At 53.4% G+C, this 115,343-nt stretch carries 104 protein-coding genes and 12 pseudogenes (2 of these 116 only partly in view); 60 read left to right on the top strand and 56 right to left on the bottom strand.

All coding sequences use genetic code 11. The annotated features are described in order from the left end of the window. Together JMJ16_RS52550 and JMJ16_RS52545 are read left to right on the top strand one after the other, a co-directional pair. Positions 1 to 117, top strand: a pseudogene (locus JMJ16_RS52550) (RNA-guided endonuclease InsQ/TnpB family protein) (it extends 1,010 nt beyond the left edge of the window). A gap of 184 nt (positions 118 to 301) precedes the next feature. Further along, positions 302 to 1,279 (top strand): DUF4097 family beta strand repeat-containing protein, encoded by a 978-nt coding sequence (locus tag JMJ16_RS52545; protein WP_201394676.1) that lies wholly within the window; start codon positions 302 to 304, stop codon positions 1,277 to 1,279. Positions 1,280 to 1,578: 299 nt separating this feature from the next. Here JMJ16_RS52545 and JMJ16_RS52540 read toward each other — a convergent pair whose 3' ends face one another. From JMJ16_RS52540 to JMJ16_RS52530, 3 genes and pseudogenes are all read right to left on the bottom strand, one after another. Further along, positions 1,579 to 2,565: an LLM class flavin-dependent oxidoreductase gene (locus JMJ16_RS52540; RefSeq protein WP_201394675.1), complete on the bottom strand. Its 987-nt coding sequence runs from the start codon at positions 2,563 to 2,565 to the stop codon at positions 1,579 to 1,581. Between the two features lie 409 nt (positions 2,566 to 2,974). After that, positions 2,975 to 3,881, bottom strand: a pseudogene (locus JMJ16_RS52535) (transposase); the annotation flags it as partial. A gap of 193 nt (positions 3,882 to 4,074) precedes the next feature. Beyond that, positions 4,075 to 5,034 (bottom strand): zinc-binding dehydrogenase, encoded by a 960-nt coding sequence (locus tag JMJ16_RS52530; protein ID WP_201394674.1) that lies wholly within the window; start codon positions 5,032 to 5,034, stop codon positions 4,075 to 4,077. A 232-nt stretch (positions 5,035 to 5,266) separates the two neighbouring features. On the opposite strand from JMJ16_RS52530, the gene JMJ16_RS52525 reads away from it, so the two are divergent. After that, on the top strand, positions 5,267 to 6,115 hold the full coding sequence (locus tag JMJ16_RS52525; protein ID WP_236602213.1) for a helix-turn-helix transcriptional regulator: 849 nt from the start codon (positions 5,267 to 5,269) through the stop codon (positions 6,113 to 6,115). A gap of 129 nt (positions 6,116 to 6,244) precedes the next feature. Here the strand turns inward: JMJ16_RS52525 and JMJ16_RS52520 are convergent, their stop codons facing one another. The 3 genes from JMJ16_RS52520 to JMJ16_RS52510 form a co-directional block, all read right to left on the bottom strand. After that, on the bottom strand, positions 6,245 to 6,643 hold the full coding sequence (locus JMJ16_RS52520; protein WP_201394672.1) for a nuclear transport factor 2 family protein: 399 nt from the start codon (positions 6,641 to 6,643) through the stop codon (positions 6,245 to 6,247). Positions 6,644 to 7,510: 867 nt separating this feature from the next. Next, positions 7,511 to 7,804, bottom strand: coding sequence for an HIT family protein (locus tag JMJ16_RS52515; RefSeq protein ID WP_201394671.1), 294 nt, complete (start codon positions 7,802 to 7,804; stop codon positions 7,511 to 7,513). A 136-nt stretch (positions 7,805 to 7,940) separates the two neighbouring features. Continuing rightward, positions 7,941 to 8,390, bottom strand: a complete 450-nt coding sequence (locus JMJ16_RS52510; RefSeq protein ID WP_201394670.1) for an HIT family protein — start codon at positions 8,388 to 8,390, stop codon at positions 7,941 to 7,943. A gap of 302 nt (positions 8,391 to 8,692) precedes the next feature. Here JMJ16_RS52510 and JMJ16_RS52505 point away from each other — a divergent pair, with 302 nt between their 5' ends. The 3 genes from JMJ16_RS52505 to JMJ16_RS52495 all read left to right on the top strand — a co-directional run bounded on the left by JMJ16_RS52505 (position 8,693) and on the right by JMJ16_RS52495 (position 10,447). Next, the gene (locus tag JMJ16_RS52505; RefSeq protein WP_201394669.1) at positions 8,693 to 9,637 is read left to right on the top strand and encodes an RNA polymerase sigma factor; all 945 of its coding nucleotides are present in this window, start codon (positions 8,693 to 8,695) and stop codon (positions 9,635 to 9,637) included. Positions 9,638 to 9,902: 265 nt separating this feature from the next. Continuing rightward, positions 9,903 to 10,148, top strand: coding sequence for a hypothetical protein (locus JMJ16_RS52500; RefSeq protein WP_201394668.1), 246 nt, complete (start codon positions 9,903 to 9,905; stop codon positions 10,146 to 10,148). Between the two features lie 50 nt (positions 10,149 to 10,198). Then, complete coding sequence (locus JMJ16_RS52495; RefSeq protein WP_201394667.1) at positions 10,199 to 10,447, top strand: hypothetical protein; 249 nt, start codon at positions 10,199 to 10,201, stop codon at positions 10,445 to 10,447. Positions 10,448 to 10,537: 90 nt separating this feature from the next. On the opposite strand, the gene JMJ16_RS52490 is transcribed toward JMJ16_RS52495, so the two are convergent. Further along, positions 10,538 to 11,119: a TetR/AcrR family transcriptional regulator gene (locus JMJ16_RS52490; RefSeq protein ID WP_201394666.1), complete on the bottom strand. Its 582-nt coding sequence runs from the start codon at positions 11,117 to 11,119 to the stop codon at positions 10,538 to 10,540. 180 nt (positions 11,120 to 11,299) lie between these two features. Here JMJ16_RS52490 and JMJ16_RS52485 point away from each other — a divergent pair, with 180 nt between their 5' ends. Continuing rightward, a complete protein-coding gene (locus JMJ16_RS52485) occupies positions 11,300 to 11,899 on the top strand; it encodes a class I SAM-dependent methyltransferase (protein ID WP_201394665.1) in 600 nt (199 codons plus the stop codon). Between the two features lie 281 nt (positions 11,900 to 12,180). Beyond that, positions 12,181 to 12,861 (top strand): DUF998 domain-containing protein, encoded by a 681-nt coding sequence (locus tag JMJ16_RS52480; RefSeq protein WP_201394664.1) that lies wholly within the window; start codon positions 12,181 to 12,183, stop codon positions 12,859 to 12,861. Positions 12,862 to 14,096: 1,235 nt separating this feature from the next. Here the strand turns inward: JMJ16_RS52480 and JMJ16_RS52475 are convergent. The 5 genes from JMJ16_RS52475 to JMJ16_RS52455 form a co-directional block, all read right to left on the bottom strand. Continuing rightward, positions 14,097 to 15,338 carry an MFS transporter gene (locus JMJ16_RS52475; RefSeq protein ID WP_201394663.1) on the bottom strand — a complete coding sequence of 414 codons (1,242 nt, stop codon included), beginning with the start codon at positions 15,336 to 15,338 and terminating at the stop codon, positions 14,097 to 14,099. A 287-nt stretch (positions 15,339 to 15,625) separates the two neighbouring features. Further along, complete coding sequence (locus tag JMJ16_RS52470) at positions 15,626 to 16,051, bottom strand: hypothetical protein (RefSeq protein WP_201394662.1); 426 nt, start codon at positions 16,049 to 16,051, stop codon at positions 15,626 to 15,628. A gap of 357 nt (positions 16,052 to 16,408) precedes the next feature. Continuing rightward, positions 16,409 to 17,512 carry an RNA-guided endonuclease TnpB family protein gene (locus tag JMJ16_RS52465; protein WP_201394661.1) on the bottom strand — a complete coding sequence of 368 codons (1,104 nt, stop codon included), beginning with the start codon at positions 17,510 to 17,512 and terminating at the stop codon, positions 16,409 to 16,411. A gap of 579 nt (positions 17,513 to 18,091) precedes the next feature. Continuing rightward, a complete protein-coding gene (locus JMJ16_RS55735; protein WP_236602211.1) occupies positions 18,092 to 18,307 on the bottom strand; it encodes a hypothetical protein in 216 nt (71 codons plus the stop codon). Positions 18,308 to 18,479: 172 nt separating this feature from the next. Then, positions 18,480 to 20,786, bottom strand: coding sequence for a LuxR C-terminal-related transcriptional regulator (locus JMJ16_RS52455; RefSeq protein WP_201394660.1), 2,307 nt, complete (start codon positions 20,784 to 20,786; stop codon positions 18,480 to 18,482). A gap of 232 nt (positions 20,787 to 21,018) precedes the next feature. On the opposite strand from JMJ16_RS52455, the gene JMJ16_RS52450 reads away from it, so the two are divergent. Continuing rightward, the gene (locus tag JMJ16_RS52450; protein WP_201394659.1) at positions 21,019 to 21,183 is read left to right on the top strand and encodes a hypothetical protein; all 165 of its coding nucleotides are present in this window, start codon (positions 21,019 to 21,021) and stop codon (positions 21,181 to 21,183) included. Positions 21,184 to 21,216: 33 nt separating this feature from the next. Here JMJ16_RS52450 and JMJ16_RS52445 read toward each other — a convergent pair whose 3' ends face one another. Further along, positions 21,217 to 21,471, bottom strand: a complete 255-nt coding sequence (locus JMJ16_RS52445; RefSeq protein WP_201394658.1) for a hypothetical protein — start codon at positions 21,469 to 21,471, stop codon at positions 21,217 to 21,219. 234 nt (positions 21,472 to 21,705) lie between these two features. Here JMJ16_RS52445 and JMJ16_RS52440 point away from each other — a divergent pair, with 234 nt between their 5' ends. The 4 genes from JMJ16_RS52440 (at position 21,706) to JMJ16_RS55720 (ending at position 24,296) form a co-directional block, all read left to right on the top strand. After that, positions 21,706 to 22,131: a rhodanese-like domain-containing protein gene (locus JMJ16_RS52440; RefSeq protein ID WP_201372906.1), complete on the top strand. Its 426-nt coding sequence runs from the start codon at positions 21,706 to 21,708 to the stop codon at positions 22,129 to 22,131. A gap of 241 nt (positions 22,132 to 22,372) precedes the next feature. Continuing rightward, positions 22,373 to 22,807 carry a hypothetical protein gene (locus JMJ16_RS55730; protein ID WP_236602210.1) on the top strand — a complete coding sequence of 145 codons (435 nt, stop codon included), beginning with the start codon at positions 22,373 to 22,375 and terminating at the stop codon, positions 22,805 to 22,807. 24 nt (positions 22,808 to 22,831) lie between these two features. Then, on the top strand, positions 22,832 to 23,296 hold the full coding sequence (locus JMJ16_RS55725) for a hypothetical protein (RefSeq protein WP_236602208.1): 465 nt from the start codon (positions 22,832 to 22,834) through the stop codon (positions 23,294 to 23,296). Next, positions 23,265 to 24,296 (top strand): transposase, encoded by a 1,032-nt coding sequence (locus JMJ16_RS55720; RefSeq protein WP_236602207.1) that lies wholly within the window; start codon positions 23,265 to 23,267, stop codon positions 24,294 to 24,296. The genes JMJ16_RS55725 and JMJ16_RS55720 overlap by 32 nt, the downstream gene beginning before the upstream one ends. Before the next feature lie 127 nt (positions 24,297 to 24,423). On the opposite strand, the gene JMJ16_RS52425 is transcribed toward JMJ16_RS55720, so the two are convergent. Beyond that, complete coding sequence (locus JMJ16_RS52425; protein ID WP_201394656.1) at positions 24,424 to 25,086, bottom strand: esterase family protein; 663 nt, start codon at positions 25,084 to 25,086, stop codon at positions 24,424 to 24,426. 234 nt (positions 25,087 to 25,320) lie between these two features. Between JMJ16_RS52425 and JMJ16_RS52420 the strand changes: the two genes are divergently transcribed. Then, positions 25,321 to 26,007, top strand: a complete 687-nt coding sequence (locus JMJ16_RS52420; RefSeq protein WP_201394655.1) for a transposase — start codon at positions 25,321 to 25,323, stop codon at positions 26,005 to 26,007. A gap of 479 nt (positions 26,008 to 26,486) precedes the next feature. Here the strand turns inward: JMJ16_RS52420 and JMJ16_RS52415 are convergent, their stop codons facing one another. Beyond that, on the bottom strand, positions 26,487 to 28,091 hold the full coding sequence (locus tag JMJ16_RS52415) for an FAD-dependent oxidoreductase (protein WP_201394654.1): 1,605 nt from the start codon (positions 28,089 to 28,091) through the stop codon (positions 26,487 to 26,489). A gap of 136 nt (positions 28,092 to 28,227) precedes the next feature. Between JMJ16_RS52415 and JMJ16_RS52410 the strand changes: the two genes are divergently transcribed. The 3 genes from JMJ16_RS52410 to JMJ16_RS52400 all read left to right on the top strand — a co-directional run bounded on the left by JMJ16_RS52410 (position 28,228) and on the right by JMJ16_RS52400 (position 32,842). Continuing rightward, entirely contained in the window at positions 28,228 to 28,887 is a 660-nt protein-coding gene (locus JMJ16_RS52410) for a TetR family transcriptional regulator (protein ID WP_201394653.1), read from the top strand. 1,409 nt (positions 28,888 to 30,296) lie between these two features. Next, positions 30,297 to 32,111, top strand: a complete 1,815-nt coding sequence (locus tag JMJ16_RS52405; RefSeq protein ID WP_201382848.1) for a reverse transcriptase/maturase family protein — start codon at positions 30,297 to 30,299, stop codon at positions 32,109 to 32,111. 89 nt (positions 32,112 to 32,200) lie between these two features. Then, positions 32,201 to 32,842 (top strand): hypothetical protein, encoded by a 642-nt coding sequence (locus tag JMJ16_RS52400; protein WP_201394652.1) that lies wholly within the window; start codon positions 32,201 to 32,203, stop codon positions 32,840 to 32,842. 198 nt (positions 32,843 to 33,040) lie between these two features. Here the strand turns inward: JMJ16_RS52400 and JMJ16_RS52395 are convergent, their stop codons facing one another. Next, a complete protein-coding gene (locus JMJ16_RS52395) occupies positions 33,041 to 34,414 on the bottom strand; it encodes a serine hydrolase (protein ID WP_201394651.1) in 1,374 nt (457 codons plus the stop codon). A 505-nt stretch (positions 34,415 to 34,919) separates the two neighbouring features. Between JMJ16_RS52395 and JMJ16_RS55715 the strand changes: the two genes are divergently transcribed. Genes JMJ16_RS55715 through JMJ16_RS57805 form a run of 3 tightly spaced genes read left to right on the top strand, consistent with a single transcriptional unit; the run spans position 34,920 to position 35,839 of the window. Beyond that, complete coding sequence (locus JMJ16_RS55715) at positions 34,920 to 35,249, top strand: hypothetical protein (protein WP_236602204.1); 330 nt, start codon at positions 34,920 to 34,922, stop codon at positions 35,247 to 35,249. After that, positions 35,250 to 35,714, top strand: a complete 465-nt coding sequence (locus JMJ16_RS55710; protein ID WP_236602203.1) for a hypothetical protein — start codon at positions 35,250 to 35,252, stop codon at positions 35,712 to 35,714. It abuts the gene before it with no gap. Then, positions 35,609 to 35,839, top strand: coding sequence for a zinc ribbon domain-containing protein (locus JMJ16_RS57805; RefSeq protein ID WP_201394650.1), 231 nt, complete (start codon positions 35,609 to 35,611; stop codon positions 35,837 to 35,839). Before JMJ16_RS55710 ends, JMJ16_RS57805 begins: the two co-directional genes overlap by 106 nt. Before the next feature lie 122 nt (positions 35,840 to 35,961). Here JMJ16_RS57805 and JMJ16_RS52380 read toward each other — a convergent pair whose 3' ends face one another. Continuing rightward, a complete protein-coding gene (locus tag JMJ16_RS52380) occupies positions 35,962 to 39,453 on the bottom strand; it encodes a DNA-directed RNA polymerase subunit beta (protein ID WP_201394649.1) in 3,492 nt (1,163 codons plus the stop codon). Positions 39,454 to 39,898: 445 nt separating this feature from the next. Here JMJ16_RS52380 and tnpB point away from each other — a divergent pair, with 445 nt between their 5' ends. After that, a complete protein-coding gene (gene tnpB, locus JMJ16_RS52375) occupies positions 39,899 to 41,077 on the top strand; it encodes an IS200/IS605 family element RNA-guided endonuclease TnpB (protein WP_201394648.1) in 1,179 nt (392 codons plus the stop codon). A gap of 530 nt (positions 41,078 to 41,607) precedes the next feature. Here tnpB and JMJ16_RS52370 read toward each other — a convergent pair. From JMJ16_RS52370 to JMJ16_RS52360, 3 genes are all read right to left on the bottom strand, one after another. Beyond that, positions 41,608 to 42,243 (bottom strand): cysteine hydrolase family protein, encoded by a 636-nt coding sequence (locus JMJ16_RS52370; protein ID WP_236602201.1) that lies wholly within the window; start codon positions 42,241 to 42,243, stop codon positions 41,608 to 41,610. Next, on the bottom strand, positions 42,244 to 43,584 hold the full coding sequence (locus tag JMJ16_RS52365; RefSeq protein WP_201394643.1) for an MFS transporter: 1,341 nt from the start codon (positions 43,582 to 43,584) through the stop codon (positions 42,244 to 42,246). It lies immediately after the preceding gene. A gap of 94 nt (positions 43,585 to 43,678) precedes the next feature. Continuing rightward, complete coding sequence (locus JMJ16_RS52360) at positions 43,679 to 44,164, bottom strand: MarR family winged helix-turn-helix transcriptional regulator (RefSeq protein WP_201390548.1); 486 nt, start codon at positions 44,162 to 44,164, stop codon at positions 43,679 to 43,681. Positions 44,165 to 45,147: 983 nt separating this feature from the next. On the opposite strand from JMJ16_RS52360, the gene JMJ16_RS52355 reads away from it, so the two are divergent. Continuing rightward, positions 45,148 to 45,801, top strand: a complete 654-nt coding sequence (locus JMJ16_RS52355; RefSeq protein WP_201394640.1) for a tetratricopeptide repeat protein — start codon at positions 45,148 to 45,150, stop codon at positions 45,799 to 45,801. A 259-nt stretch (positions 45,802 to 46,060) separates the two neighbouring features. On the opposite strand, the gene JMJ16_RS52350 is transcribed toward JMJ16_RS52355, so the two are convergent. From JMJ16_RS52350 to JMJ16_RS52340, 3 genes are all read right to left on the bottom strand, one after another. Beyond that, the gene (locus tag JMJ16_RS52350) at positions 46,061 to 47,416 is read right to left on the bottom strand and encodes a serine hydrolase (protein WP_201394638.1); all 1,356 of its coding nucleotides are present in this window, start codon (positions 47,414 to 47,416) and stop codon (positions 46,061 to 46,063) included. A 192-nt stretch (positions 47,417 to 47,608) separates the two neighbouring features. Beyond that, positions 47,609 to 47,902: an EamA family transporter gene (locus JMJ16_RS52345; RefSeq protein WP_201394636.1), complete on the bottom strand. Its 294-nt coding sequence runs from the start codon at positions 47,900 to 47,902 to the stop codon at positions 47,609 to 47,611. A gap of 30 nt (positions 47,903 to 47,932) precedes the next feature. Continuing rightward, entirely contained in the window at positions 47,933 to 48,511 is a 579-nt protein-coding gene (locus tag JMJ16_RS52340) for a DMT family transporter (RefSeq protein WP_201394634.1), read from the bottom strand. Between JMJ16_RS52340 and JMJ16_RS52335 the strand changes: the two genes are divergently transcribed. Both JMJ16_RS52335 and JMJ16_RS52330 read left to right on the top strand, forming a co-directional pair. Then, positions 48,501 to 49,310 (top strand): cytosine permease, encoded by an 810-nt coding sequence (locus JMJ16_RS52335; protein WP_201394632.1) that lies wholly within the window; start codon positions 48,501 to 48,503, stop codon positions 49,308 to 49,310. The two genes, JMJ16_RS52340 and JMJ16_RS52335, sit on opposite strands and share 11 nt — an antisense overlap. Before the next feature lie 57 nt (positions 49,311 to 49,367). After that, the gene (locus JMJ16_RS52330; protein WP_201394630.1) at positions 49,368 to 49,835 is read left to right on the top strand and encodes a hypothetical protein; all 468 of its coding nucleotides are present in this window, start codon (positions 49,368 to 49,370) and stop codon (positions 49,833 to 49,835) included. A 253-nt stretch (positions 49,836 to 50,088) separates the two neighbouring features. Here JMJ16_RS52330 and JMJ16_RS52325 read toward each other — a convergent pair whose 3' ends face one another. The 3 genes from JMJ16_RS52325 to JMJ16_RS52315 all read right to left on the bottom strand — a co-directional run bounded on the left by JMJ16_RS52325 (position 50,089) and on the right by JMJ16_RS52315 (position 55,269). Beyond that, positions 50,089 to 51,303 carry a cytochrome P450 gene (locus JMJ16_RS52325; protein ID WP_201394628.1) on the bottom strand — a complete coding sequence of 405 codons (1,215 nt, stop codon included), beginning with the start codon at positions 51,301 to 51,303 and terminating at the stop codon, positions 50,089 to 50,091. 126 nt (positions 51,304 to 51,429) lie between these two features. Further along, positions 51,430 to 54,630, bottom strand: coding sequence for a LuxR C-terminal-related transcriptional regulator (locus JMJ16_RS52320; protein WP_201394627.1), 3,201 nt, complete (start codon positions 54,628 to 54,630; stop codon positions 51,430 to 51,432). Positions 54,631 to 54,888: 258 nt separating this feature from the next. Then, positions 54,889 to 55,269, bottom strand: coding sequence for a hypothetical protein (locus JMJ16_RS52315; protein WP_236602199.1), 381 nt, complete (start codon positions 55,267 to 55,269; stop codon positions 54,889 to 54,891). A gap of 618 nt (positions 55,270 to 55,887) precedes the next feature. Here JMJ16_RS52315 and JMJ16_RS52310 point away from each other — a divergent pair. Continuing rightward, positions 55,888 to 57,186: an MFS transporter gene (locus tag JMJ16_RS52310; protein ID WP_201394625.1), complete on the top strand. Its 1,299-nt coding sequence runs from the start codon at positions 55,888 to 55,890 to the stop codon at positions 57,184 to 57,186. 80 nt (positions 57,187 to 57,266) lie between these two features. Here JMJ16_RS52310 and JMJ16_RS52305 read toward each other — a convergent pair whose 3' ends face one another. The 3 genes from JMJ16_RS52305 to JMJ16_RS52295 all read right to left on the bottom strand — a co-directional run bounded on the left by JMJ16_RS52305 (position 57,267) and on the right by JMJ16_RS52295 (position 60,345). Beyond that, positions 57,267 to 58,106: an IS3 family transposase gene (locus tag JMJ16_RS52305; protein ID WP_236602198.1), complete on the bottom strand. Its 840-nt coding sequence runs from the start codon at positions 58,104 to 58,106 to the stop codon at positions 57,267 to 57,269. A gap of 26 nt (positions 58,107 to 58,132) precedes the next feature. Continuing rightward, positions 58,133 to 58,432: a transposase gene (locus JMJ16_RS52300; RefSeq protein WP_201394621.1), complete on the bottom strand. Its 300-nt coding sequence runs from the start codon at positions 58,430 to 58,432 to the stop codon at positions 58,133 to 58,135. A 1,316-nt stretch (positions 58,433 to 59,748) separates the two neighbouring features. Then, entirely contained in the window at positions 59,749 to 60,345 is a 597-nt protein-coding gene (locus JMJ16_RS52295; protein WP_201394619.1) for a TetR/AcrR family transcriptional regulator, read from the bottom strand. Between the two features lie 152 nt (positions 60,346 to 60,497). Here JMJ16_RS52295 and JMJ16_RS52290 point away from each other — a divergent pair, with 152 nt between their 5' ends. The 3 genes from JMJ16_RS52290 (at position 60,498) to JMJ16_RS52280 (ending at position 63,176) form a co-directional block, all read left to right on the top strand. Next, on the top strand, positions 60,498 to 61,430 hold the full coding sequence (locus JMJ16_RS52290) for an alpha/beta hydrolase family protein (protein WP_374229200.1): 933 nt from the start codon (positions 60,498 to 60,500) through the stop codon (positions 61,428 to 61,430). 205 nt (positions 61,431 to 61,635) lie between these two features. After that, positions 61,636 to 62,352, top strand: coding sequence for an SDR family oxidoreductase (locus tag JMJ16_RS52285; RefSeq protein ID WP_201394615.1), 717 nt, complete (start codon positions 61,636 to 61,638; stop codon positions 62,350 to 62,352). Between the two features lie 218 nt (positions 62,353 to 62,570). Then, positions 62,571 to 63,176: a hypothetical protein gene (locus tag JMJ16_RS52280; RefSeq protein ID WP_236602194.1), complete on the top strand. Its 606-nt coding sequence runs from the start codon at positions 62,571 to 62,573 to the stop codon at positions 63,174 to 63,176. On the opposite strand, the gene JMJ16_RS52275 is transcribed toward JMJ16_RS52280, so the two are convergent. The 3 genes and pseudogenes from JMJ16_RS52275 to JMJ16_RS52265 all read right to left on the bottom strand — a co-directional run bounded on the left by JMJ16_RS52275 (position 63,138) and on the right by JMJ16_RS52265 (position 64,745). Continuing rightward, positions 63,138 to 63,902 (bottom strand): class I SAM-dependent methyltransferase, encoded by a 765-nt coding sequence (locus JMJ16_RS52275; RefSeq protein WP_201394611.1) that lies wholly within the window; start codon positions 63,900 to 63,902, stop codon positions 63,138 to 63,140. The genes JMJ16_RS52280 and JMJ16_RS52275 overlap by 39 nt on opposite strands. A gap of 411 nt (positions 63,903 to 64,313) precedes the next feature. Continuing rightward, positions 64,314 to 64,562, bottom strand: a pseudogene (locus tag JMJ16_RS52270) (alcohol dehydrogenase catalytic domain-containing protein); the annotation flags it as partial. A gap of 39 nt (positions 64,563 to 64,601) precedes the next feature. Continuing rightward, positions 64,602 to 64,745 (bottom strand): hypothetical protein, encoded by a 144-nt coding sequence (locus JMJ16_RS52265; protein ID WP_201394609.1) that lies wholly within the window; start codon positions 64,743 to 64,745, stop codon positions 64,602 to 64,604. 127 nt (positions 64,746 to 64,872) lie between these two features. On the opposite strand from JMJ16_RS52265, the gene JMJ16_RS52260 reads away from it, so the two are divergent. From JMJ16_RS52260 to JMJ16_RS57800, 4 genes are all read left to right on the top strand, one after another. Continuing rightward, on the top strand, positions 64,873 to 65,364 hold the full coding sequence (locus JMJ16_RS52260) for an Rrf2 family transcriptional regulator (RefSeq protein WP_201394607.1): 492 nt from the start codon (positions 64,873 to 64,875) through the stop codon (positions 65,362 to 65,364). A 336-nt stretch (positions 65,365 to 65,700) separates the two neighbouring features. Beyond that, positions 65,701 to 67,134, top strand: a complete 1,434-nt coding sequence (locus JMJ16_RS52255) for a sialidase family protein (protein ID WP_201394605.1) — start codon at positions 65,701 to 65,703, stop codon at positions 67,132 to 67,134. A gap of 40 nt (positions 67,135 to 67,174) precedes the next feature. Next, the gene (locus tag JMJ16_RS52250) at positions 67,175 to 67,375 is read left to right on the top strand and encodes a hypothetical protein (protein WP_201394604.1); all 201 of its coding nucleotides are present in this window, start codon (positions 67,175 to 67,177) and stop codon (positions 67,373 to 67,375) included. A 703-nt stretch (positions 67,376 to 68,078) separates the two neighbouring features. Further along, complete coding sequence (locus JMJ16_RS57800) at positions 68,079 to 68,285, top strand: bacterial transcriptional activator domain-containing protein (RefSeq protein ID WP_201394602.1); 207 nt, start codon at positions 68,079 to 68,081, stop codon at positions 68,283 to 68,285. Here the strand turns inward: JMJ16_RS57800 and JMJ16_RS52240 are convergent. Both JMJ16_RS52240 and JMJ16_RS52235 read right to left on the bottom strand, forming a co-directional pair. Further along, on the bottom strand, positions 68,214 to 68,831 hold the full coding sequence (locus JMJ16_RS52240) for an IS630 family transposase (protein ID WP_201394600.1): 618 nt from the start codon (positions 68,829 to 68,831) through the stop codon (positions 68,214 to 68,216). The genes JMJ16_RS57800 and JMJ16_RS52240 overlap by 72 nt on opposite strands. Further along, positions 68,737 to 69,264 carry a winged helix-turn-helix domain-containing protein gene (locus JMJ16_RS52235; protein WP_236602191.1) on the bottom strand — a complete coding sequence of 176 codons (528 nt, stop codon included), beginning with the start codon at positions 69,262 to 69,264 and terminating at the stop codon, positions 68,737 to 68,739. The genes JMJ16_RS52240 and JMJ16_RS52235 overlap by 95 nt, the downstream gene beginning before the upstream one ends. Positions 69,265 to 70,050: 786 nt before the next feature. Here JMJ16_RS52235 and JMJ16_RS52230 point away from each other — a divergent pair. Next, positions 70,051 to 72,276 (top strand): serine/threonine-protein kinase, encoded by a 2,226-nt coding sequence (locus JMJ16_RS52230; protein ID WP_201394596.1) that lies wholly within the window; start codon positions 70,051 to 70,053, stop codon positions 72,274 to 72,276. A 607-nt stretch (positions 72,277 to 72,883) separates the two neighbouring features. On the opposite strand, the gene JMJ16_RS52225 is transcribed toward JMJ16_RS52230, so the two are convergent. The 3 genes from JMJ16_RS52225 to JMJ16_RS52215 are packed head-to-tail and all read right to left on the bottom strand — an operon-like array spanning position 72,884 to position 74,034. Beyond that, positions 72,884 to 73,387, bottom strand: coding sequence for a transposase (locus JMJ16_RS52225; protein ID WP_201394594.1), 504 nt, complete (start codon positions 73,385 to 73,387; stop codon positions 72,884 to 72,886). A gap of 53 nt (positions 73,388 to 73,440) precedes the next feature. Beyond that, positions 73,441 to 73,728, bottom strand: coding sequence for a hypothetical protein (locus tag JMJ16_RS52220; RefSeq protein WP_201394592.1), 288 nt, complete (start codon positions 73,726 to 73,728; stop codon positions 73,441 to 73,443). 21 nt (positions 73,729 to 73,749) lie between these two features. Beyond that, positions 73,750 to 74,034, bottom strand: coding sequence for a transposase (locus tag JMJ16_RS52215; RefSeq protein ID WP_201394590.1), 285 nt, complete (start codon positions 74,032 to 74,034; stop codon positions 73,750 to 73,752). A gap of 454 nt (positions 74,035 to 74,488) precedes the next feature. On the opposite strand from JMJ16_RS52215, the gene JMJ16_RS52210 reads away from it, so the two are divergent. Beyond that, entirely contained in the window at positions 74,489 to 75,001 is a 513-nt protein-coding gene (locus JMJ16_RS52210) for a DinB family protein (RefSeq protein ID WP_201394588.1), read from the top strand. 148 nt (positions 75,002 to 75,149) lie between these two features. On the opposite strand, the gene JMJ16_RS52205 is transcribed toward JMJ16_RS52210, so the two are convergent. Then, a complete protein-coding gene (locus JMJ16_RS52205; protein WP_236602189.1) occupies positions 75,150 to 75,533 on the bottom strand; it encodes a transposase in 384 nt (127 codons plus the stop codon). Between the two features lie 404 nt (positions 75,534 to 75,937). Here JMJ16_RS52205 and JMJ16_RS52200 point away from each other — a divergent pair, with 404 nt between their 5' ends. Further along, on the top strand, positions 75,938 to 76,282 hold the full coding sequence (locus tag JMJ16_RS52200) for a zinc-binding dehydrogenase (protein WP_201394586.1): 345 nt from the start codon (positions 75,938 to 75,940) through the stop codon (positions 76,280 to 76,282). Positions 76,283 to 76,293: 11 nt separating this feature from the next. Here JMJ16_RS52200 and JMJ16_RS52195 read toward each other — a convergent pair whose 3' ends face one another. From JMJ16_RS52195 to JMJ16_RS52180, 4 genes are all read right to left on the bottom strand, one after another. Beyond that, a complete protein-coding gene (locus JMJ16_RS52195) occupies positions 76,294 to 77,118 on the bottom strand; it encodes an IS630 family transposase (protein WP_255553354.1) in 825 nt (274 codons plus the stop codon). A gap of 3 nt (positions 77,119 to 77,121) precedes the next feature. Further along, entirely contained in the window at positions 77,122 to 77,289 is a 168-nt protein-coding gene (locus JMJ16_RS52190) for a helix-turn-helix domain-containing protein (RefSeq protein WP_201394582.1), read from the bottom strand. A 251-nt stretch (positions 77,290 to 77,540) separates the two neighbouring features. Beyond that, on the bottom strand, positions 77,541 to 78,326 hold the full coding sequence (locus JMJ16_RS52185; RefSeq protein ID WP_201394580.1) for a patatin-like phospholipase family protein: 786 nt from the start codon (positions 78,324 to 78,326) through the stop codon (positions 77,541 to 77,543). 193 nt (positions 78,327 to 78,519) lie between these two features. After that, positions 78,520 to 79,452, bottom strand: coding sequence for a YafY family protein (locus JMJ16_RS52180; RefSeq protein WP_201394578.1), 933 nt, complete (start codon positions 79,450 to 79,452; stop codon positions 78,520 to 78,522). A gap of 553 nt (positions 79,453 to 80,005) precedes the next feature. Here JMJ16_RS52180 and JMJ16_RS52175 point away from each other — a divergent pair. Further along, a pseudogene (locus JMJ16_RS52175) lies at positions 80,006 to 80,455 on the top strand (NAD-dependent dehydratase); the annotation flags it as partial. A gap of 203 nt (positions 80,456 to 80,658) precedes the next feature. Here the strand turns inward: JMJ16_RS52175 and JMJ16_RS52170 are convergent. Then, positions 80,659 to 80,850: a hypothetical protein gene (locus JMJ16_RS52170; protein WP_201394574.1), complete on the bottom strand. Its 192-nt coding sequence runs from the start codon at positions 80,848 to 80,850 to the stop codon at positions 80,659 to 80,661. Positions 80,851 to 81,015: 165 nt separating this feature from the next. Between JMJ16_RS52170 and JMJ16_RS52165 the strand changes: the two genes are divergently transcribed. After that, positions 81,016 to 81,417: a response regulator gene (locus JMJ16_RS52165; RefSeq protein WP_201394572.1), complete on the top strand. Its 402-nt coding sequence runs from the start codon at positions 81,016 to 81,018 to the stop codon at positions 81,415 to 81,417. Positions 81,418 to 81,578: 161 nt separating this feature from the next. On the opposite strand, the pseudogene JMJ16_RS52160 reads toward JMJ16_RS52165, so the two are convergent. After that, positions 81,579 to 82,052: pseudogene (locus tag JMJ16_RS52160) on the bottom strand (PAS domain-containing protein); the annotation flags it as partial. A gap of 151 nt (positions 82,053 to 82,203) precedes the next feature. Further along, positions 82,204 to 82,890: an IS6 family transposase gene (locus JMJ16_RS52155; RefSeq protein WP_236602187.1), complete on the bottom strand. Its 687-nt coding sequence runs from the start codon at positions 82,888 to 82,890 to the stop codon at positions 82,204 to 82,206. Between the two features lie 248 nt (positions 82,891 to 83,138). On the opposite strand from JMJ16_RS52155, the gene JMJ16_RS52150 reads away from it, so the two are divergent. Both JMJ16_RS52150 and JMJ16_RS52145 read left to right on the top strand, forming a co-directional pair. Beyond that, positions 83,139 to 83,780 (top strand): TetR/AcrR family transcriptional regulator, encoded by a 642-nt coding sequence (locus tag JMJ16_RS52150; protein WP_201394570.1) that lies wholly within the window; start codon positions 83,139 to 83,141, stop codon positions 83,778 to 83,780. Beyond that, positions 83,777 to 84,946 carry an FAD-dependent monooxygenase gene (locus JMJ16_RS52145; RefSeq protein ID WP_201394568.1) on the top strand — a complete coding sequence of 390 codons (1,170 nt, stop codon included), beginning with the start codon at positions 83,777 to 83,779 and terminating at the stop codon, positions 84,944 to 84,946. Before JMJ16_RS52150 ends, JMJ16_RS52145 begins: the two co-directional genes overlap by 4 nt. Positions 84,947 to 85,527: 581 nt before the next feature. Here the strand turns inward: JMJ16_RS52145 and JMJ16_RS52140 are convergent. The 3 genes and pseudogenes from JMJ16_RS52140 to JMJ16_RS52130 all read right to left on the bottom strand — a co-directional run bounded on the left by JMJ16_RS52140 (position 85,528) and on the right by JMJ16_RS52130 (position 88,931). After that, positions 85,528 to 85,965 carry a hypothetical protein gene (locus tag JMJ16_RS52140; RefSeq protein ID WP_201394566.1) on the bottom strand — a complete coding sequence of 146 codons (438 nt, stop codon included), beginning with the start codon at positions 85,963 to 85,965 and terminating at the stop codon, positions 85,528 to 85,530. 418 nt (positions 85,966 to 86,383) lie between these two features. Further along, positions 86,384 to 87,598: pseudogene (locus JMJ16_RS55700) on the bottom strand (ISAzo13 family transposase). 109 nt (positions 87,599 to 87,707) lie between these two features. Further along, positions 87,708 to 88,931: an MFS transporter gene (locus JMJ16_RS52130; protein WP_201394564.1), complete on the bottom strand. Its 1,224-nt coding sequence runs from the start codon at positions 88,929 to 88,931 to the stop codon at positions 87,708 to 87,710. A gap of 186 nt (positions 88,932 to 89,117) precedes the next feature. Here JMJ16_RS52130 and JMJ16_RS52125 point away from each other — a divergent pair, with 186 nt between their 5' ends. Both JMJ16_RS52125 and JMJ16_RS52120 read left to right on the top strand, forming a co-directional pair. Next, positions 89,118 to 90,110, top strand: a complete 993-nt coding sequence (locus JMJ16_RS52125) for a helix-turn-helix domain-containing protein (RefSeq protein WP_201394562.1) — start codon at positions 89,118 to 89,120, stop codon at positions 90,108 to 90,110. Positions 90,111 to 90,262: 152 nt separating this feature from the next. Continuing rightward, positions 90,263 to 90,680, top strand: a pseudogene (locus tag JMJ16_RS52120) (IS607 family transposase); the annotation flags it as partial. 66 nt (positions 90,681 to 90,746) lie between these two features. Here JMJ16_RS52120 and JMJ16_RS52115 read toward each other — a convergent pair. Both JMJ16_RS52115 and JMJ16_RS52110 read right to left on the bottom strand, forming a co-directional pair. Then, positions 90,747 to 91,328, bottom strand: a pseudogene (locus JMJ16_RS52115) (IS6 family transposase); the annotation flags it as partial. Positions 91,329 to 91,363: 35 nt separating this feature from the next. Next, positions 91,364 to 92,431 (bottom strand): DUF4126 domain-containing protein, encoded by a 1,068-nt coding sequence (locus JMJ16_RS52110; protein ID WP_201394560.1) that lies wholly within the window; start codon positions 92,429 to 92,431, stop codon positions 91,364 to 91,366. Between the two features lie 416 nt (positions 92,432 to 92,847). Here JMJ16_RS52110 and JMJ16_RS52105 point away from each other — a divergent pair. Further along, a pseudogene (locus tag JMJ16_RS52105) lies at positions 92,848 to 93,213 on the top strand (IS6 family transposase); the annotation flags it as partial. A gap of 150 nt (positions 93,214 to 93,363) precedes the next feature. Next, a pseudogene (locus JMJ16_RS52100) lies at positions 93,364 to 93,804 on the top strand (transposase); the annotation flags it as partial. On the opposite strand, the gene JMJ16_RS52095 reads toward JMJ16_RS52100, so the two are convergent. Further along, entirely contained in the window at positions 93,782 to 94,363 is a 582-nt protein-coding gene (locus JMJ16_RS52095; protein WP_201394558.1) for a hypothetical protein, read from the bottom strand. The pseudogene JMJ16_RS52100 and the gene JMJ16_RS52095 overlap by 23 nt on opposite strands. Before the next feature lie 557 nt (positions 94,364 to 94,920). Here JMJ16_RS52095 and JMJ16_RS52090 point away from each other — a divergent pair. The 4 genes from JMJ16_RS52090 to JMJ16_RS52075 all read left to right on the top strand — a co-directional run bounded on the left by JMJ16_RS52090 (position 94,921) and on the right by JMJ16_RS52075 (position 99,737). Next, positions 94,921 to 95,796 carry a 5'-3' exonuclease H3TH domain-containing protein gene (locus tag JMJ16_RS52090; RefSeq protein ID WP_201394556.1) on the top strand — a complete coding sequence of 292 codons (876 nt, stop codon included), beginning with the start codon at positions 94,921 to 94,923 and terminating at the stop codon, positions 95,794 to 95,796. A gap of 427 nt (positions 95,797 to 96,223) precedes the next feature. After that, the gene (locus JMJ16_RS52085; RefSeq protein WP_201394554.1) at positions 96,224 to 97,165 is read left to right on the top strand and encodes a TIGR03621 family F420-dependent LLM class oxidoreductase; all 942 of its coding nucleotides are present in this window, start codon (positions 96,224 to 96,226) and stop codon (positions 97,163 to 97,165) included. A 576-nt stretch (positions 97,166 to 97,741) separates the two neighbouring features. Continuing rightward, on the top strand, positions 97,742 to 98,563 hold the full coding sequence (locus JMJ16_RS52080) for a helix-turn-helix domain-containing protein (protein ID WP_201394552.1): 822 nt from the start codon (positions 97,742 to 97,744) through the stop codon (positions 98,561 to 98,563). A 175-nt stretch (positions 98,564 to 98,738) separates the two neighbouring features. Continuing rightward, positions 98,739 to 99,737: a methyltransferase gene (locus tag JMJ16_RS52075; protein ID WP_201394550.1), complete on the top strand. Its 999-nt coding sequence runs from the start codon at positions 98,739 to 98,741 to the stop codon at positions 99,735 to 99,737. 327 nt (positions 99,738 to 100,064) lie between these two features. Here the strand turns inward: JMJ16_RS52075 and JMJ16_RS52070 are convergent, their stop codons facing one another. Together JMJ16_RS52070 and JMJ16_RS52065 are read right to left on the bottom strand one after the other, a co-directional pair. Further along, positions 100,065 to 100,505 carry an IS3 family transposase gene (locus JMJ16_RS52070; RefSeq protein WP_255553346.1) on the bottom strand — a complete coding sequence of 147 codons (441 nt, stop codon included), beginning with the start codon at positions 100,503 to 100,505 and terminating at the stop codon, positions 100,065 to 100,067. A gap of 76 nt (positions 100,506 to 100,581) precedes the next feature. Further along, positions 100,582 to 100,878: a hypothetical protein gene (locus JMJ16_RS52065; RefSeq protein WP_201394546.1), complete on the bottom strand. Its 297-nt coding sequence runs from the start codon at positions 100,876 to 100,878 to the stop codon at positions 100,582 to 100,584. Between the two features lie 140 nt (positions 100,879 to 101,018). Between JMJ16_RS52065 and JMJ16_RS52060 the strand changes: the two genes are divergently transcribed. Beyond that, positions 101,019 to 101,261 carry a hypothetical protein gene (locus JMJ16_RS52060; RefSeq protein ID WP_201394544.1) on the top strand — a complete coding sequence of 81 codons (243 nt, stop codon included), beginning with the start codon at positions 101,019 to 101,021 and terminating at the stop codon, positions 101,259 to 101,261. Positions 101,262 to 101,282: 21 nt separating this feature from the next. After that, positions 101,283 to 101,957 (top strand): hypothetical protein, encoded by a 675-nt coding sequence (locus JMJ16_RS52055; protein WP_201394542.1) that lies wholly within the window; start codon positions 101,283 to 101,285, stop codon positions 101,955 to 101,957. A gap of 96 nt (positions 101,958 to 102,053) precedes the next feature. Here JMJ16_RS52055 and JMJ16_RS52050 read toward each other — a convergent pair whose 3' ends face one another. Both JMJ16_RS52050 and JMJ16_RS52045 read right to left on the bottom strand, forming a co-directional pair. Beyond that, the gene (locus JMJ16_RS52050) at positions 102,054 to 102,644 is read right to left on the bottom strand and encodes a transposase (RefSeq protein ID WP_201394540.1); all 591 of its coding nucleotides are present in this window, start codon (positions 102,642 to 102,644) and stop codon (positions 102,054 to 102,056) included. 168 nt (positions 102,645 to 102,812) lie between these two features. After that, the gene (locus JMJ16_RS52045) at positions 102,813 to 103,523 is read right to left on the bottom strand and encodes a histidine phosphatase family protein (protein WP_201394538.1); all 711 of its coding nucleotides are present in this window, start codon (positions 103,521 to 103,523) and stop codon (positions 102,813 to 102,815) included. A 491-nt stretch (positions 103,524 to 104,014) separates the two neighbouring features. On the opposite strand from JMJ16_RS52045, the pseudogene JMJ16_RS52040 reads away from it, so the two are divergent. The 10 genes and pseudogenes from JMJ16_RS52040 to JMJ16_RS51995 all read left to right on the top strand — a co-directional run. After that, positions 104,015 to 104,198, top strand: a pseudogene (locus JMJ16_RS52040) (hypothetical protein); the annotation flags it as partial. Positions 104,199 to 104,264: 66 nt separating this feature from the next. Further along, a complete protein-coding gene (locus JMJ16_RS52035) occupies positions 104,265 to 105,131 on the top strand; it encodes a transposase (protein WP_236602182.1) in 867 nt (288 codons plus the stop codon). 715 nt (positions 105,132 to 105,846) lie between these two features. Continuing rightward, complete coding sequence (locus JMJ16_RS52030) at positions 105,847 to 106,371, top strand: reverse transcriptase domain-containing protein (RefSeq protein ID WP_201394536.1); 525 nt, start codon at positions 105,847 to 105,849, stop codon at positions 106,369 to 106,371. A 608-nt stretch (positions 106,372 to 106,979) separates the two neighbouring features. Then, positions 106,980 to 108,656 (top strand): group II intron reverse transcriptase/maturase, encoded by a 1,677-nt coding sequence (gene ltrA, locus JMJ16_RS52025; RefSeq protein ID WP_201394534.1) that lies wholly within the window; start codon positions 106,980 to 106,982, stop codon positions 108,654 to 108,656. A 149-nt stretch (positions 108,657 to 108,805) separates the two neighbouring features. Beyond that, positions 108,806 to 109,963, top strand: coding sequence for a group II intron reverse transcriptase/maturase (locus JMJ16_RS52020; RefSeq protein WP_201394532.1), 1,158 nt, complete (start codon positions 108,806 to 108,808; stop codon positions 109,961 to 109,963). Positions 109,964 to 110,089: 126 nt separating this feature from the next. After that, on the top strand, positions 110,090 to 110,389 hold the full coding sequence (locus JMJ16_RS52015; protein ID WP_236602181.1) for a hypothetical protein: 300 nt from the start codon (positions 110,090 to 110,092) through the stop codon (positions 110,387 to 110,389). Positions 110,390 to 110,842: 453 nt separating this feature from the next. Further along, positions 110,843 to 110,968, top strand: a complete 126-nt coding sequence (locus JMJ16_RS57795) for a transposase (RefSeq protein ID WP_374229197.1) — start codon at positions 110,843 to 110,845, stop codon at positions 110,966 to 110,968. 199 nt (positions 110,969 to 111,167) lie between these two features. After that, positions 111,168 to 112,013, top strand: a pseudogene (locus tag JMJ16_RS52005) (IS3 family transposase); the annotation flags it as partial. 414 nt (positions 112,014 to 112,427) lie between these two features. Then, positions 112,428 to 112,676 carry a hypothetical protein gene (locus tag JMJ16_RS52000; protein ID WP_201394518.1) on the top strand — a complete coding sequence of 83 codons (249 nt, stop codon included), beginning with the start codon at positions 112,428 to 112,430 and terminating at the stop codon, positions 112,674 to 112,676. A 129-nt stretch (positions 112,677 to 112,805) separates the two neighbouring features. Continuing rightward, positions 112,806 to 113,117: a hypothetical protein gene (locus tag JMJ16_RS51995; protein ID WP_201394517.1), complete on the top strand. Its 312-nt coding sequence runs from the start codon at positions 112,806 to 112,808 to the stop codon at positions 113,115 to 113,117. A gap of 20 nt (positions 113,118 to 113,137) precedes the next feature. On the opposite strand, the gene JMJ16_RS51990 is transcribed toward JMJ16_RS51995, so the two are convergent. Further along, a complete protein-coding gene (locus JMJ16_RS51990) occupies positions 113,138 to 114,352 on the bottom strand; it encodes an IS110 family transposase (RefSeq protein ID WP_201394516.1) in 1,215 nt (404 codons plus the stop codon). A gap of 247 nt (positions 114,353 to 114,599) precedes the next feature. Here JMJ16_RS51990 and JMJ16_RS51985 point away from each other — a divergent pair, with 247 nt between their 5' ends. Further along, positions 114,600 to 115,343: the 5' portion of a hypothetical protein gene (locus tag JMJ16_RS51985; RefSeq protein ID WP_236602179.1), read on the top strand. 441 nt of this gene lie beyond the right edge of the window; only the first 744 of its 1,185 coding nucleotides appear in the window; the start codon lies at positions 114,600 to 114,602; its stop codon lies beyond the right edge, outside the window.

Genomic DNA, 115,343 nt, shown 5'->3' with positions numbered 1-115,343 from the left:
GTATGCACTGACTGTGGAGTGGTCTTAGACAGGGATCAGAATGCGGCGTTGAACATTTTGCAAAAAGCGCTCAGTACCATCGGGCAGATGGGAACTGATGCACTTGTGAGTGCATGAAACGCTTCTGGACAGGATGGCCTCTACAACGTCTCAGCAATGGGGCGCTGCAAGCAACCTGGATGAGAGAAGAATCCCCCTGGATGTATCCGGGGGAGTGTCAAGTTGAGATACTATTGATATTGCCACGATAAAGTGAGCTTAAATACCCATTTAGAGCATATATGTTCTGGAAGAAGGAAACATGCAATCTGAACAGCAGTTTGATGAAAGACGGAAGGACAATCGCGATCCGCGCGAGCAGGTGCCCGATGCGTATGGTTATCGTGAATCAAAGGCGGATTATATACAACCTCCACAGCGTCCGCAGAAGCGGGGATCAAGATTCCTGGGTGTCTTGCTCGTCTTGCTCCTCTTGCTGGGTGCAGGTTCGTTGTTTGGAGGACATATGCTATCAAGCAATACCAGCGGCACGCTCCCAGCGCATACGTTCACGCTCACGGGCAAAGATAGCCTGCGTGTCATAAGTACGCATGGCGATGTCCATATCCACCAGGGGAACACGAATACTGTTGTCGTGACGGCCACCAAACACACACCCATTCTAGGCAATCTTGGCGATAATCTGAAGGTAGACTATACTCAGAATGGCAATGCTATCACCGTGCAGGTCGAGGGCAATAGTAGCGGGTTTCTCTTCAATTCCGCCAGCATTGATCTCGATATCACCATTCCAACCACGAGCGATGTCGACATCAATGACGCCTCCGGTGATATTACAGTGTCAGACATCACTGGACAGGTCAAGGCTGAGACGGGTAGTGGTGATATTGAAGTGACAAATGTAGAGGGAACAACGACGCTGAAAACAGGCTCAGGGGATATTCAAGCGAGCGGGATAAGCGGAACGGCGGACATACAATCGGGTTCGGGTGACGTAGACCTGGAGGATGCGCACTTACAAGGGAAGAGTGTTCTGCATACCGGGAGTGGTGATATCCGCTTCGATGGTTCGCTCAACGCGAATGGTGACTATACACTTGAGAGTGGAAGTGGCGACATTGATGTGACTCTACCCGCCGATTCCGCACTCCAGTTTAGCCTGCATTCCGGCCATGCTGATATTAAGAACGACTTCGATACCGAAAGCGTCGGCAACGGCCCACGTGCGCCCGTTTCTATCCGTACCGGTAGTGGCGATATCAACATCCATAAGCGATAACGCATCCGAACCTTTTGGGTTGTAGAGCGGTGAAGGGCAGGGAGCGTGATCCCCTGCTATGGATCGCGCCCTATGCCTTACCATCGAGCAGGGTCAGAGAGAAGAGATGGCTGGTTGATCGGGTGCCCCAATCCTCCAACCAGCCGAAGAGGATCAGTGTTCATTGCGTAGGTGTGGAGATGGATCAGTTCACACATTGGTTGCTCCTTTGAGAGAGGGGTTTTGCCCTCTCTCGCTCCAATAGTCCTCACTGGCTTCAACTGTTGCGAAGCTCTGAGGAATAGCAGAAAGCCTTTTGTTCAGGAGCACTGAATCGCGGGCATGATTTCGCGGGAGAAGATTTCCAGCGTTTCGGTATCCGTGGGAAAAACATACATAATGAAGTATTGCATTCCCATATTCACCAGGATCTGGATCTGCGTCTTTACTTCCTCAATTGTGCCAACGATAGCTCCTTTGACTGCGTCTTCTCGGATGGGGTTGAGACGTTGTTTGGCGACCAGTTCTTCCGGAGTGCGGGCAATCTGGAGGGTTGGAACAAAGTAGCTATGCAATACGCTCTCGGGGGTACGGTTATACTTTTCACAATACGAGTTGAGCACATCATATTTACGCTGGACATCTTCAAGACGGAAGGCGCTTCCAGTCCAGATATGGGGACCGAAGTTACTCATGTCGGCATATTGAGCAACCTGGCGCAGAGTGACACGCTCACCACCGCCACCAATGAGAAGAGGGACATGAGGTTGTTGCACAGGCAACGGATAGCCGTTTGTTTGCTGGAGCTGGAAATGACGACCCTGATAATTGAGAGGTTCCCCTTGCCAGAGACCCTTAATAATCTGAACAGTTTCTTCCAGTCTCTCCTGGCGTTCGCTGACACTCAGCAAAGGTATACCTAACTGCTCAAACTCAATTTTATCATCGCCCATACCCAGTCCAAGAACCAGGCGACCATGGCTGGCACGATCTATATCTGCCGCCATTCGTGCCAGGATTGCCGGGTGCCGATAAGAGGCACTGCTAACGAATGACATAAGACGAATACGTTTGGTCGTAACGGCAAGCATAGACAGGGTTGTCCAACAATCGGGGCTTCCCGTGCTGACTGGATGATCGTAGATGCAGGCCGCATCATAGCCGAGTTCTTCGATGTAAAGAACTTCTTTGAGTAGACTTTCCCAGTCAAGAAAGATGTTTGAGAGGATACCATACCGTATGGTGCGCTCTCCTTCGGCGATCCAGGTGGGAGAGGCCCAGGTCTGTTGTGCTTTTTCTTCAGTCAATAGAATCTCCTTTATGGTCAAGGGAATAACAACATCTGTTGAGAACATGGATGGCTGATCTGGTGAGCTGCTCCTGATCTAACGCAGGTCAGGCACTGGTAGTTTTTCTGTCAGAATCCTCTCTGCAAGGCTTGTTTTTCCGTCAGAAGGATAATTCAGCTTGACCATTTCCAGGATGGGCAGGTATTATAAGAAGTAACGTCCAATAGATAGCCAGCCTGGATGTTCCTAAATGAATAGGAAGAACAAGTTATACTGGAAATTTAGTATCCAGAAGTGAAATATAAGATCTTCCGTATAATTATATACAAAAATATATTTTTTTGCTACTTCACCAAAATCGCCGCAGGATGCTCCTGTCCTTTAGACATGGGGAGGAATGCAGCGTTCCTTTAAGGATGGCTTGGTTGAGGGATACGTGTCCATCGTCGGTTAAAGCGCTTCGGACGGCCAGGCAATACTTCCGAGTAATGGTTGCCTTTTCGTGCTCCTCATGCTCAACTTCTCGTTCAATTGGACGAATACCACGAACCTGCTTTTTCAAATCCTTCTTGGTATGACGATCAGCTTCATAGACTGGCTTTGCTGCTTCCCGCACGTAATGAAAGTGACACAACTGATGAGGAATATCTGGGAGCGCCGTGGCCACCGCATTCCGAATCGACTTTTGACCGTCTGAAATAACTCCCCGAATGGGCACAGAGAATGCCTCTTGGACTTCTTTGAGCAACATTACCAGATCAGTCTCGCGTTCGCTCAATAAAGGCCGAGCTAGCAGGATTTCCTCTGAGACACAATCACGTATCACCCAGAGGACTTCGTGGCCAACATCTGGCTTCAACCCATCCACTGCCAGAACGAGCGATCCCTGCTTCTGCACAAGAGATTGGAGGCGCTGTTGGTCGGTCATGTGAAGGGTCACTAACTCTTCATACCGCGCTAAGAGGTTCAACACGGTTCGTTCACCAATCGGTAATCCACGTTCATGCAAGCTGCGATGGATTTCTGGCAGGCTTTGATGCCGCTGGTATCGTAGGAATCCGACGAGCGCGATCACATCCAGTCCATATTCTCCGTGTGGCAACGCCCATGCGCCTTCAGCCTCCGGTCGATAGGGCTGATGATAGCGTGGACATGCTGGAGAAATACATCGACGCACCGCCATATGAAGACGATGCTTGACCGGCTAGGGTGGTTACCGTGCGTTGCGCGTAATAGGTAATATGAGCGGGTTTACCACATGTAAGACAGCGAGTTGAAAGAGGCTCGAAGGTCTGGATAGAGATAGTGTCTGAAGCGTGGCGGGGTCTGGCCATGCTTCTTCTTCTTTCTTTCGGCATCCAAAATAACGCCACTCAAAAAGAGCCTTCTCTCCACACGACCAGTTTGAGGTGAGAGAAGATGAATAGGATGATGCGATGGGGAGCGTTGGCAAGCAGGTTGAGGCATCAATGAGGTGCTCGCCATGCACCTGAGCCAGGCGCAAAACGACGGACACCTCACGTACTCTTACGAGATGTACAATACTGCCTTCCCTGAAATACGACGGCTCTGGAATTGCTGAACAACCTCGGTGATCTCTGTCCAGGGAGCTTCCACGCCAATCAGCGGATGTAAGCGCTCTTCAGCAACCAGACGTGTGAGGCGTGTGAGCCCTTCCGTTCCAACTCTGCTTTCCAGCTCTACGGGTAAGACCAGCGTGGAGAGATTGATGTTGCCAGCCCGCATGAAAATCTCGCCAAGATTCAGCGTCACCTCAAGATCGTTCATGATTCCCAGGCTAACACAAAGACCACCAGGAACGAGAAGACCACTCAATACCTTTGCTAACGCCTTTCCTCCTAGTACGTCGATAATAAGATCGTAGGGGCCAAATTGTTGTGCTACAGAGAGATCTTCTCCCACCACCACCTGGTGAACTCCTAATGCTTGTATGCTTGCTACATTCACTGCTCGCCGTACTGCTCCAACGACATGTGCTCCTGCCAGTTGGGCTAGTTGACACGCAAAATGGCCCACACCACCAGAAGCTCCAGTGACCAGAATGTTACGACTGAGCAGAGATTTGCCTCTCTCCAGGGCGTACAGGGCGGTCAGTCCTGCGGTTGGGAGAGCCGCAGCCTGAGCAAAGGAGACCTCGTTTGGGATTTCCGCAAGATTTTTTGCTGGAACAGCGACGAGTTGTGCTCCGGCCCCAAAACGAGGCGCAACAAGAAGTCCTGTTACTCTGGTCCCCCTCTTTGGCCCTGATCCATCAGCGGCGGCCTGCTCGACAATGCCCGCCAAATCCCATCCCAGTTGCCCCCCACGTTCCGCTAGCGATATTCTGTAGATGTCGCCCACGTTGAGCGAGATGGCATGCACCCGAACCAGCGCCTCTGATGGGGTGGGAGTTGGACGCTCAACTTCGCGTATCGCCAGGCGCCCGGCGACCTGAGGATCGACGACAATTGCTTGTATTGAACTCATCTGTTTCTCCTGAACACTCTCTGCTGGAGAGGAATCTTTCGTTTGTGGTTGGGTCTCTGCCCTCTTCACCAGGCAGTTCATGTGCCTGGAACATCGAGGGAAAGCTAGACCATGCAGTCTGGCTGGTGCTATTATGGAGCAGTATTCCTGTTGTAAACAGGAGTGTGCTGAACATAGGTGTAGGAGTAACAGTTTCAGATGCTGTGAGAGACAAGGGAGCAAGAAAGAAGAGATGAGAGAAACAGGAACGCGCCACACACACCTTGCCGATTTTTTGAAAACCCGTCGTGCCCGTCTACGTCCAGAGCAATTTGATCTCCCCACCTATCCCAGGCGTCGAAAGCCCGGACTTAGACGAGAAGAACTCGCCGGACTTGTTGGAGTGGGCGTTTCCTGGTACACGTGGCTCGAACAAGGTCGGGATATTCATGTCTCCGATCAGCTCCTTTCCCGCCTTGCAGATATCTTACAATTGAACTCCCAGGAGCGCAGTCATCTGTTTCTCCTGGCTCGAGGCCCGCTCCCCGATGAGCAGGGCAGGGAAATCCTGGAGCCACTCACTGCCTATCAAGCCATTCTCGATGGCTGGGGCATCTACCCAGCACTTCTCGTCGATCAACATTTGGATGTGATCGCGTGGAATGAAAGTGGCAATCGCGTTTTTGGCGATTTCTCCAGTCGCTCTGAGCGAGATCGCAACGCCGTCTGGTCCACCTTTATGGATCCCTCGCAACGAGAACGCCTTGTGCACTGGGAACAAGCGGCACGGCGAAGCATCGCACTCTTGCGCGCAAGGAGTGACCGCTATACCAATGAGACCCGGTTTGGAGAGTTGATTACGGATTTGCACCAGGCGAGTCCCGAATTTCGTGCTTGGTGGCCTGAGCATGACGTTCTCTTCGCGTGTCACGATCAGAACGAAATCAATCATCCGCAGATCGGCTCCCTCGCGTTCCAAGGAACGACCCTCGTTGTGCCGGAACGGCCGGACTTACAGATCATAGTCCATATGCCACTCCCGAAAGCCGACACAGCAACAAAACTCAGAGCATTCATGACCGAAGAGAGGCAATCCATCTAAAACCAAATGAAGCAACTGCATTAGCTCTTCCAGAGAAAAATGCGATTCTAGTTTTTTTGCATATCCCCAAAACAGTGTACTCGTTTCGGAGGGATATGCAAAAAAAACCTACTACAAGCAGCCATCAGATTACGACTTGTCTGGTGCTTGCATATACCATTCAGTGAACGAGCGACACTGCCCCTCATCAGTGAAGTGCAGCACCCACAGATTGTGATACGCCCGCTTGAGCGTTTTCTGAGTCTGATCCGTATAATAGGAGGACAATCCGACAGCAATCGCCATGCGGTCCTTGACCAGCAACGGTCGATACTCACCATGGTACGTCCCAGCTGCATCACGGTTCTCTAGCCAGGCCGCAACGATTTGGGAGCGACCGCGAGCCACATCCTCCCCCTCGTCCCAGGGATGCCAACGATACTCAGCGTCGTCGGTAAACAATGCAGCGATCTCGTCTGGATCATAGGTCGTCCAAGCATGGGTGTATGTGTTGAGCCAGCGCTGCACCATCTCAGCGTTCATCTTCATGGCCCTTTCTCCTTCCTCATAAAAGATCTTTATGGCCTTTTTTTACTCATTTGTTTGTTCAGTTTCTCGTCTATTTTCCTCACGCATCAGTATCATAGCATCTCGTTCCCTTCCCGAAGGATAGCTAGTCCTCGGTGCTTCTCCCCCTCAAATGTACCTGGATTTTTCTAGAGAATCAAGTTTCTTTCAGAAGGTTCTGTCTGAAATATGCTATAAGGGTTCGTGTGAGGTTGTTTTCACTCTATCTGCATTTAAAGTATGTTATTATTTTCCTGTCGCATTATTGTTCCATATCACAGCCTTCTCGCGTTGAGCTGATAATCGCGTGCAAAGGGATCTTTTTTTTGATTGTAGAGGAGACTCTGAAAATATGCCTCTCGCGAAAAACATTACACTGCTTAAATGGTTTAACTTTCTCATCGCCTTTCGACCTTTCTCTGCTCTTGCTCTTATTTACTTCTCCCAGGTTACTCACTCTTACGCGCTTGGCCTGAGCCTGTTCTCGATCACACAGCTAGCCCAGGCTATGTGCGAGATCCCAACTGGTATGTATTCAAATAGAGTAGGAAGAAAATTGTGCCTGATCATTGGGGCACTGGCTAGAGGCTGTTAGTGACTCGATTTCGAAAAATGCTCAAGGTCAAAGAAAAAGAAAAAGCACAGAGTTTGCGGATTCAATAATCACTGGCAGTGTGTCTCGCCTTGTGTAGTTGCGAGGGCCTGCCCGGATTGGAGGCGATGGGGTGTGAAGGCAGGGGGATTGGAGGTACCTGAAGGGGGCGCGAGGTATAGAAAGCGATGAGTTGTGCCGTGCGTTTGCTCAGTGCGTGTCTGACTGGAGGTGGGAGGCATTCTATCTCCAGCCAGTCAGTAAGGGCAGCCAGCCGATGGAGCCGTGGGAGCAGAAGAGGTGGCAGGGTGTGCAGCGGAGCGGGTGGAAGCGGAAAGCTCCAGATAACGTAGCCTGTGCAACACGTAGACTTTTTCCGCACCGGCGCATGCCTTGAGAGCTTTGCTCAGGCGCGTTATCAGTCGACCGATGGCTTGAGACTCGCCTGCGGTCAAGTCCGCGAAATCCGGTGTGTGGCGCTTTGTTTCCACCAGGAGGTGCCCGAGATAGGCTGGCCACTCATCTGTATGGAAATGGTGTGCGTAGACCAACTCGTCTTCGTAAATGGGGCCCTCCTGCGACGGGTATCAGGCCTTTCTGGATGCGGCAAAAAAACATTCTTCCATGATGACTCCTTCAAACATTGATCGACAATATGCGCACTCCACCACGTATCGTGGAAAGTGGTCAGTGGATTGAGATCATGCTGTTCGCCAGAGATGCGCGCAATCTTTCACAAAAGGCGGTGACCTCGTTGGCGCCCCCTTTAGGCGAACCAGGCCATTCATCCACGCGGTTGCGCCAGTATTCTTCGGGCGTGCCGGGATAGCGGGCGAAGATGTGCAGATGCAGATGTGGAACATGATCCCCGTAAAAGAAGACGTAGACATGATCCGCGCTCGCGCATTGAAAGAATGCGCGGCTGAGGCGAGTGGTCAGCAGGCCAACGGCCTGAGCCTCCGCTAGTGTGAGCTCCGCGAAACTGGGGACGTGGCGCTTCGTCTCGGTCCTGACATAGCCAAGAAACGTCTCCCCGCTTTGGTTATAGACGTGATGGGCAGAGACCAGCTCATCTTCGTAGATGAGTCCACCGGGAACCTGACCTTTGTGTTTTGCGCAGATGGGGCATTCTTCCATTTTTTACTCCTTTTGCCTGGATAACGTATTTGTTCTTTTTTCGAGCGCAATGAAGTTGATATTCGACGCACCCTGCTCTCCTATCGTGGAAGTCTGCTCTTTCCTTGTGCTTTTTTCAGAGATGGTTATTGATTCTCAATACTACCGCCTTTTCTCCCTATTAAGTGGGTATAGTGGAAATCAGCTCTCTCTGAGGAAAAGGGGGTGAAAGAGATGGAGGTGTGTATGCGGTATTGTCGAAAAAATGCGCAAGGAACGCGTGCTCTCTGTGATAGGATAGTGAAAGGGAGATGAGGTGCCGCGTGCGCAGTTCTCCAGCGATCGACACCATGTCTCACCCGCGCGCCTCGACGAGATTGAGTCGTGTCTGGTGGCGTGCTCTTGGCTCGCTCTCCAGCAGTGCTCGCGAAATGGTTGAGCTCTGCTACCTGCTGGAGTTGCCGCAGCGCGAGGTTGCTGCCCGACTGGATCTCTCACTGAGCGCACTGGAGGCACGCTTGCACCGAGCACGTCATCAACTGCGCCAGGAGCTGAATGGCCCTCTGCGTACCGATGCCGAAGCACTTGGGCTAGCTCTGGATCAGGAGTATGCGGGAGGGTGGCGCGAAACGCGTCTCTGGTGTACGCTTTGTGGTCGTCATAGGCTCTTCGGAGCCTTTCTCCCACAACCAGACGGTAGCGCTAATCTCCATATGCAGTGCCCTGCATGCGAGCAGCGCTACAGCCTTAGCGACCCAAAGAGCAACAATGTCCATAGCAAGGGGCTGGTTCGGCTGGATGGCTTGCAGTCCTTCCGGCCAGCCTGGAAGCGCACGATGCAGGCGATGAGCCGCTTATTGATGGGAGCGCTTCGCTCAGGCGCGCGTCTGTGCCCCTATTGCGCAACGCCTGCCTCGATCTGCTTGATCGAGAAAACTCAGGTCATGCAGAGCAACAAAGCAATGATTCTGCCATCAGGGCTGGCGTGGCATCCCTCTCAATTCTGGTTGTGGTGGGATTGTCCCCAATGTGGGCATAGCCCGGGTGCAGGTGGCGCGTTCTTTGCAGCCAGCGACCTCGTCTACTGGTCATATGTGTACACCCAGCAGTTTATGCGTGAGCATCGCCGCTGGATCAGCGAGCCGGAACTCCTCGTGGAGTACGCGGGCCAGCCTGCCATCCGTTTCCAGATGGTTGATGTAACCAGCTCTGCACGCCTGACGGTGCTGGCTCATCGTCAGACGCTGCATGCGCTTGCATTTTTCTAACCACTTCTTGGGCTTCTCTTGTTTGAGGCCCTCGGGATGATCGTAGCAACCCTCTGCCTACTTTGCCTCTGGGCAATTGAGCAACAGTATCAAAATAGCGGGTGAGCCAGAAATCTCTGTATACAGGAACAGCACTGTTCCTGGGTGATGGTTTCTGCTTAGCGCAGGTAGGAGGCCAAAACCACGCCTCGACGGTTATGCCCCAGCGCGCGTGACACGGCCAGGACGGCTTCCTCATCAAGAATGCCAAGGGGGAGTCGCCCCTGTGACGGGGGAAGAGGACGGCCAGAAAGGGATTGATAGAGTGCCTGGGCATACTGTCGACGATAGGCGTGGATATCGAGGTGCTTGGGGAGGCGCGGAAAGACCTTCTCCTCGCCCCGCCGCCCCTCTACCAGCTATGCTCACGCGCTATGAGCAGGCGGCAGGAATGGCTCACCTCAAGCACATCGTCGTGGACCGCGAGAGTATGTCGGCAGAGTTTCTGGCAGCGTTGACAGGCGAAGGGTAGTAACGATCCTGCGCACCGATCAATATGCAGGGTTGGAGTCGTTCCGGGAGGTGGGAGAGTTTGCGCCTTTGCAAGTGGATCGACGAGGCAAGATCATCCGGGAGGTAGCGCTAGCGCGCTTCGGTCTGCCATTGCCTGAGCACACTGGACATGAACTGGAGGTGCGAGTGGCGCTGATCCGCGACTTGCGGCGCCTCGTTCCCAAAGATCCGTCCTCCGAGGACGAAAATCGGCCCTTCCGGTGGGACGAGAAACCCGATGGGCAGGGCCTCACGCCATCGCAGTGCTTGCGCATCTAGACCAAGAATTCCTTGAATATCCCTTGCGGATGAGGTTGCTTTCAAGCTCTGCCCAGCAAGAGGAGCTCAGATATGCTTGCCGATGTCTGCTCACGTTTCCTTGAGCATTGACCACACTCCGGGTAGCGCCAGTTGCTGGAAAATGTGCTCCATCTGTTCTGGTGGGTAGGGCATATCAGCAGCGACCCACCATTTGAGCAAGGTGAGCAAGGTACTGGCCAGGTACTCAGAGACCACTGGCAGCGGGATCGGCGGCGAACGTCTTTCTGCACGCAGGGTGGAAAGAGCCGGTTCAATCGCTTGGCAGAGTGCCGTCTGCAAGGCTTCCCACAAGAACTTGCCCGCACGGCTTCGCATCAGCACCCGTAATTGCTGATTCTCAGAGTGGTACGCATGCTCAAACAGTTCCAGACTGGGCAGGACCCGTTGTCTTGCTACTGCATGGGCGATCGGGCGAGTGAGCCGCTCCAGCTCCTGCTCTATGATACTATTGAGGACATCCTCTTTATCGAAATAATGGGCATAGAAGGTAGTACGGCCAATGTTTGCCCGATCCAAAATATCCTGCACCAGAATCTCATCATAGGGTTTTTCTCCCACGAGTTCCGCAAAGGCGGAGTTCACCAGGCGATAGGTACGTTGGGAACGACGATCGGCTTTCTGCTGTTTCACTCCTGTCCCTCCTTCTTTGACGAACAATTAGGGCCAGTTGTTCGGTAGAGAATGGTTTCCCTGCTTTGTGCTTGCCAGGGAGAACACTCCCTTGTATTCTCTCCTCAGAATACCATATTCGGTAGCAAACATGTCATTCTGAAAACTTGAACAGAGAAGGAGAAAGATGGAAAATAGAAAATGAAAAGCAAACACCACACACTTGATGTTGAACTCTTCGAGCGCTGGGGATCGACGTACGAGCGTTCCTGGATGCAGCAACGCCTGTTTGATCCAGTTCACTCCGCAGTATTACATCAAGCCGCCAGCCGCTTCAAACCGGCGAGTGTGCTGGACATCGGCTGTGGGAGCGGGAGACTCTTGCGGAAAGTGCATGACTATTGGCCGGAGGCACACCTTTCTGGGGTCGATCCGGCGCACAAAATGCTGGAAGTCGCACGCCAGCTCACACCAGAGGCTCGCTTCTCCATGGGTTCCGGTGAGGCATTGCCACTGGAGGATGCCTCGGTCGATCTAGCGCTCTCGACCATCTCTTTTCATCACTGGCGGGATCAGGCTGCCGGTGTGCGTGAGGTCGCCCGAGTGTTGCGACCTGGTGGCTTCTTTCTGCTCGCTGATTTCACCTTACCCACCTGGCTTGCATGGCTGCTTCCACGTGTTCACAGTGCAGCGCAGATGCGTGTGCTTTTTGAACAGGCGGGTCTGGATGTACAGGCGCAGCCAGGTCCTGTTGCGCGCTTTGTGCGTATCACCATCGGTACGAAGAGAGCAGATGATTGACGCCGATTTCTTCCATGACTCTTCAGCACTACAAGTGGTTGGTGGAAGAGTGCTGGTCTTTGCTGCTGCCTGGATTTTCGGAAATACTTGACGCATGTTGAGCTTTCTCACACGCAGCGTGGACGCTACTGGAACCATCGTGTGGTTACGTCTTGTGTCCGCTTCTCTCGGAAGTCGTCCCCCTGATCGCGACTTTAACAGGAGGAGCCTGTTCACCAAAGCAATCATGAAAGGAACACACAATTATGACTCCCTCATCTTACGGCAAAGGAGAAAAACACATGGAAACCTCAGCACAAAGCGCTGGAGAGCAGCCGGTGGCGACGAGACTGCTCCTGGCTTGCGGTGTCATTGCTCCGCTGCTCAACAGTGTTGTCATTCTCATCCTTGGGGCCATACGCCCTGGCTACAACGCCTGGATAGTCCCCGATAGCAACCTCGAACTGGGGGAAGGTGGGTGGATACAAAGCACCAACTACATCGTCACCGGAGCGCTCCTGCTCGCTTTTGCCATCGGGATGAGGCTGCTCCTGCGCACCGGACGTGGTTCCACCTGGGGACCCATCCTGCTCGGCATCTATGGCCTCACCTTCATCGTCACCGGGCCTATCCTTCCCGACCCGTCGCTAGGTTACCCACCAGGAGCGTCGAGCACGCTAACCATTCACGGAGCCATTCATATCCTCTTTGGTCAGCTTCAGTTCACTTCGCTGATTGCGGCTTGCTTCGTGCTGGCACGGCGCGATGCGGCGCTCGAAAGGCGCGGCTGGTCCTGGTATTCGGTTGCCACTGGTCTGCTGGTCGCCGCCTCTGATGTCGCCTTCGTCCTCACCGCCAAATTGTTAGATGGGGGACCAACAGGACTCATTGAACGGATTGGCATCATTGGCGGCGGCATTTGGATCGCTCTGCTGGCGATTCGCCTGATGAGCAGATCAGTCCCACGGGTATCTGTCGAATGAATAGGTCTTACACTCGGGCCGAGTAGACGTAATGAAGGGAGGTCCAGAATACGTGAAAAAATCTCTCACTTATGGGTGGTTTTCATGCGTATCCTGGGTCTCCCTCGCTGGGATCGGTCCCCTGCTCCTGACCGTCGGGACAGATGATTCTCTTTATCCAATCCTCTCCTCTTGCGGGAACGAGCACTGGCCGAAGGCGCCGATCTGGAATTCATTGAGAAAGAGGGCCTGGCCCACCTGTTCATGTTTGCGCCAATCCCCGAAGCCAACCCGGATAGTACACCAATGTGTCTATGTGTCAAGACTTCTGGAGGAGGGGAGCCGCAGGCTCATCAAGCATCCTTGCGAGCTTGAGGCTTGGGTGATGCGCTGAAATGCCTGCTCCTGCCAGGAGCGTGGAGTAAGCGATACCGAGAGCATCGACCCTTGACTGGAGTGGGAAGACTCAAAGAGCGAGAGCGAGCGGGAGATAGTGACGCTCCTCAATGCAGGACCCCGCTCGCTCTCGGCACAAAGCGCTCACCCGCTCCAGTCAAGGGCGGTATCGCCCACGCGACTGGCTGGCAGAAACGAAAAGGAGCTTCTGGCCAAGCACGCTTCAGGGCAAAAAACGACGCAAACGGATGAGAGTCAAGGCGGCGCGAATGGTGTGAATGCACGCACACTGCATCACCTTGATGGAAAAACAGCTGCGGGAGACAGGTAGCATCTTGATGACCGCCCCTGCTCATTCCCTCTATTGTGCCGCTCGAAGCAGTTTCTGGCGCAAAGACAGCCGACCAGCACGCTTGCGGCGTAGGCGACCAGTACTTGGCCGGAAAAGATGGCGACGATGATGCCGCACAACACGCTCCCACAAAGAGCAGTAGAGAGCAAAAATGCCTCACGCATCCAGCCACGCTTGAGCACCTGCGCGCCAACCGAACCGGCCAACCATCAAGCCAAGAAAGAATGCCGTCGCGACAGGAGCAGCTTGTGCCAGATGGTAAATGACCTACCATATGAGTCAGTTTTGCCCTCAAACGTGGGAAATTGCCCCCAATGGTGAGCAGACCCCCATTGACTGCCTGAAAACCAGCTTCTGGGGCGGATCGCTTCACCCTGTTTTTGTCAATTTGGGTGGGAACCCGCGAGGGCCATACGTCGCGCGAACCATCATTTGCGAACCGCTGGCTTCTCTCCTGTGAACAAGAGAGAAGCCCTACATCTGAGAATCAGCCGCAGCATGGTGGAATTTACTCTTGTGGGAATGTCGCTTGCCGCATGTGCCGAGAGAGAAACAGAAATCCGGTGATCAGAAGCAGGCCACTCCACACGATGCCCACGGTCGGCAACACGCCCAGATGCTCCAGGCTCAGCCCGAGTGCAAAGGAGCCGAGGGTTTGGACGCTGAACAAGATCAGGCGAGAGACGCCATTGACGCGGCCTTGCAGGGCACCTGGAACGACAGCGAAGCGATAACTGTCCATGAAGATAGCACGGATCGAGTCGGAGAGAGCGATGGCAGCGAAGACGGCTCCCAACAGCAGTGGCGTCGTGATGAAGCCATAGAGAGGGAAGAACACCACGAACACGATCAGGGTACAGCGAAGCGTGAGGCCAAAGCGTATGCGCCGCTGCAACGGCGGGCAGAGCGCCGCGCCAAGCAGGTTCCCGACGCCGCCACATGCTCCGATCAGGCCGTAGAGCACCGACGGGATATGCTGCTGTTGCACAATGTCCAGGACGAGAAGCATACTGGCTGTGATGGTGAGGTTGACATAGCTGGAAATGAGGAAGATCGAGCGTATGACCATATGCTCCCGCAGCCAGGTGAGCCCCTCGCGCACTTCTTGGAGCAGGTGGTGACGCTGCGTCCTCCGTTCATCTTGCATGGGCGAGCGTATGGAGAAGAGTGAGCTGAGCAAGATCAGAGAGGAAAGCGCGTCGGTGACGAACGGGAGCAGCCTGCTGATGCTAAAGAGCCAGCTACCCAGGGCGGGTCCGACAAGCGCGCTGGAGCCAACAATCACCTCGTTCTGTGCGACTGCTGTGGTGAGCTGGCTCTTTGGCACGATCCATGCCAGTGCTGCAAATTGGGCCAGCTCGTAGAAAAGCGAAATGGCTCCCAGGCCAAAGGCAATGGCGTAGAGGAGAAGCAGCCGCAGTGGACCGCTGGAAAGGCCCAGCGCCAGGGGAATGCTCGCCACGCACACCATCAAGCAGAAGGTAGAGAGCAGCATCACGCGTTTGCGCGGCCAGCGATCCACCAGCGACCCGGCGGGGAGGCTCAACAGGACATAGGGAAGCTGTCCCAGGCTATACGCGAGGGAGGCAGCAGCGATCGAACGCGTCAGTCCCACAATGAGCAGTGGAAACGCGAACTGTGTGCATGAAGTGCCGAGCGAGGAGACGGCGTTGCCGAGCCAAAGCAAAAGATAGTCACGATTGCGCCAAAGGGAAACGGGCTGTGGTGGAATGACTTCCGTGTTGGTCATGAAACATCCTTTCGTTCGACTTGTTTCTGCAAGAAGGGAAGCAAAAGGAGCCCGGCAACCGAGGCGCGGTCCAATCAACACGGGGCTGAGATACATCGCAGGATGAAGACAACGCATATCCTCGCACCAACGCGATCAGCGCTGCGCGTGAGGAGGGCGCTATTCACAAACAGCCACGTAAGCCAAAAGTGCCGGGCTTACGCGGTCAAAAGCGGTTTCACACCGCCTGAGGGGAACAGATATCTTTTACTCATTGGTCAGATGATAGCATGGAGACCGCATCGGTGTCAATGAATACTGCTCACCCCACCCATCCGCTCTTCCCATCCATGCGCAAGGGGATGGGAAGACTCGGAGGGCTCGGTGCGCGTGCTGACAACGCCACAGCTCATGGTGGGTATTCTGGCAACGCGGATTGGGGGCAAGCTCAGGATTGTCTGCTTTCTCCTCGTCCACGCCAAGAGCTCTTTTCTCGCCTTTCTGGCGTCTGTCGCTGGCGAAGCAGATCCTGAGGGTTTTCGCGCAACGAGCTTGCGGCGAGTAGCTCGCTCCACAGATGTTGAGAGAGTCAGGGTCGTGGCGAAGGTGCGGTAGCTCTCAATCAGTTCTTCGAGTTCGGCCATATACCGGCTGAGGTTCCTGACATTGCTGCGGGAAGCGCGTCGAAGCTCTCGCCGACCACAGATCAGCAGACAGTTCAGGCGATCTTTCATCAGCCAGGCTCCTTTATGAGAGAAGCGTGCGGCCCGCATACGCAATGTACACGCTGTCCACCGGATACCAGCGTCCACCCCAGCCACGTATCATAGGTCGAGGGATTCCAGATGTTTTAAATTCCATACCCCTTGAGGTAACTCACTGAGCTGATTGTGGTTCTCAGTGTACTTTTGCCAGTCTGCCTGGTTTCGAACATGCTCTGGCATGAAAGAGACCCCTGCGTTTCCTATATGCAACTGCCTCAAATTTGTTAGTCCGCCGATTTCAGGAGGTAGTGATATTAGGCAATTATGGTTCAGTGTTAGGGATGCTAGCTTTGGTGACACTCCACGTCCCGTAAACGGGACGGGCTTCTAAGCCACGTCACCGGTTTGGCCTGTCTCCGAGGAGACCGTCTCCGCGAGACGTGGTTGGGCCGATTCCTTGCTTAGACAACGTTGGGGCGTGTCTGCCCGACTACTCCTTGGCCTGGACAAGCCAGGTGGACGGAGATACGTGAAGGATTGAGGAAACTTCACCTGACAACCAAAGCTGAGTTGATGCATATTGACCGAACCCACCAGATCACGGTGCCCCGTGAACCCACAGGCGCGGCATGCCCACTGTCTTCCCTTGGGCTTGTGTCTATGCCCACATGCAGGACACTGGCTCGAGGTTCCTCGTTCCGAGCCGGTGAAGCTCATGATGTGAGCAGCCTGGCTTTTGTGCGTGAGATAGTCAATGTCCTTGCCATACTCCCACAAGGCCAGACGTTGATTGTGGTGTCTGCCACTCTTCTTGTCACGAACCCCATGAGGATTGCCGATGAAGAGGGTCCCAACCTGCTGCTCAACACAGAAGTCGATGACGTTGCGAGTCGCTTTGTGTCGCAGGTCGCGAATGCGTCGCTCGGCTCGTCGGCATTGTTTGTTCTTGGCGCGTTGCAATTTTTTCCAGCGACGCGAATACTGTTTACAGCGGGATTGCTTCCTGGCAAACTGGCCCAATTGCTTCGTCCGCTGGCGTTTGAGCGAGCGAATACCACGTCCGGTGACGATCATGGCTTTGCCTGTGTTCGTCGTAACGGCTGCCAGGTGGATCTCGCCCAAATCAACGGTGGCCTGGACGGTGCCTGCAGCCTCCTCGGCCTGTGGGACCTGCACACAGACGTGCAGTTCAAACCCAGCGTTCCAGACCAGGGTACACGCCCCGCTGTTTTCTGGAAGCTCGATGGGCAGGACGAGGGATGGGCGCCCTCTGCCCATGGGCAGGACCACCCGCCCATGTTCTTTGCTCACTGCTTGCGCAGGCCACTTGACCGGGTAAAAACGTTTGGTGCGCCAGGGATACTTCATCTTCATCTGGGGATGGGTGTGACGGAGCTGGCGGGTGGTCTGGATGGTGGCGAGGAAGACGGCAACGATCATTTGTACTGATTGGCTCTGCAGGGCAAAACGGCCCTTGGTGGCTTTCTGCAACGCGTCTCGTCCTGGTCAGGGCAGATGGGCGAGACGTGCGGCTTTATGCATTTCCATGCAACAATTCCACGCTTGTGCGGCTTCCACCTGAGCAGCTTTGAGGCGTTGGAAGAGTGTAGGCGACAGATGATTCAGTTGATAGATTTTTACCGTTTGCATGCAGAGCATGATAGCAGAAAAGAGTAGATGGGACAAGTGGGAAAACCGGATATACTCACTCTTGAGTTGCCTCTCAGAACGATCCCGTACTTCAGAGAAGCGTGTCAGGGAAAGCGAGAGCAAGTTGGTTGGAGGCGGCCCCACCCACCCAGCCCGAAAGGAACGGCGCTTTCATCCCGTCCCATGAATGGAGACGGGACTTCCCGCGCCGGGTGTTAAAACGCTTGTGATTCTACCGAAAGAAAAGCGCTTACATCTCTTCTGAGGAGGGTGAATCAGCTGCATGTACGTTGTCAGGAGTCTATTCTGGCTGGTTCGTGTGAGCTGTTCCTGTTATGTGCTGACAATACTGTTCCGCCGTTTGGGCGCCAAAGAACCCTGTGAGGATCGCCTGAGCCTCAAAATGCTGCCCAAAGCATGTCACGCCCCTGGTGCAAACGAGAGCACCGCCAGGGCTAGCGCAACACGATTGAAGAGATCAGCCGTTTCACCTCTTACCTCGCTTCGAAAGAGGAGGCGATCCCCTTTTGATGCGAGGAGTGTTCCTGCCTGACGGGCTGCTTCCAGGTCGCCCTCATCGGGTCCCTGCCTCTCATAGAGCGCCAGCACGCGAAGAGGAATGGCTGCACTGAGCACGATGGCGAGATGGCTTGATGCGACTGAAGGCTGCCCAGTGATGTGGTGAGATGATGCACTCAGGGGAGGGCGTGAGTTTGTTGTCTTCTGGCTTGTTGCCGCTCTGGGGCTTGCGGTGGGCTCAAGCCCAAAATGTCAAAGACCACTACGAATCGCCTGAAATTTGGACGTCTTACTCATCAAGCGCCTGGGCCACAGCTTGTTCTAGTGTCAGCTCGCGTCCCTGGGCCCAGGTAGCCTGGAAGGTCTCCTCATCGAGTTGGGCGCGCACAGCGGCGATTATGCCATCTATCTCCCGTTTGTCATTCGGTTGGTGGAAGGCTCCCAATCTCTCCAGGATTCTTTCTGAAGCGCCGAGCAAACGTGCGGCTTGCTGCGGCTGGCCCAACGTACCAACGGCCCCTGCGAGGAGCGCCAGATCCGTTGCTATTTGGAGCCTATTGTTGATTGCGCGTGCTAACTGTAGCCCCTGGCGTCCCAGGTCTCTGGCGCGCCCAGCCTCACCTTCATGTAGGGCGATGTAGGTGAGGTTATTATACATAAAGACGATCCGGCGTGTTTCTCCCGTTTGCTGGGATACTGCAAGACATTCCTCATAAGCGTGCCTGGCAAGGTCATCATCCCCACTGAAACGCGCTATTTCCCCCATGATGTTTAGCGCCTGCGCCATCCCTGGTTGATGAGAAAGTTCGCGGAACAATGCTAGACTTTCCTCAACGAGAGGCATGGCTGCAGATCGCTCTCGCAACATCGTGTAGCCCAGCAAAGCAAGTGCCCAGGCCATCTGGAGCCGATCCCCTAAATCACGGGAAATCTCAAGCGCTCTCCTAAACAGGGGCTTTGCGGCATCGAGATCGTAGAGAAAGGCTAGATGTCCAGCGCTGAGCAGGAACTTGGGATGATACACCAAAGATACTTCATCAAGCCGCTCTAAGAGTTGTTGGGTCCATCGGCGCCCTTCAACATGATACCCATCACCGTACCAGAACAGGCAGAGAGCACCCGCTAATCGTATGCCCAGCGCCACATCTCCACTGCTCAATGACCAGGAGAGCGCCGCACGGATATTCTCCATGTCCAATTCGAGCCGCCCAGACCAATAATCGTACCCTGCCAGCCGCAACTCTGGCTCGGCACGTTCTGCCAGCTCAACAAAACACTCAGCGTGCCGTCTCCGCGTTGTTTCCTCTTCACCGCTTGTTTTCAGTCGCTCACGTGCGTACTCCTGGATCATTTCCAGCATGACAAAATGTGGTTCACTGCCTGGCATCTCTTTCTGCTGCACGAGATGTTTATCCACCAGGGATGCTAGCCCGTCTAATACATCAATGGATAGACCTTCACCACAAATGCCCTCGATGGCTTCCAGCGAGCAGCCCCCACGAAAAACTGCTAGTCGCGCCAACAGATGTTTCTCATCCTCATCAAGCAGGTTATAGCTCCATTCAATGGAGTCGCGCAGGGTTCGCTGTCGCGGCGGGGCGTCACGTGAACCGCCTGCGAGCAGACGCAAAGGCGAGCTATCCCTCGTTCCTTCCAACCGCTCCAGCAACGCCTGCGGCGTGAACAGTTTACAACGCGCCGCAGCCAGTTCGATAGCGAGCGGTAACCCATCAAGACGGATACAGATTCGCCCAATCGCCGGGGCTGTAACTTCACTCAGCGTAAAGCGGGGCAGTGTCATCTGTGCACGTCTAAGGAAGAGTAGACCTGCTTCGGATTTGATGAGGCTCTCAACGGAAGGTGCCTCAGCGAGAGGCAGTGAGAGCGGCGGGACGAGGTATTCCTGCTCCCCGGCGATGCGCAATGGCTCCCGGCTGGTGACGAGGACTTTCAGGCGTGAAGAAGCTGCCAGTAACTTGGATACCAGTGGAGCTGCCTTGATGACATGCTCAAAGTTGTCAATCAGTAGCAACAGCTCTCGTTGGGCAAGCGCCCGTTTCAGGGTATCTGGTAGGGGTTCCATAGGACGTTCAACTACACCAAGCACGGAGGCGATGGCTTTTGTCACCAGAGTGTAATCTGAGAGGGGAGTAAGGTCGACGAAGCAGACACCATCAGTGTATGCTGAAGCTTCCTCTGTCGCCACCCGCAACGCCAGCTGCGTTTTGCCAGTTCCTCCGGTGCCAGTGAGAGTCAGCAGACGGGATGTGTCCAGCAGTTGCTTTACTTCAGCAATTTCACGGCTGCGCCCGATAAAAAGGAGGGTCTGTGGGGGAAGATTCGACCTGGATACCGGATGCGGCGACGTCGAGACCTTGCTCTCGAGCAAACCGAGGTCTTTCACGCACGCGATAGCTTGAGTACGACTTTTGACCCCCAGTTTGCTGTAAATCTGGCGGTTGTACCACTTAATGGTATTTGGACTCAGAAAGAGCTCGTCGGCAATCTGCTGATCTGATAATCCGGTTGATAGTCGCTTCAAAATCTCTTGTTCGCGTTCGTTCAGGAGATCAGGCGACGTCGCCTTTCCTTTCATAAGCCTGTTCCCAGATGATAAGGAGACTTATACACAATTATCACGTATTATCACGAACACAAGCATTCTACTCTTTCTTGCTGGGCTTGTCTACTGCTTTTTTCCATTCTTTCTAATGGTGACATTTCTCCTCATTTTCCTTATGCTTAGGAAGACGAAAGCAATGCAAAAGCGAGATTAAGGATCCTGCAGAACCAATGAGGAATTGTCCATCCACTAAGGAGCAACATTGGTGCAAGAGATGAGGATGTATCATGGCACAAACCACTGTCCTATCCGAACCGATCAGGATGCCTGTATTGCTGTAGGATGGGCTGGGCATTGCACGCTTACTATTGACCGCGAGACGCAGGCAGGAGGGATGGGATTGGGTTTCAATGGAGGGGAGTTACTCTGAAAAAACATCTCGAGCTTTCTCCTTATTCTTCAGTCACCAGACCCCATGGGTAAACCTAGGGGCTTGCACCTCACCTCCCTCTCCCAGGGGACCAGGGGTGGATGCATTCACCAGCAGGACAAGCCTGAAGGTCGTTGGGACGGGTGACGAGCGGCTCAACCAACCGCCACTCTCCGTAGAGAGTCGCCCCACCAGGAAAGGGTACTCGCAGGTTGAACAAGCGAGTAGGGCTTTGGCCCCATGCCGATCCTGGCATGCTGAACTGGCGCGACTGATGCAGGTAACCATGCATCACAAACAGTTTCTCGTGCTATGCAGAGGAGTGCCTTTGTGCTGACCTGTTCGTAGCGTCTACATTCTTCTTCTCAAACAATGTAGGAAAACCGGAAAGGAGAAGGAACCTCGCCACCCATGCGCCTGAAAAGGACTCGGCATTCCTCCCCCGCATGAATGCGGGGGGAGGAATGCCTCGATTCAATGAACGCTCGCTAATTCTCATACCGAGAAGAAAGGAAAAGAACCATGTCAACACCGAACAGCGAACAGGGGAAGAGTGCAATTCAGATTGTTGCCGAAGCCCGCAAAACCATCCCAGAACTCACCGTCGCACAGGCGAGAGAGAAGTTGGATCAGGGACAAATTGGTCTGCTGCTTGATGTCAGGGAGCCCGTTGAGTGGGAGAAAGGACATATTCCAGGGGCAGTACTAGCCCCACGCGGCATGCTAGAATGGTATGCAGACCCGACAACGCCTTACGCCAAACCAGAACTCACGACGAAGCGGGATGCTCACATCATTGTCGCGTGTGCCTCTGGTGGGCGCTCGATGCTGGCGGCTCAGACACTCCAGTCGATGGGCTACACCAATGTGGTGAGTATGGCAGGCGGCTTCAATGAGTGGAGCAAGCAAGGGTTTCCCACCGAGGAGGGGACGGCAGAGATGAAATGACCGTTTCACCAACATATATGCTGGTGAATATAATGAGAGACGAAGGCAGAAGCCTACCACCTTGGAGCGCTTCTGCCTTATACCTGTTTTCTACTATTCGTGAAGTTTTTCTGCAAAACTATGGGTCAGCCCACGAGATACGCAAAGAGATGCAAGCAAGCTAGCAGCATAAAGGAAAAAGAGGTCTCTACTTGAGAGAGAAGCTGTTGTTTCGTCTCAAGATGGGAGGTCTCTGTGCTCCATGATAACCAACCCGTGTATTGAAATCCAGACCTCTGAAGCCCCTTGGCCAGCAGTACCGCCCTGGTTTGCGGAAGTGACCGTCATTGTGCAGTATCTCACGACGAAAGGATTACTCGATGCCTTTGCCCACAAGGTGTGTCTGATCCGTGGGCGCTTCGGCCGCTATGAACCCATTGATTTTCTCGCTCTCTTGTTGGGCTATGCCATCAGCGGGGAGCGCACCTTAGAAGCGTTTTGTGCGCGAGTTGCTCCCTTTGGGCCAGCGTTCATGGCTTTGTTTGGACGCCGGTGTTGTCCGCATCGGGCCAGCTTGAGCCGCTTTTTAGCGGATGTCGATCGTCCTTGCCTCGAAGCTTTTCGTCCCCTCTTTCAGCAGTACCGTTTCACTGATGGATGGACCGGAGATTCCATCGGGGGCATCTTCGATCGGTAAGGACGTCGCTTCATCGTCTTTGATGTGGATGCCACCCGTCAGACCGCTCGTCAACGAGCTCTCCCAACGGCTCCGGAATTGTCTGCTCCTCGCCGTCGCCTCGATGCGGTCTGTGCTCCGGGCTACATGGGACGCAAGCGCGGTGAAGTAGTGCGCTCACGGACGGCTGCGCTCCAGATGCACACACGGCAATGGATTGGGACGTATTCAGGCAAAGGCAACGGAGACTATCGGGAAGAACTCGCCTGCACCCTCCAAGCAGTGACGACCTATCTGGAACAGTTTTCCCTCCCTCCTGAAACAGCGCTCATCCGCTTAGACGGGCAATATGGCGATGCGGCAGTCATCGCCCAAATCATGCGCACCGGGATGCATCTGGTCACTCGCGGCAAGGGCTATCAACTGCTAGAGCGTCCTTCCATCCAGCAAGCACTCGGCCCACCCACCAACTTCCAGCATGGCCCGGAAAAACACCGGCGAGGTTGTTGAGTTGTTTGAGGGAGGTTGGCTCGCTTTAGGAGAAGAACTGCCCTCCGTCCGGGTGATTGTGACCCGTTCCCTGGCTCCTTCTCCTGATTCCACCGTGAAGGTTGGCAAGCGCGTAGGAGAGTGGATCTATGAACTCTTCATCACGACCCTGGATGCCGAGGGCTTGTTGATTGAAGATGTGGTGAACCTGTATCACGGGCGTGGGGCGTTTGAAACTATCTTCGCCGAGGAGGATCTGGAAGATGATCCCGACCGGTGGTGCTCGTACACAGAATGCGGACAGGAACTCTGGCAAATCGCATGCCAGTGGGTGTGGAATATTCGACTCGCGCTCGGACACGCCATGCAAGGAAAGGAGCGGCGCGAGATGGAGTGGTCTCCTGCAAAAGAACGTCCTCCACGGCTGTGCTCGTCTGATCCGTCAACCGAGACCTACGGTCCCTGGCACTTGGCCAGAGACAGCGGTCGGGGTCAGATCCCGGCCAGCGCGTTTACCCTGCATGACGCGGTCTCGCTTCGCTGCCCGACCGGAGCGACCCTCTGGTTGAGTGAACTCCAGCAAGAGAACGCGTTCAGCCAACGGGCCGTGTTCGTGGTGCAGTTGGATGACTGTCGGCCTTGCCCCTTGCGTGAGCAGTGTCAGGCACGTGGCGCGAAAGGCAACCGAGCACGCCGGGTCAGTGCCGTTCGTCGTCTGCTCCCAGCACCTTCCTCGCTGGAGCCTCAAACAGGCATCCTGGCAGCCACCCGTTGGGTCGATGTTACGGGGCGTGCACTTCGAGGGACCTGGACGGCTCACTGGCGTGGTCAATACATTGAAATCCTTCCACTTGTTGAGACCCCACAGCACATTCCTCTACCACCTCGCCCACCACGTGCGGTCCGTTTGCATGACCGGTGGAGTTGGTCGGATCGGCTTGCGCGCAATGCCTGGTTCGGTCCACCGCACGTGCGCGTCACCGTGGCTGGGGTTCCTGCCCACCTCGCCACACACTCTTGAGGAGGAACGAACTTCAACAGAACAACTGATCACGCTCTCTTTCCCTCCGAATATCTCAGCAGGGCGAAGAAGCTCTGTGCCTTTTTCTTTTCTTCACCACGCGTTCTTTCAATACGTAGAAGGGAATCTATTCGCGTCCAAACGCCCACGCCACCATCAGCGGGAACTCTTTTCGCCAGAACGCGCCGCCGTGCGATCCAACCCGCTCTTTCATGACAACGTCTGCACCTGCATCGCGCAGCGCGGCCGCCCACCTCGTCGCGTTCTCAAGGAAGAACGGCTCTTGCGTGCCGGCAACAAGATACGTGCGCGGAAGCCGACTCGACATCACCTCAGTTGGTTTGTAGCCTCCGCCCGGCGAGGCGCAGAAGATCGCACCGTAGACGTCGGGATGCCGGAGCCCAAGAGCGAGCGCGAGCTCTCCACCCGCCGAGGCACCGAACACCGCGGTGCGTTCAGTGGGCAGCGCTCCTCCAAACCGCGACGCTGTCCATTGGCGGACGTCTTCGACGAAGAACTTCTCATGTGCCGCGAACCGTTCAGCGTCAAAGACCGGTGAGTACTCCTGGAGTCGCAGCTTCTCGTCCGTCAGCCCGTGTCCACCAACGATCATCGTGGGCGGGACGTCCGCTGCCTCGAGGAACCGGCCCCACTGCGAGATCCTCTGACCGTCACCGGCGAAGACGACTGCCTCGGGCGGATCTGGCGGGACGTACACTGTCACCTGCCGCCCACCGTCGTAGTCGAACGTCTCGGTCACAAGCGCTCCCGCGATTGCTCGGTCATGCATTTTCGCACCTCTGCCCCGTAAGCTTTTCTGCGCATCTTGCGCATAGGGAAAGTGGACCTTTCTGTCATTCTTGGATCCAGTATACTTTGTCTCTCTTGTATTGCTGGCTTGCTTGCATCTCGTTGCGTATCTCGTGGGCAGAGCCGGGATAAGGTCATCTGTATGTTAGGGTAACGGTGTGGTGGATGGTTCGTTTTCTTTCTCAAAGACCGAGAGAAGGAGAATCACATCAGGATGGAGGCACCTCTGTTTTTGCTGGTGAACTGGATCGACTTTCTCCAGCAGCTCGAGGAGTGGATCCCCCAAGATGTGGAGCGGGTGTACGCCGTTTTAGATAACCTGAGCATGCACCGTGCGATGGATGTCTTGCTCTTCAATGTGGCGTATCCCCGATGGGAGTTTGTGTTCCAGCCCACCTATGCAGCCTACTTGAACCTGATCGAACCCTGGTGGAAGACGCTCAAATCGCTGGCGCTCAAAGGCAGACGGTTCGAGACCTGTCAAGAAATCGAGGAAGCGGTACAGAAGGCGACGGCGTACTGGAATGCGCGCAAGCATCCCTACGTGTGGGGCCGTCGACGACGCCATCGGCATTGCAGGAAGCCTGGCAGTAGTAATAAAAAGATTGAGAGCCATAGTCGTGTTGCAACGCTCCCTTCTCTAGCAGATGTTTCTCCAAATGAGGAAACAACTGCCTCAAAACAGTTTGCCCTTTCAAAAGGAGCAGATGAAGCTGCCTCCCTTGGGGAACACCAGACCGTGCTTGCGGAGAAGCAGGGAAATGATCCCGTTCCATCACGATCACTTCCTGAAAGTGATCCGCAAGAACGCGGACCGCCAACATACCAGCAAGTCCCCCACCAATCACAAGCGCAGTACCACGAGCATTACTCATATGTTTCCTTTTCATCTGCGAAATGATATATTCCCTTACGAAAGATCAGCAAAGTACTCAAGAAGCAATCGGTGTACAAACATATATCCCCCACCAATTTTACGTAATAAAATATGATGTGTGGTATAGTCCAAGAACTGGACAATAGCGAGAGGTACAACAGTTCACCCGAACAATGACATGCATCGCTCAGTACGTGGGTAAACCCACGGGACGGACTGCCACGCCCTCTATCCCCTGCCCGAAGGATTCAGGGATTGCTTTTCGGACGATGTTGAGACTTCCGTTCACATCTGCATTGATCATAACCTGATCCATGCGCGTGGACCTGTCTGCTGGCCTCATCGGGGCGCTGTGACGCAGGCACAGCGCGGGGAGAAGCTGTGCTCGTTTTTCGTCAGCGACTAGCTACCCCCCCTTGACAATCAAAACACTATCTACGTCCCGTTTACAAGTCCGTTTTGCCCCCTCCACCCATCTTCCCTTGTTGCTCTCCAATCCCTCTTTAAGGGTGCACCCTCGAACACAAATGCAACGCCGAGAGTATCCCCATAAGCTGCCGACCCCTATCCTCATCAGGGGCGCTCACACGAGCCGCCACAAAGCCGTCAGGCCGAACCAGGAGCATGCCATGATCAGGCAGGCCGGTCGCCCGTTGCCAGCTCTCCTTGCTTGCTAAAAGCTCTCCTTCAGAACCAACACTATAGACGGGCAGTTCGATGCCAGAGTGAGCAGCACATTCCCGCGCAGCCTGTTGCCAGCTTCTCCCTTCTGAGCCTGTCAGCAGGACGAAATGACGACTGGTAATATCAAGAGTTGAGATGCATCGGCCCTGATACTCTACCCACAGGTGAGGCACACGTGAGCCGGACTGCCCTTTCAGCTCCGTATAGTCTGGTGTGATTCCTTCTTCATCTGAGAGCACAGCTGACGAGGCGTAGAATCCGAAGCGAGCCTGTAGTTCGTTATCCGTCGTTTTTTCTCGGTCGGTGATCTCTTCCTGCTCGGCAGCAAAGCCAGCCACGTGACGCCTTTCCGTCTCGTAGGTCGAGAGCAAGGTGGAATCAGCGTAACCCTGGAGAACGGCGGCCAGCTTCCAGGCAAGATTCTGTCCATCCTGGATGCCCAGATTCGCACCCACGCCGCCTGTGGGCAGGATGATATGAGCCGCGTCGCCAGCCAGGAAAACTCGCCCAACCTGGTAGCGCTCAGCCAGCCTCTCCTGCGGCTCCCAGGGGAGAACACCCATGATTTCTACCGCGAGGTCAGGTATCCCGATAGCCTTGCGCACCAGCTCCTGGCAGCGTTTGACAGATGGGACCTTCAACTCTCCATTTTCGAGATACCCGGGCATCTGAAAAAGCCAGCGATCACTATTATTGACTGCCATGAGCAGGCCCTGAGCTTCAGGGGTCTCTATCGTACAGAGTATAAACTCGTGGCCTCGTACCAGCTCGCTCAGGTCTGCACGAAAGTCAATCGCGAGTGTATGCATCTTTGACAACGTAAAGCTTTTCGTCGGGATTGCAAGAGTGCGCAGTGCAAGGCTATTAGCCCCATCCGCAGCAACCAGATAGTCAGCACGGATACGCTGCTGCACTCCCGTCTTGCGATCCACAACGAGAGCCGTCACACCCGTCTCATCTTGCTCAAAAGACAGCAATTCAGTCTGAAGGCGCAGATCTCCCCCTCGTTCCCGCGCCGCCTCAAACAACACGGGCTCCAGAGCAGCCTGATTACACAGACAGCCTGTGGCAGGACTGATAGCCTTCTCTGCTTCTTTCATCTGGTCGAACGTCTCAAGATCTTTCCCATCCAGGTTCAGGCGTTTGACTTGTGCCATGTTGGCGGAGGCAAGGGTCTCGACAAAAATTTCACCCCGGCTCCTGCTGAGCGGCTTGGCGGCTTTCCTGACTCTCTCCTCCAGCCCTAGCGCCCGAAATACCTCCATAGTCCGCGCTCCCAGGCCAACCGGTCGGGGATGGATCGCTGTGCCTGGATGTCGTTCAATGAGTATATACGGGATCTGTTGCTGCGCCAGAAAGAGCGCGGTCGAGAGGCCGGTTGGTCCGGCACCAACAATCAAAACTGGAACAGAGACATCTGCCATTATCGTTCTTCCTTTCTGCACCTCATGTATTTTTACATGAACTTAAATTTTTAAGTTACCCTAATTATAGACGCGATGCAGAAAGAAAGTCAACCCCAATCTTGCGGTCCATTGCAAAAAGAGCTACAATGCGTTTATGACACAGATACCAGGACGACGTGAACGAAAAAAGCAGCAGACACGGGAGAAGATCGCAAGAGTGGCTTTAGAGCTCTTTATTGAGCGTGGCTTTGAGCAGGTGACAGTGACCGAAGTGGCTGAAGCGGCTGATGTGTCGGCAAATACCGTCTATAATTATTTTCCAACGAAAGAGGACCTCTTTTTTGGACTCAATCAACCTATGGAGGCTTCCCTGGCCGGAATCGTTCGTCAGCGTGAGAAAGGCGAATCATTGCTCACCTTTCTGCGCCAATTGCTGCTCGGCAGTCTCGAATCTCTGAAAGCGATGCCGTCCCCAGAGCAAGATTCTACGCGGCAGCAGGTCTTCCGGGTGATTCGGGAAAGCCCTACCCTGCAAGCTCGGGGTCGGCAAATGACTGAGTCTGTTGAAGAGGATCTGGCCCATGCCCTTGCCGAAGACATGGGCACAGAATCGGACGATATCGTGCCTCGCCTCGTTGCGCATCTGATCCTGACCCTTTATTCGAGGATCTTTGCGGAATACGCGAGGCGGCGATTAAAAGGCGAATCTTCCGAGGCGATTTATGCTGGTCTCTCCGCTATGGTCACGGCTGGTCTCGATCTGTTAGCACATGGGATCGATGCTTCTGGGGATACCGAGATGGGATTGAATTAGCTTCCTAGCGCCTCCAGCAACATATCGCCCTCTTCCGGGGTGATACAGGACTGGCCTGATGCCCCAAAGGGCAACTGGGATGAAATCGCGGCCCTCAGTGAGCGATTACGTTCCTTTCTTATGAACCATCCCGCATAAATCATAAAGAATCCACAAAGGGCTCAAACGCACTTCCAATAAAAGGGGAAAGTCCATTTTCATCTCCGTTTTGTTCCACCTCAGCAGCAGGGGCAACACGAGCACGGAACACGTGATCGTGCTTCTCAGATGACGCAGAGACATGGTGATCCATCTGGCAAAGAAGAGAGCAGGTGGGGCGTACGGTCGAGCGTCTGGTGGCGATGATGCAGTCCTCTGGGATGCGTGTGACCCCTGCGGTGAGAGCATCGATGTCCGTGATTGTCTGGGAGGAGTTTGCTCGCCCGGCGCAATCGGTCTCATCACAATCGTCTAAGGAAAGAGAATTGGCCTCCTCGTCACCTGGAACACAGATGAACACATTCAATGATGGGATGCTCAATGATCGAATACCGATGATACGCAAAAGTCGATTTTCTCGAAGACAGTCCAGAGGTGTGGAAGAAGATCGTCGACCTCAACCCAAACCATCGACTCCTGTGGAAGAAGGTCGATCTTTGGCGCAAGAAAATGTCGACCTTCGCGACGCACAGACGCAGACTCGTGAGCCCCCTACACATAGACATCACATCATCTAAAGCTGCACGTAGATGGGCTGTGGAATCTCTTTCGCACCTCCTTTACAACCCTCACATCCTACTCGCCGTTACCAGCCGTGGCATCTCATACCTGATCCAGCCGAAAGGAACGAATTGAACCTGGGCAGCCCTGGCAGAATTACGTGCGCCGCGTCGGTGGCTATTGGAATTCCTGCGCAATGCAGGAGAGGTCGAGAGCGAAATGACCTCTAGGATAATGACTTACTTGGAAGGGAAACCTGAAGAGGAAAACAGCATGTCATTAAAGTGGAGAAAGGTTGAAGGTATGTAAATCTTGGCTCTGCAAATCCTGTGTGTATGGTGAGTGAATAACGAACCTAAGTTCTTGGTGGTGATATGCCACACCCGTCATAGCATACCTGAAATGACGACACTGGAATACGCATGTGATGTAATTAGTGCGAAACCGCTCTCTCCAGTGAACCGCAAGCAATGAGCTTGGTGTGAATAACACAGAACATGGCACCTAACCACACTCAACGTTCCATAGACGCAAACGTGGGACGGCCTACAGGCGGCGACGCCCAGGGCTGCGGACCCCCCATAGTAGTCAGAGACGGTAACGCCGTTCACAAGGCGAAGGGGCAACCTACGAAAGTAGGCCAGAGCGCTCCCTTGATAAAAGAGCGCAGGGGAGGTATCGTGCAGTTTCACCAAACAGAGGTATGCGTAATGCAGGACGCCAACGTTTACCTGGAACTGGTTCGTGAGCGAGGCAAAAAGGGGTTGCCTCTTGAGCGGGTCTACAGACAACTCTTCAACAGAAATCTTTATCTCAAAGCCTATGGCAAAATCTATCGCAATGCGGGCGTTCTCACCAAAGGCGTCAATGAGGACACCATTGATGGAATGTCGCTGGAGAAAATTGATGCGATCATTGAAGCGCTGCGACATGAACGCTACCGATGGAAACCAGCGCGCCGAACCTACATCCCCAAAAAGGATGGAAAACAACGCCCACTGGGTTTGCCGGTGTGGTCGGATAAACTGCTTGGAGAAGTGGTCAGAATGATCCTCTCCGCTTACTTCGAGCCGACATTTAGCGACCACTCACACGGTTTCCGAGAAGAACGTGGATGCCATACAGCACTGAGAGAGATTTACTACGGATGGAGTGGAACCACCTGGTTCATAGAGGGCGACATTTCAGGTTGCTTTAATAACCTCGACCATGAATTGCTCATCTCAGCGCTGAGTGAACATATCCATGATGGACGGTTCATCAACCTCATCCGACAACTGCTCAAAGCTGGCTACCTGGAGGAGTGGAAATTTCACCGGACACTCAGTGGTGTTCCGCAGGGTTCCGTTGTCAGCCCGGTGCTTTCCAATATCCTACTGGACAAGCTGGACAAGTTTGTAGAAACAGTCCTCATCCCAGAATATACCAGAGGAGAGAAAAGAAAACGGAACAAGACGTACCAACACCTGATGGGACAAACTGAGAAGCATTACCGGAAAGGAGAAAAAGGTCAAGCCGCCATGTACCGCAAACAGGCGCAAAAGCTCCCATCAGTGGATACGCACGATCCCGATTTTCGCCGCCTGAGATACTGTCGCTACGCCGACGATTGGCTCATCGGCTTTATCGGTCCCAAATCAAAAGCGGAAGAAATCAAGCATCAACTCGAAATCTTCCTGCGCGACGAGCTCCACTTGGAACTCTCCAAAGCAAAGACGCTCATCACGCACGCAAGAAGCCAAGCAGCACGCTTCCTGGGGTACGATATTACCACCATCCAGAAAAATGCCAAGCGCATAAAGAACGTCGCACGTGGAACCAAAGGCAGAAGTGTCAATGGACGGATTGGATTACGCGTACCGCCAGAGGTGCTCAAGGAGAAATGTGACCGATACAAAAAGAACCAAAAGGTCATGCATCGACCTGAATTGGAAAACGATAGCGACTTTACGATCATGGGCCTCTATCAACTAGAGTACCGAGGAATTGTCGAATATTACCGCCTGGCCTACAATCTGCACACCCTCGACCTGTTGAGATGGGTCATGGAAGTGTCGCTCACAAAGACGTTAGCACACAAACACAAAACATCAGTGCAGAAAATGTGCGATAAGTACAAGGCCGAATGGGAAGAAAACGGCACGACCCATCGAGGACTTCGCGTGGTCATTCCACGTGAAGGAAAGAAACCCCTGATAGCGACCTGGGGCGGCATCTCACTGCAATGGGATGTCAAAGCAATCCTAAATGATCAACCGCCACACCAAACGATGGGGCGCTCTGAATTGGAGAAGAGGCTTCTGGCCCAGGTATGCGAACAATGCGGCGCAACGAGCCAGACCATCCCCATCGAAGTACACCACATTCGGGCACTCAAGGACCTGGAGAAATATCCAGGCCGTGAGAAACCCAGATGGGTGCAAATCATGGCGGCCAGACGCCGCAAGACGTTGATCCTATGCCGAACGTGTCACCAGGACGTCCAATATGGACGCCCAATGAGACGACAGCAACCAAGCTCATGAAGGGAATACACCAACGATACTGGAAAGCCGGATGCTAGGAAACCAGCACGTCCGGTTTGGGGGAGGGGAGTCGAAAAAGTACCACAGTAATGAGGCAACTCGTCGGCTTCCTATCCTACGCAGAGGCAAATTTTGGTATCCAAAAACGTATGAGTGATTTCGCCTTCGCAAAATCCCGTACCTGGCCCGAAGTTCAGCAGGTCCATCAAACATGGTGGAAGCACTACAATCAGGAGGACCATTTTGCTCACCACAAGCGCCAGGATGGGCGACATTCTCCTCATGCCGTCTTGCGTGGAGTGTTGGGCCGTACCTACCCCGATTCGGTCCTCCAAAACGTTCTGTACGCCACACAGTTCACCCGGTATTTGGACCAGCGGGGATTCGCTCGGTTTAAGAAATGGCATTTCTTTGGGGAGGATGGACTGGCAGGCGAGCAGGTTTCGATCTGGATGTATGATGGGATGTTGAAAGTTGAACATCGTGCAACCACTTTGGCAGAGTATGCCATTCGTACCACGCCTGATCACAAGCAGATTGAAGAGGTCAGACGATCACGGCGCATTGAAACGCATTTTCGTAGTTCCCAACTTCGCCTGTGGCAGACCGACGAACATGACTGGATATTAGCACTACGGCAGCCAGAACGCCAAAAACACCCGAAGCGGTATGGACCCGCTGATATTGTACAGCTTCACTTTCCAGAGATGGAGGAGATAGCTGCGATCTAGCACTTTCATGAGTATATCGATGGGAAATTCGCATGAAAAATCTAAATGAAAGGAGGAAAAGCAAAAATGCAACGATGGAAATATGCTGCTGTTCTCCGCAATAACACCGGAGGATGGATCTTGACCATAGTGACCCTTTCTTGAATCAAGAATATCTCTTCTTGTGAGACTCTACTTATTCGAGTCAAGGTTAACCAATCAGAGGAGAGCAAGCAATTCTGCGCCAAGTTCTCCAAACTTCTCTGGCGGAGATTTGCTCGCGAGGAAAACGACGGCAGTTGAGCGACCAATAACCGCATGCAATTCTGCGGTGAAGCCTTCGACCGCCCCTGTTCGCCATGCGACCATTCCTTGCGGCCGATCCACGAGAGCAAAACCAGGCGCAAAACGGATTTTTGGGCCTGCTGACACGGTTCGCATTAGTGCCGCTTGCACCAAAGGGTCAGTTCCCTCTGAGAAGGTAAGAGCAAGTGTGACGAGATCGGCAAGGGTACTGGTCATGCCACCAGATGCGGGGTAGGCCGAGGTATGCGAGGTGCTTGGAGCGAGACGGCCCTCTCCTACTCGATACCCAACCACACTGGTTGGAAGAGAGGTACCTATGTCCTGAAGTCTGGATGCGGCCAGGTGGTAGCGGTCGAGAATTTCTCGTGAGAGGAACGCACTATAAGGTTCCTCGGCAATGTCTTCAATGAGTGTCCCAAGGATCTCATAGCCTAAATTGGAATACTCTGGTCGGCCTCCTGGTGGTCCCGTCAGGACGATCTGTGGGGAAATGTGACTCAAGCGTGTGCCCTGGACGAGAGTTGCATGACGGACGTTGATATGGTCTCTGGGCACCCCTCCGCAATGGAGCAACAATTTGGCCACACTGGGAGGAACGTCACCAGGAGAAGCTGGGAGCAGTTCGAGCGTTCGTAAATATTTTTGGGCCGGGGCGTCGAGGTCCAGTTTCCCCATTTGGGCAAGACGCAGCACACCAAGTGCCGTGACCATCTTGGTCACTGAGCCGACTCGAAACACGGTGTCCGCATCAATGGGATGCAAAAAGTCCAGATCAGTCACCCCCAGATGTTCCTGGTGAATTATTGCTCCTTTTGTTGCAATGGCAACAGCCAACGCAACCAGGTGGCTTGTATTGGCAACATCGATGAGCCGCTGGTGAATACGAACGGCAACCTCTTTGGGCAGAGAAGACTCAAAGTGATCACGTGAACGCACCTGAGATGCAATGGCATTCCACTGGTATCCATCTGATGGAATGAGGCGAGGAGCGAAGCGACGAATCAAATAGGGAGGGACGGTTTCCAAGGCGACGTCGAATTCCCACTGCTGTGAACCTGCTCGCAGCAGGACAAGGGCCTCGAATGATCCGCGCCGCTCAAACGCTTCGATGACGGGCGTCGTTGAGCGGAAAGCGGCAAAGCGATGGCTTTTGTTAAAATAGGCTGCAACATTCCCCTGTGAGGTGAGCCGTGGAGCCAGATGAGCTCTAATCTCCTGGGAAGTCGTGCCATATGAGAGGCTGGCGATCAGCCATTCAACAGCAGCATGCAAAGGATCAGTGATCATGCATCTATTGTAATCTCAATGGGCCGTGGCGTCAACGTCGAGGGCACCTGAGATGTTATATGAATATTATAAGCAATGGGATGACTCTCTGCATTTTACGCCCGGACAAAGGAGTCTCGTGCTGTCTTTTTTAGCACCTTTGCAGACCGACTCAGGGGTACATTGACACATATCTGTAGCTTTCGTTGCAACAAAAATGCGATTTTTGAACTACCTATCTGCATCTGGAGCCATTTGAGCGGCGTACTCTGAGCCTTTTTGTTGCAATAAAAGCGATCAATATAGGTAAAGCATCCCTTGAGTGTCTGTACCTTGCCCAGTGGCCACCGACCTAGCTTCTCATTCATGCAATTCTCCATCTGCTGCGTGCTCTCGTGGAGAAACGGTTGAAGATCCTTCCCAGACACTCCCCTCTCCGGAGCAAGAGGAGGGTTCTCTTGTTGCTATACCTGATGAAGATGAGGCTGATAGTCCTTTGCTCTCTCTTCGGGATCAGGTGACCGCGATGAGGGTAGTCTATGAGACGGCGACACATAAGATGCTTGAGGCGCTGGCGCAAGACTACTCGCAGCGGTTTAGTCAGACGAGTGAGAATGTTGGCGTCTATCTCAAACGCATGCATGAACACCCGCAGTGGCTGCATGTGGCGGCGGTGGATGCCCTGGTGCGGACCTGGTTCCCTGATCCCGGACGTCGTGCGGCCAGACTCGGGGGAGGATGGGTGATCAAGAAATACCGCGCGTATGTCGAGGGGCAGGAAGAGCCTCCTGCCGAAATGGTGGCCTGGGCAGAGTGGATTCTCAATGGTGGGTTGTCCTATAACCATCTGGAGTGAGTGCTTGAAGTTGCAGCGCGCAGTGGGAGCATCACGTCAAGCGAGGGGAAACACCCACTTCCTCACGAGGTGATGATCGAAGCGGGACGGTTGCAGAAATTCTGGGTCGAAGGCGGCGCGCAAGGTCTGGAGCGCTCCGGCTACCTTTTTGTGGATCGTGATGGAGACTTCTTTATCCCTGAGGACTACGAGAGGTACTGCCAGGAAGCGGTCAATGAAGCCCTTGCTACCCTCTATGATCCCAGTGATGCCCAGGTGATGTATGAGATCCAGACCTATCTGGCCTGGACTGAGTCTCAGCGGCTTCCTGCAGAAGAAGAGCAGGCTCTGTTGAACAATTTACCACGTCCTCTGGTGCAATGGGTACGAGCACTGGGCAAGAGTGTAGTACGTGTGGGCATCAAGCGCGTAACAACCGTCGTTCTCAAAGCCTGTTCCTCTGTCGTGCGTGTGGGTTCAGCTTGAACGCTGACCTTAACGCCTCTCGCAACATTGGCAACAAGTACGTTGCGTCTCTTGCCAGCCTCGGGACCCCTTTGGCTGGTGGGTCGTCGTCAAGCGGCCTCTCGTCTCAACCCCTCGCGGGTTAGGGACAAGCCCCCGTGCTTTAGCCGGGGGTACTTGACTGAGCGTTTTTCCCTCTGCTCGGTGGCATTCCAAAAGTGATGGGATCAAACAAGGAGCTACAACCCACCGATACGCTGTAGTGACATTACTGGTCTCCTTCGAAACCGGACAAGTTGATACCAAGCTCTGGCATCACATCGTTCGAGGTGTCCTCAACAAACTGAATCTTCTGCTCGTCCTCGTTGAGCACCTCAACGTTGATACCGAGACTCTGCAATTCTTTGACCAACACCTTAAAGGACTCCGGTACTCCTGGCTCCATAATGTTTTCGCCCTTGACGATGGCCTCATACGTTTTCACGCGGCCTACCACGTCGTCCGACTTCACTGTCAAAATTTCTTGCAGGATATTTGCTGCACCATAGGCTTCCAGCGCCCACACTTCCATTTCGCCGAAGCGCTGTCCACCGAATTGTGCCTTCCCACCCAACGGCTGTTGGGTGATCAAGCTGTATGGTCCAGTCGAGCGAGCATGAACTTTATCTTCAACCAGGTGGTGCAGTTTCAACATATAGGTATAGCCGACGGTCACTGGATGATCGAATGGCTCACCAGTACGTCCATCATAGAGTTGTACCTTACCGCTCTCAGGCAAGCCCGCACGCCGTAACATCTCTTCAATGTCTTCCTCGGTCGCGCCATCAAAGACCGGAGTAGCGATCTTGAAGCCAAGCACGCTGGCAGCCCAGCCCAGGTGCGTCTCCATGATCTGACCGATGTTCATACGGTGCGGCACGCCCAGGGGGTTCAGAATGATATCCACCGGCGTTCCATCGGGCAGGAAGGGCATATCCTCAATCGGCAAGACACGCGAGATGACGCCTTTATTTCCGTGGCGTCCCGCCATCTTGTCGCCCGCGCCAATCTTACGCTTCTGCGCGATGCTAACGCGAACAAGCTGGTTGACGCCTGGCGAGAGCTCGTCACCCGCCTCACGCGAGAAGACTTTGACTTCGATGACTTTCCCGCGCTCGCCGTGCGGCATGCGCAGCGATGTGTCTTTGACTTCACGGGCCTTTTCACCGAAGATAGCACGCAGCAGCTTCTCTTCTGCCGTCAACTCAGTCTCACCTTTAGGGGTGATTTTGCCCACCAGGATATCCTGCGCGCCAACTTCAGCACCAACATAGATGATGCCGCGCTCGTCCAGATTGCGCAGGCCTTCTTCACCGACGTTGGGAATGTCGCGGGTGATCTCCTCAGGCCCCAGCTTGGTGTCGCGGGCATCTACCTCGTATTTCTCGATATGGATAGACGTAAAGAGATCTTCACGTACGATACGCTCACTGATCAGGATAGCGTCCTCAAAGTTGCCGCCCTCCCAGCTCATAAAGGCGACCAGAACGTTCTGGCCAAGTGCCAACTCGCCAAGTTCGGTCGAGGAGCCATCGGCGATCACCTGACCCGCGCCCACATAGTCGCCCTTCTTGACGATAGGACGCTGGTTGATGCAGGTACCATTATTCGAACGTACAAACTTGCGCAGCGTATGCGTATACAGTTCGCCACTCTGATCCATGATTTCGATCTTGCGTGCGGTCGAGGAGACGACCTCACCGCTAGCCTGAGCCACGATCACCTGGCCGGAGTCAACGGCTACCTGACGCTCGATACCTGTACCACAGATCGGCGACTGAGTCCGCAGCAGAGGTACCGCCTGGCGTTGCATGTTCGCGCCCATCAGTGCGCGGTTCACGTCGTCATGCTCCAGGAAGGGGATCAGCGCGGTCGCGACGCTCACGGTCTGGCGCGGCGAAACATCCATGTAGTCAATAGTATCCGAGGGGACCTCGGTAAACTCACCCTGATAGCGAGCCAACACCCGGTTATCAGCGAATTCGCTGATAGCTGTCAAAGTAGCGTTCGCCTGGGCGATGTAATAGTTCTCTTCGTTGTCAGCGGTATGATAATCGACATCATCGGTCACATACGGCTTGACACTCAAGGGTGTATCACCTAAGAATGACAGCTTCTTGAACAACTCCTCATCAACACGCACGGGATTGTTGCACTTGAGCAGCACCTCGCCATCCTCGGCGACGATATCCTCGCGCCTCCCATAATAGCCACGCAGTTCGCGACCAAGCAGGCGCATATCGGTAGCGGGAAGATGCTTAACGACGCGCCGATAGGGCGTCTCGATGAAACCATAGGGGTTGATCTGACCATAGGTAGCCAGGTTCCCAATCAGACCAATGTTTGGACCTTCAGGGGTCTCAATCGGGCAGATGCGGCCATAGTGCGACTCGTGTACGTCACGTACATCAAAACCGGCGCGGTCGCGTGAGAGACCACCGGGCCCCAGGGCCGAGAGACGACGCTTGACACCGATCTCGGCTAGGGCATTGGTTTGTTCCATGAACTGCGAGAGCTGGCTACCGCCGAAGAACTCCTTTATCGCTGCAACCACCGGGCGAATATTGATCAACGCGTTTGGCGTGGCCTGCCCAGGCTCCTGGATGCTCATGCGCTCTTTCACCACGCGCTCCATACGCAGCAGACCAACGCGGAACTGGCTCTGAATCAGCTCACCCACGCAACGCACGCGGCGGTTGCCCAGGTGGTCGATGTCATCTTTGCGTCCACGCCCATTGTTGAGCGAGACCAGGCGCCGGATAATTGCCACCAGGTCGTCCTGCGTCAGGATGCGCTGGCTCTGCGGAATCGAAAGGTCCAGCTTGCGGTTCAACTTATAGCGACCAACGTTGCCCAGATCGTAGCGGCGTGGATTGAAGAAGATGTTCTTCACCAGGGAGCGCGCGTTGTCCAGAGTGGCGGGATCGCCAGGGCGCAGCTTCTTGTACAGCTCCAGGAGGGCTTCCTCCTCCTTCTTCACAGGATCGCGGTCCAGGGTCGCCTGAATATAGCGGATGGTCTCATTGTTATCTACCCCGGTAAAGGCATCCAGAATACCCTGGTCGGTCGAGAGGTCCAGGTCCTCCACATGCCAGTGCTCTTTGGCCAGGCGCGAGATGGCGCGTAACAGGGTTGTTACAGGCAGCTTGCGCTTGCGGTCAATCTTGACTGTGAGCAGGTTTTTATTGCTGGTCTCAAACTCCAGCCAGGCACCGCGCCCGGGAATCAACTTCGCGGCAAAAAGCTTTTTACCAGTCGTCGCATCCTCGTCCACCGTGAAGTAGACGCCGGGGGAACGCACCAGCTGACTCACCACAACGCGCTCGGCACCATTGATAATGAAGGTACCAGCCTTTGTCATCAACGGGAAGTCACCCATAAAGATGTCTTTCTCGATGATTTCACCTGTCTCTTTATTCATCAGGCGAGCCTTCACATTGAGGGGAGCGGCATAGGTCGCGTCACGGTCGCGACACTCATCCTCGTCATATTTTGGCTTGCCAAAGGGTTCAGGAGGGACAATAAATTCCAGGCTGAGATTTTTGCCGGTAAAGTCTTCAATAGGAGAAATTTCTGCGAAAAGTTCGCGGAGACCTTCCTTCTTGAACCATTCAAAGGAGTCGAGCTGAATCTGAATTAGGCCAGGCATTGGCCGTATATCCGGAATACGCGCAAAGGAGACGCGTTCCGGTAATAGAACAGGTTGCTTGCTTGCCTCCATAACACCTCTTTTCCTTTCACCTCTCGGTGACTCCTTTCACACACGACGAAGATCTGGCACATGCCTGATGCAGCATGCACTTTATGAGCACAAACACAAGAGGTATCTTTGCTCAAAGGAGGGCTTTCACCGCAGGTGTGCCAGGGTTGTGTCGCTTCCACCTGAGTATAGGGGAAAGAACGCCAAAAAAAATCGTCCAAAAAGGCAGTGCGCGAGTAGACAGGAGGTGATACAATAAAAATGGGAAAGAAGGGTCTAGGCTCGTTTTCGAGCTTCGGAAACCACACCGTTCCTTGCTCTGCTCTTCTTCGTTGATCCACTTATCAAACCGCGCCAGAAGACCCCTGTTTTGAAACATGGGGATGAATGGCGCGTTCCTTTTGTGGGGGAGAGAGGATGGAAAGAGGTATTGCATTTTTACACCGTAACTGCTACAATGTAACGTATGGAACAGAAACGCGCTTTCAAGTATCGGGTGTATCCCACACCAGAACAGAGGCAGATGCTTGCTCAGACCTTTGGGTGTTGTCGTTTCGTCTATAATTGGGCATTGCGCAAGAAAACCGATGCCTATTACAAGGACCACCAGCGACTCTACTACAAAGATTTGAGTATCCTGTTGACTGACTTGAAAAAGCAAGAAGAGACGCCCTGGTTGAACGAGGTTTCCAGTGTGCCCTTGCAGCAAGCTCTTCGCCACCTGGACAAAGCGTTTCTCAACTTCTTTGAAGGACGTGCCAAGTACCCCACCTTCCACAAAAAGCGAAACGCGCAATCTGCTACCTATACAGCCAATGCCTTCACCTGGCGCAATGGCTCTCTGACACTTGCCAAGATGAGCGAGCCTCTCCAGATCGTGTGGTCGCGTCCTTTGCCAAACGATGCCATTCCTTCGAGCGTCACTATCACGAAAGATTGCGCTGATCGCTACTTCATCAGCCTCCTGGTAGAAGAGGACATTGTGCATCTGCCTTGCAATGAGAAGGCGATAGGTGCTGATCTTGGGCTGAAATCCTTTGTGGCCTTGTCCTCTGGGGAAATTGTTGGCAACCCCAGATTCTTCGCCAAAGATGAGAAGCATCTGGCACGTGCTCAGAGACGACATGCCAAGAAGAAAAAAGGCAGCAAGAACCGAGACAAGGCACGCAAGAAGGTTGCGCGTCTTCATGCCCATATCGCTGATCGACGCCGTGATTTCCTGCACAAGCTCTCGACACGACTGATCCGTGAAAATCAAACGATCTGTGTTGAGTCGCTGGCAGTCAAAAACATGGTCAAGAACGAGAAGCTCGCCAAAGCGATAAGCGATGTCGGATGGTCTGAGTTTGTGTCCCAATTGGAATACAAAGCCGACTGGTATGGTCGAACCCTGGTCAAGATTGATCGGTGGTACCCTTCCAGTAAGCGCTGCTTCGAGTGCGGTCATCTTCTCGACGCTCTCACGCTTGATGTCCGTGAATGGACCTGCCCTGAATGTGGTGTCCATCATGACCGTGACATCAATGCAGCAAACAATATCCTTGCCGTGGGACTCACGGTTCATGCCTGTGGAGAGAGCATAAGACCTGGAGCGGTGAAAACCAAACCAGGCAGTTCTCGACGAAGCAGGAAAGCCTCGAAGTGATTCGAGGAATCCCCCGGCTTTAGCCGTGGGGAGGATGTCAAGGGCTCATGGGTTGATAAGACTATGCGTTCCATCCAGGTACTCCTCGATGGAATACGGCAACGAGAAGCGTCTGCTCCAGAAACCTGAGCATGGCCTGCTGTTTTGTACATTCTCGCCAGGATCTTGTCCTCCCTCAACTAAATTTTCCTGGAGTTTTACGACAATAGGGTTCTGTCAGAACTCAGAATATGATGTGATGTGGAAGCGACTCATGGCGTGTACTTTTGAGAAACAAACACCTGATGAGGAGCGCCCCATGAATTGTCCCCATTGTACATCTTCCTCCGCAAAAGAACAGCGCAAGAAAACCATCCTCGGGGACAAGACATTTCGCTGCACAGTCTGCAAACACCTTTTTCATGAACGCACTGGCACTCCTTTCAACGTTCTCGAATATCCTAAGTGGCAACGCCGGGAAAGATTCGGGGAGCTTTGTGCCTGGGGAAGCCTTATCAGGAACAAATGGGAGCGCCCCGAATTAGGCCAACTTACTTTTGAAGCTCTCCCGATAGAAGCTTCATTTTCCAAGTTTCAACCTGAAGCACTTCCGCTTGCCGCGGAAAGATTTTCGTTAACAGGACGCGCTGGACTTCTGCATCGTTGTCGAAACAGCAATCGGCTAAGACGGTTAACTGATAATCCTTGTCAGCCGCTTCCCGCAAGGTTGATAAGACCACTCCACTGGTTGCTATACCACAGAGCACCAGATGCGAAATGCTCTGTGCTCTCAGCACCACTGCTAGATCACTGCCACTAAACGCACTCACGCGACGTTTCGTGGCCACAATGTCCGTTGGTTGTGGAGCAAGAGCAGAAGCGATCTCCATTGCTTTCCCTGTCAATAAGGAAGATGGTTGTTCTTTCAGTGTGGAGAAGGATTTATTGCTTGGACTAATTTCGGGATACCCTGGACGAAAGGTCACAGCGACATAAATGATGGGAATTGACGCGCCACGAGCAGCGTCAATAGCTGTGCGTACAGGGGTGAGAACGTCACGCTGCTGTGCGAGCCTGGCGACAATTCCTTCCTGCATATCCATCACTAAAAGAGCGGTATGTGCATGTGTATCAGGCATCATTTTTCCTTTCTCTTGCAAAACGATACGTGTTTGTTCTTCTGTCAACTACTCACTCCTCGTCGCTGTCGTTGACTCTTCGAGGCTTTTCTCTGCTGGTTGACGCAGAAGCCAGGCAGTAATTGCGACAATGATGCAGAGAGCTCCTCCAAGCAAGAATGTCGTTGAGACGCCAATGCGTGTCGTTAAGGCACCTGCTAAGAAGTTCCCTAAGGGCAAGGCACCTGCATAGACCAGGAGATACACGCCTATGATCCTGCCACGGAGATGATTGGGAGCGATTGTTTGAACTGCGGTGCTTGCTGTGGCTGTCACAACAACCTGTGCAAACCCTATACTGATGAGCAAAGGGAACGCGAGGATGTACACGGGAGAAAGTGCAAACGCAATCTCAAGTATGCCGAACGCGAACGCTGCGATCAGCAGAAAGCGAATACTCGGTTGACGATTTCCCCAGGCAACCCACAGTGCTGAGAACAGAGCCCCAAGCCCATAAGCTGCTGCAATGAAGCCATACCCCGTCGCCCCAGCATGGAAGACCTCGGTGGCAAACAGCGGCAGCATCACATTGAATGTGATACCGAACAACCCGATTCCACCAATGAGTCCTATAATGAGAAGAACGGCTGGCATGTGCCAGGAATAGGAGAGACCCTCACGCAAGCTCTGGAGCGTGCTGCGTTTCTTACCGTCCGTCCTTTTGCCGGGCAAGGTGTATAACATTCGTGTGTCGATCATGAATAGGCAGATAATCACAGCGATAAAACTCAGCGTGTTAAGGAGAAAAAGTGGTGCAACACCGAGCCATGCAATCAGCGCACCACCAAGCCCTGGTCCCAGCACACGAGCCATATTGGCGAGCGAAGAATTCAGGGCGATGGCGTTTGGGAGATCTTCGCGGCCCACCATTTCATTAATAAACGCGTTTCGGGTAGGACTATCAAGTGCATTGGTGATGCCTAGCAGTGCAACCAGAAGCAGAACATGCCAGACTTGGACCACTCCCGTTATCACCAAAAGCCACATGATGGCTGACTGAACAAGTGAAATAGATTGTGTCACGAGCAGCAGCCTGCGTTTGGGGACGCGATCAGCGAGTACCCCACCGTAGAGTGAGAAAATCATCACTGGCAAGTACTGGAGCAAGCTCACTACTCCAAGCAGCAACGCGCTATGTGTCAGTTGCAAGACCAACCATGCCTGCACTGTTGTTTGCATCCAGGTCCCGATCTGCGAAATCATTTGACCAAAAAAGAACAGCCGATAGTTACGATGGCACAGGGCAATAAACGTTCGCCTGAAGCCCCTGGTATGTGTCCTGACTGGCGCACTCCGCTGTTCCTCTTCGAGAAGAGTATGTTCCTGAGTGCTGGAATGAATGGGTCGCATAGGTGTTTTCTCCAAGGAATACCAAGGTGAGCAGAGAGAGACGCACGTGAAGGGGGCTCTCCCAGGAGGGATGCGCTTCTTGCGACAAAGCCGATCAGAGCTCTTCCTCACTCAGATGGCGTAGGGCAGGCAGTGCTCCTTGTAAATGAGTCAGTTCTTCTTGACTGAGATGGCTGAGAAGACGGTGTAAGTGCGTGCGCCAGAACTCCTCATAGAGTGATACCACACGCTGACCGCGTTCAGTCAGTGATACCTGCACCACCCTCCAGTCCTGTTCATCGCGAATACGTGTGACGAATCCCTGGGCCAGTAGGCGTTTCACCATGGCAGTGATGGCTGGCGGTGCAACATCTAGTTGCTCAGCTAATTCTTGCATGGTGCACTGTTGGCGCGTCATCAGCACACGCAGAAAATTGAATTGTCCTTTGGTGGCCCGGAGTTCTAAAATGTCGCGCCATTCCGGGGCGATATCATCTGAGTTGTGGGGAAGTTCCGCACGAACACGCTCCAACAAGCGGGGAATAATATCAAACAGCGCATTGGCAATGTCCAAGGTCCTCTCAGAAGAAGGCTCACTCATACCGATCCTTTCTTTGTTTTATTCATGCATTTAATACTTCATACAATTATTATTTAAACACGTTAACAATATAATACAGAGCCCCGTTCCTCTTGTCAAGATCGCACGCTGGTGAATGGGCGACAACTGGAGCCATCTTTTTAACGCTATCAATGGCCCTGACATTTTGTGTCAGGAAGATGGTGGCAAAAGCTGGATAGGCATTTGTGGATCACCTTGAGCTAGCTTTTGCTGCATAGGTACGATTTTCACACGTACTGATGAAGTACCCTCGTCAAGGGGTTGTGTTGCAAGAAAATTGCGAAAGGAATCGCGAGCGGAACCGTTCCCATCCTCTTGCGCTTTTGTATCATAAAATTTGCCCAGGATTGGCTTGAGAAACGCGCTCCAGACGATTTTCGAAAACAGGTTCTCTCTCATAATCTGGCGTGGCATTGTAGCTCATCTATTTGACGCTGTCCAGAAGTGATGCGCATGACCTCATTTCTCACCATAAAATGGCGCATCTCTCAGAAGCCCCTTATGGAGCGACATGATTTTATGCAAGTATAAAATGGCGTAAAGCTAAAAAGGGATGAGTGGAAAGGCAAAACATGTCTTCAAAACGGTTGCTCTTCTCGCCTCTTTATCCCACTTCATCAGCAAAAGAACCCGCTCTACAAGCTGCACGGCTTTTTAGTACCTGCATTTTTCAGCCCCCAAAGAGCCGAAGACTGGTGCTCCTGATCGTCCTTCCCCCCCACAGTCTCCAGCGCGCCCTGATTGATCAACCCAACCTCACGAATTATAATGGCTTCATAGAGATTCGGCCCACTTTTTGGTGGATGTAGCAAGCATGAGACGTGCCGCCAACCTAGCGAAAACACCCTGTTTGAAACGGTTTTTTGCTAGGGGAGAGCGTCTCCTTGCAGGAACCCACCTTGCTCTAGCGAGCGAGCGCTCTTGAGATCATTGGGTGGTTCTCCCTGGAAAGGAATAGACACATGGAATCTCCACAGCCGCAGACCAAAGAACAATGGGTGCAGGAAGGCAATGTTCACGCCGCCTTCCACGAGTACCAGCAGGCAATAGCCGCCTATGAGCAGGCCCTTCGTCTCGATCCCAGCTATGCCCGGGCCTACCACAACCGCGGGGCCGCCTATGCTGATCTCAAAGACTACCAGCAGGCGATCGCCGACTTTGACCAGGCCCTTCGCCTCGCTCCCGACTCCACCGCCACCTACTACAACCGAGGCACTGCGTATGTCGACCTCAACGAGTATCAGCAGGCGATCGCCGATTTTGACCAAACCCTCCGCTTCGATCCCAGCAATGCCCACGCCTACTACAACCGAGGCAACGCGCACGCTGCCCTCCATGAGTGCCAGCAGGCGATCGCCGACTTTGACCAGGCCCTTCGTCTTGATCCCAACAATGCCCACATCTACCACAACCGAGGCGCGGTGTACGCGACGCTCCAGGACTACCAGCAGGCCTTGGCCGACTTTGACCAGGCCCTGGCCCTTGATCCGACCCATGCGCGCGCCCACTATCACCGAGGGCGTGCGCTTCAACACCTCGGCAGACAGGCTGAGGCACACCACGCTTTTCAACAAGCCGAATCCCTTGGGTATGAAGAAGCAAGAGATGTCCTGTAGTCAGCCGTGCAGGAGGAAGGCCAAGAGCCTGGAATGCCAGTGATCTCCAGCACGCCCACTCGGTCGGCGTACCAGAGGCGAAGAGCGAACGGAGGCAATAAGCGCTTCGGTTTTAGCGCTCAACTGAAGGCGTTGGTAAATTGAGTTGTGTTGCAAGAAAGTAACTGATCTGTTAAAGTCGGGAGAAAAGTGGAACAAGTTGCCGAAGACGGTGGTCGGTGTGGAGATTGGCTTGCTGGCCGAGTTGCTGGCGTAGGGTTTACCTGATCCTTTCCACCGTATTTCCGCAGGCGATGAGGGTTTGAGCGTTGCCTGCTTCATCGAAGGTGAAGTGGATCTTTTCGCCGTAGGCACCGCCGGCATTGCCGCTAATAACGGTAAAGCTGCCATCTGCATTGAGACACAGCCGTTCCACGAATTCCAGGGGAATGTCGGCGGCGGGATCGTAGCGCAGGAGGCTCTGGCCGATGTGGGCAATCTGATTGTCTCCCCAGATGTTGCGATAGGTGCCGACGAAGCGCTCGGGATGCTCGACGGAAAGCTCGACTTTGGCGAGTTCGTCGTAGTCTACGATAAATTTGTTGATGACCGACAGGGCACCGTTGACCAGGGTTAGCGCGGGGCCGTCGATGGCGTTGGTCAGCACGGCAATGCCGATCTGACGGTTAGGATCAAAGGCAAAGTGGGTGATGAAGCCCTGGAAGCCACCTCCGTGACCATAGACCCGCCAGTCTTTGACTTTCCAGGTGGCAAAGCCAAGACACTGGTCGGCTTCTAAGCCTTCGCACAGCCATTGAATCCGCCGCATCTCGCGCTTGCTCTCTTCGCTGAGCAAGGTAGTGTCGCCGGGGAACTGGGCCTGCATATAGCGCAGAAGATCGGGCACGTTGGAGAGAAAGCCGGTCGCCGAGGCCATGACGCCGGTGCTGATCTGAGGAAAGCGTTCACGAGGCTGGCCGGGAATATCGCGACTGTAACCCACGGCCAGCTCTTGCTCGGCTTTGGCGTTGAGGTCGGGGGCGGTATGGCGCAGGCCCAGCGGTTCGATAATGTGTTTGGTCACATACTCGTTGTACGCCTCGCCGCTCACCGCTTCGATAACTTGTCCGACGATGGTATAGCCAAAGTTGGAATATTTCCACTGAGTAGCAGGATCAAAGACCGTAGCCCCGTCAGAGATATGTTGCTGGATGACAGACAGTTCGGGGAATTCCAGCGTGACCCACTGGCCAGCCGCACCGTCGCGGTCCAGGCCGGAGGTATGCGAAAGCAACTGGCGCAGGGTGATAGAGGTCACGCGGGGGTCGTTAGGGTTGGTGAACCAGGGTAAATAGGTGCTGACCGGCACATCCAGGTTCAGCTTGCCCTGCTCAGCCAACTGCATAGCGGCGATGGCACTAAACGTCTTAGAAAACGAAGCAATCCGGTAACCTGTTTCTTTGCGGGTAGGAATACGCTCTTCAAGATTAGCATATCCATACGTCTGGTGCAAAATAATCTGGTTTTTATAGATAATTCCTACGGATAAGCCAGGAATGCGGCCCATTTCTGTTTTGTAGGCTAACCAGCGGTCAATTAAGCTGGCCGCATCGGTAATGGCTTTATGGATGCTCATGCAGAATTTTCCTTTGAAGCTAAAAATTGATGTGCTTCTATTCTACAATGAGCGCGAGTCCAGCGTCAAACCGGACGTGTAGATCCCAGCATCTTATGAGAGAAAAATGAGCAGAATTATCTGAGATAATAGCTTTCATATCATCTCAGATAATTATGTCGATAGAAAGCACTCCATGATACCCTATCCCGATTAGAGGATTTTTTCTTCCACGGCATTACCAGCAGTATGCCTACTCGTTCGCTGCGAAAGCAGAAGCTGCGCTCCTAGCAGCAGCATCCCTCCTATGAGACCCGCAGCCCCCATCTCATTCCCAAATATGATCAATGAGAGGATTATTGATACCAGCGGTTCAAGCAAGACGACGACACTAGCGACGGTGGCCTCTACCAAGCGCAAGCCAGCATAAAAAAGCCCGTACGCCACTGCCGTTGGCACGAGCCCTAAGTAGACGAGCAGTAACCAGCCCATGGGGCTGTAGTGCATAACGAGCCCCGCTGGAATTGCAAGTCTTAGTCACAGCAGCGCTCCGACACTAAAACCGATCGTTGTAACCTGAAGTGGGTGATAGCGACTAGCAAAAAAACGCCCAGATATGATGATGCCTGCATATCCAATGGCAGACAAGAGCGCGAATCCTATTCCCAGGAACGCGTTGTTGGTCCCCCGTTGGCTTACCGGAAAGCCTATCAGCAGCGCCGTGCCCGACAATGCACCAACCAGGGCGAGCATAACGATACCCGTCAGACGCTCTCGTAGAAACACCACAGCGATGAGTGTGACAAACACTGGCGCAGCACAAATGGCGATGAGCGTGGCAGCGGTAGATCCAATGAAGGCGATAGCAGCCAGGTAGGTCAGCTGGTTGAGCGCTATGAAAAATCCGATGACGATCATCAGCCGAGCATCCCGAGGCACCATCAATCCGATACAATAACCTGACTGCTTCCAGCAGAAGTATGCCAGAACGGGCACGGCGATGGCGAGTCGAATGAAGGTAATCGATAGTACCGTCGTTTGACCCAATTCGTAGAGTAACTGCGTTGCGGGGCCAATCGACCCCCACAAGAGAGCAGCAATGGTGATGAATAACAAACCTATGGCTGTTGCAGGGTTACCTCTATTCGCGAGCGTGCTGACCTTCGGTGGGACTGTCTTCGGTTACGCCGTGGGCTGGGCATCCTATGCCGCTGACTATACGCGCCACCAGCCGGCAAATACATCAAGTAAGAAGGTTTTCTCCTATTCCTTCATTGGCATTCTTGGTGCCAATATTGTCCTTGAAATCCTGGGAACCTTGCTGGTTACGTCGCTAGCCCCCGCAGCGGCTCTTCCCGATACTGGCAAACTGATTGTCGATGTTCTCGGTAATGGCCCTATCGCAAGCATTGTGATCTTATTGCTGGCAATCAGCATCATTTCCAATAATGTACCAACTGACTATAGTTTTGCCCTCTCCGTGCAAGCAGTTGGTGTCAGGGTAAAGCGTTGGGTGCTGACGGTTGTGGGTGCATTATGCTACCTGGCTGTGGCCCTGTTAATCCAGTCGAATCTTAACCTTAATTTGCAGGGTTTCTTGCTATTGATGGCCTACTGGCTGGGCACCTGGAGCGCTATTGTGCTGATTGAACATCTGTTGCGCAAAGGGCAATATCCCCTGGATGATTACGCGAATGCGAAGAAGTTGCCTCTGGATATTGCGGCCATTGCAGCCTTGATACTGGGCCTGGCTATCGCGGCTTTGGGAATCAATCAGGCATCAGTTATCGGTTATGAAGGGCCCCTGTCGCATTTGCTCGCGGATGCAGATATTGGCTTCCCCCTGGCAATCATTACGGCATCGATAGTCTATTATCCGTTGCGTCGCTGGGAAATGCGCAGCAAAGGACCTTAGACGTAACACCTACTTAGTGAGCATGGGCTGACTGAATCCGCTCTGGCTGCCTCTGGCGTGGCATGGACAGCGCTACGCAATAACTTGTACACCGAAGCCCTGCCATATATCATCAATATCTTGCGCATCGGTGATCAATTGCTCATTCCCGAGGGTCAGGGCAAACCTGCCTGGATCACACGAGAGGACTGCGCTCGCACGGCAGCTTTCGTACTGGCTGGCAAGAGCCATTTTTCTGGACCAGTCGATGTGACCGGCCAGGAGAGACTTGGCCTGACTGATATAGCCCAACGATATTCCAGTATCAGTGGGCATCCATTGACTATTCGTGTCTTGCCTGATGATGAAATCATCGCCCAGATCATGGTGAAAGGTGTGCCAGCCCAGGTGGCAGCAGGTGTAGTCGGCATCGCGAGCGGGGTAGCTCATGATACAACCTCACTCGTCTCAAACATCGTCGAACAGGCAACTGGTACCCAAGCCTCGCCGGTCGATGTGGTGCTGCGTTTACTGGCCGCTTCTTAAAATAGTCACACGGATAAACATAGAGGCAGGCAAGCGGAAGGAAACCCCTCTCGCCTGCCTCTCTGCATGATCGTATCCGGATGCTTTTAACTTGCCTGCTAGAGGATCTGAGCTACATCGGTTTTGACGAGATTCGACGGGATCGCGAAACCAACGCCATTCACATGGCATGGCTTGCGGCGGGCTCAAGCCTATCGTGTTGCACTGTCTTTTGCCAGGAGGGAAACGATGAAGGCATGCATACGCACAAGATTTACGCGGGTGCGTCCTGCGTGCCGTAGACCTGGGCGCTTGTCTGGAATACCACTGGCAGGCTTGTAAGACCGTGCAGCATGGGATTAATGTTCCAGGTGAGTTGGTTCGGTTGAATCGCCAGACGCAGGTCGGGCAGGCGTCGGAGCAGCGTACCGAAGGCTATCTGTCCTTCCAGACGTGCCAGCGGCGCACCTAAGCAATAATGGATGCCTTTGCCAAAGGCCAGATGTTGGTTCTCCTGGCGGGTGATGTCCAGTTTGGTGGGATCTGAGAACTGTTGCGTATCGGCATTCGCGGAAATCAAAGCAGCCGTCACCTGCTCTCCTTTGCGGATCACCTTGCCATGCAATGGGATATCTTCGCTTGCCCAGCGCTCATCAGAGAGACTTACCGGGGCTGTGTAGCGCAACAGTTCCTCAACGGCCATCGGAAGCAAGGAAGGGTCGGCCCGAAGCAGGTTCATCTGATCGGGATGTTGTAAGAGGGCAAGCGTGCCATTGCCAAGCAGATTGACCGTCGTCTCGTGTCCAGCGACAATGAGCAAGAAGACCATCGACACCAGTTCGGTCTCGCTCAACTGGTCCTCGTTCTCCCTTACCTGCACCAGGCGACTCACAAGGTCATTGCCTGGATGAGCGCACTTTGCCGCCAGAAGAGACTGGATATAGTGTAGAAAGGCCTCTAGCGCAGTTCGGGTGTCTTCTCGCTGATTGACGATGGCCTGGGTCCAGGTGCGAAAAGAAGCCCGGTCTGAGACGGGAATACCCAGCATTTCGGAGATGACCGTGATGGGCAATGGATAGGCAAATTCGGTAATAACATCCATACTTCCCCGTTCCTGTACTGCGTCCAACAACTCATCGGTAATCTGCTGGATGCACTGGCGCAATTGCTCAATCATGCGAGGGGTGAAAGCCTTTGACACTAGGCGGCGCAGACGTGAATGGTCGGGCTGATCAACCGTGAGCATATTCTGGAAGATGCTGGCGATTAGAGGGTCCTGCTCATGCTGCTGCGTTGAGATCTTGCGCCTGTCCTTGGTAAAGCGAGGATCCTTCAGAACAAACAGCGCATCCTCATAGGTAGTCGTCAACCAAAAATTCAAATCCTCCACATAGTGAAGCGGTTCCATAGAGCGTAGTTGTGCATAGAAGACATGGAGGTCTCGCTTTGTTTCCTGTGACTGGAACTCTTGCAAGCTAATTCGAGACATCGGGTAACTCCTTCCGATACATTGCGTTGTCAATCAATCGTTTGATCGTTGTCGCTACATAGCATAGCGCAGTTGGAAGAAACAGCCATGCCCCTTTGTGAGCATTACCAGGGAGTATTCTGGGCTTCATTCAAGCAGGTGGAGTGCGTGGGCGCGCGCAACTGCCTGCGTCCGGTTCGTTACAGAGAGCTTTGCCAGGATGTGTTTGACGTGGCGCTTGGCTGTATTGAGGCTGATTACCAGGTGGTCTGCGATCTGCTGATTGGACGCGCCATTGGCCAGAAGCGAGAGCACTTCCACTTCACGAGCACTCAAAGGCTCTATGAGCGATTGCGATGCTTCTGGCTGTGTTGAACCGAGAGCCATCTGGTGTGTGAAAGGGATGGTGGCCTGAAGTTGCTGGACATAACCGGGCGAGGCCGTGGTATATGCGGAGACCTGCGCGAGCAAACGCGCCATTGGCTGGCCTTCATCAGCGAAAAGCCGTATATACCCCTCCCGCTCTGCCTGGGCCAGAACGGGACCGAGCGTGACAAGCGCCTGCCTTGTTTTGCCCTGTGCTTGCAGGGCGAGCGCCGTGAGCACCTGAACCTCAATCAACCAGCCATGAAAGCCCAGGCGCGACGCACAGTCGCGCCAGTTTTCGAGCAAGACCAGGGCCTGTGAGAGCGGTGTTCCCGTTCTTTGGGCACGTCCACGCACGATCAAGATACGCGCAAGTGTCAGATACGCCAACATCTGTCGGCTTTCCAAAAGCGTAACGGGGGCGTCATCATAGCGTATCCCGCAGGTGCCTATCCAATACTCGGCCTCTTCCACCTGATCGCAGGCGAGGGCAAGACGCGCGGCGAGCGTGGGCACATCTACCGGTGACCGTTCCTTGCCTTGAGGTAACTCACCGCCTATTTCTGGCTGCTTGCGTACCAGTTCCAGAAAATGCTTGGCGGCCTCTGGTTGTCCCTGCGCCAGTTCAATGCGCGCCTGTACCCAGAGACCGAATGCGTACAGAGGACTCTGGGCCGGAGGCGGTATGATCTCCAGTATCACGCGTGGAATGACCTCTACGACCTGTTGTATCGCGCTCGCGGCTTCTGGCAAACGGTTCCACTCGTACAGCAAGCAGGCTCTACGCATCAGAGTGAAACTCACCAGGAGCAGAGGCGTAGACGGAAGATCCTGCCGTGCTCCGAATGTCCAAAAGATACCATCATACAGTGTTCCTGCTTTGCGTAACTGGCTCTGGGCTTTGCGTAATTCGCCCAGCAGGAACGTTGCCGCCATGTGTATGAGTGAGAGCGATTCCGCTGATTGTGAGACACTGAGGTTGAGCAGTATGTGCTCAGCTGCCACCAGATCGCCACGCACGCCATAAGTAAGACTGAGAATGATCTGGAGAAAGCGTCTGAGCAGCAAGCTCAAGTCAGTTTCATGTGACGTCAGGGTACGCAGTGCCTCGCGTACAAGGTTGAATGCTTGTAATGGATTACTTTGCGATAACGCAGTAAGCGCGCGGAAGAGGGTTAGGACGCTCTGCGGCTCGGCCCAGGAGGCAGCCTCGCTCTGCTGCTGCCCTTGCACATACTGTTCCATGCTTTGGAGCGCCCGTTCAGCGTGTTCGGGCGTGCGTTTACTCAGCGCATGGAGCCAGGGCAGAGTGATATAGAGTTGAGGCGACGTGGCAATCAGGTCTGGTGGAAGCTGGCTTAACCAGTACTTGAGCCGCTCGAATCGTCCCTGCTCCACCATATGAGGCAAAATCCGCGCGACCAGGCGCGCAGCGCGCGGTAGATCGCCGGCCAGAAAAGCGTAATCGCACGCCTCTTCTCTGCGCTCTTGCTGCTCGTACCAGTCGCTTGCGCGTTGATAGAGTCGCGGGATCAGCTCTGGTTCGAGCTTTTGAAGCTGGGCGCGTAGGGCATTGGCGAAGAGTGGATGGTAACGATACCAGGTTTGCGTGTCATCCAGCGCGCTTATAAAGAGATTGGCCCGCAGTAGCGCCTCAAGTCGGGTTTGCCCGCAGGGGCCGGGTAGTTCCGTGACCGCGTCACAGAGCGGCCCCATCATTCGATCCAGAATGGAGGTCAATAGCAGAAAGCGTTGCGTTTCGGGTGTCTGCTGCGTCAGCACCTCTTCACTCACATAGTCGAGGAAAAATCGATGCGTGCCGCGAAATGTCTGTAGAAAGGCCGTCGCATCGGGTTGTGCACGGAGAGCGAGCGATAACAATTGCACGCCAGCAATCCAGCCTTCTGTGCGTTGTTCCAATAAGCTCGTTGCCTCACTAGAGAGCGCAAGTCCCATGGTACGTACGAGAGCTTCGACCTCACCTGAGACAAAGCGCAACGCTTCAGTGCGTACTTCGCTTAACTGGCCCCGCGCCCGTAGGCGCGCCAGGTGCAAAGGAGGATCAACACGTGTTCCGATGATCAGATGGAAGTGAGGGGAGAGATGATCAAGCAGAAAATGCAGCAGGGAATGAATGGTGTTCGCGGTCAAAACATGATAGTCGTCTAGAATCACAACTGCATCTTGCTTCAGCAGGTATGTGAGATCGTTGAGAATACCGGTGAGCACTCTCTTGATGTCCTGCACGTCGTTGCATTGATACGCCCGCATGGCGCAGTCAATAGATGTATCCAGACTTGCCAGGGCGGCCTTAAGGTAGGAAAGGAAAACCAACGGGTCGTTATCTGTTGGCTCGAGCGAGATCCAAGCCACCGGGAGATTTGTGGTAGAGGCCCATTCCGCCAGCAGCGTTGTCTTGCCGGAGCCTGCGGGGGCCGAGACTAACGTCAGTGGCTTCTGGATGCCCTGTTGTAAGAGTGTGAGCAGGCGAGGGCGCGAGACATACTGCACTGGCAGGCGAGGAATGAGTAGCTTGGTTGTAAGGAGCATTTGAAAAGGGGGAGAAGATTCAGGCGAGAGCGTGGCGCGTGTTTCCTCTGCGCTCTCCTGGGGGTACTCCTCCACATCGGCGAAACGATAGGACCCGGAGAGCACTTCGGCATCATTGAGGGCAGCGGTAATCATCTCTAAACGCGCAAGCGTCAGGTCAGTGCTACGAGCAAGGTAGCGTTTCACCATGCGCCGTTCCTTGCGCCGATAGGCATACCAGTAGGTTCCTCCTCGCTGCACCGTCTCTTTCCGAACTGTACAACTTCCTCCATAGCGACTCTGAAAGGAGAAAGAGGAGATGGTCTCAAGCCAGTCAAACCAGTGCGAACCAACTGGCTTGACGTGGGGAATGAGCAGCCTCCCATCGTGAAAGACGGTGTATTCCTGGTTCGGCGCGAACCATTGTAACCGGTAAGATATACGTCTCGGCATCTTCTCCTCGCCAAGGAAAGCGTGCGCTTATGCTACCTAACATTACAACATCTGTTGAGTACTACGTTTCCTTTGGAGCCAGGTTGTATTCAGGGAGAAGGGCGTTATGTAGCAATTGACACTTCCCCGGCGGTGTGTTACTTACATTTTGGGCGACTCGTGGTTTCTTTCTTGTTCAGATTTCCACATTGCTCTCTTTCGATGTGGGAAACATGTGGATAACCAGGACAATAGAGACGAACGAACGCGTTTTGCCGATCATCCATCTGCTACTGGCGAGGGCCTGGGATAGCTGGTAGACTCTGAGATATGGCGTACAGACACTTTTTCTCCTGAGGGCATCAAAGAGGTAAGCAGCCAGGTAAGTGGACTAGCCAGAGGCACACAACAACAGGTCAGCAGGACATTGAATCCAAGATGCGCCATGCCAACTTGCATAGTAGGGTTCGGCCAGCACACTGCGAGCAAGGCGGCAAACATGACGAGACTAATGGGATAGGCTATGGCGGGGAAACGCGCCACGTGCAAGAAACATTGGCGCGCATAGTGATTGCCCGCTTGTCCAATAACCTCTGTCATCGATCGGGCGCCATAGAGTAAGAGCGCCATGCCTGCCAGGACAGAGAAGAATATCTTCACATCCTCTCAGCTACCGTCTCCGAACAGGCAGGCCGGTGGTTCGTGAGTATTCAGGTGGAAGAAGTGCAGGAGCAGTCAGCCTCCACAGCGACCTCTGCTGTCGGAGTAGACCTTCGCAGCACGGCTCGCTCAACAAACGGGGCATTACTATAATCCTGAAACTGAGGTCGTGATTACATGTGGGAGAACCGAGGGACTCTTCGATGCTCTGCTGGCGACAACCGATCCCGGCGATACGCTTGACAGACAGAAACGCCCTGTGATAAAGATGAGCACATCTTTTCAAAAAGCAAACAGCAAATATACCACAGCAAATATATCGATGAAGCAAGGGTGAAGCGTTGACAACTCCTCCAACGAATATTCATTGTTAGCGTTCTTGCTCATCGTACAGATGTGTTCGCGCCGCATGCGACGCACGGCGAGGAGAGAGCAGAAATATAAGCTCTACCATTCTTTTTGAGCACAAACCATTTCTTCTCCGTGAATACAGTTCGTAAACAGGTGTGCAGCGTATCTACCGCGCGAGAAAGCTCGAACTTGTTTGAAAAGATTCATGCTACTCCTCCACCTGTGAAGGAATAGGATAGAATTTTTTTGAAAAGGTAGAACACCTCCATGAACAAGTCAGCTGGTCCTACGAACTCGAACACATCTGGAGGACGCACGTCTCTCGTGCTTCTTCTCGTTATCGCCCTTTTGAATACGATGGGTATCACGATCATTGTCCCTCTTGTTCCGTTTCTCACGGTCCAGTACCTGGCTCATCCGAATACTCTCGCCGTCATCGTGGGATGGCTGACCGCTGCCTATGGGATCTGCCAGTTGATCGCCGCGCCAGGTTTAGGCGTGCTTTCCGACCGTTTTGGGCGACGCCCCATTCTCTTCATCTGTCTCCTTGGTTCCGTGTTTGGCTATCTCATCCTGGGCCTTGGCGGTGCGCTCTGGTTGCTCTTCCTCGGACGCATCATCGATGGCTTGACAGGCGGCAACATCAGTGTCTTGTTTGGCTATGTCGCTGATATCACGGAACCAAAGGACCGTGGCAAGTACTTTGGTCTGCTGGGCAGTGCGGCAGGTGTCGGTACTCTCATTGGCCCTGCGCTTGGTGGACTGCTGGCCACGATCAACGATCGCGCCCCCTTTCTTGCCGCGGCTGGCCTTCTCCTGCTTACTCTTGTCTGGGGGTACTTCTTGTTACCAGAGAGTTTGAACAAAGAGCACCGCATCACCTCCGTTTCGGTACATGAACTGAACCCCTTGAAACAACTGGCGTCCGCGTTTCGTTGGGCAAACTTGCGCTGGTTACTGCTGGCCTGGTTCTTGTACGCTTTCCCAGTGGGCATGTTGCAGACGACGATCACCGTCTTGATGAAAGATAGCCTTGGCTTCAATGTCACGCAGGCCAGTCTCGTGGTCACCGTGCTCGGCGCGGTAGACATTCTCGTCCAGGGTGTGTTGGTAGGCAGGTTCCTCGCAATGCTGGGAAACATAAAGCTCGGTCTCATAGCCTTCGTGCTGGTCGGCATCAGCTACCTCGTGCTTGGTTCTATCACGTTTCTCGCCACACCGATTCTCTTGCTTGTCGGTATTGTACTCTTCGCAGGTTCAGGTAGCCTTGTTGAAAACGCTCTGCGAGGTCTCATCTCTGAAATGGTTGGACGACACGAACAAGGTCGTGTGAGTGGAGCGACACAATCGTTGCAATCGCTTGGATGGGTTGTCGGACCACTTATTGGCGGTTTCATCTACACAGCGTGGGGGCATTTTCAAGTCTATGCCTCAGCTTCGCTCATTACTCTCCTCGCCATGGTTTGTGTATGGATCGCTCTTCCGCTTCTTCAGAGGCACCAGGCGAAAAAGCAAACGCTTGGTGGTGAACAAGAGGCCGCATTGCTCTCGAATGAAGAGAACTAAAAAAGGTTTTCCTTGTCGCTTGCTTTTGAGGGAGAGGAGAAACACTGGAGTGAACGCTTCAAGCCAGACCAGAGATGAAGTCAAGACAACATCTGCTGGTAATAGGCGGCCTCAAATTCAGCAGGAGGCACATACCCCAGGCTCGAATGCAAACGCTTGGTGTTGTAGACATCGTCAAGAAAGTGTCCAATATTGTTGCGTGCCTCTTCAAAGGTCTGATAGGCTTTGAGATACACCTCCTCTTGTTTTAAGGTCTTGAAGAAACTCTCCGCCTTGGCATTGTCGTAGACATTGCCCTTGGCCGACATACTGATCTGGATACCCATGCTCTCAAGCCGTTCGACGTACGCTATACAGGCATACTGGACCCCGCGATCGGAATGATGAATGAGCCCTGGCTTCACGTCTCGTATGGCAAGCGCAACCTCCAGGGCGCCAAGGACAAGTCCGGCATCCATTCGGCGTGAGAGGTTCCATCCCACACATCGTCGGGAGGACGCATCCAGAATGCACGCCAGGTACACAAACTCGTTCCTGAGCCGAATGTAGGTTAAGTCGGCCACCCAGATGACATCCGGAGCATCTGGCGTGCGGCCATTGACCAGGTTGGGATAGACCGTGTAGGGATGGTGAGCATCCGTCGTGCGCACAAAATGGCGTTTCAGGTGACACAACAAGGACTCTTCCCGCATGATACGTAACACTCGCTTGTGATTGACGCACCAGCCGGCTCGCTTCAAGGCGGCCGTCACCCGCCGATAGCCGTAGCCTGGAAATTGTAGCACGATCTGCTCGATCTCATCGCGCAAGGCCACCTGTTCCTCTTGGGCATGGCTGGTGGTGCCTTTGTGCTGTTTGGCGTAATACCATGCCCGATTGATCTGCAAGAGCTGGCAGAGCTGGCGAGTGGAGAGGGGCATGTGCTCCTGTTGGCTGGCGTGCTCAACTACTGCATGCCGTTGCTCAATGGGAGCATGCCCAACGCTTTTTTTAACAACGCATTCTCCATTGCCAACTGTCCACAAAAACGCTCCAATTCGGCAATTTTCGCTTCAGCAGATGGCTCTGCTTCTCTTTTGCTGGCAAAGGCTGCATCCCCATGCATCTGGTAGTCTTTTTGCCAGCGTGAGACCACACTGGGTGCCAGGTTATGCTCTCGGCAGACTTGGGCAGGACGCCGTTCGCCTGTTGCTAACTGGTGTACAATCATCAGTTTCAATGCTTGTGAGTGAACCCTTCCGCTCATCTGTTGGCTCCTTTTCATTGTTTCTCTTTTCACTGTACCACGCTCTTCCTCAGCCCTTGGTCTGGTCATTTGGGTTCACTCCAGTGTTTCCTGCTCCCATCTATCAAAGCTATGGCAAGATGATTGCTGAGAACGCTGTGCCTTTCAGCCAGAGTGGTGAAGGATGTTGGCCTCTTCAAAGCGACCGCTCGACGGGTGGAGTCACCCACGCCCATTGCCAGTCTTTTGCACGACCTCTTGAAAAGCGGTCAAGCACGAACGTAGAGTTCCATCTGCGAAATGCCCTGGGAAACCTCGATCGGTTTTGCCCTAAAATATCCATCCCTGGATGCTGCAGGAGCAATCTATACAGGTATCTGGGTGAGCAAGGGTCTAACGTCTGAGTTGTCGGCCCAGGAACGACCCGTAGAATTCTACGACGTTCTCCCCTGGCGTCCTGGGGTGGACAGGAAACGAAGGCATGATGCGCTCGCAATTGCCCGCTTGAATTTCCAGAAATAGCGCACAATCATTGACTTCCAGAGCGATTTCTCTGACCATCAATGGTTGTGCTGCTCACTCTTCGCGCCAAAATCCCACCTTTCGTGCTGAAAAGTGCCCACTCTTCGCGCAAATTACCACTTGCTACTGAGATAGTGCTGGTAAATTGGGCGAAGCTTCGGACAAATTAGGGTCAATAGTCGGAAACTAGGCCGAATCTTCGGACAGACAAGCAACTATCCCCTCCACAAGCGGACTGAGCTTAACAGTAGATGGAAAATTGTATTGCATCTTTATCTTGAAAAATGGTCTATACTCCTGCAAAACGTTAGGCGATAGAAATTTGTCCGAACCTTCATGCACGAAAAATTTGGGTAAAAGCTCGGACATGGAGGCCATCCAAGCTCATTTTTGCCCGAACATTGAGCCAATTTACCAGCTTTTGCCCAAGAGAGCAAACTTTTGCCCCGAAGAGTGAGCACAGATCCTTCACTATCTGGAGAAACCGCTTCACACCTGGATTCTTCCATCGCCATTCTGTGAATTGTGGCCACACCCTGATAAAAAAGCACGGAAGTTTGAAGCATATTTGGGATGTAGACAAGTTCCAGTTGTCAATCCCAACATTCTTCTGATGAACATACGGCAAGTATCCTGGTGATCAAGCGTACCGGAAGGAGCTTGATCACCAGGATACTTGCCGTAAAAGAACCCATTTCATGCTGGGATTGACACGTTGCACATCCCGTGAGATGAGCTACGAAATTTCCACATGGACACGAAGTTGACCAACCTTCTCGAGGTACTGCCGGCGCCCCTTCTCTGGATCAGCAGCATCAGGCCGAGCGTACTTGGAGGAGTCCCGCTATGAGTAGCTTAACCATGCGGCGGGCATCGTAGCGCGGGTCGAGGTCTCCGCCAACGCAGAGGTTGCCGATGCCACGCATCAGTTCGTAGGCATCAATATCGGCGCTGATCTCGCCGGCTTGTGCGGCGGCGGCGAGCAACTGAGCGCACACGGGCACGAGGCGGTCAAGGAAGTAGGCATGCAGCGCGTCGAAGCCGACGCTGCCGGGTTGCAGGACTGCGGCAAGCCCATGCTTCGTGACCAAGAAATCAACGAAGAGATTGACCCACTGACCGAGGGCCGCGTGCGGCGAACCACTCTTCGCCAGCAGGACCGGACCAGCCTCGGCGCAGGCCTCGACCTGATGGCGGTACACGGCCACCACGAGATCCGCTCGCGTCGGGAAGTGGCGGTAAATCGTCCCCATCCCGACGCCAGCCGCAGCCGCGATGTCACGCACCGGCGCCTCGACACCGGACGTGACGAACACGGCGGCGGCGGCAGCGAGCAACGCCTGCTCGTTGCGCTGCGCGTCGGCCCGAATCTTTCGGGCTGGTTGTCCCGCTCCCTCGTCGTTGGTTGTCATCGCTTTATTCTCTCCCTCAAACAATCACTTGACAAAACGGAACTATATTCCGTATAATATTAGCGGAGCAGTGTTCCGTTAATATTATACCATACTCGAAAGAGCTGGAAGGAAGATCTTCTATGAACGAATTAGACATGGCGAGAATGTCCATGGCCATGAGTGCGCCTACTCCTATCGTTTCTGTCAGTCCGGTGGTGCTGTCAGCTCCGGGGCGCGCTGTGGATTTGCAGATGCGAGTTTCCGCGCCTGTGACTGGGCGCGATCTCCCCATCATCCTCTTCTCGCACGGCCACGGAAACTCGTGGTATCTTTCCTCGTTGAACGGCTACGGCCCGCTTGCCAATTTCTGGGCTGCTCACGGCTTCGTCGTGATCCAGCCTACCCATCTGGACTCAAGGGTGCTCGGCCTCAGAGATGCTCCCGGAGGCCCCTTGTTCTGGCGGTCCCGTGTAGAGGACATGAAGCGCATCCTCGACCAGCTTGATCTTATCGAGACTTCCGTGCCGGAGCTCAGCGGGCGCCTGGACCGAAGCCAGATTGCCGCAGCCGGGCATTCATTGGGCGGGTATACGACAAGTATGCTGTTGGGCGCGCGGCTTACCGATCCCAATGACGGAACGGAAGTGGATATGGCCGATTCCCGGATCAAAGCGGGCGTGCTGCTTGCCGCGCCTGGCAGGGGCGGTGCTGATCTCAGCGCATTTGCGGCAGAGCATTATTCATTCTTCCTGGACACCAGCTTTGCTGAGATGACGACGCCAGCCCTCGTGGTCGCAGGCGATAAAGACGTCTCGCCCCATCTGACGGTCCGGGGTGCGGACTGGCATGCTGATCCGTACTTTCTGAGTCCCGGCCCCAAGTGCTTGCTTACGTTGTTTGGGGCAGAACACGGGCTTGGCGGGGTTGCTGGGTACGACGCGGCTGAGACGACCGACGAGAACCCCGAGCGACTGGCTGCGGTCCAGCGGCTCACCTGGGCCTACCTGCGCACCGCGCTCTACCCCGAAGACCCCGCCTGGCCCACAGCGCGCATGGCTTTGATGGAGAGTCTCAATCCACTGGGTCGAATTGAATCCAGGTGAAGCTCTCAGAAGCGCAGTCGCGATTTCTGACCGAATCGGTCGCGGACAACCTCCGAGGCTATCGGAGCCCTTGGCGAGGCGTTAGACGTCCCGCGATGGTGTCTTGGATATGGGGGAGGCTTAGCGGCTTCGCCCTACAAGGCTAATAGCTTAGCGAACTCCTATCGGACAAACTTTTTATTCAAGAGAAAGGGGATTTCTTCTTATGGATATTCAGGATAAAGTCGTTATCATTACAGGTGCATCCGGAGGCATTGGTCTGGCTACCACACGTCTCTTTGCGGAGGCCGGAGCAAAGGTCGCACTTGCGGCACGTTCTGCCGATACCCTTACTACCATTGTCAATGAGCTTCATGAGCAACATCGTGAGGCTATCGCGGTTCCCACTGATATGCGCAACAAGGATGCGATTGAGGCTCTGGTGGATAGCGTTTTCCAGCAGTATGGACGAATTGATATTCTCATCAATAATGCAGGACAAACCGTGCTTGGCAACGTGGCTGATGTAGATATTGATCAGTTTCGCCAGATTTTTGAGCTCAATGTGCTTGGCCCTGTAGAGGCGATGCAGGCTATAATCCCAAAGATGCGTCAAAATGGCGGAGGTCTGATCATCAACGTCAGTTCGATTGTTACAAAAATGCACCTGCCCGCCATTAGTGCATACGCCGCGACAAAGGCTGCCCTTAATATGATCTCTGATACTGCACGAGAGGAGTTAGCTTCAGAGAATATTCGCATAACAACGATGTTGCCTCGTGCAACGGCAACGAATTTCGGCAAAAATAGCTTAGCAACTCCAAAGACAAATCAGCTGCGCCCACCACAAGGCGGACCAGAACCCGATAGTGCTGAAGCTGTGGCCCAGAAGATTCTCGAGGCAGCACACAATGAGCCGCACAAGCAATATATGGATCGTTAAGTGTAAATAATTTTGCTTCGTGGGCCAAAATTGGACAATTCGATGGGTGGGTGCCCAGGCGGCTGAAACGGCCAGTAGAGCGGGATGCTTTCTTTTTTTAGTGCTGAACATACCTCTTTTACCTGTCTTACCAACCATTTAATTATCCAATTTTGACCCACAAAGCGGCTCTGGAACACGTTTTACAGGACCCGCACATCTGCTGGCAGAAGCTGACGGTGGACTGGTACGGCGAGGGAAAGCGCGTGCTGGAGATCTGCACGGGCACGGCACTGTGGTATCGCTCTGGCTTTGCCCCCTTGCCGATCCGTTGGATCCTCACACTCGATCCAGAGGGCAAACGTCCCCCAAAAGCCATCTTTTCTACGGACCCGGCTCAGCCCGCAGAAGAGATCATCAAGGACTTTATGAAGCGCTGGAGCCTGGAAGTGACTTTTGTGGAGAGCCGGGCTCACCTGGGCATCGAGTCGCTGCGCCAGTGGCAGGGCAGCACCACTGTGAAGCCGCGCCAGGTGAGCCCGGCTCTCCTCAAAGTTGGGGCGGCGCCCCTGCTCTGGCGCGACTGGGGCCGCAGGCAGCATCGGCGGGCATGTATGCTGCTTTTGCACGGTCAACGGGTTAATGTGTATCTGGAACAGCCCCTCCAGGTTCAACCAGAAACGCCCGTGCCCCTCGTCTCCCGTGCACAGCGGGCCCACGCTCGACTCTCGTGGGCTGAGCGGCTGGCCCGCAATACTCGAGGATGCTCTGCTGCTACTGTGGCTATCACCCTGTTTGGAGTACCCTTAGCCACAGCTCGCGTTCTCGGCCTGAAGACTGTCTGAGAGATGAGCACGGATCAGCAGAAGCGTGGGGACTTCGCGGTTGCCCGGCACTCGCTCAGCTTGTTTGGCAGATGGGCCTGGTTCGAGGACGCGCTCAAGTACAAAACCTGCGATGGCGAGATGGTTGAGATACGTACTGAGCAGACGGTGATAATCTCCAACCCGGCTACGGACTCCTTCAGGGTTCGATGAGAACCATTGGCGTTCGTCAAAATAGCCGGTGACGATCCTGCCCAACGGATGCTCAGGATCGGACAACGATGTCCACTGAGCGTGTGGGGTCTCAAAGCAGGGGTGAGGAATGGCAAAGACCAACCAGCCTCCTGGTTTGAGAATCCGTCGAATGCTCTGAAAGGTGGCTTGAAGATCTGCAATATTGATCAGCGCCATCACACAGATGCAGCCGGTAAACTGACAGTCGCTCAGCCCCTCAGCCAGCTCCGCGTTCCCTTGAACATACACAATTCCTCGTGGCTCCTGCTCTTCATAGCGTTGGGCCAGTGCGAGCAGGTTGGGTGCCAGGTCGAGACCGGTGACCTGCGCTCCGCGTCGGGCCAATTCGCGCGCGATCCAGCCCTGCCCGCAAGCCAGATCACAAATGACTTCCCCTTCGACCTCTCCGACCAGCGTGAGCAGGTTCGGTAGGATCACTTCCGTGTAGATCGGTCTCTCACGCAGAAACTGATCATACCACTGGGCGATATCATTGTAAGAAGCGTGTGTCATAGCTCTCTCCTTGCTCGATGGCATTCTCTCTCCTTCTTACTCAGGAGTATACCACCCCGGCGTCTTTGAGGAAGGAGCTGAAGCGCCTCGTTGCGCAACTCGTGGGCCCTGCATCCTGATGGGCAGATCCCTGTCGCTCAAGCCGCCTGGTATCACAAACAGACTGCCACCTTCCGGGATGTGCTTGCTGCCGTCAGGCGGCATCTGTGACATCAGGAGACTTTTTGCACATCCCCGACTGATCAGAGTGTGGTTTTAGTCCCTCGCGCTACGCTGGAGCGCTGGTCTTGGGCTGTCTGCTATTGAGTTGGAAATATACAAAGTCAAGCTGAGGTTGGGAACACCTACCTCCATCAAGATGACTTTAACCTACATGCATAGACTTGGAGGGAGTATAGTAGTCCTTTCCTTCTATTCTGAGAGTGCCTGCCAGGCGGTGAGCGCCGAGAGGTCGAGAGCTGCACTCTCGTCATGACTGACTGATCGGGGGCGTCGGGCAATCCGATCGGGAGTGACAATGGCATATTCAGCCCAGACACCATCGCGATCAAAGCGAGGAAGCCCATAGACTTCATCGCCTCCTTGAAACGCTGTCACTCCCTCACCAACTGCTTCAACAAGCCCCGAAACCTCGTGGCCTGGGATAATAGGGCGTGATCGTGGCTGGGCGCTCTCCCCATGGTTGTACCATGTTTCCGGCTATGTGAGTTCATCCGGTGTTAAAGCCGCAGCTTTCACTCTCAAGAGCACTTCCCCGGCAGCGGGTACCGGTTTCACAATCTCTACCACTTCCAAAAGCTCGGGACCACCAATCTTTTCAGACAGAATGCCAATAGCTTTCATTCCTCTCTCCTTTTCTATCCAGGATATTTTTTACCCTGGATTTACTAACGAGAATAGCGTATGATCCAGGATAAAGTTTGTCAAGAATATGGGATATAATGAAGACAAAGGAAAGGAGGTCCTCTTCATGAAGTTAAGTGAAGGGGTTGAGTGGGGGATCCATTGCGCTTCGATGCTGGCGGACCTGCCTGAAGGGGCGGTGCTTCCTACAAAGGTGCTGGCGGAATACCATGGGGTCTCGGAAACCTATCTCGCCAAGCATTTACAAGCATTAAAGAATGCGGGGATTATTGGCTCGGTGCCAGGTCCGAAGGGCGGTGTCTATCTGTTGAAAAAGCCGGAGGAGTTGACCCTGTTGGATATTGTTGACGCTATTGAAGGGAAAGAGCCCATTTTCCGCTGTACAGAGATCCGCCAGCGCAGTCCCATCCCCTGTTCCCAGGGCGAGTTTGATATCCCCTGCGATATTCATATGGCTATGCTGAAAGCGAATAAAGCCTGGCGTGATGCGCTGCAGGCGCAAACCCTTGCCAGTGTTATCCGACCGTATAAAGCAACGTTACAACCTGAGAAAAAAGCTTTGATCAATGCCTATATGGAGAAAGTGATCCGAAAATAGAAGGCAACGCGTCTTTTGCATCAAAACTAGAGAAAACAAGATTGGACAATTGATCATCGCTTCACATGACGAACAGCTTTTGAGTTGAGAATAAATACAGGTAGATTTCCTTTCAATATGCCAATAAATCGTCACTCAAGGTCCGCGATACTGAATATACCATCAGTTCTTCCGTGCATTTTCACGGCTTACATTGACTTTCTTCTCTTCTTATGTTACCTTTTTTCTTAGGGGATGTGCTAGATCTCTATCAATGATTTTTGTACATTGTTTTCCATGTATCTTCATACGCGGCTCCTCTTCTAATGTTATGTTGTATTTTCAGGAGGACTTTGCATGGATGCGTTTCGTCGTGGGCATGGACGCTCACTCGTTCCCTTCTCGCTTCTACTTGTCTGTTTGCTCGCGCTCGCCTTTCCACAGCATGCCAGCGCAGCCACCACCCTCGTTCAACTCAGTTCCGATCCCTACACCAATTCCAGTAGCCAGCACCAGACACAGGTTGAACCAGATAGCTTTTCCTTTGGTTCAACGATTGTCTCGGCCTTCCAGGTTGGACGTATTTATGGAGGTGGAAGCTCCAATATAGGCTGGGCTACCTCCAATGATGACGGAACCACCTGGACACACGGCTTCCTGCCGGGAACGACCACCTTTGCTTCTCCCGCCGGGTCCTTTACCGCCATCAGTGACGCCAGCGTCGCCTATGATACTGCTCACACGGCCTGGCTGATTTCGAGCCTGGGCATTACCAGTTCCAATACTGAAGTAGTGGTCACGAGCCGTTCAACCGATGGAGGTCATACCTGGTCCAATCCCATCACTGTTGCGAGCGGTTCGCTTGATAAGAACTGGATCGTGTGCGATAACACCAGTAGCAGCCCCTACTATGGACACTGCTATACCGAGTGGGATAGAACCAGTTCCAGCAATTTGCTTCAGATGAGCACCTCGACCAATGGTGGTCTCACCTGGGGAACGGCCAAGGCCACTGCCGGAAGCAACCATGGGTTAGGAGGTCAACCCCTGGTGCAGCCCAGTGGAACCGTGATTGTCCCCTACCTGAGCTCGTCAAATAACATTGCGGCATTCACTTCCACCAATGGTGGGACGAGTTGGACCAGCGCGGTCATCGTTTCTTCGGTGAGTGATCACGGTGTCTCTGGTCTGCGCACCGAGGCTCTCCCCACCGCTGAGATTGATGGCTCAGGAAAGGTCTATGTGGTCTGGCAAGATTGCCGCTTTGAGTCAGGATGCAGTGCCAACGACCTGGTGCTGAGCACCTCGACCAATGGCACCAGCTGGTCTGCGGTGACCCGTATCCCTATTGATGCCGTTGGTAGCGGTCTTGACCACATCATTCCAGGCCTGGCCGTAGACAAAACGACCTCTGGCAGTTCTGCACATCTTGGGCTTGCCTTCTACTACTGTGCGAGCACCTGCCAGCTTCAGGTAGGCTTTGTCTCCTCAACTAATGGTGGGAGCACCTGGTCCGCAAAGACGACCCTGACAACTACCCCGATCAGCCTTTCCTGGATCGCCAATACGAGCCAGGGGCGCATGGTGGGTGACTACATCTCCACCTCGTTTGCCAACGGGAAAGCCTTCCCCATCTTTGCTGTCGCGACGGCTCCCTCTGGCAGTACTTTCAACGAGGCGATGTATACCATCGGCAGTGGGTTGACGCTCGCGAACAGCACACATGCTGCCAGCAGTGATCATACCAGTAGCACGGCCCATCCGGCATCAGTTCCAGCCACGCTTCGCTAGAAGCAAAAAGACACTCTTTCGCTACAGAGGAGGGATGAGCTTGACACTACTCATCTCTCCTCTGTTTTTTCTCCTCAACGGTACTCACCATCAGGACATTTCTGAGAGCTCCCCAGCTAAAGCGCAGCGGCTTTCTGGCTCGTTTACGGTAAAGAGACTTCCTTCCCACTTCATCAGTTTTTTTGTCTTTTCTCATCTTTCGCTCACCCTCCCCTCCGTTCATCCGCGCGGCAAAAAATAGCACCAAACACATATATGTTTTCAAGGCTCAAAATATACTTATTGCTTTGACACAAGAAGCAGCAGGCGGTATTCATGCGTCTAGAATGCTTTGCGCGTGGAACAGTGAGGGAGGTGCAATATGATCATCATACAGAAGAACTACAGAAGATTGACGGCTCCTCCTACGACACATGGAGTTATTTTTTCCCTCTGCAACGATCTCTCAAGAGACTCATCGGGGTCTTGCTTCCACCTTGGAGCTCTTGCTAAAAGGTGTTGCTTCGTCAATACTGTGATATTGAAACAATTGTTGCAATACTCTGAGAAACAACTGCTTTCTTCTCGACCAGTCTCTGTCCCGTTCGTGTTCCTTGTAGGCTAGTGGGATACCCTCCCACGCAGAGCAACCGTGAACTCACGTTGCATCGGCAGTCCGGCGTTTCTCACGGGAGAACACGCGGCTGCACCAAGCCCAATCGACCTTTCTCGCTCTGGCAGGCGGGGAGCCGTCTGTAGGAGGCGGTCACTCTCTGCGAGAGACTGTCGAGGCCGCATGTTGTAACGATGGCTCTCCCACTGGTGTTTCCAGTCTCGCAGATTCCCTGGCTGTCAACAAGTCCTCTGCTCGACACCAATTAGTATATGAGTTGTAGTTCCACAAGCATCGTCTACTCTGCTCTCTCCCTCCTGGGAGAATTCTGTAGGGGACCTATCGTCAAAGCATGCGCTTACACGCCTTGCGCGGAGACCGGGCGGCGCTACGCACCTATCATGCCTGCGCCAAAATTCTCGATCGTGAGTTAGGCACCGAGCCAGGTGAGGCAACACGAACCCTTTACGAGTCATATCAAATCCGTTTAAGTAGTATCCAAAGAAGGCCACCAATGGAAGGAGGTTCGCCCCCGTCTCGCTTCAGGATGAGCTTGTAACCAGCGACAGCGCTCGACCTGCAACTGCTCCAGCTCGTCAAGCGACGCCAAGACCCGGTTGGCGAGCGGTTTGTTTGAGAGGGGCCACAAGCGTTCTGCCGGTTGCAGTTCTGGTGAATGAGATGGCAAGAACAGCAGGTGCAGCCCTTCAGGAAGCACGAGATCGGCACTCTTGTGCCAGCCAGCTTGATCTAGGAGCAGGAGTAGGTGTTTGTTGGGGCCCACCCCTTGTTCTTGGGCGGAAGCGGAGAGAGCGAGGGGAAAAGCCGCTGTATTGACCATAGGCATAAGCAACCAACTGGTCTTTCCACTCTGCGGCTCCACAAACCCATAGAGATACAACCATTGATAGCGAGGTCGAACCACAGCCCCCACTCTGGCCCCCTTGCGAACCCAGACGCGGCGCAGGATCGGTTTGAGACCGAGGCGGTGTTCATCCTGGCTCCACAGCTCAATTTTCGCCTCTGGATACGCCTGATGCAGCTTCTCGACCTCTTCTGGAAGTTTTTTTAAAAGCTTGCTGCGCGGCTTGGTCGCTCCGCTCATGCTGCGGACGTGGCACACGCGTACTTCTGCCCAGCCGCTGCAAGTAATCCCAGCCCCGCCGAGGGTCCACAGGTCGTCCGAGGCGCTCAGCCATCCAGACCGCCACTTTCGGCCCGCTCCACAGGCCACCATCAGCAGGTGGCTGATCTAAAACTTGATCCAGTTCCTTCTGTTGCTCAGCGCTGAGCAGACAAGGGGCTCCTGGTAGTGTGAGCCTCTGGTCCCGAATTCCTTGCTCACCGGCCTTCTTCCAGCACCGGACAATAGTACGAACCCACCTGGCTGTATAGCCAAGCATGGATGCAATTTCATCTGGCGCGTGGCCCTCCTTCATCAGCCACAGGATATGCCAGTGCGTTCGCTCGACGGGATTGGTTGCGCTTCGGTAGCGATCATGAAGCTCTTCGGTTGTCAGATCCGTCTGAACTGTCACTCTTTTTGTCATACTTTTATTATGCACTACCTAAACGGATTTGATATCACTCATGCATGCAGAATCGCTTTCACAGACGAGCACGAGCGTTCCTTCGGCAGGCAGGGCGACGACGGCGCGGCTCATTGGTCGACAAGCAGAGTGGAAGGCCTTTCAGGCCGCCTGGCGTACTGCGGAGACTCATACGCAGGTTCGATGAGAGTGGAGACAATCTCTTCAGTTGAGAAGGCGCTGATCGACTCCAGAAGCAAAGGCACGTTTTTCATACCAACTCAGGATGAGCGAGCATCATCGAACCTGCGTATGAGCCAAGAATTCGGGCAAATGACACGAATTTTGAGTGTGCAGGCACGAAAGTATGTAAACCACCCGGTCCGTCACACTCTCATGTGCGAAGGGGCATCTTCTTCGTTGTACAACACGGTTTCGATGATGGTTGAGAGCGGCAAGTGAGGATTGAAACGATGATGGATAGCCAAAAGTACCTCTCCTTCAAACCATGAACAACTTCTAACGACATCTAAAGAAGCGTTCTGTTTTTCGTGTAAAGCACGAAATATGCCATTTTATAAAGCGGAGTGATGCAAAAGCCGGGCCGAAATGGCAATGGTTTGAGAATTGTACCTATTTATCCCTTTTCGGGCCGGATCAAGCTTGGTATACTAAGGTTTATATGTCTCAAGCAAGGGGTAGTGGAAGTGGGGATAGAGGGACAGAGAGTATTTCCTCGGACTCTTTTTAATTAGCTGATGATGGAATATCAGAATAGTTCTATGGGTAAGGCTTATGATTGGTAAATCGACGCAGGACTTAGTCAATCAACCAATTATTGACCGTTATCGCTTGCTGCACTTCATCAACCGTGGAGAGACGAAATCGGTCTACCAGGCTGTTGATGTCCGCACGGCACGGCCTGTCGCGTTCAAGCTTATGCGTCTGGACCAGGGGCCAACGGATAGGCAACAACGCATCCAACAGTTCGGAAAGATTATGGAGAGGATTGTCACACTGGATTACCCCCATATTCTTCCGGTTCTTGATTTCGGGGTCACGGCAGGCGAGCAGATTGATCGTGAGCACGATTATGTCTATGTCGTCATGCCACTGATAGCGGAGCGCTCGCTTGATGGATGGCTTCATGACTACTGGCAGAGAAGGAATAGCCCCCCGGCGCAGTTAGAGTTGCAGGATGTACAACAACTCATACACCAGGCCGCGCAGAGCTTGCAATACGCGCACGAACGCAATGTGCTCCACCTTGGTATCAAGCAGACAAACTTCCTGGTACGACGTAAAAGCGATAATGAGCGTTTGCCGTACCTGGAGCTAGCGGATTTTAGTGTAGCTCGTTTGGCCACTCCTTCTCGTGACCAAACGGCGATGGCACCAGAACAGTTAGCGGGACGACCAGTAGCGGCTAGCGATCAATATGCGCTCGCAGCCATGGCCTACGAACTCCTCACAGGACATCCTTCTACATTTATGAGGCCGAATGGGCAGAGCTACACCGCGTTGTTTGCCGCTGACGTGCAGGCCTCCAGGCTTTCAGCCGGGGCCAGTGAAGTACTGCAACGGGCACTCGCGCCTGACCCCCAGGCGCGATACACGTCAATTATTGAGTTCGCCGAAGAGTTCGCTCACGTGGCGGAGCGGGGAAAGCGCGGGGAGAACCTCTACATCTTGCTTGGCATCAGCCGAGCAGAGGCACAATCCGGCACGAGCTTACCAGTGACGCTGGCTGGTAAGCGCCAGGTAATGGTCAACGTGCCGCCAAATTCGCATGCGGGACAGATCTTGCAAATCGAGGATGCCGGAAAGCCATCGCAGTCGAGCGGCCCACGCGGGGCGCTGGTGGTGACGCTGGCGCTTCGTCCTGATCCCCCTGGCATCCAGCCGGGCAATAATCAGCCTGTGCTGGAAGAATTACAGCGCCTCTCTCATGATATTAAAGCTCTACAGGCGCGATCCACCAATTCCAGCACGACTCCTGCCAATGCCAGCGCAGACATGGCTGGGTTGTCGGAGCAGGTGACTAGGATTGAGCACATGATACGCATCCTCAGGACATTCGAGGATTATGTAGAGGTGGAAGGGCCGCAGGACATCCCACGCTATCTCGCCAAACAATTTCGGCCAGGGTTGGTCGTTGTTGGTATCGTGCTGGCGCTCATTATCATCTTGAGCAACTGTGTGCTTTCGGGTCAGCTCAAGGAGGCCATTTATTTAAATGGCACCAGCAATATCGATGCGATAATGGAAACCAACAAGGGCATGACAGCCACTGCTCAGGCAAATGTTAATGGCACCGCAACCACGAGCAAGAACGCCCAGGCTACGGCGACCGCTACATACTTACAGTCGGTACAGGCGGCGGCGGACTCGCAGACTATCCCTGCTCTCTACCATACGAACGCAGCTCCTGAAAACGTGAGCCTTGTCTTTAACGACCTGTTAAATAAGTCCAATTCGGGACAATGGGAGAACTCCGCGACCGACGATGGCTCCGATTCTCCATCTCAGCAGAATCTTCCCTGCTTCTTTGGTAAGAGTGATAACTTCTATCACGCCAAAGCGAGCAAGAGTGGCACGGTACAGTTATGCCATTCATCAGGACCGGTGGGAACGCTCGAACGTGGAACTCACTTATTACTACAGGTGCAGGCATTTATCCTGATAGGTGATAGTAGTGGGATGCAATTCGGAACGAAAGATTCGTACTGCTACTTCTATATCACTCAAACCGGAGAGTACGAGATTGGTATGAACGGGAAGCCATTCACGAATGGCAAGGGGAAAGATAGCGCGATCAATACCGGAACTGGAACGAAGGTCTCCAACTTAATCGCGATCAATATTAGCGATACTACTGTCACATTCTATGTGAACTTGCAGCCTGTACTGACCGTCAACGAGGTTACGCTACCCGATAATGGCACTGTAGCCCTGGCCGCGCGTGGCATTGGAGATCCAACGGATGCTGCTTACCAGAAGATAAAGGCATGGCAGTACTAATCGCTTGCCAGAGGATTCTGCGCAAGCAGTTGAGCGACACAGGCAGGGTAGTGGGAGCGCCTCTTCCCACTACCCTGCCTGTGTCATAGTTGTGCATCAAACAGGCCGATGAGGTGCTCGCTGATCCGTTGAAGTTGGCGACGCGCGGCTAGGTCATATGCCTGGGGATGCGCGTGCGCTTGCTTTAGTTGAAGGTTTGCCTTGTCAGATAATTTGGCGCGATAACGAGAAACGTAAAGGCGCAAACTGATGTGATGCTTGATTTTATTCTCCAGCGATGTTTCGCCAAGTTATGCGGCACGGCCTGTCTGCTTGCAGCCGCTAAAACCATCGGCATTTTATCTGGCAACGCTGCCAAGAATTCAGGCAAATGACCGCTGTCTTCATCTCAATACATTTGCTTTCTCCCACATCAACCAAGATGTTCTTGCGTCACCGCTGTCTGCCTGACTGTTTACGATAATATGCAAACTACCTATTTGTTAGGCTTGACCCTACCCAGGAACACAAAAAAACCTCCAAGTGTTACTCTCCCAACCTACCCACTGTTAATCACTCTCCCCACTCTTCTGAAAAAGTCCTCCGGCCCACTGCCTGTGAGCGGAAATCAACTGGCCTGAGCCATGGGTTGCAGTTCGACCTGATACCCCATGCGTTCAAGTCGCTTGACTAGGCGTTCCTGAACAGCTTGTCGGCCTCGCTCATCGAAATAATTGCCGCCTAAATCCTGATAGCTGCTCTGATCGCGCAGGATATGGTAGATGATCACGAGAATACTATGGGCGACGGCCAAAGCAGCTTTCTTTGCCCCACGTCGGCTCGCGATGCGATGATATTGAGCAGCCAGATAGGTATTCTTGCTACGGCCAGCAGCACGGGCAGCCTGGACGAGAAGCCGACGTAACCAGGGATTGCCTTTGCGAGTTTTGCCACTCAAGCGTTTGCCTGCACTTTCGTGATTCCCCGGACAAACGCCCGCCCAAGATGCTAGGTGTTGGGCGGAGGGAAATTGGCCCATCTCGATCCCAATTTCGGCCAGGATGCCTTGCGCTGCCTCTTCGCTGATCCCGATAATCTCATCAATGAGTTGAGCAGCTTTCTGCCAACTCATCTCCTTCGAGGAGGGTAATCGACTCGCTTCTTCCTGTGCAGATCCCTGTGGCTTCACCGATGCTGGTTGATCAGTTGCTCCTTCTTCTGCAGGATCATCAGGGGAGTAAAACGACGAGCAATTTCCTGGCTCACCCGCCCAATAGCGGCGTTGAGCGTCTCAATCTGCTTCAGATGCTCACCGAGCATGAAACGATGATGGGTCGTTATCTTCCCAGTCAAGGCGCTTTCCAACTCCTGCTGGCTGGCGCGAACCCGTCCCACTGCAAATGACGCCAGCCGCTGTGGATCAGTCTCCCCCTCTACGATTGCCTGGAGGATGAATTGCGATGCTTTCCCCATGACATCGGAGACGACATCTCCTCATTTCAGGTTCGTATCCTCCAGCGTTTTCTGAAGACGGTTCACCTCTCGTGCTCGCTCTTCCATCAAACGCGTGCGGTAACGTGTCAGCTCCCGCAACTCCCACTGTGGAACGGAAGGAATAAAGCTGGCTTTGAGCAATCCATGCTGCAAGAGATCGGCGATCCACTCGGAGTCCTTCACATCCGTTTTGCGCCCTGGGACGGTTTTGAGATGGTGCGCATTGACCACCAGGATCTCAAAATCCCCTTCTAGCAAGTTATAGATGAACCTTCCAGACTTCACTGGTGAAGCCGCCAGAGAGACGTTGCACCACAAGCACTTCTGGCAAATGCCAGCCCTGAAGCGCGCTCAGAAGTTTCTCATTGCTTAACATTTTGGGTGCCATGCCGATTGTTGTGTAAAGATCAGTGGGGAACAAGCGAGGAAAGATGTGCGGGAGGTATTTGCTGGTTAGATGTCCTCTTAACTGGCATCGATTTTGAAGATAGTCAAAAAGATTGGACAGCACTGAAGCTTTGACAATCGCCTCTTGTCAAGCTATAATAAGTGCCGATGACATCATCGCAAAGGGGGATTGTCCGACCATGACGCCAGTGGTGTACTAACTTCATCCTACTCATGCTGGAAATACAGATGTAAAATCGCGCAGATCGCCATCACTCACATGCTACTGATGCGCGATTATGTCGTTGTGAGATGAAAGTAGTAATTCAACACTGAAAGGTAAAGTATACTCATGGCAACCGGACTTTCTGACTTCTTCAAATACAACCTCTGGGCCAACCTGCGTCTGCTCGACACCTGCGAACAGCTTACTGATGCCCAGCTCGATGCCGTTTTCCCTGGCACCTATGGCAGCATCCGCGTCACCCTCAAGCATATGCTGGGCGCTGAGGAAGGCTATGCGGCCAGATCGGTGGGTGGCTTCCCAACCACGCCGACTCTGCGCGAGGATGAGGAAGCCCCGCGCTCCTTCGCCGAACTGCGCGAGCGCGCCCGTCGCTCCAGCGAGGCCATGATCGCCTTCACCGAGCAGGTCACGCCGGAACAACTCCAGGTAATCCAGCTCCTGGACGAAGGCACCTACAGGGCGCCGCTCCTGGTCACGGTCATCCAGTTCGTTGATCACGGCATCGACCACCGCACCCAGATCTGCACAGCCCTCACCCAGCTCGGCATTCAGTCGCCGGAGCTGGATGTCTGGGCATATAATGAGGCAGCGTTGGGATACGGGGAAATCAAGCAATAAGGTCTATTCGTACTCAAGGGCCAGAGATGAGCAGAAAAATCTCTTGAACGTGTGCTCGTGTTACACAGGATCATGCGTCCAAACAAGCTCTCCCTGGCCCAGCAATGGAGGCTGGTTGTTTGGCACGGACCTCGATCCAAAGCCTCGCTTACGAGACAGGTATCCTGGGCAAGTGTATATCCTGCATGACCGCCCAGACGATGGTCAGACAACTGGTTTCTGTGCTGAAGGCATCAATTTGATCGGTTCGCTGGCGAACATTGCTAAAGAAGCTTTCAATGGCGTTGGTACTCCGAATATAGCGGTGCATCACTGGTGGAAACGTATAAAACGTCAGGAGATGTTCTTCATCCTCGTAGAGGCTGCGGATGGCTTCGGGATAGCGCTTCTGATATTTGCTTTTGAAGGCGGCCAAATTGAGCAGCGCATCCTCTTTCTTCTCCTGTTTGAAGATCCCCGCGAGTTCTGTACTGACCGGAGCCATTGCGATAGCCACGACGCTCTGGAGTAACTTCTCCCCACGAGGCTCCAATACACTGCTCTAACTCTTCACGCATTACCTGTTCAATCAACACTTGGACCGCGCTTACGGCCAAGTGGCGCAGATGCTGACGAAACTCGTCCTGCTCTGGCAGCGTCGGTGATGAGGATTGCCGAGTTGAACCTTCCGACGTCGATGTGGTAGGCTTTTTCTTGGATACAGGCATAGTCTTCTCCTTTTCTGGAAATGAGTTCTGTGTCTTCAAAGGACACCCTATGCCTGTAGTATCATCTCAAATGCCCATCTTTGAACAGGTTGGGCTTTACACAACAATCGGTATGGCGTCTGGGTGTTACGCGTAATGCTCGCAACGCAGGATTGGTGCGCGAGGCGGGTGCAGATGAAGTGGCTGTGGGGACGATCTCTCGGCAGCGAGCGCCTATGGTCCTTACCATTTGATTGTAGAACTGGTCGGTGGGAAAACGTTTACCAGCGTGCTCCCTCTCCTGGCACCAGGGGCAACCTGTGTTGTAGTGGGCGCAGCGGCATCTCCAGAGATGATCACTAATCTTATGCATTTAATCGGCACCGGAGGATCTACCATTCGCGGGCTGAATATGTACGCGGAGTTCGCCCGTGGCGCTATCCCCGAAGAGCTGGCCTGGTTTGCGCAAATGGTGGCCGATCGGCAATTGCAGACGGGAATTGAGATAGAGGCCTCCTGGACTGAAGTGAATGAGCTTGCGCAACACTTGATGGAACGGCAATTTACGGGTAAAGCTGTCTTGCATGTAGATTAAAACGAGAATCATCAATCATGCAGCCGATCGGCGATGGCAAACCTGGTCGGCATCACCGATCGGCTGCATCGAGTGTTATGAGTGACCTTGCGGCGCAAATGCTTCCAGAACCGCTCAACCGGGTTGAGTTGAGGCGAATATGTTGGAAGCGTCACCAGTTCAATCTGCTCAGAATGAGCGGCCAGAAGAGCAAGAACGGGTTTGGCAAAATGAATGCGATAATTATCAACGATCACATACTTCTTGCGCACCATCTCTGTCTCGGCTGGCTCAAGGATCTGGGTGAGCACCGAGCGGAACAACGCATTGTCTTTATGATCGCTGGTTGCCCAATACAACTTGCCACTGACCCAATGGATCAGCCCAGCCCCATAGCGCTTCTGGTTCTGGCGAGGAGTCTGAATTTTACGCTGCTGTCCACGCTTGCACCAACAGCGCGTGATGGTCGGCAAGAGAGCCAGATCGATCTCATCCTCATAGTACAGATCGATCTCTCCGGCCTGCGCCTGCCATTGCAACTCTTCGATCCGCAGGCGTTTGCTTTTGTATTCTGGATCGGGACTGGAAACCGTCAAGACCCGTCGGCTCAGCCCATAGCCATGCGCATGCAGATAGTGACGAATGCGGCTTTCATCCACCTCAATCCCCGTTTGCTCTGCCAAGTACTCTGCCAATAGTGGAGCTGTCCAATTCGAGAAAGGGCAGTCCAGTGTTCTGGGATCTTGCTCGATGAGCGAGAGCAGCCGCTTGAGATACGTTGCTGTGACTTTTGGGAGCCTGCCCCCCGTCGGCTTAGGCAGCAAGGCATCGAGCCCACGCTGGTTAAATTCATGGATGCATCAAGCCACTGTGTCTTCGCTATAGAAAGTCACCTGTGCAATCTGCGGCACACTCATGGGCCTGGCCGACAGCAGCAGGATCTGGCACCGCGTTTTGGCCGTGGCATCTAGAGTGCAATGATAGAGTTCCTGCAAGGCCTGCTGTTCTTCTGGTTTCAAGTCTCGCACGTAGACTTCACTTGGTCGGGCTATGGCACACCTCTTTGCTTGTTCTTTTTGAGGTTTCATTTTACAATGTTTCCCGCAAGGGTTTCACCGGTTTATTTAGTTCATCTGGTAATAGGGAAGGGCCTGCTCGCAGGTTTGATAAAAAGAAAAAGCCCCAAACAAATTCTGTTCGAGGCTTTTTCTTTTTGGTTCGTTAATCAGCGATTGCCTGATAGGTTAGCATCCCGATGCGACTTTCACTTGATTGCAATTTATTGCCACAGAGCAGCCACGCGAGCCGCCTCGTGCCTGCCCTGCTCTCGTCCCAAATCGGCGGCGATTCCTCGCAGGGAGGGATCGAGCGCGTTGCCTCCAACGGAGGCCAGGGCAGCCTTCATTGCCTCATCGGGCGTGATCACCTCTATCTGCACTCCCTCACGCTGCAAACGCTCTATTTGCTCATCCAGGCTTTCCAGGTAAGGAAATGGAGGTAGGTCGGGCTGGAGTACCAGGACCTTGTCGAAACCAACTGCCAGGTCCAGATTTGCTATCGAGTAGCACCCGCCATCGATATAGCGACGCTGATAGATTGTAGCAGGAGGGCATGCATAGGGTAACGCGGAGCTAGCCATTACCGCGTCAACCAGCTCAACCCCAGAATCCCTTTTGAAAATGGTTCGTTCGCCGCTGAACGCATCAACAGCCACGATCTCTAACCGGCTTTTGGGCCAGCTATGCACCGGCAACCGTGAGACAATTACCTCCCGGCGTTGGGCCTCTAGCGCTGTAGGAACTGCTAATGCCAGAGCGCCGATGCGTTGCAGAATCTCTGAACCGGTTCCTCCTTCTTTGAAAGCGCGTGTAAATTCAGCGAGCATCTTCTCAAAGTCTGGCTGCGATGCCAGTTCGTGAGCCTGTAACGCTGGATCAACCTGCCGCTGGAAGAGTTCATCCAGTGCAAGGCCACTGGTAATCTGTGCTGACACGTTGGCACCTGCCGAAGTTCCCACAAACAAGTCGGCATTGCGAATATCTATCCCGGCTTCTGCCAGTCCCACTAGCAGCCCGGTCTCCCAGGCAATTCCTACTACTCCCCTCCGCCGAGCACTAACGCGTGTGTTGTCTTCGTTGTATTTCCTATGAATTGCTCAAAATCGCGCTGATCGTTGTGCATTCTCTTCCTCCTCAGTAATGTTTTCATCACTTATCATCTATTGGAGAGTATAGTAAGAGAATGGCGACAACCTTATGTCATAATTCCGCGTGGCGACGAGCAATTTTTTGAGCCTCGAGCTTCACACGAGTGCGCAACTCTTCTGGAGCAAGTATTTCGGCGTCGGTGCCCAGGCTCAATAAGACTCGCATAAGCCAATCGTACTCCTCTGGTTGCCAGTGCAAACTAAGCAATCCTTCGCCATTGTCCTGACGTTTTAAGCGGGGACCCAGATAAGCATTGTGTTCCAAGCGAAGAACGCCACGGGCTGTCAGGTGGACACGTACCTCAGGAAATGAAGGATGTTCACGGGTGGGGATTGGGATAGGGTGTTCCAATGGTGGTGGAGGCGATGGGGCGGTTTTCACGTCTAGAAAACGGTCAACGCGGTAGATGCGCCATGCCTGGCGCTCATGGGAGTAGGCATCGCAGTACCAGAGACCTTCGTGGGTACGCAGGTAGGTCGGCAGGATCGTTTGTTGCGAGACACCTTTTTCGGAGCGATAGGTTACGCAGACCCACTGTTGCTCGCGTGCACTTTCCAGAAGCTGATCGAGAAACGGAGTCGGATAGGGCAGAGAGGGGACGTTGAGAGAAAGTGTGTTGGTGAGCTCTTCAAGATGCTCGCTCTCGCGTTGGGGCAGCAAGATCTGGATTTTGGCGAGCAGCGATTCGCGCTCCTGTTTGAAGGGAGTCGCGCTGAGTTGAGAGAGACTGCTCAGTGCCAGGCGCAACAAGAGAGCTTCATGCAAGGTCAAAGCGAGTGGGGGCAGGGTATAATCCGGTGGTAAGCTATAGCCGCCAGTGACACCCAGGTCGGCGGCGATGGGAATGCCCATTTCGCAGAGAGCGTCGATATCTCGCTGAATGGTGCGCCGGGACACCTCAAAATGCTGGGCAATCTCTGCGGCGCTGCGTTTGCCTGTTTGTAAGAGCAAAAGGATAGCAGTCAGGCGGTCAATACGATTCATCTATAAACTCTCGTTGTGGGCCTTTCTTCGATCTGTTCAGCAAAATCGATGCGTTCACCATCTTACTTGATCGTTGGGGAGAAAGCAAGGCGTATTTTTATGGCAGTGGTTGCTTTTCATCAGATGAGAGGCTGACTGTTGATTGTCGAACAACTTGGCTCATGTCCAATTTGGATCTGGATGAGCTTATCAAGGGCGAAACCTTTTTCTCAATCGGCTTGGAGAGGCATGGCGGTTTTTGCCCCTTTTACTATTTATGAGCTTACCCCCAAGTGTGGACATGAGCCGTTTTATTTGTCAATCAACAATAAGGAAGTGTCTATGCGCTATCAAGCTCCTTCACGGCTGATACTCATTCAATGTATTACAACGGAATGGACCAAACGCACTCGCGAAGCTGTAAGTGCTGGCACGCGCAACCGTTTGCCAGAAATGCTTCCTTTCCAGCTTGGGAGGTCCTCGCCATCTCGCGGCGGACACCTGATTACCCCACACAGGCACGCTTCCTCTCGCTCGACTCTGTTGCGATCTACATGTCCCACTCCGCTTCCCCGGAACTAACGCGGGCTATACCCATCTCCAGGAATTGACCGATGCCGGACTCCTGGCACGGGCAATCGCCTGGGCGCTGACAGAGGAATGCTGCGCGGGCGAGGCCTTCAACATCACCAATGGTGACCTCATTCGCTGGCAGAACCTGTGGCCCGTCCTCGCCACCTTCTTTGGCACCCCACTTGAGGCCCCGCTCCCTCTGCCGCTTGCGACCTTCATGGCCGATAAAGATGAGACGTGGAGCACAATGGTGGCAAAATACAAGTTACACCCTTACCACCTGTCAGAGATGGCTGGTTTCGCGTTTACCGACTTTCTCTTCCGCCTGAACTACGACGTGATCTCAGACACAGGCAAAACCCGGCGCTTTGGCTTTCAAGAATGCCTCGACAGCCAAAATGCGCTCCTTGAGCTACTCCAATGCCTGCGTGCTAAGCATATCATTCCTTGATTTTCTAACCCTTGGCGCGGACACCCATGCAGATAACAATCAAGGTTTTGGCGCTGTTCGTGATTTGTCTGCTAAAGATGAATACACTTTATTCTTCTCTTCACTTCAGGTACTCTTCTAAAGCGGGTCAACGTCAATCCACAGGGAGCTGCTGCAAAAACGTTCCTTCGCCGTGTTTTCTAAGTTTAGCCATGTGCTATCTCCTATCTCGTATTTTCATACACTGCAAGCCATCGCTTGAGAGAGCCAGGATCAATCCGTACGATCGTAGGCAGTCCTTCATAATCGATAAACTTATAGACCATGCGTCGACTAACGCCGAGTGTTTGAGCGACACCAGGAATTGTCAGCAAAGGCTGTAATTCACCTGGAGCCGTGGTTACTCGTTTCTGCATACTGGCACCCTCCATAAAAAACCTCGTGTGCCAGCTGACACACGAGGTTGCTATGATTGGAAATCAACCTGCATCTGATACCAATGCTCACTCGTATACTTGAGTATAAAGTTTGTCCGGGCAATTCTGATGCCATTCTAGAACGCGGAAGGGAGCTTTTACGTCATGTCTGCCCATCTTTTGATTATTGATGACGACCCGTCAATTCTCGAAATGATGCGCCTTGTCTTGGAAGAGGAAGGCGAATATCAAGTAACGATTGCAGAGATGATCTTTGCGGATGTTATAGAAGTTGAGCGCCTTCAACCTGATCTCATTCTTCTTGATTTCAAATTTGATGCTCACCAAGATGGTTGGAACTTTTTGCAGAAACTCAAATTACATCGCCCAACTATGCATATCCCTATTATCCTTTGCACGGCAGGCCTTGCTGATGTTTCGCAACAAGAGGAAATCTTTGAACAAAAAGGCATTCCTATTCTGTACAAGCCCTTTCATCTCGATGAATTGCTTGATCTGGTTGAAAAATGCCTTGCACATGCGCGCAACCACTCTTCTGTGCAGTAGGCCCACAGGTGCTTGATGTTGCGTAGCATGTCATACACATCATCCAGGCCCGTCTCCCTACTGCTCTATTCCTCATTGGTGCTACGCTAAAAAGAGAGAAAGCAAGCCACCAAGAGAGGAGCAGAGCGATGCCAAAACACCTGCAAGCCCGAGCAGCACAGGACCTCCAGGACGATCCCCTCAGGGGTCAGAACGCCGATCCTGCTTAACAAGCCATCCAAGTCCTCGATGCAGGGACGCTCGCCCTGGGGAACCGACGCATCTCGTCGAGCTGCGGCTCTGCCCTGGTGGATCTGCACCATCAGCCCCCCAACCGTGGGAGAGAGCTGCACGTGCAGCCAGGTCCGGGTCACAGGGGACACATACTCCACTTCGGCGGGTTTTCGGGTTTGTCTGGTCTGCTGGACGGTCTGGTAGAGCGCGGTGCTTACCAACTGGGGAGCGCCGTGCCACAAGGGCTTGCCCAAGATGTCCTCTCGTGCGGTGCCGAGCAGGGCCTGCGCGCTCGCATTGGCATAGACAATCGTCGTGGCGTCGTCGAGGACAAACAAGGCACCAGGAAGCGTCTCAAGCGCGTGGAGAAGCGTCTCACTCGATGCAGGAGTGACACGCTCTGTTCGCTTTGTAGTAGACATATAATAGTAGATATCCCTTTCACATCCCCCCATCCCTGAGAACGAAGACGCATTCCTGCTCGAACCGAAAGCTAGTCTAGTAAAATGATGTGATATCAGTGAGAAACAAGCAAGCTGTACAATGAGATAGTGGTGAAATCGTTCGTCCTCTTCATAGGACTATCGGCTTATGCACGTCAATAGGATGCCGAGACCTTAGAGGGACTGTTAAAGCGGATACCAGACAGTGCTCCAACCGATTGTTGAGATATTTACTCGTTCGATGGGTGACATTGCTGCCCATTGCCTCGCGAATGGCTCGCGGATAGGAACTGTGCCCATCGGTTGTCACCTGATCGGGAACATGGCCAACGGTTGCAACTGCCTGCTTGAAAAAGCGCTGAACTGCCTCCATATTCCGCTTCTCGCTCAACATGGAATCAACCAGATTGCCATCGTGATCGATCGCTCGATAGAGGTAGCACCATTTTCCCTGGACTCTTAGGTAGGTTTCATCAACATACCAGGATCGTCCTGCTTGTCCGCACCGTTTGGTTCGCAGTTGATCTGCAAGCAACGGAGCAAACCGCGCTTCCCAGTCTCGGATCGCCTCATGTGTGAACTGAAAGCCTCGCGCTAAAAACATCTCAGCCACATCACGCAGGCTCAATTTGTAGCGCAGTCGCCATAAGACTGCGAGCAAGACAACATCTGTCGGAAACTCAAGGTGGTTAAAAGAGGTGCCAGTTCGTTCATTGAAAATATGTTTGCTCTTGGGGCAGAAAAAGGTCAGGTAGCCGAGTTTGGTTTTCTTTGCACGCTTCTTGGCCGTCGTGGCAGTGCAATGGGGACACTTCATTGACCAATGCGCCTCATTCCATGCGGTGAATGGGATCAGTATATCAGAAGTATGACCTCTTAGCCAAGTTGGGATTTGAGTTCTGACAGAACCGCTCGTTTGCTCTTGGGATCTCTGCTGGCTTTTACATAGCCCTGCTAATTTTCTTTCTGTCATTGACATCCGCCCTCCCTCTTGGTAAAATGACCAGGGTCATTTATGATTACAATCATAAATGACCCTGGTCATTTTACCAAGAGGGAGGGCGGATGTCACAAGAAAAGCCAGGTTTGCGGGAGCGCAACAAGCAAGAGAAACGTCAGCGTATCCAGCGCGCCGCGTGGCAATTGTTTACCCAGAAAGGCTTTGCTGCAACCACCATGCGGGAAGTGGCAGAACTGGCGCAGGTGGGCAGTGGAACGCTTTTTCTGTATGCCAAAGATAAGCTGGATCTGTTGCAACTGGTCTATTACGAGGTTCTCGCCGAAACAATTGAGCAAGCATTTCGCAACCTGCCAGCCGAAGGAGAACTGCTTGAGACCCTGGTCCATCTCTTCCAGCAATTCTTTCAGTTCTACCAGCAGCATCCTGAGAATGCTCGCGCTTATATTAAGGCTGTCTTCATGCCGGCGCAGGGGCAGATGTATGGTCCTCAAACGCTCCAGCAAGTCAGAGATTTCCAGTTGCGTCTGGCTGATTTATTAGCGCAGTTCCAGCAAAAAGGTGCAATTGCTCCCAACGTCCCTTTAGACCAGGCGAGCAGCAATTTTTTCGCCCTCTACGTATCCACTCTCGGCCTGTGGTTGAGCGGTTTTCTCTCGTTTGAAGAGGCTCAAGGGCAGGCACTCTATCGGGCATTTACCTTGCAAATCCAGGGCATGCAATCTAGAGAACCAGGAGTAGAACTATGACAACCCAGAAGCAAGATTTCCCTATCCTGATTATCGGAGCAGGCATTGGAGGACTGGCCACGGCTCTGGCCCTCCAGCAAGCTGGCTTCGCGGTACAAATCTTTGAACAGGCAAAGGAGATCCGCGAGTTCGGGTCCGGGTTGACCCTCTGGGCGAACGCGGTCCGGGTGCTACAAGAACTCGGTCTGGACGACCTGGTGCAACAACTGGCCCGGCAGCCTGCACCCACGCGGGCTGGCTTCTACACCATGCGAGGAAAACAACTGGTCCAGCTCCCACCACAAACAGTTGAGGAACAGTGTGGGGGACCAACCATCGCGATCCACCGCGCGGAATTCCAGGCAGCGCTACTGGAGCGGCTCGCGCCGGGCACACTTGTCCTGAACAGGAAGCTTATCGATTTTGAGCAAGACGCTGCGGGCGTGACAGCTTGTTTCGTGCAGGGCGAGCGAGTACGCGGCAGTCTGCTGATCGGAGCCGATGGCATCCATTCGCAGGTCCGTCAACTGCTCTTTCCCCAGAGTCAGCTGCGCTACGCCGGGTACACTGCCTGGCGAGGTATCGCCACGGATGTAACGCCACAGCTGATGGGCGAATTGTGGGGGCGTGGCAAGCGCTTCGGCATTGTTCCCCTGTCGGAGGAGCGCATCTACTGGTTCGCGACCTGCAATACCCCGGAAAATGCGGCAGAGAGGCCGGAGGGACGCCAAAAAGAATTGCTGGATCTGTTCAAGGGCTGGCATCCAGCTGCCAGCACGCTCATCAATGCGACAGAAAACTCGGCGATTCTGCGCAACGATATCTTTGATCTCCAGCCGCTGGCCCGCTGGAGTAAGGGGCGCGTAACCCTGTTGGGGGACGCTGCGCACGCGATGACGCCGAATATGGGTCAGGGAGCCTGCCAGGCGCTCGAAGATGCTCTGATCCTGGCCCGAACCCTGCGCCATGCGCATTCTCTTGAGAATGCCTTAGATGTGTATCAACAGAAGCGCCTGGCGCGCGCCAACATGGTCATCGTGAACTCGCATCGGATGGGTTTGGTCGCGCAATGGGAGCATCCCCTGGCCTGCTGGCTACGTGATTCTCTTCTGGCGCTCACTCCACCACAAATGCTGCTGAAGCAATTCAAACGTGTGGCAAGCTATACCTGGGAGAGCAGCTGTTAGCCTGCAAGAGCCGCGAGCATGCTGGAAAAGTTAGCCTTTAGCCAAGCGCCGGATCATTAAGCGAGTCATCGCTAGGTAGATCATGGCCTCACTACTCTCAGGAAGCGTTTCATATCACAGTTAGATACAGGATCGCGTTCAGAACCGCTGCACCGCTTGTCTCAGAGCAGATCAATACACTACTTGATGTCGACTGTGGGATGGGGCGATGGATCTACGAAATGGCCCTGCAATTCCCTCACAGCCGTCTCGTTGGCGTAGACCATGTCCTTCCCGATGCCACACTTCACTTTCCGCCAACCTGCCCCACGGAATGCGCAAAGAGATGTAACTTCGGCTAAGGTGGCTCTGCCGGCCTATTCAATGTTCTCACTTCTTTCTAGCAAAGGCTCAAAAGTACCTCTGCCTTATAGAAGCAGCTAAGCAGTGATTGACGCTTTCAAGCCAGCTTACTGCCGGGATAAAATTCGTTGCGCATCCCATGGGAATTTGACCACTTCCCACTACCGCATCATTTGCAACGTTCGCGATAGTACCAAGGAGCAGCAGGACGAAGGCAGTTGCCTCCTTTCTGCTTTGGTTTACACGGCAATCCCAAGCAGTTCGGCGAGTTCTGCCGTCGCTCGCATGAGGTATTGAGTAACTTCGGGCTGCATCAGACGATTCCGTTCTACGCAACACTCTCCCCATTCTGCTCCGAGAAACTGGGTGAGTTCTTCACGCATGATTTCTTCCATGATCATCTGTGTTGTACTCCATATCTGTTCACGTAAACGCTGATAAAAGGTTTGCTGCGCCAGTTGTTGGGAGGAAGATGACTCTTCTGCTATTGAGTTCGGCTTTGGTGTGGTATGTTGCTTCTTGGGTAAGAGGAACATTATGTGATGAAAGCGTTCTTGTTTGAGCTCATTTTCGATAACTTCTTTAAACTCTTCACCGGATAGTGTGGCGCTACCATGATGGGTCTTGTGTCCCCATTTGCTTATCTGAGTCATTTCTAAAATGTGGAGTTGCCCCAATTCAGTAGAAGCCAGGAACAGAAGGAACGTTTCCTTCGCCTAGAAATTGAAGCGTTCATCATGAGAGAACGCAAAAGAGGCTGAAGTGAAACCGCATCGCTTCAGCCTCTTCCTCCTTATGCTCCAGAATCTGGTTAGATGGCGACAGCTGTTCCCTTTCCCTCCAACAACTCATGGATGTCGCTCAGTACGTTTTCTCATTCGTGAGGTTCTACAAGCTCAACTTCATCAAGACTACCTTTCTCTAGTTATTGTGCCGTTTTGACCACTTCCCACTACCACATCATTTGCAACATTCACGATAGTATCAAGGAGACTGAGAAACAGTTTTGGCGTAAACACTGAAATGTGTTAAAATGTGCTTATGCAGAACCATATGATATTCAAGTGTTTGGCAAACTTAGGGACTCAAGAAATATTAACTATCCCGGATGGCTGGTGCGAGATACTCGATGTCCACAAACCATTTTTCCAAAGAAGGTAATCGCTGAAGTTGAGTTTCCACTGCTTTCATTGCCTCCTTGGTCAGTTTGACGCCGATCTGATAGACGCTCGTCACCAATTCGACCACCGAATGTTTCTTTTTCCAGGTCATGGTTCTGGCATACTGGATCACGGCGTCTACCGAGTCGAGCAAGGAACCATTCCAGTGCTGTTCGAGAATGCCCCAACAACGTTCAACCGGGTTATATTTGCTGTGGTAGGGTGGATAATACGCGAGGCGTACAGTGATATGATAAGAGTGAACAAATTCCAGCAGACGCTGCATACACTGGGTGCGCCGACTGTGGTTCTCCGGTCCATTATCCAAATTGATGAGGAGTGTCTTGATGTGAGGAAAGCGCTCACGAACACTCTCCCACCAATCGATGAGACGATCCACCAAACAATCACTGGTCACTTTGGAGGTCACAGCATACAGAAACCATTCATCGGAGGCTGGCAAAAAAATCCCCACTGGCGTGACCATCGCCTCTGGTTGAAAATCGTGATCGGCAGCGTTGGTTCGGACGCGACTCTTGCCTCCCCGTGCAAAAGGACCAACCTTGACCGCAGCTTTCGCATCCATCGAGATCCGTAAGGTTTGCGTGTCGGCATCTGCTTCCTCATTCATCTGTTTTACCTGGGCGAAGATGGCATCGGTTTCGGGCAGTTTTTTTGGGGTTGGCTCTTGGCCACCTTTTTCGGGTAATACCCCAGCTCGTTGAGTTTGGTGGAGATCGTCTCCGCTGTGGGTCATTCATCTTCACGATAGCCTTTTTGCGCAATCAACTGGCGGCGCACTTCCGTGGCCGTCAGGCGTGTGTACAAACGGTTGGTACGCGCACTGCGGGCCTGCTTGACTCTGCCCATCTACAATAGCGGTGATATCGGTGAGCAAGTTGGGCAGATGCTCTTCACTCCGCTTGCGTCCTCGCAAGGTGTAAGCATCAAGACAGATAATCCCCTGCTCCAGTTCATGTTGACCGAGGCTGATCGTCCCACGATTCCAGCCTAACTCCCGTTCTGCTAGATATTGTCCTCCCTCTCCTCATGCTCGTACGGTCCGTGCCATAAACAAGCGGCGGGCACTGCCTTTGAACGCTTTTTCCGTCTCTCTCAACAACTCTTTCACTTCCTCGGCTAATTCCATCTGACTGCCTCCTCAAGCTTTGTACATTCTAGTCCATCATCTGTTCTTCTGCTCCATTTGATGGAGCTCACATCTCTTCTTTTCCTCTCAGTGTTTTTGCGACGCAGCCTCACTTGATGTGTTGGGGCTGGCGCAGCTTGTTCAGGATCAGATAGCCGCAAGCGATGAGTGCGCTGACCACAAAACAACTGCTCCACAAAGCGGTTGGGCCTAACTGTTCAAGGATCAGGCCGCCCAGCGCGGGAGCGAGAAGCGAAGACAGCGCGCGAATGCTGCTGTAGATTCCCTGATACGAGCCGCGCAGGAGGGGCGGAGAGAGTTCCGCGATCAGCGCCAGTGCAATCGGGTAGGAGAGAATTTCTCCAACGGTCCAGAACAGCACTCCCAGGATATAGCCAGCATACGTATGTAACCAGATATAGAGGCCCATACCCGTGCCCAACATCAGCACGGCTATGGCCAGCGAAAGGTGCCGATTGACGCGCCGAAAAAGTGTAGTCAGCGGCAGGCTAACGAAAACGATCTGAACCGCGTTTACCGCCATTACCGTACCGAAAGCCAGCGTACTCATTCCATGTGCGTACATGTCAAGCGGCAGCGTAGTCGTCGATTGTACATAGACACAGTCGAACAGGAGCGCCAGCAACGCGTAGGACCAAAGCCAGGGATCGGTAAAAGCCTGACGCAGAGGGAGTTTTGTGGGCGCTTTCCTCTCCAGCTGTTTTTTGACATGCGAACGGTTACTCTGACCCGTTTCAGGTACCCCGAACCAGATCAGCAGGCTAAAGCTGCAGGTTGTGAGCGCGTCTCCCAGAAAGAGGAGAAGATAGGAGATGGGGGCAATCAGCCCGGCGATGAGCGGTCCAATCGCGTTGCCAATGTTGTTCGCCCAATAGCGCAGGGCATAAGCTCGTGTATGCTCTTCTGGTGGTACCAGGTCCGCTATGGCCGCCGAGGTCACAGGGCGAAAGAGCTCATTGAAGAACTGGTAGAGGATGGCGAGCAGAATAATCAGGGGCAGCGTCTGGGCGAAGCCGAGGGCCAGCATCAGGGTAGCTGTCGCGACCAGACTGAAGAGCAGCGTTACGCGTCGTCCAATTCTATCAGCCAGTATACCCCCACAGACCCCTGCACCCAGCGAGCCAAGGCCCATCAGTGAGATGATGAGCGTCGCTGCACTGGTAGACAGATGGTGAAAAGAGACCAGATACAACGTAAAGAAAGGCATGATAAAATTGCCAGCTTTGTTGATGAAGGAGCCAGTGACCAGGAACCAGAAAGGGCGCGAGAAGCGCTGGTTCTGCAAAAAAGTGGCAAGCCGCTTTGTGGACATGTCCAAAATGGAATCCTTTCAGAGATGTGCAGCGCAGCAATCGCACTGGAGGCGAGCCCCGTTGTGATCCCACGTCTGCTCAAGTTGCTCATTGTTTGGCAAAAAACAATCGATGTGTTAAGATTTTGCCAGCAACAGAGCAGACCTACCAGCAGCAGAAGAGACAGAAAGCATGCAGAAATTGCCATGTATACAATTGCGATCATTGCGTACGATGCGGTGAATCTTTTTCAATTGGGAGTAGCTACGGAAATTTTTGGGGTTGAACGCGCTGAATTGAAGGTACCCTGGTATCGGCTGCTCATTTGTGCCACAGAACCAGGGCCAGTTCGGACTTCTACCGGCCTTCTCCTGAACGCTCCCTACCATCTAGAGCACCTTGCGGAGGCAGACACGATCATTGTGCCCAGTTCTCCTCGTTTTCGTACCACGGTCGCGCCAGACGATTTGCTGGAGGCTTTGCGCACGGCTTATCAGCGTGGCACACGTGTGATCTCATTTTGCACAGGAGCCTTCCTCCTGGCTGCCGCAGGGTTGCTGGATGGGCGCCGGGCCACGACCCACTGGGCCTGGGCTGCGGAACTGGCTGCGCGCTATCCGAAAGTCCTGGTCAATCCCCGCGTGCTCTATGTCGATGATAGCCAGGTGTTGACGGCTGCAGGAACGGCAGCGGCTATCGACCTGTCTCTCTATATTGTGCGCCAGGATTACGGAGCTGAAATTGCCGCGGCTGTCGCACGGCGGATGGTTGTTCCTCTCCATCGCGAGGGTGGACAGGCACAATATATCGAGACGCCCTTTCCCGACCTGGATGAGAACGACCCCTTTGGCGCGACCCTGGCGTGGATCGCGGCCCACCTCGACAGAGAGTTTACCATCGAGCAACTGGCAGCCCAGGCCGCAATGAGCCAGCGAACCTTCGCGCGCCGTTTCAGCGCGACCCTGGGGATGACTCCCTATCAATGGATACTTCAGCAGCGCATCGTGCTGGCTCAGCGTCTTCTGGAAACGACTAACGAGCCCGTTGAGCAGATTGCTACGTGCTGTGGTTTTCATTCAGCGGCGACGTTGCGCTTGCACTTCCAGCGTTTTCTGCGTATTTCACCACAGGCATATCGTCATACTTTTCAGCAAAAACAAGGGGAGAGGCGCATAGAGTGCGACCCTGGTGATAAATGACATGAAAAGCGGATCTGACACACTCATAAGGTGTATGGGAGGTGAGGCGCAAATACCTGAAATCGCTTGCATGCACAATTCGCGCCGCAATCAACCACAATTTTCAGCACCATGCTTCCATAAGAAACTCAAAATAGGTTCAGGTAGAGTTAATGAAACCTGTCAGCTATCTGGGATCATTAATTATTCTTGAGTCCCTTATTGGCAAGTCCACCAAGACACTGCAAAAATGGGACCGTGAAGGGAAGTGAGTTGCCCATCGTTCCCCACAATCAAACAGGCGCTATTACACGCACGATCAGTACCTTGAGTATCGCGGGTTGAAAGCGCCAGAGCAGGGACTTCCCATTGCTTACTCGCGTCTCTGGGATTGCCCAAAAACCTGATCTGGTCAATCAAACCAAAGCGTTAGAAGCCTATTGCCACCAGCATTCGCTCGAGGTCGATGAATGGATGTCGGATATTGGCAGTGGGCTCAACTACAAACGCAAACAGTTTCATCGTCTCATGGAGATGGTGGAGCTTGGTCAAGTGCGGCGTATTATTCTTGCCCATCGGGATCGGTTGGTTCTGTCAGAACTGAGCGCACAGAAACGCATCAGATTCAATGAAGACATTGATACTATTCGCTACCTGCTAGGAAGCTGCCTGTATCAATGCCTTCAAGGAGGTAAGTCGCTGGAGGAAAGCTCGTCGCTGTTTGGGGAGGGAAATCGGTTCTCCCATGGTACGACGCGGACGGAGATAATTTCGTAGTTCATCAAAGGCGCAACAAAAACGTGCTGTAGCTTCAAACGTTTTAAAGCCACGCATGGGATAGTATCGCTGCTTAATGCCACGGTGGTCTTGCTCCAGACGATTGTTGAGGTATGTATTCGTCCGATGTACCACCTCACTTCCCATGATTTCGCGTATCGCACGGGGATAGGAACGATGTCCGTCTGTTGTAACAGACTCTGGCGCATAACCAACGACAGCCATGGCTTGCTTGAAGAACTGTTGTGCAGCATCCATATCTCGTTTTTCACTCAGTCGAGAATCGACGAGATTGCCATCTTGATCAATGGCTCGATAGAGATAGCACCATTTTCCCTGAACCTTGATATATGTCTCGTCAACATGCCAGGACGTTCCTGCTTGCCCGTGCCGCCGGGTTCGCAACTGATCAGCCATCAGAGGAGCAAATCGTGTTTCCCAGTCTCGAACTGCTTCCTGAGAGGTGGAGGGATACTCCCTGCAAGAAAGCCCTCTCTCTAGTTTAATGAGCGTATGAGCCATGAGGCTTGAGTCCTGCCCGGGGCCTTTTGAGCTACAGTAGATGGGAAGTGATAACGGCTAGAGACCATCGCTACTAGCTGTTCGGCTGTACGCTGTTGTGTACGCAACACTGTAAACTCATGCTTCTGACCGCTGTGTTCCTGAATTTGTAATGAGCCTTTCATGATAGCTTGTTTGAAATCAAGCGAACGAACAGAGGCGAAAGGTACAACTAGCATCAGGCGGGATTGGGAGGGAGGGAATAAGAGGAATCCTTTATCGGTTGCCACAAACCATGTTGGAAGCGCTACACGCCGCTTTCCCCATAGACCTCTTCCGGTCAGGCGCCGATGCCAGAGCAGCTCTACACCAGCTAGAGGCCGCGCCTGGAGCAACGTCTGAGCAAATAGCGCTCGCTCTGTGGGATTAATGCATCCGAGAAAATCCAGTGGTCCGGTAGGTTGTTGTGGTCGAGTGGCAAGAAATGCAGCCATGACACGCCACTGATAACGAATGGCACCGATAAACGACGGAGCGAAAATGAGGAAGATGACTAAAAAAATAAGCATTAGGTAGAATACCACGAGCGGAGCAACAAACACAAAAATGAGACCAATACCCACCCCTACATCCTCTGCCAAACCTAGTATTGGCGTGGCACCACCTCCCGTCACGGCAGAAGCAGAGGTACGTATCCCCATTTTTGTTGTGTGGCTAAGCGTTGCCATAACTGCACCCAGCATCACCAGTGGCAAGGCGCGATGATCCATCCCTACTGCGCCCGCTACCAGCGCTCCCGCAATGGGACGCAGGAAGGTGTGCACGGCATTCCAGATAGCGCTTGCACCAGGGATCTTGTCCACAACAAAATTGAAGATTGTTAGCACGGCCAGTAGAACAAGCGTAATTGGGTTTGCAAGGAAAGCATATTCAGGATTAAGCCGGAAGCCGGGGACAAGATGAAATTGCGCGAGTATGCCAACTATGAGAAGAGGAAGATACGCATTGATACCGGATAAAAAAGCTAGTCCCGCAGCGATACTAGAAGTGGTAAGGACATCCATGCACTACTCCTAATCACAGTAATAGTGTTTTGCATGATCTTGGATATATAAGACATTCGATCTGGCAAATTACGAAAGAAACTCATATTTGTTGATGAGTAGTATACGCAGAATGGGAGGCATCTTACCAGGACAATCACCGGACACTTTCCGGTCACTATGCATCTTTTGTATGCTAAATATAGCAGAGATTTACTGAATAACGTGAGTCTGAATAAGAAGGCCTCATGGTAAATTGACTGAAGAGTAAACAGATTTTGCGGGTCTTGGTCACTTTCAGTGGAAAAACACAGCAAGCGTGAAAGTCTGCTTGAACCAGGGCATCGAGGTTCTGTCAGAATTCGGAGGAAGCCTTGTCATGGAGGTTGTTTGCAATGTATGCTGAGAACAACGACTCATCTGCGAAGGAGTGCTTTATGACCTGCTCACATTGCGCCTCAGCTCCCACGAAAGAGCAAGCCCAGAAAACTGCGCTCGGCTATCGTCTATTCCGTTGCTCAACTTGCAAACGCCTCTTCAATGAGCGAACAGGAACGCCGTTCAACTTCCTGGCATATCCTACTGATATCGTCCTTCTGGTCGTTCTGTGGCGGCTCCGATACAAATTGAGCTTGCGAGATCTGGCTGTAATGTTTTTGGAACGCGGCTGGAAGTTCACTCACGAGGCAGTTCGGGAGTGGGAAACACGATTTGCTCCACTCATTGCAGTACGGTTGCGAACAAAACGACGCGAGCAGGCAGGACGGTCCTGGTATGTGGATGAGACCTACGTCAAAGTCAAAGGGAAATGGTGCAGGGCAATCGCATCTAATTTTGGGAACTGGCTCTACAAGCTGTCTCATAATAAATCAATTTTTCAATCTCTGCTGTATAGATGCGCTCTACAAGCCGCTTGAAAATTTAGATGCGATTGCCCTGGGAAATGGTGCTATCTCTCTCGGGCCATTGATGCGGATGGGAATCTGGTTGACTCGCAACTCAGTGAGAAGCGGGATATGGAGGCAGCCCAGCGATTTTTCAGGCAGGCGCTCGCTGTTGTCGGACACGCTCCCGAACGGGTAACAACCGACGGGCATACCTCCTCTCCACGAGCAGTACGTGAGATACTCGGTAGCAGTGTGCAGCATCGGACCAGCAAGTATCTCAATAATTGCATAGAGCAAGACCATCGGGGAATCAAGCAACGGTATTACCCCATGCATGGCTTCGGAAGTTTCGACTCAGCCGCTTGTTTCTGCTGTGCCTTTGACGAATTACGCAACTATTTTCGTACGCGCGCTCCTGCGGGAGAACCGGTGTCCCTTTCAGACCAACGACAGTTATTCTGTGAACGACTTACTGCCCTGCAACTCATGATGCGGATGGCTTCATAGCCCAATGGATTACGGGATCGAGGATCGGCTCTGCTTTTGTGTTCTCAGTTCTGACAGAACCTGCAAAGGCTTCGGGGATGGCGAACAGCTTGAACGTGAGCTGACCAGTCTGAGTCTTGCGAGCATTGCGAGCTAACCGCTCATCCCATGACAAGCAGTAATGCGCACGCTTTGCCTGAGAAATCGTCGGAGGGGAGACGGTTGGAGTGGGAGGACAATCTGGCCCCATCTGGATGTCCAGATGTTGACGGTGGAGACGCAAACAGGCCCGTCGCTGGTGCCGTCTGCTCCAGTCTCGCCAGAGCAGCGGAGCCGATCCCACCGGCAGGGGATGAAGCAGGAGGCTCACCTGACGCGGTTTGGTCATGGTGCTGCCGTTCCATTGGCACTGTTCGCGCAAGGAACACGGACGGCAATCGTGAATGCAGGCCCCATAGACCACGCGCAGGGTGCCATCGGCTTCGCGGCGGTGTTCGTGCGGGAGGAGTGTGCTGCAGCCAGGGAGGGAGAAGATCGGTGTACTGGTCCTCGTGTTCAGGAACAGCGCGAAGAGCCACATGGTCGACGCTTCGCGCGTTTTCTTGTGTTCGCTTGTGTTCGCGACTGGAAGCCATCTTTAGTGGCTTTGTCCATGAACGGTGGAGGGTTGGCCGGCGGCATAGGAGCTGCTCACGGCTGTATTAGGCATGCTGGTTGAGTTGCAGGGGCATGGATGAAAGAGCCTCCATACAAGCGTAATTGGCCGGAAATATGCTACACGCAAGCAGAACAGGCTGCCGCACTTTGTCAGTTATGTGACAAATGGAAACGCTCATGCCTGCCGTGATAGCATTTGGCGGATATGCTCCTTCTGAGCCACGTGTTGCTGTTGAAAAGCTTCTCGCACTGTTTGAAGATCAGTATGTAAATCCCAACATTGAGCGGCGCAGCTCGTCCAGATGAGAACAACGGATGTGTCTTTCGTGATAAGATAAACGACGAAGACAGCAATGTATGCGCCGATTATCCAGATCGTTAAAAGTATACAGATGACATCATTTATCTTGCCCTATAGTGATGTCTATTTTAGCAGAGGCTGGACAATTCTGAAATTATGGGAGGAGCACCAGATATTCTATGAAGATCTACCTAGTGGATGGTACCTATGAGCTGTTTCGCAGCCACTTTGGCGCGCCGTCGCGCAAGGCACCAGATGGGCGCGAGGTCGGCGCTACGCTGGGCCTTTTACGCAGCCTGCTGATGCTCTTGACGACGCCTGGCGTCACCCACGTGGCCTGCGCGTTCGATCACGTGATCGAGTCCTTCCGTAACGACCAGTACTCCAGCTACAAGACCGGCGCGGGCGTTGACTCCAACCTGATAGCCCAGTTCCCGCTGGCCGAAGAGGCTGTTTCCGCGCTTGGGCTGGTGGTCTGGTCGATGGTGGAGTTCGAGGCCGACGATGCCCTGTCCAGCGCGACCGCCCGTTTCAAGAACGAAGCTGGGGTCGAACAGATCGTGATCTGCTCGCCGGATAAGGATCTGGCCCAGCTGGTCTCTGGAAGCCGCATCGTTGGCTGGGACCGCCGCCGCGATATGCTCATCAATAAGGCGGGCGTGGTGGAGAAATTTGGCGTGCACCCGCAGTCGATCCCCGACTGGCTGGGGCTGGTGGGCGATGCGGCCGACGGCTTTCCCGGCATCCCGGGCTGGGGTGAAAAATCCGCGGCGGCCGTGCTTGCAAAATACGAGCACCTCGAGGCGATCCCTGCAGATCCGCAAACCTGGGGGTTGAGCGCCAGCCGCGCGGCGCGCCTGGCTGAGAGCCTGGCACAGCACTGGGCCGAGGCGCTGCTTTTCCGCAAACTGGCTACGCTGCGCGAGGATGTGCCATTGAAGGAAACGCTCGCCGATCTGGAATGGCAGGGCGCCTACGAACGGCTGAAAGATGTCTGCCACGGGCTGGGCGATGAAAAGTTCCCTGGGCGTGTTCCGAGGTGGCGCGAGAGATGAATTTGGCACCTTCAAGCAGGGGTAGCGCTACGCTGGCTTTTTAACCATTTGCGTGGGAAACGCGCCCACATTCGGCCGCGAGCGCTCGTATCTACAAACTACCAGTGCATAGCTGGTAGTTTGTAGACCACTGAGCTTCCTGCCGTTGCCTCTTCTTTTTAACATTCCCTGATTAGAGCATGGCTGCTCAAGCCTGACAAATTGACACCGTTCCGACAGATTCTTTACCACAAAGCGTCGAAGAGAAAGCCGTACTGGAAATGATCGAGGCTGAACCCAACCCATTTAACGAGACGAAAAACGGGACACAAGCTGAACCTGAGATAGAGACTGTTCTGGCAAGCAGCCATGATTTATGACAAAATTTTAACAGGTCGACAAAATTGTCGGTGAACATAGCCGTATCAAAGGAATCAGGAGAAGATATATGCCACACGTACGACCGTTTCGCTTTGGCATCATTACAGATGGCGCCCCTACCCGCGAAGAATGGATCACACGGGCACGAGAGGCCGAAGATCTGGGCTACTCTATCCTCTTGCAGCCAGATCACTTTACCAACGAGTTTTTCCCTCTGGCCTCCCTCATGGCAGCCGCGGACGCGACGAAAACCTTGAGAATTGGCACACTGGTCTATAACAACGATCTTCGTCACCCGGTCCTTCTCGCGAAAGAGGTGGCGGCGCTGGATATGCTCTCGGGTGGACGTTTTGAACTGGGCATTGGAGCGGGCTGGAATCGACCGGAATACGACCAGGTTGGTATGCCCTTTGAACGTGCCGGGCTACGCATTGAACGCCTGGAAGAAGCCTTAAAGATTATTAAACAAAGCTTCAGTGATGAAACCGTCAATTTCACCGGCAAACACTATACCGTGACCGATCTCAACGTTACGCCAAAACCCATTCAGCGTCCTCACCCGCCGATCGTCATGGGTGGTGGTGGCAAAAAACTCCTGAGCCTGGCCGCGCGCGAAGCCAATGTTATTGGTCTGCACATCAAGGTGAATGATAATGGCACAGTCGATGCCACAGAAAATATTGAGGATACCCTGACCGAAAAAGTCAGGTGGATTCGCGAGGCCGCGGGCGAGCGTTTTTCGTCCATCGAGTTGAATATTCTTATCTCCGGCTTCGCCCTGGCACAAAATCAGCAGGAGGCCGCGAAACAATATATCCGCGAAAGAGAACTGACAGACGCCACGGTTGAGCAGGTGCTTGACAATCCTTACGTCATGCTGGGAACCACCGAACAAATGGTCGAGCGTATCCAGCTCTGGCGCGAGCGCCTGGGCGTCTCATATCTTGTTATCCGCGCCGAGTATATGCGCGCCTTCGCGCCGGTTGTGGCCCAACTGGCAGGGAAGTAAACGGGCGGAAAGAGTGAAATTGGGCGCCCACCTTGCCCAATACGTGGGAGAAAGGGCTAAAGAGATTGCCCGCGTACACAACATCGCTGTTGTTACGCGCGGCTTCTCTTACCCGGCAAAGGGCTTAACGTCCACTGGAGACCTGTAAAAGCTCTTCTGAGATATCCTGCCAGACAAGCTGATTGGCCTGCTGGATTGTGAGAACATTTTTTGACTGCACGCTCAGCATATCTAGGGGATATATGGTAGTGTCGAGCGTTACTTGGCGCATGGGGAGGGAGAGGGAGAGCGTGGGGAGCGGATTGACAGGCAGGCTGCTCGTTCGCCGTAAGAAGCTGCGTACAAAAATTAGCGAAAATCGGGCCAGAATCTTTGTTGAACACCTCTTTTTGGGCGGATAATTGAGTCAAAATGGCAATCAAATGCGCCAACACCTTGTTTTTGATCAGAGAATGAGGTATACACTGGAACAATATCCATTTCCGATCGCATATCGTCGGGTGGTGAGTGCCTCTCATTGCGCTTGCCATAGCCGCGAGAATGGCGAGAGTAGTTTCCATCGATTGGAGGTAACTCGTGGCTGTCTCGTCCCGTTTTCTCCCCTCACCTCTGCTTGCGGCGTACGTTGAGGCTTTCAGCATTTCGGAAGGGGAGGCAGAGCTTCCCACCAGGGAACGCTGTCTTCCCAATGGCCGGATGGCGATGGTGATCAATCTGGGCCATGACACGCTTGCCGTCTCCACTCCACGACATGGCGACCAGTTTGAGAGCTTTCATGGCGGCGTACTCCACGGTGCCTTTTCGCAGGTGGCTGTCATTGATACGGCCACCTTGGTTACCACCATCAGCGTCTGCTTCAAGCCAGGTGGTGCGCGTCCGTTTCTGCCGATGCCTGCCACCGAGTTGACCAACCAGGCGGTGGACCTTTCTCACGTCTTCGGACCTGCCGCCCTTGAGTTGCGCGAGTGCCTACTAAGAGCCCATACGAACGCTGATAGGGTGCAGATCCTCGAACGCTTTCTCCTGGGGAGGATAGCCTGGGAACAGACACGACCTTCTGCCGTCACGTTCGCGCTGGCTTCGTTCCAGGCCGAACTAAAGGGACGCCCCATCTCGGAGGTGACCGCACACCTTGGCGTGAGTCCCAAGCGCTTCATCTCCCTGTTCGAGGAAGCGGTCGGACTCACGCCGAAAGTGTTCTATCGCCTGCAGCGCTTTCAGGAGGCGCTACGACGGACCCCAAAAAGGCCACCCGTCCAATGGACAGACCTGGCACTCTCCTGCGGGTATTTCGACCAGGCACATTTCATCCACGACTTTCAGGCGTTTGCTGGGATGAGTCCGAGCGTCTACCTGGCGCAGCGAAGTGAACATCACAACCATGTTCCTCTTCCCTGACCCGGGACAAATTTTTACAAGACAGGTCACGTTTCCTGCGATAGCATAGGTGCCATGCCACTGGCTCAATGCTTCTCGCGCTTCGCGATGGTGATCAAGACGATCTCCCAACAGAGATCCAGATCAGGTCGCGATGTATGGGAGAAGGCAAGAAACCGAGAAGGAGGAACAAGAGATGACAGAGACAGATGACCAGACACCAGCGGAAAGCGCCAATCTGAGCGCGCTGAGCGATCTGTGCACACCCTGGTGTATCCATGTGGTGGCAACCTTGCGGATCGCCGACCATATCGCCGCTGGCATCACCGCTATCAAGACCCTTGCCGATAAGGCAGAGTGCAATGCCGACTTCCTGCAGAGGGTGCTCAGGCACCTGGTGTGCAAGGGCGTCTTTGTCGAGCCAACACCCGGTCAGTTCGCGTTGAATGAAGCAGCCCAGGGATTGCTCGATCCCGTCTTCCTTGATCTGGGCGGGATTGGCGGTCGCATAGCCTATGCCTGGGGCAGCCTTCTCAGCGCAGTTCGGACAGGCGCTCCCGCCTACCATGAGATTTTCGGCCTGCCTTTCTGGGAGGACCTGCAAGCGCATCCGGACGTCGCGGCGAGCTTTGACGCGCTGATGGGGTCGGCAGGTCACGGCACGCCCAACCCGGAGGTGCTCCTCACGGGAGACTGGAAGGAGGTCAAGACGGTGGTGGATGTCGGCGGTGGAACGGGAGCCTTGCTTGCGGAGATCTTACGTGCCCACCCTCAGATCCAGGGCACCCTGGTCGATTTCCCTGGGACGGTGGCCCGCGCAGGCTCGGTCTTGCAGGAGGCTGGCGTGAGTGAACGTGTCCGAACGGTTGGGCAAAGCTTCTTCGACCCGCTGCCGGCCGGGGCGGATCTCTATCTCCTGAAGTCTATTCTCAACGATTGGCCCGACCGAGAAGCACAGCTCATCTTGAGCCGTTGTGCCGAGGCAGCACGCCCGAGCGGCCGCCTGATGATCCTGGGCGGGGTGTTGCCAGATGGCAGTGTGAATTCTCTTCTCACACCGGAGATAGTCTTACTTGGAGGCAAGGACCGCACGCTCAACGAGTTTCGAGAGCTCGCCCACCAGGCTGGGCTCAAGGTTCAGGCTGTTGGGCAGCTCCCATCTGGTCGCTTTGCTGTCGAGTGCCATCCAATGTGATGCCATTGCCATCCCACTGGATAATCGCTTGAGAAGCAAGAATGAAAACGGAGCGCCATCGCCGAAAGTGATGGCGTTCTTCTCTGAAAATATGATCAAAATTTGACACATTATCTTGGAACTCCGTCATTTTTCTCTTCTGACCCATATCTCCCCGTTTCGGCGAGGTGAGCTTGACCCGTTTTAGAAGAGTCGAGAAAGGTGGAGAACGCCTGAGCGTTTGAAGGGTGAGTGGGTCCCTTCCAACTGAAGAAAACGTTAAGAACATTAAGTTAAATATTTGAAAGGATTTTTAGCATATCAGAAAAAGGACGTTACGTCAACGTTTTAAACGTTTGTTTCCTGCTCCTTTCTCCTCTGCTGTTCATAAGCCAGCGGACTGAGATAGCCCAACGCCGAATGGCGACGTTTACGGCTATAGAAGATTTCGATAGAGTCGAAAATAGCTTGCCGGGCTTGAGCAACGGTCTGATAGCTCTGACGATGAGTGCATTCGCGTTTGAGAGTCCCAAAGAAACTCTCGGTTGGTGCGTTATCCCAGCAATTGCCTTTTCGGCTCATACTACAGACGATGCCGGACCGCGTTAAAAGTGCCTGATAGGCTTGACTGGTGTATTGGCTACCACGATCCGTGTGATGCACCAATCCCGGCTTTGGACGACGTTGCGAGAGCGCCATCTGCAATGCCTGATAGCATTGTCTACATTTTCGAGCAGCCAAATGGACAGGGACAATGGTTCTGGCGTGGATACGTGTTCGGGAATACAACAGATTGTGCTGGACAAAATTAGCGTTGAAGAGAGGCGAGGATTGCCCCTACTGCTCTTTTCTCGTTTTGGGATTGCTAGAAGGAATGGGTAAAAATATAATTGCGCGTCGTGGAGGGACGGGTTGGACCCACCACTTCGACCTCTTCATGCACTACCACGCTTTCCAGCTCGTCATCGAGTTGCTCGGTTTCGCGGAACTCACCCCGGAGCATACTGAGGGCGATTCCAAGCCACTCGCGAAGAAAATCAAAATGGCGTTGACAAATTCTGCCCACAGTGCCAGAGGCGCGACCCTGCCGAGAGGATGACGCAGGAGGGAGTCGTTCCCATGGGACTCGTAACCTTTCTGTAACGAATGAGAGACGCTTCACCGCTATACTTCCTCCTGACAAGGAAATGAAACCAGCCGTTGAGGAAGAGGAGATCTGCATTCTCCCTCTGAAAGAGGAAACTCTTGAGCAAGAACATCTCTCTGTCCCAGATCAATGGTTCCAAGAGAGGAAGGATACCGATGAATCGTTCCCTGTTTTACGTGCGCATCCCTTTTCTGCGGATGGCTCTTCTGGTCATGCTGTTGCTTGGCATGCTTGTGGTTACCGTGAGTCAGAAGACACAGACGGCTCATGCCAGTGGCGGCAACCCTCCCGGTTACGTCTGGTCGATCAATTGCAATGGCTACCAAGGCGTGCTCGCGTTTGAAACGATCTCGTACCTATGGAATGATTATGAGAATGTGTTCGATGCCCCTTACTGAGGCCACGTCTTTAATGATCGCATGATGGGGTGGTGGACCAGATCGGTCCAGCTCAATAGATCGCTCACCGTCAGCTTTGTACGCTTGGAGGATCAATCTTCAGGTTACCCTACCTCCTTTCAGGTCTATAATGGCACGTTCTCAAGCGACGGGCTACACATGTTGGGAACCTTTCGGGAATTTACCGGGGGCAGTTTCCCTGATCCTATCAGTGGGAAGACGCGCTATGCGTACACTGGTTCTTCCCAACTCTATCCCTGGACGGCCACCTTTAGCAGTACGGACGCCCTGGATGAGGCCACGCCTCTTCCCACGGGCTACGGGCGCTGGCAGCTTTTGGCCAACGGCTTTCCTGGAGAACTTCAGACCCGAAACGCGACCCAAATGTACGTCTATGGGAATGGAGCGATCGGCAATGTTGCATCTCCCCCGATAACTTATCCCTGGGGTGAGTACCCGATGTACTTTATCCGCGCCCTTTCCGTCGATTTGAGCTACTTCCAGGTCTACCAGGGTACCTACAAGACCAGGGCGGTTGGCATTAAACCAGGAGGAGGGAGCATTTACCAGACAACGGCAAGTGGATCGTTTACGGAAGTAATAGGTGGCGCATCAGGCACCAACTATGATTGGAATGCCACCTATCTCGGGATAGGGCAGGGCTCTCAGGCATCCAGATCATCACAACGGTGGTGACAGGCGTGCTCCCTCTGCTGAAAGAGCAAGAGGGAGCACGCCTGTTGTGCTTTGCCAGGAAGGATCGGTCTCTCGGATTACTTAGGAGCCTGTTTCCTACGACGTGAACCTGAAGGTGAGCAAGCGAGGAACCATCCGATCGTTGCCAGGAAGCAACGCCCTTATGCCTTGGGAGCACGGTCCCATTGAGCATCGGTGAAGATGACTCCTGGGTGCGTGGTGAGGTCCAGAATGAGCAGCCTGCTGCGGCTGCTGCGGCTGATGTGGGGAGAAGTGTGTTGCTCGCTGGAAGCTGACCGCCTTGCGCTTGGAGGCATCGGCATGTACCTTGGTCCCATCCAGACTGATCATCCCCAGTTTCAGCACACCCGCCTCCTGAGCGAGCAAGAGGATCTGGACGAAGAGGTCTTTCAGCTCGGGCAGGAAGGTGCGCCGAAACGTGACCAGCGTATCGTGGTCGGGATGCAGGTTGCCCGCGATGAAGCGGAACGGCACCGCCTCATACGTGGCGCGTTCAATTTTGCGCGAACTGAACACCCTGGTGGCATAGCCATAGAGCAGCACACCCAACAAGACTTCAGGGGCATATGGTTCCCCGCCGCGCGGCCCATACTGGGCATACAGAGCCGAGAGGTCGAGCTGAGCCACGCTGTCTACCACGAAGCGCGCCAGATGCTCAGGCGGCAAACAATCCCCAGGCGCACCGTCAGATCGAGTGTCTGCTTGTAGTCCACTTTTTTGAATCTTCTCTTCATGCTCGCAAGTATACCACCACAAGCGACGGTAAGATGGCACAAAAAAGAACTCGCTCCAGCGAGTTCTTTTTTGTGCCTATGGGCAGATCGTTTGCTGTTGTTACTGCCCTTCCATCACTGAGGAGACCACCTCACTGACGTCCGTCAGCACAGATGCCTCATCAGGTTTCTCAGCAAACACCGATAGGTCGACTCTATCCAAGTGATGCCTATCATTGTAGCGTTCGAGCAGCCAGTGGGGCGGCCAACCTTCACGCGTAAGCAACTGCCAGTGAGTGATGGCGGTAAAGTCGGTATCGACGCCAGCGCAGTGAAGATTGTGGATATTCATGCCAAAGAAGTAGGTGAAGCTGGCCTCGACAATCCCGCCATGGCAGACCAGCACAATCGTCTTCCCCGCGTACTCTTGCTCCAGGCGATTGAGTGCTGACATGGCACGCAGATTGAATTCCACCCAGTTCTCGCCATCGGGTATCCAACGAAAATACGGACGCTGATCGCGCGGCACGTCTTTCCACATGCTGAGAAACTGCTCCCCACTCAAACTGCCATCTTCGTTGCGCCACTCTTCAAAATCAGGATCTTGCACTACAGGCAGCTTGAGCGCGGGCGCGATCACGTGGGCAGTGTGCCGTGCACGCTGCATGGTGCTGGTTATCAACACATCCGCTTTGATCTCGTCGGTCGCAATCAACCGATCGCGCAATAGCTCGGCTTGCTTCACACCGAGCGGCGAGAGGCCGTGGTCAACCAGTTTACCATCGATTTCACTGATATAATCGCCGTGGCGAATGATATAGAGAGAGGTCATGAGGTTTTTCTCCTGGCAATATATGTCCATCCAAGATATATCCGCTATGGATATAGTAAATGAATGGTGGAGATTTGTCAATGGAGCTCTCCCCCATCATCACAAGTCAGAGGCACTAGCTTCTCTCCGACGAGCTGCTAGTGCTCTGTTCCTCATTGGGGCTATGCTAAAAGAGGAGAAAGCAAGTCACCAAGAGAGGAGCAGAGTACTAAGGTGTTTAAGCGAGAGTAGGCCGCATTGTGGCTCCTCTTTTCGGGGGAGTCTTCGCGACTGCGGCGCTCAAGGGTAAGGGGTATGGGCCAGAAGGGCACCTACTCCAACAAATTCCGAAAGAAAGGGTGTGATAAACGTTTCCACGGAATCATGCCAGATATTGACAATTGGAGACATCTCTGGTAGAGTTTCGTTAGAAAGAATGTTCTTATGTGAAACGCCAAGAGAGAGATTCACTGACACGAAGGATGTGTTGTTGGAAAGGAAGAAGGCGCAAGGTGCAGTTAGTCGAACGACATCTCATTCGTCATCAGGATGCACGCTTTGCGGTCATTGATCGAGCAGCTTTTGCCTCCAAAAACCTCTATAATCAGGCCAATTACCACGTTCGGCAAGCCTTCATTCACCCACGGAATGCGCAACGAGATGTTCTCTCTCGCGAACTGGCTCTGACCCTGCTTTGAGCCATTGGCCACTTTCTATCTTGGAACCACGTCCAAGAAGTTGGAAGCCTGGCTGGGGATAGCGGTGAAGCGACCTGCAGAGCTATTTCATCTGAACTGTGCATCTCGTTGCGCATCCCGTGGGATTCACGAGGGAACCTATCTGCCCTACGCCGCCATCTTTCATCGCTTGAAACAGCATGAGGCCTATTGTGCCCTGCCTCGCAAAGTCAGTAATGCCATCCTGATCCAACTCCACCACAACTGGGTCAGCTTTTTTGAAGGCATGGAGGCCTATCGCGAAGACCCCTCTCCCTTTACAGGACGCCCCAAGATCCCTGGCTATCAAGACAAGACCAAGGGCCGCTTCCTGCTCATCTACGAGAAAAAAGCCCTGGGCAAGAGGGCATTCAAGCGTACAGGCAAGCTGGTCCCATCAGGATTGCCCATCGAGATCGCGACCCAGATCACCTGGGAAGCCATCAGGCAGGTACGCATCGTTCCACGCGCCGATGGCTACATGCTGGAGGTCGTCTATGAGCAGGAGATCCAACCGGCTGCGGTCAACCCGCAGCTTCGAGCAGCCGTGGATGTGGGTGTCAATGTGCTCGCAGCCATCACCAGCGATAAGCCCGGCTTTGTGCCTCGCCTGGTGAGTGGCAAACCCCTCAAAAGCCTCAATCAGTACTACAACAAAGAGCGCGCCAAGCAGCAGCAACGCCTCGCCCATGAGAACCGATATACCTCACGTCATCTCGATCGTGTAACGACGAAGCGCAATCGCCGTGTGGATGCCTATGTGCACACGGCTAGCCGTCGGATCATTGATCTGTTGGTGAGCGAAGGTATCGGAACGCTGGTGATTGGCAAGAATCCCTTGTGGAAACAAGAGGTGAGCATGGGGTGCAGGAATAACCAGCAATTTGGTGCGCCGCATCAACGGCGAAAATGAGTACAGCATATGCTGTGTAGGTTGTTGGAAAACCTACTACACACCCAACTTATCCCTGTCATATGACTTGAATCCCGAAAGGGAGGGGGGAGTGTAGCATGTTGGGAGCAAGGCAGCGTAAGGAAAGGCCACACTTTCTTGATCTGTCAGTGCAAGGACGTGTATGGTTAAGCCTAAACTGGTTAAATCCTAGTTCATGCGGTTTTTCTGGTGATGCCAGCGAACGTGGCTGAAACGCTGGTTCAGGAAGTAATGGTGTATCACGAATTTACAACATTATCCAACCTTCCTGACGCACCCTTGTACGAGGGAATATGAACGAACAGGAGACCTGGAGCACGTCGCATCTCATGCCGCTGGAAATGCGGGATCACCTAAACAGGGGAGACCCTGCATGGTGACAGAACTCTCGCAATACCCAAGGTGGGCCTGTAATGGGTTCCGCAGCCCGTGTAAACGGGATCGGCAGGCGGATAAGTGGCTAGTGATAGCCACGAAACCATACCTGTCTGAGGGGAAGGAGAGCAGTCTACTCAGCTTATCAATTAACGAAAGCGAGGGTGTGCTGATGCTACCCGCTCAAGTGATTAGAAGATTGGAAGCACTCGGAGAAATCTCCAAACAGGGAAAACGGTTAAATGGTCTCTTCCGTCTCATGGAGAGTCCTCTCTTGTGGTATGAAGCTTACGCCAATATCTACTCGAATGAGGGGGCAATGACTAAAGGAGTGGATAACACCACTCTTGATGGTTTTTCCAATGAACGAGTCGAATCGATTGTACAACGGCTCCGAGAAGGAAGATACTGCTTCAAACCAACCCGTCGTGTCTATGTCCCGAAGAAGAACGGCAAGAAACGCCCTCTAGGCATTTCTTCAGGAGACGACAAATTAGTACAAGAAGTGGTTAGAAGGATACTGGAACAGATTTATGAGCCGATCTTTGTTGATCGATCACATGGATTCCGACCAGGGCGTTCTCCCCACACGGCGCTCCACCAAATCGAACAGGAGTGGACAGCTTCCAAATGGATGATTGATATGGACATCCGAGACTACTTCACTACGATCAATCACGATCTATTGATGAGTTTTCTCACTAAGAAAATTGAGGACAAACGCTTTCTTCGCCTCATTCGAGCCATGCTAGACGCTGGTTATCTAGAGGAATGGACGTACCACACGACCTACAGCGGCGTCCCTCAAGGATCAATCGGTGCGCTACGAAGTACACAGCAGTAATCTTCATGAAAGGAGAATTCCAATTGACGAAGTAGCATCTCCCCCAAGATGCTAAGGCTAATCTGGCAGGCAGAGGACAAAGAGCATCAACCTGTCTGAAGCCCAGAAAACACGGGACGAAATGCTGGCACTCCGTTACAGTATGAGGTCTCTAGCCTGAGTCACGCTATGGCTACGCGAGGAACTCTTGTTTGAAGCGTCCTCACCTTGAGCACACTGTAAACGACGGAGATGGTGTGAGACAGCAGGTAATCGAGGTATGAATTGGCCTGGATGAAACGGTCTATCGATCGGGACCAAACCGCTCTAGCTACAGGGGTTTAAGCTATCGGCTGTTGTCGCGGGTACTGGGTGTGTACCTGACGGGCGTAAAGAGAGAGCCTACAGCGAGACGCAACACGTACTGCTCTGTGAACGTAGGAAACGCGATGATCGATCTGAGACAACGAAAGGTCGGACGTTGACCCAGACTGGATTAGCTGCGATTGAAGTGATCATCGCGTGGCGGAGTGGCCGTAGTAGTTGGAGCCGGAAAACAGTCCGGCACAGGGCGAAGGGCCACAGTCATTGTACAAGGAAACGACCTGGGTACGAGAGGACTAAAATGTATGTCCGATATCATCAAAACCCAACGCAGCCTTGCCCTAAAAGCGATGCACAATCCAACACACAAATTTGATCATCTTTACCGACTCATTTGCCAGGAAGAGTGGATACATCGCGCCTTGGCTCTGGTTCTCTCGAACAAAGGAGCCAGAACATCGGGAATTGATGGAGCGACAAGAGAAACGTATGATCCACCAGAGGCATACATCGCTCTCATACGGGAAATTCAGCAAGAGCTTCGAGAGAAGCGCTTCCGTCCAGATCCCGTTCGTCGTGTCCACGTTCCGAAAGCCAATGGGAAAATGCGTCCACTTGGCATCGCCACTATCAAAGATCGAGTGGTGCAAATGCTGATTAAGATGGTCTTAGAACCTATCTGGGAAAGCGACTTCCTCAATTGCTCCAATGGCTTCCGGCCAGGGCGCAAAACGATGGACTGTATTGCTGCACTTGATAGCTACATCAACAATCAGAGCAAACACTTCTGGGTCATTGAAGGGGATATTAAAGGTGCCTTTGACAATGTTCAGCATGACATATTGTTGAAGAGCTTGGCAGAACGAATTGCCGATCAACGCCTTCTCAAACTCATCAAATGCTTCCTCAAAGCAGGATTGATGGAGCATGGCCTCTTTCAACGGACGGAGCTTGGCGTCCCACAAGGCGCAATCTGTGCGCCTTTGCTGGCGAACGTGTACTTGCATCAACTGGATCGCTACTGGTGGAACAAGTACGGTAGCCTACGTCCAAAACAGAAAGAGTATCGCCGGAAGAAACACCTGGGGAACTGTGCCCTCATCCGATATGCTGATGATTGGCTGCTTCTTACCAATGGTAGCAAATCAGAAGCCTATCGCCTCCGAGACGAATTTCAGGCCTTCCTAAGGGAAGAACTGAAGCTAGAGCTTTCGGTAGAAAAGACACATATTACCCATGTGAACAACGGTTTTGATTTTCTGGGATATCGCGTTCGGCGCTATGTGAGTGGACATGATCGACCGAAGATGCTCGTCACGCCTACCCGCAAAGCACAGGAACGCTTGAAAGCCAAAGTGAAGGAGATGACGGCCAGGAAACGGTACAAAGATCAACCGCTCCTCAAATTTAGCGCCCTCAACGCGGTACTACGTGGATGGATCATCTACTATCGCCATTGCAATGCCAAACAAACGGCGAAAGCACTGGACTTCTGGGTGCCAAAGCGGCTCTTCATCTGGTTGAAGAACCGCCATCGACTCCCAACGAGAAAGATTCTCTCCATGTACAAGCTGCGCCAGGAAGGAAAACGCGACAACTTTGGCATTCGGAAGGGAGAAACGATGCTTTATCTCTACCGAATGAGCGATCTGCCGATTACGAAATATCGGTCACGAACGCACCCACACCCGTACCTGACAGGGAAATGGGAAACCACGATTGAGGAAGCGGAAACTCCATTACCGAATTACATCTGGCTCGGCAATGCGGAAAACAATGAGCAATGGAGAGTGATCAAAGAAGAAGTGATGGCAGAGCGTGGAGCGAAGTGTGAGCGGTGTAGCAGTACCGTGAACCTCGATCTGCATCACATCAAAGCCCGCCGTTATGATGGGAAAGATGTGAAAGCCAATGCACAACTGCTCTGCGAAACCTGTCATGTGCAAATCACGCCATACGGGGATCACAAACGATTGCAATGAGGGAAAGCCGGATGATGCGAAAGTATCCAGTCCGGTTTGGCGAGAGGAGTAGAGAAACACGCCCATTGAGAGATGAGAAGGTGCGCTCCGCTCCTACTCGACTCTCACCCGTTTTGGCGAACGTATATCTCCACGAATTAGATCTCTTCATGAAAACCATGAAAGAACAGTTCGATAAAGGAGTACAACGCAAGAGCAATCGAGCGTACAAACGCCACTCAGACAAAATCCATCGTCTCAGGAAGAAAGGGGATAGGCTGAAGGGAAAGGAGAACAGTAAAGAAACACTTCAAGCTATCCAAAGGGAAATCAAAGAGACCCAACGCCAGAGAAGACGCCTGCCAAGTAGCGATCCATTCGACGAGGGATACAAGAGACTCTCCTATTACCGCTACGCCGACGACTTTGTAGCGAGCATCATTGGCTCAAAAGCAGATGCCGAACGCATCCAGCAAGAAATCAAGAGATTCATTCAGGAGACACTCAAGCTGGAAATAGCCGAAGAAAAGTCTCACATCCGGCACAGTAAACAAGGCGTAATCTTTGTCGGTTACTGGATTAAGACGTATTCGGGCGCACGTGTGGTCAAGGCTATCATCCATAAGGGAAGACACACCACACAAAAATCTATGTCCGAACGCATTCAAGTCCAGATCCCACCAGGAAACCTTCAAAAGTTCTGTGCAGAAAAGCGCTATGGAATCTATGAAAACGGAGATGGTCGCCACAAGGCAGAACTCTCGATACTCAGCGACGCAGAAATCATTCTTGCCTACAACGGGGAACTTCGGGGCTTGGCAAACTACTACGCTCTGGCGCACAGTGTCAAGGGAGAGATGAACAAACTGGCCCATATCTGGCAAACAAGTCTGTTCAAAACTCTTGCTCACAAGCACAAAACCCATGTGACCACTATCGCCAAGCGCCTCAAGACGGATAATGGCTATGTTCATACCGTTCAAGAGAAAGAGAAGACACGAATAATCAGACTTTTCCGACTAAAAGACCTGAAAACGTCACCTCTTACCTATCAGAGTATCGATATTCCTCCCAATACGTTTGCGCTAACGCTCAGTCGTTCAGAACCGATCCGAAGGATCAATGCGGAGCAATGCGAATACTGTGAGACAAAAGAAGGGCCGTTCCAAGTTCATCACATTCGGAAGATGAAGGATGTGGCAGACGGGAAAGAACTCTGGCAACGCATCATGGCTGCGAGACGAAGAAAGACACTCGTTCTTTGCGTTAGATGCCATCAACGCCTACATACTGGAACCCTCCCTGGAAGGAGCCATTTCAAGAGATGAGTAGAGGGCGAGCCGTGTACGGTTAACGCTGTACGCACGGTTCTGAGAGAGGGTGACGAGTGACCTTGCAAAAGGCACTCGCTCCCTACTCTATTGCAGCTTCCCCATGCCCGTTTCATTGAGCAGTTGACCTACAAAGCGCACCTGGTGGGGATCAGAGTCATCCTTCAGGAAGAAAGTTATACCAGCAAGGCCAGTTTTCTAGACAACGATCTCATTCCAACCTATGAGGCCAATGCTGCGGAGAAGCCGGTGTTTTCAGGCAAGCGTGTTGCTCGCAGTTGGTATCGTGCCAGGGATGGACGCCTCATTCATGCCGATATCAACGGATCGTACAACATCTTACGCAAAAGTAGCTCCGACCCTTTGCAAGTGGGGCGAGGAGTAGTGGGAGTGGCAGTTCTCCCGAGACGGCTGGCCGTCTAAACGGATGACTTATAGGCATATGTGTCATCATTTTAAGATACTGTAACTAATAGCATTTAATGGCCACAGCGACCATTAAATGCTATTTGGGAAAATTCTCCGATGGTTTTAGAGACATGTTTCAGTGTACATGAATGGTATGGCCAGCATCTGTCAAGGCTGAGAGCGCTTGTGGCAAACTCTCCTTTTTGACAAGGACATAGTCCGTATCGTATTTTTGATCGCGGCTATCTCAGCTTTGCTTTCTTTGATCAGCTTTCCAGCCGAGGGATCTGGTGGATTAGTCGGTACGCCCACCAGGCGAGCTATCACGTGTCGCACATCTGTTATCAAGCTGATGGGGTTCTCGATGCGATCGTGTACCTGGGAGCCTCTCAGGACAATCAGGCCCGTTATCCCGTGCGCTTGATCCAATTCTAGCTTCATGGGCGTCACTATCGCTACCTGACCAATGTGCTTGTTACACATGTGTTGAAGCTTTCGGATGTGGTGAGCTTATATGCGCGCAGATGGGATATCGAACTGGCCTTCCGGGCGATTAAAGATCATCTCAATCTGCATCACCCTGTGGAGCGCTAAGTGGGCGGTGGTGCAGGTGCAACTGTGGTGTTGCCTCATTCTGGCACAGGTTTATCATGCCTTACAGGTGGAGATTGCCGGGCAAGTAGGCGTGGAGGTCTTTGAGGTTTCCCTCGATCTGTCTGGAAGAAGAGAATCGCCAATTGAAGCGCGAAGTGGAGATCTTGCGTCAAGAGCGTGATATTCTAAAAAAAGCTATCGGCATCTTTTCGCACGTCCCTCGATGAAGTATGCGTTTATCGCACAGCATCAGGATGACTACCCGATCACGGTGATGTGTCGTGTGCTTGAGGTGTCAGTCAGCGGCTACTACGCCTCACGGCATCGGCCCCTCAGCCAACACCAGCGAGAAGATGCCACGCTTGCTGCCCAGATTCAAAGCCTTTTTGTGCAGCATCGTCGGGTCTATGGAAGCCCACGTATTCATGCTGCCTTGCAAGCTGAGGGCGTGCGATGTGGCCGCAAACGCGTCGTGCGACTCATGCAGCAACTGGGACTGTGTGCCAATCCTCGCCGCCGATCCAAGCCCAAGACGACGCAGAGCGATCCGAGAGCCCAGTGCGCGCCCAATGTCCTCAACCGTGACTTTACAGCTGCCTGCCCCAACGCCAAGTGGGTGACTGATGTCACGGCCATCCCGACGGCAGAGGGGTGGCTCTACCTGGCCGTCATCTTGGATCTGTTCTCTCGCATGGTGGTGGGATGGGCCATGTCCCCAAAGGACAATGAGCACCTGGTCACGCTCGCGTTGCACATGGCGCTGACTCGTCGGCGTCCGCCACCTGGCCTGCTTCACCATTCGGATCGAGGCAGCGAATACACCAGCCATGGCTACCAGGCGCTGCTTGCTACCCAAGGCATCGAGGTGAGTATGAGTCGCACGGCCAATTGCTACGATAACGCAGCAAGAGAATCCTTCTTTGACACACTCAAGAGTGAATGCGTGAAGCGGACGCATTTCGCCACCCAGCAGCAGGCCAGAGTGACCATTTTCGAATACCTGGAGTGCTTTTCCAATCCGATACGTCTGCATTCCACGTTATAGTACGTCAGTCCGCTTGTCTATGAACAAGCTTTTCCCAATCGTTGACATAACCCACTTTCGGATCTCCACAAATCTGGGTGATGGTCATTCCTCTCAATCAGGACGAGGCTTCACCGCTTTTGGCAGTATCATACAGGTGCCTGCCCACTATGGGAAACCACGAAAATAACTTGACCTTAAAAAAGAGATATGGCATATTCTGTGGAGATTCAGCTTGAGGGCGAAGAGATGGTTCAAAGGAGCAAGGATAGTAGGTGTGGACACCTGATTTTTAACACAAGAATTGCGTACGCCGTCAACTGAAACCATTGGAGCTTTTGTGAAACATCTTTGGCATAGGCGCGAGAAGATATTGGTAAATTAACTGAAGGGTGGACAGATTTTGCACTGAAGGGTGGGAATTTGATCTGAATCATGGGAATTGATGTTTCGATGCCTGGGAAAACCGCTCCCTATCTGGCTTTTTCTCTCGATACGTTGTCAATTGGTTGGCTTGGGGAAGAACAGAAAGCTAAGAAAGCCATCAGAATCATCGTACTCTTCCACCAGTTACATGGGGAGATCTATAGTTGGGGGATGATGTCCTTCCGCTTTTCCCACGCGTCCGAAGAAGAGAAACAGGAAAAGCGATCAAAAGCCACTCTATCCCTTGGCAAGGGATAGAAAGGAAGGATAAATGATCACGAGACCTGTTTTGTGTGTCCCAACTCGTTGGGATGGCTTCCATTGACACGAAAGACCCTCTATGTCAAGAGCAAAAAAACGAGAAAGGAAAAAGCAAGGTGAGCAGAGGTGAAACTGCCTCCCGTGTGGGGTTACAAGTCTCCCACCTCGGTCAAGGCCAAGACGAGCGCGCCCACCTCCGACTCTTTCCCCTCCTGCGCGGCCTTGACTCGAGGTGGTCTGCTGCGAGTAACCCACACCGGGAGTCGGGAACGCGGTGGTGGGCTGCGGCAGACGTTGGAGCGAGGGGCAATGATGAAGGAATGGCTCACGCTCGGCAGAAAGAGCGCGGCGGGAACCGTTTGGGCGGCTCCGTTGGAGCACACAGTCTCAGCACTGACAACAGACGTTGCAATGCTCAGTGGACCCAACCAGCCATGACGCCAAGGGACAGCCTGGGTTTAGGCGACACGTTGACGAGGCGCGTGAGCCAGCTTCGCCGCTTCAAACGTTGCGGCCTGATAGAGGTCCTTCCTCACCCACATGCGATAGATGATGCGTACCCAGACATTTGCCAGGCAGCGGACGGCCATACTATGGGTCTTGCCTTCCATCCGCTTGCGCTGGTAATACGCTCGTGCCCAGCCATCTTGTCGTGTCGTCTGCCAGGCAAACTGATAGAGCACATTACGCAGCGGCTTGAGGCAGGCAAAGCGTTTATGGGCTTTGGAAAAATTGCCGCTTTGGAACGGCACAGGAGCCGTACCCGCCAGTTCCTGCACGCTTTGGGCATCTCGGTAACGCGCTCGGTCATCACCCCATTCGGCAAGCAGTCGCGGAGCCAGACGCTGAGCAGCCCGAGGCAGAGATTGCCACAGGTCATGGTCGGGATGCTTCAAAAAAAGGGTCGCAATCTCCTTATCGTAGCCTTTGATGTCCTCAAGCAGTGGCAGCAACTGTCTGACCAGCGAGAGCATCAGGCGCGATTTGGCACGCACGATGACCTCATTGGCCGTCAACTCTTGGTGATGCAGTTGCTCTACCATCTCAAGGGCTGCCCGCCGCGCATTGGGATACTTGCAGCTTTTGAGCAGTGCCTCAATCTCTTCAAGGGAAGCGGCGGCCGCTGCGGTTGGAGTCGGATACGCCTGCAAAAACAGCAGCGTCGAGGGCTGATGCAGTTTTCCAAACAGCTTCAAGCTGACCGGGTAATACTCTTTGAGGCAGGCGGTGAGTTGGTTGACCAGTCGCGTTTGACTTTGAATCAAAGCATCCTGATCGCGTGTGAGCGTCTTCAATTCAGCAATGATCGGGCTATCAGGAGAGAGGCGACGCAGATCGGCTAGGTCGAAGCGTCCGGTTTTCGCCAGCAGATAGGCATCAATGCGGCCTGTCTTCGCGCCTGCTGTTTTACGCAGTGTATTCGCGGTCTTCGGGTTGACCGGATACACCGGAATGCCTGCTTCCAACAGGAAGGTAATGAGCAGGCCGTGATTCGTTTCGACGATACAGGCCAGATCCTCCGGCCTAGAGGCTATGCCCAGCAAAAAGTCTTTCAAGTGGTGCAAACCTTGATGGCTGTGGGCAAAACGCTGCGTTCCCACCCGATGTCCGGCTTCATCGAGGACAACCACATCATGATGGGTATCGCTCCAATCCAATCCAACATACCACATCTTCGAACTTCCTTTCGCCAACACTTCCTGGGAGCGGTCGGGTCCTTATATAACGGGTGCTCGAAGCAACTACCCTCCAATCATCGATTGGCCCAGGAAAAACTGCTGGGAAAGAGCGATCTTTCGTTGCCGGTCAAGCCGTGTGGAGTCATTAGCCTTTCCCCAGCAGGACGAATCGAGCAGGGAGCGACCCTGCTAGCCCTTGGTCAAGAGGGCTTGAAAACATATTAACATATAAGGAGTTAAGATGACCCGCACCACGCCCCCACGACCAGTCGATATTGCAGCCGTGTTCCCAGAGCTGGCACCGCTCGCACGCACCACGACTCGGTTGCACCCGCGTCCGGGCACGCCGACGCCCCAGGAGAGCTCGGTCGGAGGCCCGCTGCTGTGGTCACTCGATGACCCGTGGCCCTACTGTGAGGGCCCACACCTGCCCGGCGAGCCGTTGACGACCCTCGCCGATGTCCGGCTGCAACGGGACATGTTGACCGCTGCCTGGAAGCGACCCAGCCAGCCTGGTGTCAACCTCCTCACGCCAGAGGAAGAGGCCATCATCAAACGCATTCAAGCTGGACATAGCTGGACCGATGAGCCGATTGCGATGATACCCGTGGCACAACTCTACGCACGCGACATCCCCGATCTGCACCCCCCTCTTGGTTGCGATCTGCTTCAGGTGCTGTGGTGCCCGTTTGGCCATGATGATGAGGAACTGCCCAGGGTGAAGCTGGTGTGGCGTTCCTCCTCCACAGTCACCGCCTTGCTCTCCAACCCGCCACAACCCGTTGCGGTGGAGTCCGGGGACTATGTCCCAGAGCCTTGTATCGTCCATCCTGAACAGATCATCGAATACCCTGCCCTCTCCGATCTTGATGAGGCTCTGCGCGAGCAGATCAAGGCATGGCAAGCGCGTGAGAAGACAATTGCCGATGTAGGAAACTTTGCCTATTCATTTGGGCTGTCCGTGGCACCCGGTTGGAAGGTCGGA

Source organism: Ktedonobacter sp. SOSP1-52 (assembly GCF_016587395.1).
Note: the sequence above shows the minus strand (reverse complement) of the source record. Positions and strands in the feature narration are given on the sequence as shown.

Coding starts and splice junctions, on each gene's coding strand:
- JMJ16_RS52290 (WP_374229200.1), top strand. CDS start 60,498: ATGGCCATGAGTGCGCCTACTCCTATCGTTTCTGTCAGTCCGGTGGTG.
- JMJ16_RS52520 (WP_201394672.1), bottom strand. CDS start 6,643: ATGAAGATGAACGCTGAGATGGTGCAGCGCTGGCTCAACACATACACC.
- ltrA (WP_201394534.1), top strand. CDS start 106,980: ATGTCCGATATCATCAAAACCCAACGCAGCCTTGCCCTAAAAGCGATG.
- JMJ16_RS52125 (WP_201394562.1), top strand. CDS start 89,118: ATGTATACAATTGCGATCATTGCGTACGATGCGGTGAATCTTTTTCAA.
- JMJ16_RS52445 (WP_201394658.1), bottom strand. CDS start 21,471: ATGGTTACCTGCATCAGTCGCGCCAGTTCAGCATGCCAGGATCGGCAT.
- JMJ16_RS52085 (WP_201394554.1), top strand. CDS start 96,224: ATGCCACACGTACGACCGTTTCGCTTTGGCATCATTACAGATGGCGCC.
- JMJ16_RS52395 (WP_201394651.1), bottom strand. CDS start 34,414: ATGATCACTGATCCTTTGCATGCTGCTGTTGAATGGCTGATCGCCAGC.
- JMJ16_RS52320 (WP_201394627.1), bottom strand. CDS start 54,630: ATGCCGAGACGTATATCTTACCGGTTACAATGGTTCGCGCCGAACCAG.
- JMJ16_RS52485 (WP_201394665.1), top strand. CDS start 11,300: ATGAAAAGCAAACACCACACACTTGATGTTGAACTCTTCGAGCGCTGG.
- JMJ16_RS52405 (WP_201382848.1), top strand. CDS start 30,297: ATGCAGGACGCCAACGTTTACCTGGAACTGGTTCGTGAGCGAGGCAAA.
- JMJ16_RS52170 (WP_201394574.1), bottom strand. CDS start 80,850: ATGCAGAAACGAGTAACCACGGCTCCAGGTGAATTACAGCCTTTGCTG.
- JMJ16_RS52265 (WP_201394609.1), bottom strand. CDS start 64,745: ATGAAAGCTATTGGCATTCTGTCTGAAAAGATTGGTGGTCCCGAGCTT.
- JMJ16_RS52210 (WP_201394588.1), top strand. CDS start 74,489: ATGGCAACCGGACTTTCTGACTTCTTCAAATACAACCTCTGGGCCAAC.
- JMJ16_RS52480 (WP_201394664.1), top strand. CDS start 12,181: ATGGAAACCTCAGCACAAAGCGCTGGAGAGCAGCCGGTGGCGACGAGA.
- JMJ16_RS52165 (WP_201394572.1), top strand. CDS start 81,016: ATGTCTGCCCATCTTTTGATTATTGATGACGACCCGTCAATTCTCGAA.
- JMJ16_RS52220 (WP_201394592.1), bottom strand. CDS start 73,728: ATGGGGAAAGCATCGCAATTCATCCTCCAGGCAATCGTAGAGGGGGAG.
- JMJ16_RS52260 (WP_201394607.1), top strand. CDS start 64,873: ATGAAGTTAAGTGAAGGGGTTGAGTGGGGGATCCATTGCGCTTCGATG.
- JMJ16_RS52075 (WP_201394550.1), top strand. CDS start 98,739: ATGACAGAGACAGATGACCAGACACCAGCGGAAAGCGCCAATCTGAGC.
- JMJ16_RS52155 (WP_236602187.1), bottom strand. CDS start 82,890: ATGAAGTGTCCCCATTGCACTGCCACGACGGCCAAGAAGCGTGCAAAG.
- JMJ16_RS52365 (WP_201394643.1), bottom strand. CDS start 43,584: ATGCGACCCATTCATTCCAGCACTCAGGAACATACTCTTCTCGAAGAG.
- JMJ16_RS52400 (WP_201394652.1), top strand. CDS start 32,201: ATGAGGCAACTCGTCGGCTTCCTATCCTACGCAGAGGCAAATTTTGGT.
- JMJ16_RS52345 (WP_201394636.1), bottom strand. CDS start 47,902: ATGCACTACAGCCCCATGGGCTGGTTACTGCTCGTCTACTTAGGGCTC.
- JMJ16_RS52420 (WP_201394655.1), top strand. CDS start 25,321: ATGGAGGCACCTCTGTTTTTGCTGGTGAACTGGATCGACTTTCTCCAG.
- JMJ16_RS52000 (WP_201394518.1), top strand. CDS start 112,428: ATGGGAATTGATGTTTCGATGCCTGGGAAAACCGCTCCCTATCTGGCT.
- tnpB (WP_201394648.1), top strand. CDS start 39,899: ATGGAACAGAAACGCGCTTTCAAGTATCGGGTGTATCCCACACCAGAA.
- JMJ16_RS52255 (WP_201394605.1), top strand. CDS start 65,701: ATGGATGCGTTTCGTCGTGGGCATGGACGCTCACTCGTTCCCTTCTCG.
- JMJ16_RS52110 (WP_201394560.1), bottom strand. CDS start 92,431: ATGGATGTCCTTACCACTTCTAGTATCGCTGCGGGACTAGCTTTTTTA.
- JMJ16_RS52180 (WP_201394578.1), bottom strand. CDS start 79,452: ATGAATCGTATTGACCGCCTGACTGCTATCCTTTTGCTCTTACAAACA.
- JMJ16_RS55715 (WP_236602204.1), top strand. CDS start 34,920: ATGAGGGTAGTCTATGAGACGGCGACACATAAGATGCTTGAGGCGCTG.
- JMJ16_RS52020 (WP_201394532.1), top strand. CDS start 108,806: ATGAAAACCATGAAAGAACAGTTCGATAAAGGAGTACAACGCAAGAGC.
- JMJ16_RS52475 (WP_201394663.1), bottom strand. CDS start 15,338: ATGACCAACACGGAAGTCATTCCACCACAGCCCGTTTCCCTTTGGCGC.
- JMJ16_RS52350 (WP_201394638.1), bottom strand. CDS start 47,416: ATGAGCATCCATAAAGCCATTACCGATGCGGCCAGCTTAATTGACCGC.
- JMJ16_RS55720 (WP_236602207.1), top strand. CDS start 23,265: ATGGCCCGGAAAAACACCGGCGAGGTTGTTGAGTTGTTTGAGGGAGGT.
- JMJ16_RS52295 (WP_201394619.1), bottom strand. CDS start 60,345: ATGACAACCAACGACGAGGGAGCGGGACAACCAGCCCGAAAGATTCGG.
- JMJ16_RS52285 (WP_201394615.1), top strand. CDS start 61,636: ATGGATATTCAGGATAAAGTCGTTATCATTACAGGTGCATCCGGAGGC.
- JMJ16_RS52425 (WP_201394656.1), bottom strand. CDS start 25,086: ATGCATGACCGAGCAATCGCGGGAGCGCTTGTGACCGAGACGTTCGAC.
- JMJ16_RS52470 (WP_201394662.1), bottom strand. CDS start 16,051: ATGAAAGATCGCCTGAACTGTCTGCTGATCTGTGGTCGGCGAGAGCTT.
- JMJ16_RS52360 (WP_201390548.1), bottom strand. CDS start 44,164: ATGAGTGAGCCTTCTTCTGAGAGGACCTTGGACATTGCCAATGCGCTG.
- JMJ16_RS55730 (WP_236602210.1), top strand. CDS start 22,373: ATGATAACCAACCCGTGTATTGAAATCCAGACCTCTGAAGCCCCTTGG.
- JMJ16_RS52240 (WP_201394600.1), bottom strand. CDS start 68,831: ATGAGCGGAGCGACCAAGCCGCGCAGCAAGCTTTTAAAAAAACTTCCA.
- JMJ16_RS52095 (WP_201394558.1), bottom strand. CDS start 94,363: ATGTGGCTCTTCGCGCTGTTCCTGAACACGAGGACCAGTACACCGATC.
- JMJ16_RS52525 (WP_236602213.1), top strand. CDS start 5,267: ATGAGAGAAACAGGAACGCGCCACACACACCTTGCCGATTTTTTGAAA.
- JMJ16_RS52440 (WP_201372906.1), top strand. CDS start 21,706: ATGTCAACACCGAACAGCGAACAGGGGAAGAGTGCAATTCAGATTGTT.
- JMJ16_RS52145 (WP_201394568.1), top strand. CDS start 83,777: ATGACAACCCAGAAGCAAGATTTCCCTATCCTGATTATCGGAGCAGGC.
- JMJ16_RS52030 (WP_201394536.1), top strand. CDS start 105,847: ATGACTAAAGGAGTGGATAACACCACTCTTGATGGTTTTTCCAATGAA.
- JMJ16_RS52335 (WP_201394632.1), top strand. CDS start 48,501: ATGAATAACAAACCTATGGCTGTTGCAGGGTTACCTCTATTCGCGAGC.
- JMJ16_RS52150 (WP_201394570.1), top strand. CDS start 83,139: ATGTCACAAGAAAAGCCAGGTTTGCGGGAGCGCAACAAGCAAGAGAAA.
- JMJ16_RS52090 (WP_201394556.1), top strand. CDS start 94,921: ATGAAGATCTACCTAGTGGATGGTACCTATGAGCTGTTTCGCAGCCAC.
- JMJ16_RS57805 (WP_201394650.1), top strand. CDS start 35,609: ATGGGTACGAGCACTGGGCAAGAGTGTAGTACGTGTGGGCATCAAGCG.
- JMJ16_RS52060 (WP_201394544.1), top strand. CDS start 101,019: ATGAATCGTTCCCTGTTTTACGTGCGCATCCCTTTTCTGCGGATGGCT.
- JMJ16_RS52305 (WP_236602198.1), bottom strand. CDS start 58,106: ATGCCCCTCTCCACTCGCCAGCTCTGCCAGCTCTTGCAGATCAATCGG.
- JMJ16_RS52325 (WP_201394628.1), bottom strand. CDS start 51,303: ATGTCTCGAATTAGCTTGCAAGAGTTCCAGTCACAGGAAACAAAGCGA.
- JMJ16_RS52275 (WP_201394611.1), bottom strand. CDS start 63,902: ATGACACACGCTTCTTACAATGATATCGCCCAGTGGTATGATCAGTTT.
- JMJ16_RS51990 (WP_201394516.1), bottom strand. CDS start 114,352: ATGTGGTATGTTGGATTGGATTGGAGCGATACCCATCATGATGTGGTT.
- JMJ16_RS52510 (WP_201394670.1), bottom strand. CDS start 8,390: ATGGAAGAATGCCCCATCTGCGCAAAACACAAAGGTCAGGTTCCCGGT.
- JMJ16_RS57800 (WP_201394602.1), top strand. CDS start 68,079: ATGCGCTTACACGCCTTGCGCGGAGACCGGGCGGCGCTACGCACCTAT.
- JMJ16_RS52530 (WP_201394674.1), bottom strand. CDS start 5,034: ATGAGTTCAATACAAGCAATTGTCGTCGATCCTCAGGTCGCCGGGCGC.
- JMJ16_RS52055 (WP_201394542.1), top strand. CDS start 101,283: ATGATGGGGTGGTGGACCAGATCGGTCCAGCTCAATAGATCGCTCACC.
- JMJ16_RS52380 (WP_201394649.1), bottom strand. CDS start 39,453: ATGGAGGCAAGCAAGCAACCTGTTCTATTACCGGAACGCGTCTCCTTT.
- JMJ16_RS52355 (WP_201394640.1), top strand. CDS start 45,148: ATGGAATCTCCACAGCCGCAGACCAAAGAACAATGGGTGCAGGAAGGC.
- JMJ16_RS52455 (WP_201394660.1), bottom strand. CDS start 20,786: ATGAAAGGAAAGGCGACGTCGCCTGATCTCCTGAACGAACGCGAACAA.
- JMJ16_RS52310 (WP_201394625.1), top strand. CDS start 55,888: ATGAACAAGTCAGCTGGTCCTACGAACTCGAACACATCTGGAGGACGC.
- JMJ16_RS52230 (WP_201394596.1), top strand. CDS start 70,051: ATGATTGGTAAATCGACGCAGGACTTAGTCAATCAACCAATTATTGAC.
- JMJ16_RS52410 (WP_201394653.1), top strand. CDS start 28,228: ATGACACAGATACCAGGACGACGTGAACGAAAAAAGCAGCAGACACGG.
- JMJ16_RS52415 (WP_201394654.1), bottom strand. CDS start 28,091: ATGGCAGATGTCTCTGTTCCAGTTTTGATTGTTGGTGCCGGACCAACC.
- JMJ16_RS52130 (WP_201394564.1), bottom strand. CDS start 88,931: ATGTCCACAAAGCGGCTTGCCACTTTTTTGCAGAACCAGCGCTTCTCG.
- JMJ16_RS52300 (WP_201394621.1), bottom strand. CDS start 58,432: ATGAGCGGAAGGGTTCACTCACAAGCATTGAAACTGATGATTGTACAC.
- JMJ16_RS52225 (WP_201394594.1), bottom strand. CDS start 73,387: ATGAGTTGGCAGAAAGCTGCTCAACTCATTGATGAGATTATCGGGATC.
- JMJ16_RS52045 (WP_201394538.1), bottom strand. CDS start 103,523: ATGACCTCTCTCTATATCATTCGCCACGGCGATTATATCAGTGAAATC.
- JMJ16_RS52545 (WP_201394676.1), top strand. CDS start 302: ATGCAATCTGAACAGCAGTTTGATGAAAGACGGAAGGACAATCGCGAT.